This is a genomic window from Bacillus sp. AMCV2 (genome assembly GCF_056033925.1).
This window is the reverse complement of the sequence record NZ_JBVYIB010000002.1, coordinates 1696041-1811383: the sequence shown is the minus strand read 5'-3', so window position 1 is coordinate 1811383 and position 115343 is coordinate 1696041. Positions and strand designations below refer to the sequence as shown.

At 43.6% G+C, this 115343-nt stretch carries 87 protein-coding genes and 1 pseudogene (2 of these 88 cut by a window edge); 2 read left to right on the top strand and 86 right to left on the bottom strand.

Features of this window, described 5'->3' with window-relative positions; translation table 11 throughout:
• The 13 genes and pseudogenes from pksL to AC0OMA_RS09335 form a co-directional block, all read right to left on the bottom strand.
• A protein-coding gene (gene pksL / locus AC0OMA_RS09395; RefSeq protein ID WP_474222061.1) for a polyketide synthase PksL crosses the window boundary here: on the bottom strand, positions 1–9485 show its 5' portion. It extends 4150 nt beyond the left edge of the window; only the first 9485 of its 13635 coding nucleotides appear in the window; it begins with the start codon at positions 9483–9485; its stop codon lies beyond the left edge, outside the window.
• Positions 9469–24599: pseudogene (gene pksJ / locus AC0OMA_RS09390) on the bottom strand (polyketide synthase PksJ). The gene pksL and the pseudogene pksJ overlap by 17 nt, the downstream one beginning before the upstream one ends.
• Before the next feature lie 44 nt (positions 24600–24643).
• Positions 24644–25393 (bottom strand): polyketide synthase, encoded by a 750-nt coding sequence (locus AC0OMA_RS09385; RefSeq protein ID WP_474222060.1) that lies wholly within the window; start codon positions 25391–25393, stop codon positions 24644–24646.
• Positions 25394–25432: 39 nt separating this feature from the next.
• Positions 25433–26212, bottom strand: a complete 780-nt coding sequence (locus AC0OMA_RS09380; protein WP_015383708.1) for an enoyl-CoA hydratase/isomerase — start codon at positions 26210–26212, stop codon at positions 25433–25435.
• Positions 26200–27462: a polyketide biosynthesis 3-hydroxy-3-methylglutaryl-ACP synthase PksG gene (gene pksG / locus AC0OMA_RS09375; protein WP_015383707.1), complete on the bottom strand. Its 1263-nt coding sequence runs from the start codon at positions 27460–27462 to the stop codon at positions 26200–26202. Before pksG ends, AC0OMA_RS09380 begins: the two co-directional genes overlap by 13 nt.
• The gene (pksF, locus tag AC0OMA_RS09370; RefSeq protein WP_181219184.1) at positions 27463–28710 is read right to left on the bottom strand and encodes a polyketide biosynthesis malonyl-ACP decarboxylase PksF; all 1248 of its coding nucleotides are present in this window, start codon (positions 28708–28710) and stop codon (positions 27463–27465) included.
• The gene (locus AC0OMA_RS09365) at positions 28688–28936 is read right to left on the bottom strand and encodes an acyl carrier protein (protein ID WP_003231809.1); all 249 of its coding nucleotides are present in this window, start codon (positions 28934–28936) and stop codon (positions 28688–28690) included. The genes pksF and AC0OMA_RS09365 overlap by 23 nt, the downstream gene beginning before the upstream one ends.
• A 61-nt stretch (positions 28937–28997) precedes the next feature.
• Positions 28998–31301: an ACP S-malonyltransferase gene (gene fabD, locus AC0OMA_RS09360; RefSeq protein WP_474222059.1), complete on the bottom strand. Its 2304-nt coding sequence runs from the start codon at positions 31299–31301 to the stop codon at positions 28998–29000.
• On the bottom strand, positions 31298–32272 hold the full coding sequence (locus AC0OMA_RS09355; protein WP_474222057.1) for an acyltransferase domain-containing protein: 975 nt from the start codon (positions 32270–32272) through the stop codon (positions 31298–31300). Before AC0OMA_RS09355 ends, fabD (AC0OMA_RS09360) begins: the two co-directional genes overlap by 4 nt.
• Positions 32273–32775: 503 nt before the next feature.
• Positions 32776–33642, bottom strand: coding sequence for an ACP S-malonyltransferase (fabD, locus tag AC0OMA_RS09350; RefSeq protein ID WP_181219179.1), 867 nt, complete (start codon positions 33640–33642; stop codon positions 32776–32778).
• Positions 33639–33845, bottom strand: a complete 207-nt coding sequence (locus AC0OMA_RS09345; RefSeq protein WP_252494334.1) for a hypothetical protein — start codon at positions 33843–33845, stop codon at positions 33639–33641. The genes fabD (AC0OMA_RS09350) and AC0OMA_RS09345 overlap by 4 nt, the downstream gene beginning before the upstream one ends.
• Before the next feature lie 169 nt (positions 33846–34014).
• Positions 34015–34692, bottom strand: a complete 678-nt coding sequence (locus AC0OMA_RS09340; protein WP_217017808.1) for an MBL fold metallo-hydrolase — start codon at positions 34690–34692, stop codon at positions 34015–34017.
• A 204-nt stretch (positions 34693–34896) separates the two neighbouring features.
• Entirely contained in the window at positions 34897–35499 is a 603-nt protein-coding gene (locus AC0OMA_RS09335) for a TetR/AcrR family transcriptional regulator (RefSeq protein WP_181219178.1), read from the bottom strand.
• A 120-nt stretch (positions 35500–35619) separates the two neighbouring features.
• Between AC0OMA_RS09335 and AC0OMA_RS09330 the strand changes: the two genes are divergently transcribed.
• Together AC0OMA_RS09330 and AC0OMA_RS09325 are read left to right on the top strand one after the other, a co-directional pair.
• Positions 35620–36177, top strand: coding sequence for a hypothetical protein (locus tag AC0OMA_RS09330; protein ID WP_014476847.1), 558 nt, complete (start codon positions 35620–35622; stop codon positions 36175–36177).
• Positions 36178–36331: 154 nt separating this feature from the next.
• Entirely contained in the window at positions 36332–36787 is a 456-nt protein-coding gene (locus tag AC0OMA_RS09325; protein WP_015483241.1) for a regulatory YrvL family protein, read from the top strand.
• Positions 36788–37186: 399 nt separating this feature from the next.
• Here the strand turns inward: AC0OMA_RS09325 and mutL are convergent, their stop codons facing one another.
• From mutL to fliM, 73 genes are all read right to left on the bottom strand, one after another.
• Positions 37187–39070, bottom strand: coding sequence for a DNA mismatch repair endonuclease MutL (gene mutL, locus AC0OMA_RS09320; protein WP_015483240.1), 1884 nt, complete (start codon positions 39068–39070; stop codon positions 37187–37189).
• A 15-nt stretch (positions 39071–39085) separates the two neighbouring features.
• Complete coding sequence (mutS, locus tag AC0OMA_RS09315; protein WP_181219177.1) at positions 39086–41662, bottom strand: DNA mismatch repair protein MutS; 2577 nt, start codon at positions 41660–41662, stop codon at positions 39086–39088.
• A gap of 132 nt (positions 41663–41794) precedes the next feature.
• A complete protein-coding gene (gene cotE, locus AC0OMA_RS09310; RefSeq protein ID WP_003231833.1) occupies positions 41795–42340 on the bottom strand; it encodes an outer spore coat protein CotE in 546 nt (181 codons plus the stop codon).
• A gap of 261 nt (positions 42341–42601) precedes the next feature.
• Positions 42602–43033: a regulatory iron-sulfur-containing complex subunit RicA gene (gene ricA / locus AC0OMA_RS09305; protein ID WP_003231834.1), complete on the bottom strand. Its 432-nt coding sequence runs from the start codon at positions 43031–43033 to the stop codon at positions 42602–42604.
• Position 43034: 1 nt separating this feature from the next.
• Positions 43035–44564, bottom strand: a complete 1530-nt coding sequence (gene miaB / locus AC0OMA_RS09300) for a tRNA (N6-isopentenyl adenosine(37)-C2)-methylthiotransferase MiaB (RefSeq protein WP_015483238.1) — start codon at positions 44562–44564, stop codon at positions 43035–43037.
• A 147-nt stretch (positions 44565–44711) separates the two neighbouring features.
• Positions 44712–45890: a glycine C-acetyltransferase gene (locus AC0OMA_RS09295; RefSeq protein WP_015383694.1), complete on the bottom strand. Its 1179-nt coding sequence runs from the start codon at positions 45888–45890 to the stop codon at positions 44712–44714.
• A 12-nt stretch (positions 45891–45902) separates the two neighbouring features.
• On the bottom strand, positions 45903–46946 hold the full coding sequence (tdh, locus tag AC0OMA_RS09290) for an L-threonine 3-dehydrogenase (RefSeq protein ID WP_181219176.1): 1044 nt from the start codon (positions 46944–46946) through the stop codon (positions 45903–45905).
• 265 nt (positions 46947–47211) lie between these two features.
• Positions 47212–47472 (bottom strand): stage V sporulation protein SpoVS, encoded by a 261-nt coding sequence (spoVS, locus tag AC0OMA_RS09285; RefSeq protein ID WP_003154135.1) that lies wholly within the window; start codon positions 47470–47472, stop codon positions 47212–47214.
• A 199-nt stretch (positions 47473–47671) separates the two neighbouring features.
• The gene (gene ymdB, locus AC0OMA_RS09280) at positions 47672–48466 is read right to left on the bottom strand and encodes a 2',3'-cyclic-nucleotide 2'-phosphodiesterase (protein ID WP_003245138.1); all 795 of its coding nucleotides are present in this window, start codon (positions 48464–48466) and stop codon (positions 47672–47674) included.
• Between the two features lie 68 nt (positions 48467–48534).
• Entirely contained in the window at positions 48535–50097 is a 1563-nt protein-coding gene (gene rny, locus AC0OMA_RS09275) for a ribonuclease Y (protein ID WP_003221010.1), read from the bottom strand.
• A 274-nt stretch (positions 50098–50371) separates the two neighbouring features.
• A complete protein-coding gene (locus AC0OMA_RS09270; protein WP_181219175.1) occupies positions 50372–51547 on the bottom strand; it encodes a serine hydrolase domain-containing protein in 1176 nt (391 codons plus the stop codon).
• A gap of 167 nt (positions 51548–51714) precedes the next feature.
• Positions 51715–52761: a recombinase RecA gene (recA, locus tag AC0OMA_RS09265; RefSeq protein ID WP_003245789.1), complete on the bottom strand. Its 1047-nt coding sequence runs from the start codon at positions 52759–52761 to the stop codon at positions 51715–51717.
• A gap of 172 nt (positions 52762–52933) precedes the next feature.
• Positions 52934–54184, bottom strand: a complete 1251-nt coding sequence (locus AC0OMA_RS09260) for a competence/damage-inducible protein A (protein WP_003231847.1) — start codon at positions 54182–54184, stop codon at positions 52934–52936.
• Positions 54185–54201: 17 nt separating this feature from the next.
• Complete coding sequence (gene pgsA / locus AC0OMA_RS09255) at positions 54202–54783, bottom strand: CDP-diacylglycerol--glycerol-3-phosphate 3-phosphatidyltransferase (protein ID WP_047182624.1); 582 nt, start codon at positions 54781–54783, stop codon at positions 54202–54204.
• 50 nt (positions 54784–54833) lie between these two features.
• On the bottom strand, positions 54834–55748 hold the full coding sequence (rodZ, locus tag AC0OMA_RS09250; protein WP_003244699.1) for a cell shape determination protein RodZ: 915 nt from the start codon (positions 55746–55748) through the stop codon (positions 54834–54836).
• Between the two features lie 18 nt (positions 55749–55766).
• The gene (locus tag AC0OMA_RS09245) at positions 55767–56558 is read right to left on the bottom strand and encodes a DUF3388 domain-containing protein (protein ID WP_003220998.1); all 792 of its coding nucleotides are present in this window, start codon (positions 56556–56558) and stop codon (positions 55767–55769) included.
• A 129-nt stretch (positions 56559–56687) separates the two neighbouring features.
• Positions 56688–56945: a DUF3243 domain-containing protein gene (locus AC0OMA_RS09240; protein WP_003245199.1), complete on the bottom strand. Its 258-nt coding sequence runs from the start codon at positions 56943–56945 to the stop codon at positions 56688–56690.
• Positions 56946–57025: 80 nt separating this feature from the next.
• Positions 57026–57754 carry an elongation factor P 5-aminopentanone reductase gene (ymfI, locus tag AC0OMA_RS09235; RefSeq protein ID WP_015483236.1) on the bottom strand — a complete coding sequence of 243 codons (729 nt, stop codon included), beginning with the start codon at positions 57752–57754 and terminating at the stop codon, positions 57026–57028.
• Positions 57755–57808: 54 nt separating this feature from the next.
• Positions 57809–59095, bottom strand: coding sequence for an EF-P 5-aminopentanol modification-associated protein YfmH (yfmH, locus tag AC0OMA_RS09230; RefSeq protein WP_015383690.1), 1287 nt, complete (start codon positions 59093–59095; stop codon positions 57809–57811).
• Positions 59092–60372 carry an EF-P 5-aminopentanol modification-associated protein YfmF gene (yfmF, locus tag AC0OMA_RS09225; RefSeq protein WP_015383689.1) on the bottom strand — a complete coding sequence of 427 codons (1281 nt, stop codon included), beginning with the start codon at positions 60370–60372 and terminating at the stop codon, positions 59092–59094. Before yfmF ends, yfmH begins: the two co-directional genes overlap by 4 nt.
• Positions 60373–60552: 180 nt before the next feature.
• Positions 60553–61764 carry a bacillibactin exporter BcbE gene (gene bcbE / locus AC0OMA_RS09220; RefSeq protein WP_031600514.1) on the bottom strand — a complete coding sequence of 404 codons (1212 nt, stop codon included), beginning with the start codon at positions 61762–61764 and terminating at the stop codon, positions 60553–60555.
• Positions 61765–61902: 138 nt separating this feature from the next.
• A complete protein-coding gene (locus tag AC0OMA_RS09215; RefSeq protein WP_003245732.1) occupies positions 61903–62628 on the bottom strand; it encodes a GntR family transcriptional regulator in 726 nt (241 codons plus the stop codon).
• A gap of 143 nt (positions 62629–62771) precedes the next feature.
• Entirely contained in the window at positions 62772–65135 is a 2364-nt protein-coding gene (gene spoIIIE, locus AC0OMA_RS09210) for a DNA translocase SpoIIIE (RefSeq protein WP_015483234.1), read from the bottom strand.
• Between the two features lie 130 nt (positions 65136–65265).
• Positions 65266–65478: a YlzJ-like family protein gene (locus AC0OMA_RS09205; RefSeq protein ID WP_003231871.1), complete on the bottom strand. Its 213-nt coding sequence runs from the start codon at positions 65476–65478 to the stop codon at positions 65266–65268.
• Positions 65475–66212 carry a translocation-enhancing protein TepA gene (gene tepA / locus AC0OMA_RS09200; protein WP_003245712.1) on the bottom strand — a complete coding sequence of 246 codons (738 nt, stop codon included), beginning with the start codon at positions 66210–66212 and terminating at the stop codon, positions 65475–65477. The genes AC0OMA_RS09205 and tepA overlap by 4 nt, the downstream gene beginning before the upstream one ends.
• 115 nt (positions 66213–66327) lie before the next feature.
• Positions 66328–67995: a ribonuclease J2 gene (gene rnjB, locus AC0OMA_RS09195; RefSeq protein WP_003231875.1), complete on the bottom strand. Its 1668-nt coding sequence runs from the start codon at positions 67993–67995 to the stop codon at positions 66328–66330.
• A gap of 177 nt (positions 67996–68172) precedes the next feature.
• Complete coding sequence (dapA, locus tag AC0OMA_RS09190; protein ID WP_014476832.1) at positions 68173–69045, bottom strand: 4-hydroxy-tetrahydrodipicolinate synthase; 873 nt, start codon at positions 69043–69045, stop codon at positions 68173–68175.
• A gap of 30 nt (positions 69046–69075) precedes the next feature.
• Entirely contained in the window at positions 69076–70290 is a 1215-nt protein-coding gene (dapG, locus tag AC0OMA_RS09185; protein WP_015483233.1) for an aspartate kinase, read from the bottom strand.
• A gap of 91 nt (positions 70291–70381) precedes the next feature.
• Positions 70382–71422 carry an aspartate-semialdehyde dehydrogenase gene (gene asd / locus AC0OMA_RS09180; protein ID WP_003244674.1) on the bottom strand — a complete coding sequence of 347 codons (1041 nt, stop codon included), beginning with the start codon at positions 71420–71422 and terminating at the stop codon, positions 70382–70384.
• A gap of 125 nt (positions 71423–71547) precedes the next feature.
• On the bottom strand, positions 71548–72150 hold the full coding sequence (gene dpaB, locus AC0OMA_RS09175) for a dipicolinate synthase subunit B (RefSeq protein WP_003231884.1): 603 nt from the start codon (positions 72148–72150) through the stop codon (positions 71548–71550).
• 2 nt (positions 72151–72152) lie between these two features.
• Positions 72153–73046, bottom strand: a complete 894-nt coding sequence (dpaA, locus tag AC0OMA_RS09170) for a dipicolinic acid synthetase subunit A (RefSeq protein WP_003231888.1) — start codon at positions 73044–73046, stop codon at positions 72153–72155.
• Positions 73047–73231: 185 nt separating this feature from the next.
• Positions 73232–73489: a YlmC/YmxH family sporulation protein gene (locus AC0OMA_RS09165; RefSeq protein ID WP_003231890.1), complete on the bottom strand. Its 258-nt coding sequence runs from the start codon at positions 73487–73489 to the stop codon at positions 73232–73234.
• 77 nt (positions 73490–73566) lie between these two features.
• Entirely contained in the window at positions 73567–74796 is a 1230-nt protein-coding gene (locus tag AC0OMA_RS09160; RefSeq protein ID WP_003245717.1) for a M16 family metallopeptidase, read from the bottom strand.
• A gap of 39 nt (positions 74797–74835) precedes the next feature.
• Positions 74836–75795 (bottom strand): polysaccharide deacetylase family protein, encoded by a 960-nt coding sequence (locus AC0OMA_RS09155; RefSeq protein WP_015383683.1) that lies wholly within the window; start codon positions 75793–75795, stop codon positions 74836–74838.
• 117 nt (positions 75796–75912) lie between these two features.
• On the bottom strand, positions 75913–78030 hold the full coding sequence (gene pnp, locus AC0OMA_RS09150) for a polyribonucleotide nucleotidyltransferase (protein WP_003231897.1): 2118 nt from the start codon (positions 78028–78030) through the stop codon (positions 75913–75915).
• Positions 78031–78202: 172 nt separating this feature from the next.
• Positions 78203–78472 carry a 30S ribosomal protein S15 gene (rpsO, locus tag AC0OMA_RS09145; protein WP_003220957.1) on the bottom strand — a complete coding sequence of 90 codons (270 nt, stop codon included), beginning with the start codon at positions 78470–78472 and terminating at the stop codon, positions 78203–78205.
• Positions 78473–78628: 156 nt separating this feature from the next.
• A complete protein-coding gene (gene ribF / locus AC0OMA_RS09140) occupies positions 78629–79579 on the bottom strand; it encodes a bifunctional riboflavin kinase/FAD synthetase (RefSeq protein WP_474222053.1) in 951 nt (316 codons plus the stop codon).
• A gap of 18 nt (positions 79580–79597) precedes the next feature.
• Entirely contained in the window at positions 79598–80527 is a 930-nt protein-coding gene (gene truB / locus AC0OMA_RS09135) for a tRNA pseudouridine(55) synthase TruB (RefSeq protein WP_181219171.1), read from the bottom strand.
• Positions 80528–80608: 81 nt separating this feature from the next.
• On the bottom strand, positions 80609–80962 hold the full coding sequence (gene rbfA / locus AC0OMA_RS09130) for a 30S ribosome-binding factor RbfA (protein ID WP_009967251.1): 354 nt from the start codon (positions 80960–80962) through the stop codon (positions 80609–80611).
• 16 nt (positions 80963–80978) lie between these two features.
• On the bottom strand, positions 80979–81257 hold the full coding sequence (locus AC0OMA_RS09125; RefSeq protein ID WP_003231905.1) for a DUF503 domain-containing protein: 279 nt from the start codon (positions 81255–81257) through the stop codon (positions 80979–80981).
• Entirely contained in the window at positions 81254–83401 is a 2148-nt protein-coding gene (gene infB / locus AC0OMA_RS09120) for a translation initiation factor IF-2 (protein ID WP_047182617.1), read from the bottom strand. The genes AC0OMA_RS09125 and infB overlap by 4 nt, the downstream gene beginning before the upstream one ends.
• 19 nt (positions 83402–83420) lie before the next feature.
• Positions 83421–83723, bottom strand: a complete 303-nt coding sequence (locus tag AC0OMA_RS09115) for a YlxQ family RNA-binding protein (RefSeq protein ID WP_003220946.1) — start codon at positions 83721–83723, stop codon at positions 83421–83423.
• 1 nt (position 83724) lies between these two features.
• Entirely contained in the window at positions 83725–84000 is a 276-nt protein-coding gene (gene rulR, locus AC0OMA_RS09110) for a glucose-induced regulator RulR (RefSeq protein WP_009967250.1), read from the bottom strand.
• 13 nt (positions 84001–84013) lie between these two features.
• Positions 84014–85129 (bottom strand): transcription termination factor NusA, encoded by a 1116-nt coding sequence (nusA, locus tag AC0OMA_RS09105; RefSeq protein ID WP_003231912.1) that lies wholly within the window; start codon positions 85127–85129, stop codon positions 84014–84016.
• 34 nt (positions 85130–85163) lie between these two features.
• On the bottom strand, positions 85164–85634 hold the full coding sequence (rimP, locus tag AC0OMA_RS09100) for a ribosome maturation factor RimP (protein WP_003231915.1): 471 nt from the start codon (positions 85632–85634) through the stop codon (positions 85164–85166).
• A 329-nt stretch (positions 85635–85963) separates the two neighbouring features.
• Positions 85964–90277, bottom strand: a complete 4314-nt coding sequence (locus AC0OMA_RS09095) for a PolC-type DNA polymerase III (protein WP_015483232.1) — start codon at positions 90275–90277, stop codon at positions 85964–85966.
• Positions 90278–90385: 108 nt separating this feature from the next.
• Entirely contained in the window at positions 90386–92080 is a 1695-nt protein-coding gene (proS, locus tag AC0OMA_RS09090) for a proline--tRNA ligase (protein ID WP_015383678.1), read from the bottom strand.
• A gap of 32 nt (positions 92081–92112) precedes the next feature.
• The gene (gene rseP, locus AC0OMA_RS09085; RefSeq protein WP_010886508.1) at positions 92113–93381 is read right to left on the bottom strand and encodes an RIP metalloprotease RseP; all 1269 of its coding nucleotides are present in this window, start codon (positions 93379–93381) and stop codon (positions 92113–92115) included.
• A 6-nt stretch (positions 93382–93387) separates the two neighbouring features.
• Positions 93388–94539: a 1-deoxy-D-xylulose-5-phosphate reductoisomerase gene (dxr, locus tag AC0OMA_RS09080; RefSeq protein WP_003245155.1), complete on the bottom strand. Its 1152-nt coding sequence runs from the start codon at positions 94537–94539 to the stop codon at positions 93388–93390.
• A 61-nt stretch (positions 94540–94600) separates the two neighbouring features.
• Positions 94601–95410 (bottom strand): phosphatidate cytidylyltransferase, encoded by an 810-nt coding sequence (gene cdsA, locus AC0OMA_RS09075; protein ID WP_003231924.1) that lies wholly within the window; start codon positions 95408–95410, stop codon positions 94601–94603.
• A 3-nt stretch (positions 95411–95413) separates the two neighbouring features.
• A complete protein-coding gene (locus AC0OMA_RS09070; RefSeq protein WP_121591803.1) occupies positions 95414–96196 on the bottom strand; it encodes an isoprenyl transferase in 783 nt (260 codons plus the stop codon).
• Positions 96197–96326: 130 nt separating this feature from the next.
• The gene (gene frr / locus AC0OMA_RS09065) at positions 96327–96884 is read right to left on the bottom strand and encodes a ribosome recycling factor (RefSeq protein ID WP_003231927.1); all 558 of its coding nucleotides are present in this window, start codon (positions 96882–96884) and stop codon (positions 96327–96329) included.
• Position 96885: 1 nt separating this feature from the next.
• A complete protein-coding gene (pyrH, locus tag AC0OMA_RS09060; protein ID WP_474222052.1) occupies positions 96886–97608 on the bottom strand; it encodes a UMP kinase in 723 nt (240 codons plus the stop codon).
• 145 nt (positions 97609–97753) lie between these two features.
• Positions 97754–98635 carry a translation elongation factor Ts gene (tsf, locus tag AC0OMA_RS09055; RefSeq protein ID WP_003231929.1) on the bottom strand — a complete coding sequence of 294 codons (882 nt, stop codon included), beginning with the start codon at positions 98633–98635 and terminating at the stop codon, positions 97754–97756.
• A gap of 101 nt (positions 98636–98736) precedes the next feature.
• The gene (gene rpsB / locus AC0OMA_RS09050) at positions 98737–99477 is read right to left on the bottom strand and encodes a 30S ribosomal protein S2 (RefSeq protein WP_003220918.1); all 741 of its coding nucleotides are present in this window, start codon (positions 99475–99477) and stop codon (positions 98737–98739) included.
• Between the two features lie 143 nt (positions 99478–99620).
• Entirely contained in the window at positions 99621–100124 is a 504-nt protein-coding gene (gene swrB, locus AC0OMA_RS09045) for a swarming motility protein SwrB (RefSeq protein ID WP_474222051.1), read from the bottom strand.
• Between the two features lie 28 nt (positions 100125–100152).
• Complete coding sequence (sigD, locus tag AC0OMA_RS09040) at positions 100153–100917, bottom strand: RNA polymerase sigma-28 factor SigD (protein WP_032725704.1); 765 nt, start codon at positions 100915–100917, stop codon at positions 100153–100155.
• 22 nt (positions 100918–100939) lie between these two features.
• Positions 100940–101440, bottom strand: coding sequence for a chemoreceptor glutamine deamidase CheD (gene cheD, locus AC0OMA_RS09035; protein ID WP_003244852.1), 501 nt, complete (start codon positions 101438–101440; stop codon positions 100940–100942).
• Positions 101437–102066 carry a CheY-P phosphatase CheC gene (gene cheC / locus AC0OMA_RS09030; RefSeq protein ID WP_003231935.1) on the bottom strand — a complete coding sequence of 210 codons (630 nt, stop codon included), beginning with the start codon at positions 102064–102066 and terminating at the stop codon, positions 101437–101439. Before cheC ends, cheD begins: the two co-directional genes overlap by 4 nt.
• Before the next feature lie 18 nt (positions 102067–102084).
• Positions 102085–102555, bottom strand: coding sequence for a chemotaxis protein CheW (gene cheW / locus AC0OMA_RS09025; protein WP_003231938.1), 471 nt, complete (start codon positions 102553–102555; stop codon positions 102085–102087).
• 21 nt (positions 102556–102576) lie between these two features.
• Positions 102577–104595, bottom strand: a complete 2019-nt coding sequence (cheA, locus tag AC0OMA_RS09020) for a chemotaxis protein CheA (RefSeq protein WP_181219167.1) — start codon at positions 104593–104595, stop codon at positions 102577–102579.
• A 5-nt stretch (positions 104596–104600) separates the two neighbouring features.
• Complete coding sequence (cheB, locus tag AC0OMA_RS09015) at positions 104601–105674, bottom strand: protein-glutamate O-methylesterase CheB (protein ID WP_014476816.1); 1074 nt, start codon at positions 105672–105674, stop codon at positions 104601–104603.
• A gap of 1 nt (position 105675) precedes the next feature.
• A complete protein-coding gene (gene flhG, locus AC0OMA_RS09010; protein ID WP_181219165.1) occupies positions 105676–106572 on the bottom strand; it encodes a flagellum location/number ATPase FlhG in 897 nt (298 codons plus the stop codon).
• Positions 106563–107663, bottom strand: a complete 1101-nt coding sequence (flhF, locus tag AC0OMA_RS09005) for a flagellar biosynthesis protein FlhF (RefSeq protein WP_322839620.1) — start codon at positions 107661–107663, stop codon at positions 106563–106565. The genes flhG and flhF overlap by 10 nt, the downstream gene beginning before the upstream one ends.
• Positions 107663–109696, bottom strand: coding sequence for a flagellar biosynthesis protein FlhA (flhA, locus tag AC0OMA_RS09000; protein WP_003231947.1), 2034 nt, complete (start codon positions 109694–109696; stop codon positions 107663–107665). Before flhA ends, flhF begins: the two co-directional genes overlap by 1 nt.
• Before the next feature lie 32 nt (positions 109697–109728).
• Complete coding sequence (gene flhB / locus AC0OMA_RS08995) at positions 109729–110811, bottom strand: flagellar biosynthesis protein FlhB (RefSeq protein ID WP_015483227.1); 1083 nt, start codon at positions 110809–110811, stop codon at positions 109729–109731.
• A complete protein-coding gene (fliR, locus tag AC0OMA_RS08990) occupies positions 110811–111590 on the bottom strand; it encodes a flagellar biosynthetic protein FliR (RefSeq protein WP_474222049.1) in 780 nt (259 codons plus the stop codon). The genes flhB and fliR overlap by 1 nt, the downstream gene beginning before the upstream one ends.
• Before the next feature lie 7 nt (positions 111591–111597).
• Complete coding sequence (fliQ, locus tag AC0OMA_RS08985) at positions 111598–111867, bottom strand: flagellar biosynthesis protein FliQ (protein ID WP_003220888.1); 270 nt, start codon at positions 111865–111867, stop codon at positions 111598–111600.
• Between the two features lie 14 nt (positions 111868–111881).
• Positions 111882–112547 (bottom strand): flagellar type III secretion system pore protein FliP, encoded by a 666-nt coding sequence (fliP, locus tag AC0OMA_RS08980; RefSeq protein ID WP_003245692.1) that lies wholly within the window; start codon positions 112545–112547, stop codon positions 111882–111884.
• Positions 112540–113199, bottom strand: coding sequence for a flagella biosynthesis regulatory protein FliZ (fliZ, locus tag AC0OMA_RS08975; RefSeq protein WP_327844407.1), 660 nt, complete (start codon positions 113197–113199; stop codon positions 112540–112542). The genes fliP and fliZ overlap by 8 nt, the downstream gene beginning before the upstream one ends.
• 14 nt (positions 113200–113213) lie before the next feature.
• On the bottom strand, positions 113214–113576 hold the full coding sequence (cheY, locus tag AC0OMA_RS08970; protein WP_014476812.1) for a chemotaxis protein CheY: 363 nt from the start codon (positions 113574–113576) through the stop codon (positions 113214–113216).
• 25 nt (positions 113577–113601) lie between these two features.
• A complete protein-coding gene (gene fliY / locus AC0OMA_RS08965; RefSeq protein ID WP_474222048.1) occupies positions 113602–114738 on the bottom strand; it encodes a flagellar motor switch phosphatase FliY in 1137 nt (378 codons plus the stop codon).
• Positions 114728–115343 carry the 3' portion of a flagellar motor switch protein FliM gene (gene fliM, locus AC0OMA_RS08960; protein WP_003220879.1) on the bottom strand. 383 nt of this gene lie beyond the right edge of the window, so 616 of the gene's 999 nt are visible here — the last part of the coding sequence; its start codon lies beyond the right edge, outside the window; it ends in the stop codon at positions 114728–114730. The genes fliY and fliM overlap by 11 nt, the downstream gene beginning before the upstream one ends.

Here is a 115343-nt window from a genome sequence, read left to right as displayed (position 1 = left end):
CTTTCCAGATCCATTTGGCTTTTCGCACTCGGTGCCGTGATTCCGTTTGTTTTCCCGTCCTGATTAATACCCGAGCCAATGATAATGCCATAAATATGGTCACGGTCCGCTTCTGCATCTTTCAGCCTTTTCAGAACCAGCGCACCCGCACCCTCGCCGGGCACAAAACCATTCGCGCTATTGTCAAATGCTTTACATTGTCCATCAGGTGAAAGCATGCCGGCCTCACACATACTCATGTAAGATTCCGGCGTCAGGTATAAGCTGACCCCGCCGACCAGCGCCATATCAATTTCTTTGTTTATAAGTGCCTGCCGCGCTAAATGTGTGCCGACCAATGAAGATGAACAAGCGGTGTCAATAGGAATCGCAGGCCCTTTTAAATTAAGAAAATACGGAATACGCGCCGCAGCGATCGCAAAGCTGTTCCCCGTGGCATTTGCGCTTGCCTGCCGATTCAGCATGACACCGTATTCACTGCTCATAATGCCGAGATATACACCGCATTTTTTCTCATTTAAAGTTCGAGCGTTGTACCCAGCGTCCTCAAAGGCTTTATAGCCTTCCTGCAAAAAGATTCGATGCTGCGGGTCCATCAGTTCAGCTTCTGACGGCGGAATATTAAAAAACAACGGATCAAAATGTTCAATATCATCAAGCATCCCCATTGATTTGCAGTAGACTTTCCCTTTTTTGTTGAGGACAGGATCATAGTATTTGTCTACATCCCACCGTGATGTTGGAATGTCCCGAATGGCATTTCTCCCATGAACCAGGTTATCCCAGTACTCTCTTACATTACGAGCGCCCGGGTATCTTCCCGACATCCCGACAATCGCTATCGCATCCTCCGGGCGGTCTTGATGAACAGGAACCGTTTTCTTCTCATGTTCTTTCTTTATAGGATGTTGAACAGACTGTAGCGGTCGCTCTGCCGGCTTTGGATTAGATGGTGCTGCTGGCTTTTGCTGGGCTGCTTCGAAAGAGTCAGTATGCTCTATCTTTCTATCATGATGAGTTCCAAGCTCGGACTTTAGCATTTCGGCAAAATCACGTATCGTTGGGTAATCATATACTCTGGTTACCGTAAAAGACGTTCCGTATTGCTTGTTCACCGCTTTTATCCATTCGAGTCCGGTAATCGAGTCCATTCCGATATCTATGAACGCTTCGTCAATATCCACCTCGTATGGCTCCATGTATAACACGTCTGCTATGCTTTCCCTCAATTTTTCATGCAGCGTTTCAATTGCTACAGTATATTGTCTTGATGCAGATATTTCTGCCGCTGCATATTGAATCGTTTCTTCAGCCTCCTCTTGCACTGGCTGATGATGTTCTAACGGCTGCAGAGATATATTAGCCGGTTTAGCAGCAGGTACCGCTGTTTTTTGTCTGATCGGCGTGTACGTCTCCGTTTGTTTTTTCTCCCCAGCTTGTGTGCTTAACTCGTGTGCTAAGTAAACAGCGAAATCACGTGTTGTCGGATAATCATATACCTTTGTGACATTTAGTGATGTGCCATACTGTTTATTTATTGCTTTTATCCATTCGAGCCCGGTAATCGAGTCCATACCGATATCTATGAATGCTTCGTCTGGATCAATCTCGTTTTGGTCCATGTACAGCACTTCCGCTAAGCTCGCTGTCAGTTCATCGCACAAGGCTTCCGCCGTGATCGTCTCTGTTTCTGTATCTGATGGAACCAGAGATGCTGTCCGCTCCAAACGATCCTGATTGGTCATTAAAGGCTGTAACGTAATATTGGCAGGCTTGCCGCTGGCTTCTCTGGCTACAGACGGCTTTGGAAGGACGGGCTGTACTGGAGCGAATGGCTCCTTCGTTCTTTTTTCCTCAGCCTTTGCATGTACGTCTATCCAATAGCGATCTCTTGCGAAAGGATAGACAGGTAAACTGATGCGCCGCGGTTTTTGATCCTGATATAGCGTGCTCCAGTCGATTCGCAAACCTCTTACCCACAGGTCTAAAACCTTCGCATATTTTCCTTTTTGCAGCCATGCCTCAATTGTTTTTGACATATCCTCATCAGCAGCAAAAGCAGCAATGGCTTCCTTGTTGCGCTTTACTTGTCCGCGATAGACATATTCACGATTTTCTGTTCCAGAGATACATTTATTGAGCTTTTCTTCAAGCTCCCGCATCGATTCCGCAACGAACGCCAGCCGTTCGTTCATCGCTTCCCGTCCGACTTGAAGCGTATAGGCAATTCGGTGTAAATCTGCTTCAACATATGTTTGTTCACGAATGGCATACAGCAATCGCTCCGCGCGTTTCTGAAGTCTTTCCTCATTTTTTGCTGAGAGCACAATGACAGCCGGCTGTTTCCTCGCTGGTAAACGTTCCTCCACAGGTTCCGGAGCATACTCTTCTATTAAAATATGGGCGTTCACACCCCCGGCACCAAATGAAGAGACTCCTGCGATTCTCGGTAATTCGATGTCTTTGCCATTGACACTGATGATCGGCCTCTTCCACTCTTCTAGCTCTTGCTGTACTTTAAACGGCGAGTTAAGGAAATCAATATTCGGGTTCAGCACGTTTGAATGCAGGGAAGGCGCAAGCTGCCTGTATTTCATTTGGAGCAATACCTTCGTTACTCCTGCGATACCTGCCGCACTCTCACAGTGCCCGATATTTGATTTGGCTGACCCTATTGCACAAAATTGTTTGTCATCGGTTTCTTGCGTAAACACTTTGGACAGCCCTGTGATTTCAATAGGATCACCGAGAGAGGTTCCCGTGCCGTGGGCTTCGATGTAACTGACTGTCCGCGGATCAACCTTCGCTTCCACAAACGCCTTTTTGATGACATCTGCTTGGGCATTCGGATTGGGAACTGAGTACCCGTTTGTTTTTCCCCCGTGGTTGATGGCTGTCCCTTTAATGATTCCATAAATGTGATCACCATCTTCAACTGCTTTAGACAATGGCTTCAGAAGCACTGCTCCAACGCCTTCCCCCGGCACATAGCCGTCTCCGCCCTGTCCGAAGCTTTCACACCGGCCTTTGCTGGACATAAATTTGTTCTGCCCGAGCATCAAATATTTATTTGGATGGATTGACACATTCACGCCGCCCGCGAATGCCGCCTCACACTCTCCGCGCTGCAGGCTTTGGCAGGCCAAGTGGATAGCCGTTAAAGAAGAAGAACACATGGTGTCTAATGCAATACTCGGTCCGTGAAAATCAAAATAATAAGATACCCGGTTCGCGATGGATGATGGATTTCCCGTTAAAGCCAGAGACCTTCCCCGCACCTGCTCTTGTGCCCCGTACAGCTGATATTCTTCGTACATGACACCGACGTAAACACCGACGCTTCCGCCAAGCTCAGCATCACGCTTACGGCCGAGGTGCTCTCTTGTATAGCCTGCGTCTTCCATCGTTTCATACACGCACTGCAAAAATAAACGCTCTTGCGGGTCCATTAATTTTGCCTCGCGCGGCGATATATGGAAAAACTGCGGATCAAACTTGTCTACATCCTTCAAGAAGCCTCCCCACTTGCTGTAGGTTTTTCCAGGCTTGTCTTTATCTTCGTCATAATAAAGACTGTGATCCCAGCGATCTGAAGGAATTTCAGTAATACAGTCTCGACCGTCTTTCAGGTTTTCCCACAATTCATCAATGTTGTCTGCCTGCGGATAGCGACCTGAGATACCGATGATCGCGATTTCTTCCGTTTCCTTCTCTCTTAACTGCTTCTGCTCTTTATCTTGCAAAGGAAGAAATCCAGACTTTCTTGGGGTAACTGGGATTTCTTGTTTTTCAGGTTCTGATTTTCTTTCAACAGAAGGTTTACCTGTTTCAATTCCCAAGATGTCCAGCAGTTTTTCTCTGCGGGAATCAATAAAATACCGTGTTAATGAGCGAATATCCTGATATTCAAAGAACAACGTCTTGGACAAAGAACCGAATACTTTTTCTAATTGACCCGTTACATGCATGATCATGATAGAATCGATCCCGTAATCCTCGAGAGAAGCTTCAGCATCAATCTGGCCGGCTGGCAGCTTAATCACCGAAGAAAGCACCTGTTTAAAATAGTTCTCCGCTTTTTCTCTTAGTATCTCTTCATCAATTTCCCCGATCATGTCTGCTTTTTCTGCGTCCTGATTGAGACTGCTTTTTTTGATATTGTGAGATTGGCCTTTGCCATGTCCCGTTTCATGTAAAAATGCACGAATCCGATCAGTAACACCGGAAGCAACTAACACTTGCGGCTTTCCTGACGTCCAGCCATGATATAGCGCCTGAATCCCACGATCTGTTTCCATGGCCACCATGCCTGTTTCTCTTTTCAGCATCCTTGCAGTTTCCGCATCAATTTGCATGCCCCCGTCTTTCCACAGCGGCCAGCACACTGAAAGAGTTTTTCCGTAACGCTTGTGCAGCCCTGCTTGGCCATTTCGATATTCGCTGAATGCATTCATAAATGCATTGGCCATTGCGTAATCAGCCTGTCCCGCGCTTCCTACTGCTCCGGCACCTGAGGAAAAAAGGATAAAGAAATCGAGCGGAATATCTTTCGTTGCTTCGTCAAGGTGAATCAGTCCTGCTACCTTTGGAGCAAGAACGGTTTGAACCTCTTCTTTCTTTTTCTTCATAATGAAATTATCTTTTATTAAACCGGCGCTGTGAATGATGCCATCTAAGTCTCCGTAAACGTTTTGGGTTTCTTTTAATAAGGCATCAACCGTTTGTTTGTCAGCCAGATCAGCTTGTCTGTAAATCGCTTGGATGCCAAGTTTCTGTAAGACTTTAAGCTTCTTCTTCTTCCTTTCATCAAGCGGAGAGCGTCCTGTCAGGATCACAACCGCGTCATTCGTTTGGTTCGCAATTTCAGTTGCAAAGATGAATCCAAGACCGCCTGCACCGCCTGTGATCAGATACACGCCTTTATCCTTCCATGGCATGTCAGCACTTAGGTGCTCACCAGACACTTCTTTCCACTTGCTTACAAATCGCTTCCCTTGCCAGTGGCGGATATGCGTGTCACGCGGATAGCGTCTGTTTTCCTCCAATATTTCGAATAGGTCACCAGCTGACATCCCGGTTTCTATTTCGATCAACTGTCCTGTCAGTTTTGGATTTTCCAGTTGAGCCGTTTTGAGCAATCCAGTTAAGCCGCTTAATAGCTGAGGCTCGTCCAACGCAGGCACCGCCACTTGAATGAATGTATGTCCCCCTGTTTTTGAGTACATTAGCTGTTTGATTTCTTCAAATAACTGTATGGCATAACCTTCAAACCGTTCATCAATTGTCTCTGTATCATGCTGCAGAACTGTACAGTCAAGATGATTTTGGAGGCTTTCCATTTGTTCTCCAACATCACAAACAACGACTTTATGCGTGTCGTACTCTATGAGCTCTTGCCTCTCTGCAGCACGCTCTTCCCAAATATGTTCGAACAATAGCGTGTCAGTCGCTTCAGAAGGATCTTCTTGATCTGTTTCTAACACTCTTGCAGAATAGCCCGTCAATCGCACGCAAACCTGCCCCTCTTCATTGCATAAATCGATATCAAGCTTCTGCATACGATCCCCAGCTGTACTGCCCTCGCTATATGTGATCCGCGCCCACATAGATGCCTCGCAGCCTTTGAAGATTTGGACATCCTGTATGGCAAAAGGCAGCATTGCCTTTCTGTCTTCTAAACTCGTAGCTCCTCCCAGCCTCAAACCGATAGATGCTTGAAATGCCGAATCTATCATGCTCGGATGCAGAATATAATGGTCTTCTGTATCAGAGATTACAGGAGGCATCGTCAATTTCACTAGAACTCCGTTTTCGCCGGCATATAGGCTGTCGATCGCTCTGTGGCTGTCACCATAATGAATACCCATTTCTGTATAAGCCTCGTAGCAATCAAAAGGTGACAGCGTCCGGCCATTATAGCTTGCCTTCATTTCTTCAATGTTGATAACCGGATTTTCACCAGCCTCACAAAGCACTGCACTCCCTTGCCCATATATAATCGGCGACTCCTCTGCGCTTTCAGGGTCCCGGCAGATTTCAAATGTAATCTCACCATTCTCCTCAGGATATAGACGTACATCTATATCTTTCTGCTGTTCCGTGACGGCGAACGGCCGGACCCAGACGATATTCCGGAGTCGGAATCCTGTCGGGAACTGATCCGCAGCTGCCCTTTCCACAGCTGCCCGAACCATCTCCAATAAAGCTGCGCCAGGTAAAACGTGTTCGCCCTTTATGACATGATCCTTCAAGAAAAATTCACGTCCTGTAAACACTGAACGGAAGCGGACACCTGATATGTCGGACACATTTTGATGCAGAAGAGGATGCAGGATGTGCCGCTCCTGTTTTGAACGATCAGTCTTTTTCTCCGCTTTCGGCACCCAATAACGCACCCTCTCAAATGGGTAAGTCGGCAGGCTGATCCGCTTTGGTTTGTTTCCCTCGTAAAGCAGCTTCCAGTCAACACCAGATCCGTTCGCCCACTGCTCCGCAATTTGATCGAGTTTTCTTTGCTCCAGCAATTTATGTACCGATTCGGCGGGACGCGATGGTTCGCTTCCTCTTGACACGCGGCCCTTCCAGCAATGCTGAATGGCTTTTCGTCCTTCTATAAAAGCCTTCAATTGGTCACTCAATTCTTGAATTCCGGATGCTAAGAAAGAAACCCGTTCTTCCATCGGTTCACGGCCTACCTGCAATGTATACGCCAAATCTCTAATCTGAATCCCATTATGAAGAAAATCCAAGAGACGTTTTGCATATACACGGAGACGTTCTTGATTACGGGCAGAAAGCGGAATAACTGCGGATATGTCAGAATCTGAGGACAAAGAAACGTCCTGCTCCGCTGCTTGAGGAATATATTCCTCAAGGATAATATGTGCGTTTGAACCAGTTGCTCCGAAGGAACTGATACCCGCCCGCCGCGGATAAGGGACCTCTTCCCCATTCTCCTTGATAACAGGCTGCTTCCACGTTTCTGTTTCATGCTGTACATAAAATGGAGACTTTTCAAAATCAACGTACGGATTCAGTTCTTCCGAATGCAAAGAAGGCACAAGTTTTTGATGGTGAAGCTGAAGGGCAACCTTGCTTAAACCGCTGATCCCCGCGGCGGATTCGGCGTGCCCAATGTTCGACTTTACAGAACCGATTGAACAGAACTGCCGATCCTGCGTATATTGGCGGAACGCTTTCACTAATCCCTGTATTTCGATCGGATCTCCTAAGGACGTGCCGGTTCCATGGGCTTCCACATAACTGATCGTTCGCGGGTCGATTCCCGTTTTCTCCAAGCATGTCTCAATCAGATCAGCTTGAGAAACAGGGCTCGGCACTGAAATGCCGCTTACAGTGCCCACATGATTCACAGCACTTCCTTTAATAACTGCATAAATGCGATCTCCGTCTTCCTCTGCCTGGCGCAAAGGCTTTAATAAAACCGCGCCTATACCCTCGGCAGGCACATAACCGTCTCCATCCTTTCCAAACGTACGGCAGTGTCCGTCAGTGGAAAACATATCCCAGACCCCGTATGTCATATATTTATTCGGGTGCAAAGACAGGTTCACGCCGCCTGCTAACGCAACATCGCACTCACCGTGATGTATGCTTTCCAACGCCAAGTGCACTGCAGTCAAAGAGGATGAACATACCGTATCGACAGCCATACTCGGACCGTGGAAATTACAAAAGTAAGAAACACGGTTGGCGATTTGCGCATAGTTAAGCGAGAGAGGAAACACATTTTCTGCTGATGCTTCTTCAGCTCCGACTAATGTATAATCCTTGTGCATGACGCCGGCAAAAACTCCTACATGCTGCCTTTTATTTCGTCCTTTAGGCTTGGCCAACGTCTTTGGCGTATAGCCCGCATCCTCAATCGTTTCCCAGCATGTTTCTAAAAACAGCCGCTCTTGAGGGTCCATTGTCTCCGCTTCTCTTGGCGTGATTCTGAAAAATTGGGGATCAAAGCAGTCGGGATCATCAATAAATCCTCCCCATTTGGAAATGTCCTTACCCGAAGGAGATGTGATTCCTTCAAGTCGCTGCCAATCCCAGCGCGACTCAGGAATCTCGCTAACGCAGTCCTTCCCCTCTTTCAGATTGTTCCAAAATTCATGAATATTGGCTGCCTTCGGATACCTGCCCGCCAAGCCGATAATCGCAATGTCGCCTGCTGCCTCAATAGGTACAGCATGAGAAGCTTCAACAGTCTTACGATCGTTTATTGTGTCGGAAACGCGTTCTCTTTCATTCTGGCCAAGGCCAAGGGAACCAGCGGCACTAAAATGCTCAGCATATTCCTCGGCAAGAAACGCTGACAGCTCCGCTATGGTGGTATGCTCAAACAGAAGAGTCGGCGAAAGGCTCTCACCGATCTTATCACTGATCGTTTCTACCACCTCAAGCAAGCCCGATGAATTCAGTCCCATTTGGTAATAACCGACCTGTTTTTCAACTTGTTCTACCGGCTTATTGATTTTCTCTGCGATTAATTGGCTTACGAACTGTTCAGCCCCGCTGTAGGAATTAACGGGAGAAGATACCATGTCAGCAGGTTTCTCACGCTCAGCAGTGTCCGCTCTTGTCATTTGTGTCTCCTGTGCATCTTGATGTTTTCCGCTAATCAGCTCCGCTTCTCGCACCAATTTGCTTGTAAAGTTTTTCAACTCAGCCACTTTTTCTCCCAACGCATTAAAAAATTCAAGTGTTACATAAATCAGCTCTTTTTCCCGCCGGACGGAGGAGCGCTTAATTCTCGTCATGCAATCCGACTGCAAAAGTGCAGAAGCGGAAAAGGATTCATAGAACAGAGGCAAATACAGCCTCTGTTCTCCTTTAAGCAAAGATGTGAGCAAATGATTGGCACCCACCCCGCTCCCGTCTATGAGAGTCGGGTGAAACATAAAGCCTTCTGCGTGAAGCATGGCTTCCGAACCGAGAGAAAGCTCAAGAAGGACGCCGTCTTCCTCTTCATAGATGCAGCCACTTGCTTTCATATATTCGCTGTGCACCAATTCCTGACGTCTGCATTGTTCATATACATCATCAAGCTGAACAACGTTCTGTGCAGATGCTTTGATTTGACTGAGATCCAGTGTTTCTTCAAATATGGCTTGGGAGTCTGCGTACATATCAGCCTTCATATAGAGCTTTTCTTCTGAAGCTTCTTTCTCATCACGTTTTTCAATTCCCTTGGCTGTGATTTGCCACTGTCCTTCTTTTTTCTCCGCACATTGGATATTCAGAACAATTACTGCATCCTGTTCCGCCGTCAATGGCTGATAGATAGATAAATTCCGCAGCTGAAGCTCTGAGCAGGAGAAGCCGTGTTCTCTGAATATCTGGTAGATTATATCGATATAAGCCAATCCCGGCAGGACATTTTGTCCGTAAACCACATGGTGATAAATAAACGGATTTTTTAACGATAATGTGAGTTGTTTCGTTATCTTTTTCACGTTAGACCTCCACCTCATAAGTATCCCATATGTTTGCCGCAGTCATTTTCGAAGTCTCCGCTTCCAGCTTAGGCTCGCCTGGCGAAAGCATTCGTTTCTTTAATTGAGGAGGCGATATTGGACTGCGCTTGATGGCGTGTTTTTCATCTTTTTCCCACGCCTCTACGATGACATGGGCATTCGTCCCCCCATCGGCAAAGCAGTTAATAGCCGCAGTAGGCTGCGAATCTGTCCATTTTTCCAGGGCTCGGCTGAACGTGATGTTCGCTTTCTGTTGATTGAAATGCGCCATCTCTTTTTCACCTGATAAAAATGGGACAAAGCGGCGCTCTTTCAGCATCAGCACAACCTTAATGAAGCTGGCGATCCCTTCAGCACATAGCGGATGCCCGATGTTCGGCTTGATTGAGCCAAGAGAAAGAGGCGATGAGTGCCCAGAACGGTACACTGATTGGATCGCTTTTAGCTCAAGGAGATCGGTTACGATTGAACCTGACCCGTTTGCCTCAAGGTAGCTGATGTCCTCTGGTTTTTTTCCGCTTTTGAAAAGCGCATCTTTCATGACTTCCTTTTGCGCCTCAAGATTAGGTGTTGCAGGCCCCGCCGTTCTTCCGTCGTTATTGACCGAGGCCGCTTTCACGACAGCATATATGGTATCTCCGTCTTCCAGTGCCTGTTTTACGGTTTTTAGCATGACCATTCCGACGCCTTCACCTAACACAACTCCGTCAGCACGCTCATCAAACACATGGAAGGATGAATGCTTGCTTAAAATGCCGCGCCGGTCAAACAGCCTGTGAGAGGCATCTGAGCTCAGCAAGCTGACACCGCCGACTATGGCGGATTGAATATCTCCGCCACGCAGCGCCTGAATGGCCATATTCATGCCGACCAAAGCTGACGAGCATGCAGTGTCAACTACAACACTCGGGCCGCGGACATCAAAAAATTGTGAAAGATTAGCCGCTAAATAATTTTGGCCGACTGTCACGATCGGATTCTTGGCATGATCAAGGCTCTCTTCATCAGGTTTGTGCTGGCTTCTGCCTCCAATATAAACACCGACAGACTTGCCCTTTATTTCCTCAGGCGTATAACCGGCGTGATACAAGAGTTTCAGACACTCTTCCAATACGAGCAGTGCTTGCGGATCCATCGCCCTTACGTCTTCTTCGTGAAGCAAAAAGAAATCAGGATCAAAATAGCTGACGCCATCAATCACGCCGGCATAATATGGCGTCTTACAGCCCCAACGCTCTGCCGGAATCGGGCCGATTGACGAACGCCCCTCGGATAGTAACAACCAATATGACTCCAATGTCTCTGCCCCAGGGAATCGGCAAGAGAGTCCGACAACGGCAATACCTTCTGCATGAGAGTCCGGTGACAAAATCGCTGGCGCCTGAATCTGAGGTGTAAGAGCTCGATCCTTCGCAGGAACAGATGCCTCCGCCTCTATTTTGTTCTCCAAAGGTGCTGATGCATCCGATATCCTGCCTCCGAATAAAGCGGACAGCCTTTCGGAATAAGAACCGATCAGCCAATCTGCGAACCTTTGAATTGTCGGGTATTCATATAGAATCGATGGATCGAGCGCTGCCTCTAATTTGCGGTTTATACGCTGGAGCACCTGTGCCAAAATGATCGAATCCACGCCATAATCCTGAAACACCCCGTCAATCTCGAAGTCTTCACGATCTATTCTCAGCTCTTCGGTAAACAGATCAACAAGCCAGGACTGTGTTTCAGATAATAATCCATCACATTTGGAAACTTCATCGGCCTCTTCAATGTCTCTGGCTGGCGGGCTCTGTAAAGCAGCTTCCTGCAAACCGCCCTCACGCGGTTTCCTCCTCTTCATCAGCAGTTCCGGCTCCCAGTTTGTTTGATTCGCCATTGCAGGGAGAACAACCGGTCCAAACATTTTCGATACAATTTGATCTAGAAAACGTAAGCCTTCTGAATTCGTAATGCTCAACAAGCCGCTTTCCCGATACGCTTGGTTTGTCACTTCACCCATACCGGTTTCTTTCCAGTTCGGCCACTGAACACTGATGATCGGCGCATGTTTCTGATGTGCTTCTGCAAAATAATCCATATAGCTATTGGCCATCGCATAGTCAGCTTGTCCCGCCGAAAGCTCCGGAATAATGGCTGAAACAGAAGAAAATAAGACAAAAAACTGTAAAGGCTCGTTACACACATGGCGATATAACGTTGTAAGACCTGACACCTTAGGTTCCATCACCCGCTGGATATCATCTGAAGTTTTTCGGATAAATGCCAGCGTATCCATATCCGTCAGACCTGCACAATGAATGACACCGCCAATCGGTCCTAATGTTCGCTTGATATGTTGCAGCGTTTGCTCAACCTGAGCATCATCAGATAACGTCAGCGACAGCATCTCCACCTGTACACCCTTCGCTTCCAGCTCCCGCACTGCCTGGATTTTCTGGGCAACTGATGTGTTCGAGGTGTCAAAACGAGCCCACTCCTCTCGCGGAGGAAGCTGTTCTCGTCCGGTCAGCACCATATTTTTCACTCCATAGCAATCTGCAAAATGACGGGCGCATAATAGTCCGATGCCGCGTGTGCCGCCTGTAATGAGAAGTACATGATCATTCGGGAAGACCGCGCTCTGTTCCGTGGCCTTACCTGTTTCCGGATGAGCTTTTAGAAAAGCTTGATACCGTAAACCATCTCTGTAGCAAACCTCGGCATCATGAGAATCGGAATAAAACTCATCAGCGATCAACTTCGCGAGACGGCGATGATCAGTAACCTCTTCAGCATCCATATGCCTTGATATAAGATGGCTGTACTCGCATTGGAGCATTCGATACAACCCAGCCCGTGAGGCGCCAGCCATCCGGACAGATGTGTTTTGAAACGATTCGAGCCCCTTCGTCACACAAAGCAGCCTGAGCCCCTCTTTATGCCCGAATTCAACCAGTCTTTGCACCCATTCAATCCAATCCAGCCGGCCCTCATCATCCTTACCGCATCCGATGACATCCACTAGGCCGTCAAACTCTTTCCAATCAATGTCTGACTGATCATTTTCTATCCGGCTCACATCTAATAAGAGATGATTCGGAAAATACGAAGACACTTCTGCTGCTAAATCTGCTGTCTCTTGATTGCTCAGGATGGCAACAGTTCTTGTCCCCGGCACTGCTGAGCCAATTGGACTCAAACTCCATTGTTTCGTCAAAAAGCATGCGGCGCGATCTTCAATCGCATTAACCAGTTCTTTTTTGTCTCTTTCTGAATGTTCCTTTGCCGGCACCCAATAGTGATCCTTCGCAAACGGATATGAAGGGAGGCTGATCAGGCGCGGTTTGGTCTCTCCGTATAATGTGTTCCACTGGATTGAGACCCCTTTGACCCATAAATCAGCAAGTTTGGCGTATTTTCTTTTTCTGATCCAAGCATCAAGTGCCAACGCCATATCTTCATCTGCTGTAAAAATAGTCTGGGTCTCTTTATTTCGATGAGACTGTCCCCGGAAAAATTCGTCTGTTTCTTCCTTACCGTCAACAAACGCCTGCAGTTTCTCTTCAAGTTCCTGCATCGTGCCCGCAACACACGCCAGACGCTCATCCATTTCTTCGCGCCCGACCTGCAGGGTGTAAGCGATGCGGTGCAACTCCTGATCTGTATATTTTTTATTGCGAATCGCCTCAAGCAATTGCGAAGCACGATCTATCAGCCTGCTTTTATTTTTAGCCGACAGCACAATCACGTTTGGCTGTTCTGTAGCCGTGTGTTCTGAATTGGCTTTTGGCATATATTCTTCAACCACAATATGCGCGTTTACTCCGCCAATTCCAAACGAACTGATTCCGGCACGGCGCGGAAGCTCGTTTCCGTCACGATCTGTGACAGACTTCCATTCCTGTTTTTCCTGAACGATGTAAAACGGACTGTCAGTCAGCTGAAGATAAGGATTAAGCGTCTCGCAATGCAGGCTTTTCACTAATGTTTTATGCTTCATTTGCAAAAGCACTTTGATCAAACCGGAAATACCTGCTGCTAGCTCTAAATGACCGATATTGCTTTTAACTGAGCCGATGCCGCAACGGTGATCCGGAACATCCGGCTGGCTCTCGCCTCTTATATTGGATAGTTCCTTAAACGCGGCTTTCAGCCCATTTATTTCAATCGGATCGCCCAATTCCGTCCCTGTTCCATGTGCTTCGATATATGTGACAGTGCTTGGATCTATGCCTGCTTGGCGATATGCACGCACCAACAAATCAGCTTGTGCTTTCGGATTAGGCGATGTCAGGGTATTGGCTCTTCCGCCGTGATTTTCCGCTGTCCCCCGAATAACGCCGTAAATATGATTTCCGTCACGCTCGGCATCTTCCAGCTTTTTCAACATGACCATTCCGACCCCTTCGCCTCTGACATAGCCATTCGCATCGGCGGAGAAGGTTTTACACCTGCCGTCTTTGCTGAGCATACCAGCCTTGCTGTAGCTAATATGCGCCTCCTCGGTTAAGATCGTATTCACGCCTCCAGCGATCGCCATCTCACAATCACCGTTTTGCATCGCAGTCACAGCACGGTGAATGGCTACAAGAGAACTGGAACAAGCCGTCTCTACTGGTTCGCTCGGACCATGAATATTTAAAAAATAACTCATTCTATTCGGGCCTACCGAAGGAATCATATGACCTGTAGCAGCATGGCCTTCAATTGGAAGATTCGCTCTATGGAATAGATCTTTATAACCGGTGTTTCCCGTACCGATAAATATACCGGTCCCTGTACCCGAAAGGCGTTGCGGCGAGCAACCCGCATCTTCCAGTGCCTTCCACACGTATGTCATTAACAAGCGCTGCTGAGGGTCTACATAATCAGCTTCTCGCGGCGAAATACCAAAAAACAACGGATCAAACTCTGCGACACCATCAATAAACCCGCCCCATTTGATGTCGGTTTTATTGACGTCAGTGTCTGGGTTTCCATAATGCTCCCGCCAATCCCATCGATCTTTTGGAACTTCTGTGATGCTGTTTTTTCCTTCTTCTAGGTTTTTCCAAAATTCGTCTATATCCATTGCGCCAGGGAATCGGCCGCTGATGCCGACAATTGCAACCGGCTCAAAATCGTCAGCCTGCTTTTTGTTTCTTTCTGCTTTTGCAATAACAGGCTGAGTAAAGCGGCGCTTTCTACGTGATGTGATTTTCGGCGCTTCATGGGATATTGTCTGTAACTCTTCCTGCCGCTCTGGTTTTTCACGCTCCTGAACCAGGGTGTCCTCATGTTCAGCGGTCAAATATTCAGCCAGGCTTTGGATGCTTCCATATTCAAAGAAAATGGTCGGCGTTAGCTCCAACTGAAATTCTTCGTTGATCTTGTTTGTAAAGACCGTAAATGTAACGGAATCAAATCCGTATTCACTCAGCTCTGTATTGACATCAATATCTTCACTATTTACTTTTAAAATTGCACTGACCATGTTGCTTAATGATGCCTCCAGGCTGCTTAAACTGTGCACTAAGTTTGTTCTTTCATCTATGCCTTTAGCAGTAGCATCTTGATTCCATTCGCCCTGATACGCAGCAACTACATATTCAGCTAGGCTTTGGACGCTGCCATATTCAAAGAAAATGGTCGGCGTTAGCTCCAACTGAAATTCTTCGTTGATCTTGTTTGTAAAGACAGTGAATGTAACTGAGTCGAATCCGTACTCACTCAGCTCTGTGTTGACATCGATATCGTCAGTGTTTACTTTCAAAATTGCGCCAACCATTTGGATTAAGGCTGCTTCCAATTTTCTAGTTTGTCCTTGATCCTGATCCGCCTTTCTCTGATCGTTCCGCTTGGCTTTCGATCCTGCGGAAAGCAGTTTTTGTTTCATTTTCTGAAGCTGTCCTTCCATCACAAAAACTTGCGGCTTATCAGATGCTATCCCTTGATAAAATGCTTTCAAGCCACTATCTGTCGGCATCGGGACCATTCCCGTCGTTTTCAGCATTCTCTTTTCATCTTCAGCGCCGACTTGCATACCGCCTTCTTCCCATAACGGCCAATTGAAGGAAATGGTGGAGCCGAATCTCTTTTTTGATGCCGCAAGAGAACGGCGGTATTCAGCAAATGCATCCATAAACGAATTGGCTGCCGCATAATCGGCTTGTCCAGCGTTTCCTAAACATCCCGAAACAGATGAGAAGAAAATGAAAAAGTCCAATGGGAAATCCTTGCTGCATTCGTCTACATGTAACAACCCGCTCACTTTTGGCTGCAACACTTCTTGAAACTCTTCATTCGTTTTATGAATGATGAAGTGATCTTTAATGCTGCCTGCACCGTGAATAATTCCATTGAGAGTGCCATATCTTTCTTTGATTTCCTCAAAAAGATGACGAACCGCATGCTGATCACTTACATCAGCCTCTCGATAGACAATCTCCGCTCCGATGCTTCGAAGAGCCTCCAGCTCGTTTTCCTTATCCTCACTTAAAACAGATCGTCCCGTCAGCACAATAGTAGACCGGCCAGTTCGATTGGCAATTTCCTTTGCAAACAGAAGGCCTAAGCTTCCTGCTCCGCCTGTGATTAGATAAACACCCTCGTCTCTCCACGGCATGTGAAGCGTATCAGCTGAAGGAAGCACCATTTCCCTCCAGCCTTTCACAAAACGGTGTCCAGCCTCATATCGAATCTGTTTGTCAAATGGTCTCCGGCTGTCGTCTTTCAGCTTGAGGTGAAGGTCTATCATCTCTTCAGGTTTTTCAATTTCAATGACCTGAGCAGTCAGTTTGCTGAACTCTATTTCTGCTGTTTTAAGCAGACCGGAAACGCCGACAAACAATTGCTTCTCTTTTTCCAGCGGAACAATCGCTTGAATGATGATACGGCCTGCAGAAAGCTCACGGACCTTGCTTTGCAGGAGTTCAAAAATGTTCTGCGTGTAACATTGATAACGTTCAGCAATATGTCCTACAGCTTCGTTCAGAGTAATCACACGGGCATCTTTCATGTGGGAGGCAATGCTGTCTGTAACACTTCGTTCAGTTTCGAAGAGAACAATGATATGCTCCGTGTACGAAGAATCTTCGTCCTCTCGTTCTTCATTCTGTTTTTCCCACACTGGTTCAAGCATTAAGCGTTCGTGCCGTGATGAAGGCTTTGAAGTATGAACCTCCCCTTCTAATACTCTCGTTGAGAATCCTTTGATCCTGACACATACGCTTCCACTCTCGTCAATGACATCAATATCCGCTTTCTGAACAACCCCTCCGGAGTGATCGCTGTCACTTAAGCGAGCATAAGCCCACATAGAAGAAGAACACCCTTTGATCACTTCAAGCTCCTCAAGCGCAAATGGCAAAATCAGCTTTTGATCCGTCAATTCCTGCATGATGCATATTGTTGCTGTCTGCAAGGCGGAGTCCATGATACTTGGGTGCAGCACAAACTGTTCATTCGTTCCAGAAACGATTTCTGGAAGTTGCAGCTGCGCCAAAACCTCTCTGTTTCCTATATTCACATTCTTAATTCCTTGAAAGGCCGGACCATGGAACATTCCTCTGCTTCTGCCTTCTTCGTAAAATTGATCAGGCGACATCTTTCCTTTGCCGCAGCGGCGTGACATTTCAGTGAGATCTGCGACTGGCGTTTCGGCGGCAGATGCCATCTCCGCACTGCCTTGACTATGAATAACAGGGTCGTCCCCGTCTTCCTGTGTACTGTAAATGTCAAAGGTGATTTTTCCATCTTCTTCAGGAAAGAGACTGATATCCACTTGAGCTGAATGTCTGTCAACCACAACAGGCTGAACCCAGACTGTATGATTCAATCTGATTCTGACATCTTGGCCAATTTCACTTCCTGCCGCCTGGTTTATAGCCGCGTACGCCATTTCAAGGTACGCAACACCAGGAAGCACAGGCTTTCCTCTTACCACATGGTCTCTCAGGAAAAATTCGTCACCAGTGAAAACCGAACTGAATTTCTGTTCAGAAAAATCAGATGTATTCTGATGAAGCAATGGATGAATAGAGCCGATCCCTGTCTGATTTCCGGATATCTGCGCCACCGGTTTGCGGTCATCCTGCGACGGCCAGTATCGTTCCTTTGCAAATGGATAAGTCGGCAGACTCATTCTGTTTGGGCGCTCACCCTTGTAAAGCTGCATCCAATCTATATGCGCTCCCTTGCTCCACATTTCTGCAAGCTTGTTTACTTTTCCTTTGGCCATCCACTTACGTATGAGTTCAGCGCTGTCCTCATCCTCCGTCAGCCATGAAACCTCTCTGGCATTGTGCTTACTTCCTTGAAAACAGCCTTCAATCGCTGTATTTCCATTGATAAAATCTGTGAGCCTCTGTTTTAACTCATTTACATGATCGGCAATAAAGACAACGCGATGCTCCATCGCTTCGCGCCCCACCTGAAGGGTATACGCAAAATCAGGCAGCTGGCTGTTCTCAAGCCCTCTTCTTTCTAAATAGGCCAGAATGTCTTCTGCATACTCTTGCAGCCTCTCTTTATTTTTCGCCGAGATTGGGACGATGCAGGTTCCGTCTATCTTTCCCTTATCTGAATCCCTTTTGAATTGTTCAAAAATGGCATGGGTATTTGTCCCGCCAAGCCCGAACGAGCTAAGTGCAGCCCTGTGCGTTTTGATCTCACGGCTTAACGTTTTCTTTTGATCGACGACGTAAAAAGGAGAGCTGGCTAAGTCTGTATTTGGATTCGGCTCCTTATAATTGATACTCGGTGCAAGCTCTTGATGATAAAGACTCATCACGACCTTAATGCAGCCCGCAAGACCGGCGGCTGTATCTAAATGTCCGATATTGGTTTTCACCGACCCAATGCCGCAAAATTGCGTTTTATTTGTATATTGCCTGTAAACGTTTGTTAAAGCCGCCAGCTCGATCGGGTCCCCCAGCTTCGTTCCGGTTCCGTGTGCTTCTACATAGCAGATGGATTCAGGCTGTATCTTCGTTTGATTCATGACCTGTTGGACCACGTCAGCCTGGCCTTTAACGCTTGGAGCATAAAAGCCGACTTTGTCAGCGCCGTCGTTATTTACACCAATGCCTCTCAGCAAGGCATAGATATGATCCCCGTCCTTTACTGCATCAGCTGCTTTTTTCAGCAATACAACAGCAACGCCCTCACCGCCTATCATTCCGTCAGCTGAAGCGTCAAAAGCTTTAATATGTCCATCACTCGAAAAGTTCAGCCCCGGCTGATGCACATATCCGATATTTGACTCGGTATGCAGCGTTGCACCGCCAACTAAAGCATAATCAGATTCACCCGACAGCAGGCTCTTATAGGCAGAATGCAATCCAATCAGAGATGATGAGCAGTTGGCATGGACGAAATAGCTTGGCCCTCTCAGCCCGAGCTTATGAGAAATCATTGTCGGAATCGTCCCGCTCTGTGCAAGCACCCACGAAACATAACCGTCCGGCGTCTCTAGGCTCTCTGTTGTATCTGACGGCAGCAGCGCGCGATAAGAATTATTGCTTGCCGACATAAAAACACTGGTTTGCGGAATCTGTCTCGCAGCATAACCGGCATCTTCTATTGCTTTCCATGAATGAGTCAGCAGCATCCGAAGCTGAGGGTCCATAAATTCAGCGTCTTTAGGAGAGATTTGAAAGAAGCTTGGATCAAATCTGTCTTTCCCCTCAATTGAAGCTTTAGCCGGGACATAGTTGGCATTCTCCGCTATCTCCTTTGAAATGCCAAAGCGCTGAAGCTCTTCTTTATTGAAAAACGCAATGCTTTCCTTGCCGTCTCTGAGGTTCTCCCAAAATTCATCATGATTTTTTGCCCCTGGAAATTCACACGATATGCCAATAATCGCCACACTATCGTCATAATAGTCCGGGAGATCACTCATCTCGGTAGACTGATCTTCTATATGAGCTGGCGGTTCTGTCGGCACATGGTCACTTGCATCGCCCATTCGCTGTTCAGTGATGTACTGGCTGATATTTTTAATCGTTGAATACTCAAACAGGTCTGTGACGGAAAACTCACAGGATAGTTCATGTTTGATGCGATCAGCCACAGTGACCGCGAGAAGCGAATCCCCGCCCACATCGAAAAATCCGTCATCCCATTCAATGTCACTCGTTTTCAGCACTTCCTGCCAAATGGTAAAAACAGTATCCTGAATGTTCTTAGGAGAGGTCTGCCTTTGCATTAGCTGCTCCCCTGATAAATCGATATTCTTAAGGCTGTTTCTATCTATCTTTCCGTTCGGAGTTAACGGCATATGATCAAGCTGAATAAAATAAGAAGGCACCATATAGGCAGGCAAAGTATTTTTCACAAAATGACGCAGCTCTCTCGCTGTGAGAGAAGCATTTGCATGTTTAGCTGTATAATAGGCAGCTAGGTTATCCATATCTGCGACCACAACGCATTCCAGAATGCCGGGATGCTCACTAAGCCTGCTTTCAATATCACCAAGTTCAATACGGAATCCGCGGATTTTTACTTGATTATCGATGCGGCCTATATATTCAATTCGCCCTCCCGGAAGCCAGCGGGCCATGTCTCCCGTTCTATAAAGCTTAGACCCAGGCTCAAAAGGGTTGTCAATGAATCTCGAATCCGTTAATTCTTCCTTTTTGTAGTAGCCCTTCGCCACACCGTCTCCTGCAATGCACAGCTCACCCGGGACTCCTGCCGGCACTGGCGCGAGCTGAGAATCCGTAATAAAGATTTGTGTATTGGCGATTGGCCTTCCTATCGTGGCATGAGAGCATTCATCGTTAATGCGCTGAACCGCTGACCAGATAGTTGTTTCGGTTGGCCCGAACATATTCCAGGCTTCGCTGCCCGTATGCAGAAAATATTGTTTTAATGTCTCAGGCAATGCTTCGCCTCCGCATAAAATTTTCACGCTCTCTTCATTTTCCCAGCCTGAATAAAAGAGCATCTTCCACGTAGCAGGGGTTGCCTGCATCACTGTCGGTTTGATCGTGCGGATGTCCCGTTTCAGTTTTTCAACGTCTTTTGTATGCTCCGTTTGACAAATATAGCAGTGTGCGCCCTTTATTAAAGGCAAAAATAATTCCAGAGCTGCGATATCAAAACAGTAGGTTGTGACAGCAAGCATTTTATCCTCTGCCGTAAGACCTGGTGTTTCCCCCATCGAAACGAGAAAGTTTGTCAAAGCTTTATGCGGTATCATGACACCTTTTGGCTTTCCTGTGCTGCCGGATGTATAAATGACATACGCCAAGTTTTCCGGCGTGACAGTGCGTGTAAGCACTTTTCGATCAGAGGCTGTTTGAGCAATATCATCCCAATCTTGATCTAAAAGAGCTGTTGTGACACCGTTCCAACTCAACGTATTTACTAATTCCGATGTCGTCAGTGTAATGAAAACTTCACTGTCCTCAAGCATGTATTCCAATCGTTCAGCCGGATAGGACGGGTCTAGCGGCACATACGCTCCCCCAGCCTTGAGGATCGCTAATAAACCCACTAGCATGTCCAGCGATCGATCCACATAGATCCCCGCCAGACGGTCAGGACCCACTCCATGCGCCTGCAAATAAATGGCCAGTTGTGTGCTTTTTTCATCCAGCTCCCGATACGTCAATGTTTGACCTTCATAGCTGACAGCCGCTCTATCAGGCGTCTTTTTCGCCTGCTGCTCAAACAACTCATGAAAAGTTATATATGGATACGTTTTTCCTGTGGCGTTCCATGTTTTGAGAATCATCTGCTTCTCTGCCTCAGGTAATAAAGAATACTCTTTTAAAGGCTGAGAAGGATTCAACATCACCTGCTCTGTTACATAAACAAAATGGTCGAACATGGCGGATATAGAAGCCGCATCAAACAGCCCAGTATTGTACTTGATGTTCAGCTCCATTTTTTCTTCTGTTTCCCACAGTTCAAATACTAATTCGTATTCGCCCTCTTGGTGAATATACTCAACGAAATCGACAGAAAAGAAATCAGCATAGCGGCTCAGCAAGCTTTGATAGCTTCCGGATTGAAGAAAATTCTGATAGAAAAAAGCGGTTTGAAATACCGGTGAACCTGCTTGACTGCGAGGAATATTCAGATCCCTCACCATTTTTGGAAAAGGATATGCTGCATGATCAAGCCCATCTAATATCGTTAATTGCAATTTTGAAATAAAGCTAGAAAAAGTGTCTGCCGGGTTCAGCTCACTCCGAATCGGGAGCATATTGAGAAAATGTCCAATGGCATCATCAAATCTTTCTTCCGGCCTCACCATGGCCGGCATGCCGACGATCTGTTCCTTTTGGCCGGTGTAACGGCCAAGCAGCATCATATAGCAGCTTAAGAATACCGTCGTGACATTTACAGAATGCTCTTTCACAAACGTTCTGACCTGATTCATGAAGCCGCTGGACAGCCGCCTGGTGTATGTATCCTCTCTAAACTCAGAATCGACTGAACTTGCGCTGACCTTAGGCAGCTGAAGATTCGGCAAAGTTCCCGATAGCTGTTTCTGCCAATATGTACGATGCTTCACACCATCTTTGCCGGCAAGCATGTTTTTCTCCCATGCCGCAAAATCATGATAAATGGCAGGAGAAACAGCTATTTCCGGCTGCTGTCCTTTTAAAAGAAGCTGATAGGTATCAAACAGACTGCGTATAAATGTGACTGACGAAACTCCGTCAAAAATCAAATGGTGAATGACAACTAATAAAAAATGCTCTTGTTCAGATCTGGAAAAGCTCATGACACGCACTAACGGGCTGTTTTCCTTTACATACGGTTCCTTTACTTTCTTTCTAAGAAAAGCAGGAATATCAGACTCTTTCATACTTGAGATGTTTTCTGTCTTGATTTCAATTGAAAGCGCTGACTCATTTTTAAGAAATGGCACTCCGTCTTTCTCTTGGATGACGTGCTTTAAGATTGGGTGCTGATTCAATACAAGGCCGAAAGCCTGCTGTAATGTTTCAAGGTGGAGCCCTGACGAAAATTTAAAACAGAGAGGTACGTGATATGCACTTTTTTCGGGTGACATTTTTTGCAATGTCCATAATCCTTTTTGAACCTCAGAAAGAGGCTGAAAAGTTGCCTGCCTCCTTTCCGGTCCGGTTTTATATGTGTCCGTGCCCTTTTTGTCAGCAGACGAGCTGCTGAGGTCTTCATGTTCTGATAGATAGCTGGCTAAGCGTTCAATTGTAGGATATTGATGTATCTCTCTGGCTGTTAGTTTGATATGGTAGTTTTTCTCGATCGATCGAATGAGCTTCATCATCTTGATAGAATTCACACCAAGACTTTGGATATTTGCATTTGGCTCCACCCAATCGCGGGAAACGTGCAGCTCCTCAGTCAAACAGGTGAGCAGATGCTTCTGTATTTCTTCCCTTACTCTTTTCACCTGGTCTGCTTGCTGTATATCCTCATCCTGGACCGCATCGTTCATCCGATTGGGTTTATGTAGCAAGTGGTCGAACTCTCCATTTTCAAATGAAGTTTTTAGCTGGGTGCGCTGGATCTTTCCGATAGCCGTTTTTGGAATCTCTTCTTTTTGTACAGGCAGCAAATATTCCGGGGTGACTCCGATCACCTGTGAGACATGGGATTGTATGTTTCTAAGAAGCTGAGACATCTGCTCATCATTTAATTTTGCAGAAGTAACAAAGAAGATAGCCAGCTGATCTGTTGAATTCTGGCCCAGACGGACAGCGCAGGCAGCAGTATAAGAAGTTTCAATTTCAGATAATTCTTCAACTGCAGACTCAATTGCATGACTGTAATAATTAATGCCGTTAATGATAATTGCATCTTTCGTACGGCCTGTTATGGTTAAGCGCCCGTTTCGCAAAAAGCCAAGATCTCCGGTTTCAAACCAGCCGTCTTCTGTAAACACACTCTCATTCAAATCAGGCCGCTGGTAATAACCGCTAGTAACAGAAAGACCCGAGACTTGAAAACGGCCGATCTCGCCCTCTTCAACCAATTCATTATGGTCATTCACAATTCTCATAGAGAAGCCGGGGATTGGAGAGCCTATTTCAACAAAATGATCATCATCACTTGTTCCAGCCCGGGTAAATTCATGAGAAAAAATAACGCCCGATGAAGTTTCGGACATTCCCCATGCAGGTCGGATGGCGTCAGCAGGCAGTCCATGTGGTTCTAAAAGCTCAAGTATTCTGCGCCCTACCTTGGCTACCATTGCTTCACCGCCATTGAGCATGTATCGCATTGAAGACAGATCCCATTTCCTATCTTTTATGTCTTCTGCAAAATCAGTGACCAGACCAAACGCAAAATTCGGCGCCCACGTAACAGAAGCTCGGTAATGATCAATCCAATCCAGCCATTTCAACGGCTCCATTAAGATTGTTTCGCTTGAGACGTTAATTTCCTGACAGCCAAGATAAACATCCCGCAAATGCAGCATTCCGATCCCTCCGACATGGTCAAACGGCATCCAGTTAAACGTAATATCCTCTCTGGTGAAGCCTTGCATTTGAATAATCCCTTTCACCATGCTCATAATGTTACGATGATTAAGCATAACTGCTTTGGGCGTTCCCGTACTGCCTGAAGTCAGCAATAAAAGCGCTAAGTCTTCGGGACTGGATTGATGCCAATCTGTGTCCGCTTCAGCGCTGAGCAGATCCTCTACAGCAATTGCCCTGAACCCTTCAAGCCCTTGTTCTTTTGCCCAATCGAGCATTTCCTGGTGCATCCCCCGGTCCGTAATCACCGCTGGCTTGTCAAGAAGCGTCCATGCGTCTTTCAGCTTTTGGTGCCGCTGCTCGATTCAGCATACGTTGGCGGAACGGCTAATGGAGCCGGAACAACCCCTGTTAACACACACCCCCAGAACGCAGGGAGAAGCTGTGAATTGTCACCAAGCTGCAAAATCACGTTTTGTTTTGCTTTCAGGCCTGATTGGCGAAGCCCCTTCGCAATGCGCAGTCCATCATCCCATAATCGTCTGTATGATTGGTAAACTTCAGTCCCATCCGGCTGCAAATAAATGATTCCCTTTGTATCCCCAAGCTCCGCCGCCGTTCTGTATAAAACTTCAGGTATTGTTGCCGGCTGCTTTTCAGATATATGTAAAGGCTCCCCATGACTGACAGAAGGATTAGCTAATATGCGGATATTATCATTATTTCTCATCACGCTGCCTCCATTTCACCTGCAAAATTTATATATATTTTCAGTTAATTACCATATAAACCTTTGATTCTACTTTTGACTTCTTCATGATGAAATGTTTTCTCATGCATCATCAATTCCTGTTCAATGACGCGCGGCAGCTGATCGCGAAGCGGGGCAACCAAATGATCTTTCAGTGTGACCAGTGAGTTTCTCGGCTTTTCCGCCAGTTCTTGCGCCAGCTCCACTGCATAATCTAACACTTCTGCACGGGGCAGCACCTTAAAAGGAACCCCTCTTTTTTCAAGATCAGCTCCGCGGTAGCTGCACGCATTCAATAATATTTCCTGGGACAGGCTGAAACCCAGTTTTTTAGGAACGATAAAGGTAGCGCCCATTCCAGGCGTAAATCCGTATTTCATAAAATTAGCCGTATACACGCTTTCTCTGCTCAGAATGACTATGTCAGCAAAGAGCCCCATGACAAAGCCGCCTCCAATTCCATGGCCCTGCATTGCCGCAATAACTGGAATCTCACAATCCAGCGCCAGAGAATAAAGATTGTCATCAGTGAACTTGGTCAATCCCTGCTGAATTCGAAGCAGTCCTTCTTGCGTTCCCCCTGAAGCAAAATAATTATCATATCCTGTCAAAATGACCGCTTTGTATTTGGGGTTCTGCCGTATGTATTCAAACGCTTGAATTAAACCGTCTGTAAGTTCTTGTGAAAACGCGTTTTTATGAGTGCGATCTTGCATCTTTACCTGAATAATGGCGGAATCAATTTCGATAAGCTCTACAACAGAATGCGTCATGATGTCCTCCTAACGGTTCTGATTGTCATTTTTAAACGGTTACTGATCCTCCCATGGGAATTGCCCTGTTTCAACATACCTGATGATTCCCATTTGGTTTTGAGGATCAGAAAACATGTTTTGATTTGCAGTTAAAGCGGTGGCTTTCGCACGACTGACTTGATGATCAAGTGAGCTCATAAACTGTTTATAATGTGCGATTCCTTTTTTATTCAGCCTCCGCAAACGCAATAAATGCTTTCTCAGCAGCACGTCACTTTCAGCATCAAAAGCATCTATTAACCCCCATTCACTGGCTTCCTGAACGGAAATCGGCTTTGTCATAAGCGTCATATAATGCGCTTTCTGCCAGCCGATACGGCGGATCAGAAACGGTAAAACACAAGCAGGGTAAAGGCCGAATAGCAGCTCAGAGAGACTGAATGACGCCGTCTGATCAGCAATGGCAATATCTGTGGCAGATACGAATCCAAGACCGCCTGCATTCACTTTTCCCCTGACATGAGATATCGTGACGTAAGGACCGGTCTGCAATTTCAGCCACAAATCATAGAGAAGCTCTTGGGAGCTTGCCTGTTTTCTGCCCCTTTTCATTTCCTGATAGATTTCTTGAAAATCAGCTCCGAAACAAAACACCTCGGGAAGCCCCTCTAAAACGACAACCGTCACCGTTGATGTTTCACATTGGTTTAACACTTGCAAGCATTCTTCTATCAGCGTGTCATTAATCGTATTATTCGCTTCAGGACGGTGAAAGGTAATATAGCAAACCGACGCTTGAAAGCGGACCTTTATCGTTTGATAGGTCACGAGATCCACCTGTACTTCCGATGAAACTCAGAAATTTCTTCTAAAAACAAGCGCGGTTTCTCTTGAGTGGACTGCATGATGCCCGGTATCATCTCAAAGTCCAGCTTTACATTGCGCGTCCCAAACCGCACCATCCCGCTCCCCTTAAACAGCAGCTCATACTCTTCCATGGAGAGCTGATAGCGGCGGTCCAAATGCTTCTCAATACCAAATGTTCGCTGACGCTCCTGGCCTTGCGGAGTTGTAATTCCGCTGTAAAATTCAGAACAGCAGCCGGATCCGTAGGAAAAACAGCCAATTCGTTTAGGCGTATCAAATCTCCCTTGGTCTATCGTGCTGGCCAATGCCAGAAACAAGGCTGCCCCCATAATATTTCCAACCCGTTGACAGTAGTTTAAACCTGGTTTTACACGAGTTAAAAAATCCGGCTCAATCCCAGAGGTTTTCACCTTCGCCACCTTACGCATCATTGTCCGGTGCGCACCTTTCACCATCCCGCCAAAGGGCGTATGATAAGCAAGATATTGAAACGTGTCCTGATAATTGGCACCCGGTACACGCTTTTGATATTCCAGAAAAGTCTGTTCGCAGCAATCCAAATATGACATTAAAGACAGATCAGAATCTCCCGCTTCACTGTCGGGAATGGGGCGGCACGTGTCCATCACTTCATAGCCGTAATAACCATTTGCTCCGGGATCTATTTGAAACACCTCGGGATTTTCGCCAACTAAAACGGCCACCGCTCCCGCTCCGGCGCTCGGTTCCGCATAAGACCAATCTTCGCTTAAAGCGTCTCCGCCCTCAGCGATTAAAAAACGTGAAATATCACTGGCGATAACCAGTGCTTTGGCACCCGGAGAGGTCTGGGATAATATAAAATTCACCGCCATCTGAAATCCCGCTGTCCCTGAATAACACGCCTGTTTAACCTCAAACAAACGGCAGTTGCGGTTGAGACCTAAATATTCATGGATATATGTACTTAACGATTTCCCAAAGTCGATCCCGGATTCAGAGCAAGTGATCAGCAATTCAATCCGGTCCTTCTCTGCTTCAGATAAAGCATCAATAATCGGCTTAGCTGCATTGACTCCGAAGGTCACGGGATCTTCATAAGGCAGTGCTACCGCTTTTTCTTTCATTAATAAGTTTTCAAATCTCGCAGTATCCAAGTGTCTGTATTTGGCCAGCTCCATGACATCAAGGTATGCCGTTCCGCCAAAGACATTCATCGCTTCTATTCCGGCTGAAACCATTTATGATTCGCCTCCACATTTCTCAATGTTTTGTATACAAACCGCGGTGTTCATTCCGCCAAACCCCATGCTTAAGCTCAGCGCATTTTTGATGCGGTATGAAATCGATTTCTCATTTACCCAATGAAAAGAATCATTGATTGGATGATCCAAATTCCGGCTCGGATGCAGGGCAGATTTTTTCATTTGCAGCAAAACAGAAATAATCTCTACGATGCCCGCCGCACTAAGCCCGTGTCCGGTTATCGATTTTGTTGCATTGATATAAGCATGGGAAAGCCGGCATGCACGGAGCGCCTTTAATTCTATTTCATCTCCAATAAAAGAGCCTGTTCCATGAGGGTTAATATAATCAATATCTTCTGGTAAAAGCCTGGCACGCTCCAGTGCCTTCTGGATGACATGAATCTCTCCTTCTAATGAAGGATCAGGATTCCGGTTTCCGTCCAGTTTGATTGACCAGCCAGACAATGCTGCATAAGGTTTGAGACCTCTTCGTAAAGCCGTCTCCTTTCGTTCTATTACCAATGCACCGCACGATTCTCCATAGATAAACCCGTCTCTGTTTTGATCGAAGGGACGGCACGCTTTTTCAGGTTCATCAGCATATTTGTCCGTCCCCATAGCGCCTAAAGCCCTTAGCGCCTCGCATTCCATATAAGAAAGATCCATTAAAGCACCAAGTGCTATGCAAGTATCAACTTCGCCTGACAGGACTTGCTGAATTGCATGAATGACTGCTAACTGGCCGCTGGCCGAGGCTCCTCCCACCGTATATGCTAATCCCGTGATGCCAAACTGATCTGTACATATCCCGCAAAGATCGCTGTCCATGAAAGACAGGCCATACGCCGGAGAAATAAAACCGGAGCGGTCTTGATACCTTTCATAAACTTCAAAGTTTTCTCTCTGCTGAAAATTTGACCCGCCAACAACCAGTCCGATACGTGAGGAATCTGAATCGTCCAATTCAGCCTCCTCCCAAGCCTCTGTGAGAGTTACCAATGCAGCGCGGCTGGAAAATGATGCTTTTCGCAACATTTTTTTAGAGAGTCGGTCAGGATAAGACAATGACGCAATTTCGGCTCCGATAAACCGGCTGTCTTTTTGTCTGCCTGAACGCTTCATGACATCAAAGGCATGTCTGCCGGACAAGAGCGAGGAAGCAAAGTCCTCTTTCCCTTGACCGATAGAGGCCGTGACGCCTACACCGGTCACCACCACCTCAGGCAGATTGCACTTTGTCATAAAGCACCTCAGCTAATTCACCGATGTTTTTCACCCCGGATAGCTCAATGCGAGGGATTTTTAACGATAAATCCTCTAGCACCATCGTGATAATTTCAGCTCTGTCTACAGAGTCAGCTCCTAACTCAACTAACTGATCTTCAGGCTCAAATCTGTGTCCGTCTAATTCAGGAAGCACCTCGCAAATATTGGTGATTAGTACTTCAAAGATTCTCTGCTTATCCATAATGCGCTCTCTCCTTCAAGGGATTATTTTAATGATTTTTATAGGTATATTTTCATAATATTCAAACTTTTATTTTTATGTTGTCTGTTTCATGCGACGGCTGATACATCGATTGCATCCGTTCATGAAGCAATACTGCCGTTTCTGTCATTAATTTTTTCCCGATTTCATCCACATGGCGGTTTCGCCAATTTTCTAATTGCGATCCTTTGACCCATTGATTAAAGGCTCCCAGCGCGGGACCGCAGTGAATTTGATAATCGACCTTCGAATGTTCGCTTCCGCTGATTGCCAATTTTGAGCTGTATCTGAAATACCATCGAAAAATCAAAGCCATTTTATGCTTCGGATTTTGTTCAGCCTTCTCAATGTCTGCAGCGGGATAATGCAATGCAATATCTTTATATATGTCTTCTATACTGCGTTTAAAGTATTTCTCCTCAAGCTGGGCCAGCATCTTTGCATCCAGCTCACGTATAGACCCATACCGCTGATACAGTTCATATAACTTGTTTGCCCGTGCGGGAAAGAACACGCCTTTCTTTAGCACCTGCACTTTACTGCCCGATTCAAACATATCACCTGCAGGCGCATAGGCTGTATCTTGTACATTCATCTGCTGAAGCAAATCCTTTACTTTATCACTTGTTGCCGCCTCAACCGTACATTGATTGATTGAGCCTGTTAGAATAAAATCAGCTCCTAGCATAAAAGCCGCCATCGCTGCCTCAGGTGTTCCAATTCCTCCAGCTGCACCAACTCTTATTTTTTTCCGGTATTGATATTTTTTCATCATTTCATCTCTTAAAGATGTCATCGCCGGCATCAGGCTGTATGCTACACCGCCATCTGTATGACCGCCTGAATCAGCTTCTACACAAATATCGTCGGCCATCGGAATGCACCGCAACAACTCAGCTTCGTTCATAGTGATTTTATTTTCTCCTAAAAGCTTTTGCAGCATATTCTCAGGCGCAGGACTCAGAAATGATTCTGCAACTTCCGGCCGTGATATTTTTGCTATGAGACGATTTGAGCATATAACGTCACCATTTTGATTTCGTTTCACTCCTTTTGCGCGGTACCTTACTAATGCGGGAGTGACACTTAAAAATGCTGAAGCTTCCACAATGCTCACTTGATTCCTCAATAAAAGATCGATCATTTTTTCTTCTGATTCAGTATGTTTCATATTGTGGACCAGATTGATGCCGTAGGCTTGTCCTTTCCCTAATTCACCTTGTATAGCATGGATCGCATCTTCAACCTCTTTCAGGCTCAGACCTCCTGTGCCAAAGAACCCCATCATTCCCGCTCTTGACAGCTTTACTACCATTTCTTTCGAAGCAATGCCGCGGTACATTCCGCCTGCAAGATAAGCATATGTAAGATGATAATCTTGTTTAAATTCAGCACTTCCTAAAGATTCTGCCGTAATCCCAGCTTGAACATTGCGTTGCTCCTTTAGATGCGCACTGATCGCGGGGTTCTTTTTCGGTATATATGTCAATGGTTCAGCTTCATTTTTAATCCGATGAATGAGACCGGTTAAAACAGCTCCAGGCCCAATCTCTTCAAACTCCATTTCTCCTCTTCCCATCAGGAAACGAATGCTGTCCGTCCATTTCACTGTGTTGTCCATTTGTTCAGATAATGTATCTTTTAATCTGTCTTGATGGTATGGCTCTGCGTAGACATTGGAGATAACCGGGATCGCCAAAGGTGCAAACTGGAATGAGTCAATATATTGCTTAAATACCTGTTTGGCTTCATTCATATATCTGGAATGAAAAGCTCCGCTCACATTTAATGGATGAAACAGCATTACATCCTTAGTGTTTTCAAAAATAGCCCGAGCTTTTTCAATCTCTTTTTTCGGGCCAGAAATCACAATTTGCCGGGGCGTATTTTCATTTGCCACATCAATGTCATGAAGACAGTGCTCTTCTAAAACGGCTGTAACTTGTTCCTTACTCAGGCCGATCACAGCAGCCATTCCGCCCCCTGTAATTCGTCCCATCAATTCTCCTCTTTTTTTGACGAGCCTTAATCCGGTTTCAAAATCAAATGCACCGGCTGCCATCAGCGCATTGTATTCTCCTAAGCTATGTCCTGCCGCAAAATCAGGTTTTCTGCCGGTCTCCTCCACTTTCTTCAAGTAACTGAGTGCATTAACAACGTACAAAGCCGGCTGCGTGTATTCAGTATGATTTACATCCAGATATGATTTTTCGGTACATAGCTTCTCTATTGAATAGCCCAATATTTGATCTGCTTGATCAGTCAAATGCTGATATTGTTCAAATAGCCCTTGTCCCATCCCCTTTTGCTGGGAGCCTTGCCCCGGAAAGACATATGTAATCATCTTGTAAACTTCCTTTCTGGTGTACGGAAATACTCAACCGTATTCAGATTTTTCAGCTCCTGATGAAATGGTGTTATGATTGAGCAGCAACGGTCAGCTGAATCACTCGGAATCAGCTGTTTCACAAAAGCAGCTAAGGTGCCGGATGGCCCTAAATCGATAAACTTGCATGTATGCTGGCTTTCCAAATATCGAATCGCTTCACGAAACAACATTGGCTTTCTGACCGCATTCCAAAAGAAATTCTCGTCCATTACGTGAAGGCAGCTTCCCGTTAAGCTCGATACAATCGGTATTGACGGTTTTTTAAAAGATTTTGATCTTAAAAATTCTGCATAGGCACTCTCTGCCGGATCAATAAGCGAAGAATGAAAGGCATAGGACACAGGAAGCAGCTGGCAAAGAATCTGCTTCTCTTTTAAATCCTCCATAATCTTCCTTATATGATCTTCTTCACCAGAAATGACGAAGTGCGAATCATAATTGATAGAAATGAGTTCACTATTTCCAAACAGTTGCGGATAATCATTCAGCAATTGCGGTTTGTCCAGAATGGCCACCATTTTTCCTTTATCACAGGAATTTTGGATGATAATAGCCTGTTCTAGTATGCAATCCAGTATATCCTCTGCGTCTGACACACCAGAAACTGCCGCTGCTGCGAATTCTCCCAGACTTGATCCCAATACGTAATCAGGATAAATTCCCCTGTCTTCCAAAACCTTATATAAGGAATACTCAATCATAAAAATGGCGGGGTGGGAAAAAAGAATACTGTCAAACGGATCTGACACACGTTTATCTTGATGGTAGATTTCTTCAACAATGGATGTGCCGATTCGCCGTGCTGCAATGGCATCCATTTCAAGCATTGATTGGCGAAACACGGTATTTTCCTTAAATAGTTCTTTCCCCATGTGATAGTATTGGGAACCTTGCCCGGAAAACATAAAAACAAGCGGTTCATTCATGTGTATAACCTTCTTTTTTTATATTTTTGACGGCTATTGGATTTCTTATTTTCATGTATGTTGTAAAAGCACATAGCAGCGATTGAAATGAAATTAATAAATGGAAAAGACATATGTAAAAAAGTAAAGGAGATTCAACTTGGAAGGATTGCTATTGGTGCTCTGGATGTGGTTCATTTATGACGTGATCGTAGATGTATGTTGATATCTCAAAATTGATGTAACATGATAACAGGATCAGCAAAGAACATCGACTCTATGATTGGTGGGTGCGGTTAAAAAATGGACCATCTAGATGTGGGAGCGATGGTTTGACAGACCGGCTGACATAGTTCAAATGTCTAACTTAATTTATCAGCCTCTTTATGTAACAGTATATAAAGTTATTCAATTAGAAACAGTGTCAATCGAACGATTGAATCTTTAAAACTTTATACCTTAAATGAAAGGAAATCTGTGTTTAGACCTGATTGATGAGATACATGGCCATAGGAGCAAATGCTTTAGCGTGGCATTGCTTCCGCATCTTTCTTTATGCGATGAATTAACCCAGTTAAAACATTTCCAGGCCCTACCTCCTCAAACTCCATATGGCCTTTTTTCATTAAGTATCTTATGCTGTCAGTCCATTTCACTGAATGATTAATTTGATCAGCCAGCGTCTGTTTCATGAATTCGTATGTATACGGTTTGGCATACACATTAGAAATAACCGGGATAGACGGAGGCGAAAAATAAAAGGCATGAAGGAACTCCTCAAATTCTTCTTTTGCCTTATTCATGTATCGGGAATGAAACGCGCCGCTTACGTTTAAGGGGAGTACCATTGTAACTTCAGTCATCGCTTCAAAAAGAGATGCGGCTTTTTCAATCTCATCTTTTTTTCCTGAAATTACAATTTGATATGGGGCATTCACATTAGCGATATCAACATCATGTAAATGATATTCTTTCAGAGCCTTTGCAACCTGCTCTTCATTTAGTCCCATAACAGCTGCCATACCGCCGTTGCTTATCAGACTCATCAGTTCGCCTCTTTTTCTGACAAGCTGTAAACCTGTCTCAAAATCAAAGGCTTCAGCCGCAAATAATGCATTGTATTCACCCAAGCTGTGCCCGGCGACAAAGTCAGGTTTAACTTCTTCATCCTTGATTTTTTTCAGATAGCTTAGTGCGTTTACCACATATAACGCCGGCTGAGTAAATTGCGTTTTGTTTAAATTGGAATAAGGATTTTCCAGGCAAAGACGTTTGATTGAATATCCTAAGATCTCATCTGCCTGATCCGTCAGTTCTTTAAATTCATCGAATAGGCCGCTGCCCATTCCCTGTTTTTGTGAACCCTGACCTGGAAAAACATATGTGATCATTCTCTCAAAGCCACCCTTCCGATTAGTAGATGTGTTTCACTTCTGTATGATTTTATAATAGTGATGACCGGATAAATAGTAGCATGTTCATGTTGATGGTAACCTCTGTAAATATTATCCGTCAAGTTAATTTTTCCTACAGTTTGCTCGATTGTTTTTCTGCTTTTTTCCATTGAGGAATAAAGGATCAGGAGATATAACAGAACTTAAGAAAAAAGACCCGGATTACGTATAGGGCGCCATATCATGATAATGCGCTTCATTTTCTTTCAAATGAGTTTTCAAAATAAATAACACCTTCTATGTAATCATTTTCGAAAATAAAAATCATTTAGATATTCGAAGAAAAATAGGACAATAGATTCAGAAGGATTATTTAAAATCAAAAATACCTTTTTGGTTTTTACGAGTGCGAAATTTCACAAAATATTCTTTCTTATCAATTTGAAAGTAAATATTATGCTGATAAAGATCCTTTATCGAATGGCCGGGCGATTTGCCAAATGAGTGACCAGGATACACCCGTACATGGGGTGAAACCTCCGACTTTATTCTTTGAATACTATCAAACATCTCTTCCGCAGAGCTGCCATCATCCTCACATATGCCGCACCCTTCTGTAAACACCGTATCTCCGGTAAAAATACTCTCAGAAAACAAATAACACATTCCGCCGGCTGTATGCCCCGGTGTGAGAAGGCATTGTGCTCTTGTGTTTCCTATGCTGATCGTCTGATGATCATCTAGGCTAATTAAATTTCTGCATCGGAATTGATAATAATCAATTTCTTTTTTCGACATATAAACTTGAGCGTTAAACATCTTCGTCAGCGGGTCTACCAGATTTACATGATCATAATGAGAGTGTGTCAATGCGACTGCCTTTAATTCCACTTCGAGTTCAGAAAGTGTAGTGGTTATCTTACTCAATTCCCATGAGGGATCAACAACAATTGCAGATCTGCTTACAATATCTTCAATGATATAGCAATAATTCGTCCAGCCCTGATACCTTGTTTTAATTGGATGCACCTTGTAAGTAAGATTCATTTATACCATCCCTATCATGTAAAGTTCTTAAACGATGGACCAGTGTTCATCCCTCAGTCCGTCTTTCATTCCACTTTACCAAACAGCATGATTGTTTTCCATTTTTTTCAGAGATCCTTGTTCTTTGAATATAAAAAAGCGACTCTTTTGGACGCATGCCCAACAAGAATCGCTTTTCGCACTAGTGCCTTAAGGATGTCGTTTTTATGTCTCACGTGTATCTTCCACGCAAATTGACTCTACATGCTGCATAATGACCCGCTTAATTCGGTCTTCATTCACTCGCACAGGGTCAAGCATGGCATGTAAAGCCAAGCCGTCAACAAGCGCGTAAAGTCTCTCAGCTTCAATATCTTTATCAGCATTCTGCTTCAGTAAATCGGATTCATCTAAATAGGCAATCAGATTCCGCATGCCGCTGAAAATCCCGTCATGATTCGCATCAAACATATCCTTTTTATGTCTGGCGTAAGCAGTAAAAGCAAACCAAACCTCCATCTCTCTAATCGTTTCTTCATTCGTTGGGACCATTTCAAGCAAAATTTGCAACACTTTTTCCTTAGGGAGCAAATCCCTCACTGCAATGTCCTTAATTCGGTCCGTCACCTTTTCTTGGACAAGTTTCATTGCAAAAGCAAGCAATTCATCCTGTGTAGAGAAATAATGGCGCAGCGCACCTAATGACAATCCTGCTTCCTTTGCAATGTTTCTGGCTGATGCTCCCTCCATTCCTCGTTCTAAAATGACGCGCCACGTTGCTTCTGCAATTTGTTTTCTTCTTTTCTCATGGTCAATTTGTTTTGGCATAGCTTTATTGTAACAAGAAAAAAATGAGAGAGCAATTTTTATAATACAGTTGTGTTACAAAAACAAAGATGGTAACATATTATTTAAATAATACAACTGTATTGAAAAGAGGGGAATGGATTGAACGGTATCGCATGGATGATTGTTTTCTGTGAAATTGCGTTTTGGGTTGTCATTGTTTTGGGGCTTGCTGTACGCTACGTATTCAAACGACATACATTAGGACTGCTATTCCTTGCCTTAACTCCAGTTATTGATTTGATCTTGTTAGCGGCAACTGGTGTGGACCTTTACCGCGGAGCCTCAGCGACCGCAGCCCATGGAATTGCAGCTGTTTACATCGGTATATCGATCGCTTATGGGAAACAAATGATTCAATGGGCAGATGAAAAATTTCAATATTATGTGACAAAAAAAGGCGCAAAACCGCTGAAACGTTTTGGAATGGATCATGCCAAACACGGTGCGAAAGGCTGGCTAAGACATGTGCTGGCCTACTTAATTGGTGCGGGACTATTGGCAGGGATGATCTATTTTATCAATGACTATGCCCGAACCGAGGCATTGAGCGGCATTCTTAAACTGTGGACTGTCATTATAGGCATTGACTTTCTCATTACAGCCAGCTATTTTATTTGGCCAAAAAAAGAGAAAGCTTCGGCGAATCTCAGGAGTTAACATGATGAAAAGGCCCTTCCCCAGTGGAAGGAGCCTTTTTTGGTTTTGTTAAAATATGCTATACTATTTTCGTTAGAAAACAGACTTATAGATATTTTGGGCTGATTCAAGGGTAACTGTTTGTATGAGTAAGCAGGTGAAGGGAGTGTCATACTTGAACCAAAAAGAACAGAACGAGCACTCTAAAGATTTTAACCTGAGATCAAAATTAATCGGAATTGTATCTATCACTTTTATCGCGGCCATTGCGCTTGCAGTCATCTTCGGCGGCTTTTTCTTCGGAATGAAAGGCTTATTCTCTATACTGGGCATCACATACGCTTCCAATCAAACATTAGCTTTATTTATTTTAGCCTGCTTTGCTGCAGGTTTAATTATAGACCCACTCACAAAGATTATCTCTATCATTTTGGCAAAATCACTTTCATTGAAAAAGACTGCACTTTTTGCTTTTATACTGTATTTTATCAGCAATCTTATAACGATCTGTTTTGCAGATTACTTTATGCAGTCTATTTATATTCCAGATATCTTGCTTGTTGTGATATCAGCAGTGATGGCTTTCACTGAACTTGCTTTTGATGACCAGCCTAATGGAGAAGCAGCTTAAAATGCCGATGGCAGATATGGAGAATTCATAACACCTTATATTTGGACATCACCAGTTATATAAACGAAAAAAACTCCCTGTTCACACGAACAGGAAGCAAAACACAATGTTGTAATTTAAATTCTGCATTCTAAAATGATTCTTACATTCGGATCATCAAGTTCATCCAAAAAGATAATGATCTTCGGACCACATGCCATATGTTTCCACCTCCTCACTCAAAATATACATTAATCCCAATTGACTGTAAATGGAAATTTTGTTATACGGAGGAACCATGAAGTATAATGCGTTAACACTGCTCACACGTTTACAACCGTTTCTTATAATCTGACACTCGAAGGAGTACAAAAAAAGCATTGATCCATTCAGAGAATGGATCAATGCTTACCACCCCCGCTACATCACGCGTTTGAACATCTTTTCCATCTCATAAGTGGAATGGTGTATGATGATCGGGCGGCCGTGCGGGCATGTAAATGGGTCTGATGTGCTTCGGAGGTCGTCCAGAAGCGCTTTGATTTCGTCGTTTCTGAGGTGGCGATTTGCTTTGATGGAGCCTTTGCAGCTCATCATAATCGCCGCTTCCTCGCGGAGTTTTTTAATATCTATATTTTTGGAGTCGAGCACCTGCTGAATGATTTCTTCTATGAGCTCTGCTTCTTCTCCCTTTGGAAACCAGGCCGGGTGGCAGCGGACGATGTAACTGTTAGAGCCGAATGACTCTAAAAAGACACCCACGCTTTCGAGCTCTTGTTTGTGCTGTTCAATAATCAAAGCCTCATTTGTGGAGTAGTGGAACGTCAGCGGTACAATCATATCCTGCACCTCAGGCTCAACCTCCCCCACCTTTTCACGGAAGTACTCATATTTAATACGTTCTTGGGCGGCGTGCTGGTCGATAATATACAGGCCGTTTTCGTTTTGTGCCAATATATAAGTCCCGTGCATCTGGCCGATCGGGTACATAATCGGAACCCGCTCAGACGCTGGCTGCTGCTGTTCCTCATGGCATTCCTGCTCAAATGTTTCAGGCTCTTCTGCTGAAACATCGGACACCTCAAGGGTTTGTTCCTGATCAACGATAGGAGGAGCATCAAATTGGAGAGGAGGCAATTCTTCCTCCGCATCAAGCGGCTCTTTTACGACTGAACTGAGCTTCATTGGTGAATAAGATGACGCAGTCGATTTTTCCGGAACTTTTTTTTCCGCAGGCTTTTCATCAAAGGTTATGAACTGCTGCTCATTTTTGATTACAGGTGCCGATTTTTTCGGGAGCTGGGCACTCGGAATCAGCTGCTGCTGTTTAAACACATCTTTAATTCCGTCACGTATTAAGTCATGAAGCTCTGTTTCCTTGCTGAGCCGGACCTCAAGCTTCGATGGATGCACGTTGACATCGACTAAAATCGGGTCCATCGTAATTTCTATAAAAGTAATCGGATGGCGTCCGATCGGCAGAAGCGTATGATAGCCTTCATGAACCGCTTTGACGAGCGGGAAATTTTTAATGTAACGGCCATTGACCACAGACGACATATAGTTTCTCGACGCCCGTGTAATCTCTGGGAGGGCGATATATCCCTTTACTTCAAAATCCAAGGAGCTCACATGCAGCGGGAGCATTTTTTTGGCGACAGCCGTGCCGTAAATCGCTGCCAGTACATGGCGCACATCTCCGTTTCCGTTCGTTTGAAGCAGGTTTTTCCCATGATGGCGCAGGCGGATCGATACCTCTGGATGCGCCAGAGCAATACGGTTCACCACATCTGTAATGTTTCCAAGCTCTGTATGAACGGTTTTCATATATTTCAAACGGGCCGGTGTGTTAAAAAACAGGTTGGAAACGACAATTTCAGTTCCCTTCCTGCTTGAGGAACGCGATTCGGAAATGATGTTTCCTCCTTGGAGGACGAGCTTCGTCCCAGCTCCTTCACCAGTGCTTGTTGTAATCTCCAGATGAGAGACTGACGCGATACTCGGCAGGGCTTCTCCCCTGAAACCGAGCGTTCTCACCCTGAATAAATCATTTTCATCTTTTATTTTACTCGTTGCGTGGCGGCGGAAAGCACGCTTGCAATCTTCATTCTCCATTCCTTCGCCGTTATCCAAAACCCGAATGGATGCAAGTCCTGCTTCCTCAATATCGATTTCAATGACTGTGCTGTCAGCGTCGATCGCATTTTCCACCAATTCTTTGACGACTGAGGCGGGCCGTTCCACAACCTCGCCCGCCGCTATTTTATTTGAAAGCTCATCTGACAGCTGGATGACTTTTGCCACATTCATCACCCCGTTTTAATGTAATTTCTTTTGCAGCTTGTACATTTCATTCATCGCTTCAAGCGGTGTCATATCCAGTATATTAAGTGATTTGAAAGCATCGATCACTTGCTTTTCTTTTTTTGAAAGCTTTGGTGTTTCAGCCGGCTTTTCCGCTTCGCCAAAAAAGGACAGCTGTGCCGGCTCTTCTTTCACCTGAGGCTTCTGCATCGGCACTTCCGGTTTGTTTCCTGAATGCTCAAGCTCTTTTAAAATATCTTGAGCGCGTGCAATCAGATCTCCCGGCAGTTCGGCAAGCTGAGCTACATGGATACCATAGCTTTTATCAGCGGCACCTTCTTTAATTTGATGAAGAAAGACAACCGTTCCGTTATATTCTTCAGCGCGAACATGAACGTTTTTCAGCTGGGGCAGCTTGTCCTCAAGAACGGTCAGCTCGTGATAGTGTGTGCTGAACAGCGTCTTGGCGCCGATATGATCGTGAACATATTCAATAATCGCCTGTGCCAGCGCCATGCCGTCATAAGTGGACGTTCCCCGCCCGATTTCATCAAACAGAATGAGGCTGTTTTTCGTCGCGTTGACAATCGCATTTTTCGCTTCAAGCATTTCTACCATAAATGTACTTTGTCCGGAAATCAAATCATCTGCAGCGCCGATTCGTGTAAAAATTTGATCAAAAATCGGAAGCACCGCTTTTTTCGCGGGTACAAAGCAGCCGATTTGCGCCATAATGGAAATGAGCGCGATTTGTCTCATATACGTGCTTTTCCCTGACATGTTTGGACCTGTAATGAGAAGCATTTGTCTGTTATCGCCCATCATACAGTTGTTCGGGACATATTCCTGGCTGTCCATGACTTTTTCAACAACCGGGTGTCTGCCTTCAATCACTTCGACTTCATCTTTAGAGAACTCCGGTTTCGTGTAGTGACGATTTTCACTGATTGTCGCAAAGCATTGCAGTGCGTCCAGCTCGCTCATCTGTTTTGCAAGCTGCTGAAGCCGCGGAATATACTGCTTCACTTTCTCGCGCAGCTCGGTAAACAGCTCGTACTCCAGCTCACAGATGTTATTTTCCGCCTCTAAAATGAGCGCTTCTTTTTCTTTTAATTCAGGTGTAATGTAGCGCTCTGCATTGGTTAACGTCTGCTTCCGCTCATAACGCCCTTCCTCAAGCAAGTGCAAATTTGCTTTTGTCACTTCAATGTAATAACCGAAAACTTTATTAAAGCCGACCTTTAAAGAACGAATGCCTGTGTATTCCCGCTCCTGCTGTTCCAGGCGGGCAATCCAGTCTTTTCCGTTTCTGCTTGCATCACGATATTCATCAAGCTTTTGATTATAACCATCTTTAATCAGGTTCCCTTCTTTTACCGATAAAGGAGGGTTTTCGTACAGCGCTTCTTCCAGCAGTTCAAGTACGTCCCCGCAAGGGTCAATGCGCTCTGCACGTTCTTTGGCCTTGTCATGAGCCAGTGAAGCAACCAGCTGTTTGATGCCAGGAACTTGCTTTAACGATTCCTTCAGCTGAATCAAATCCCGGGCATTGACATTTCCGAATGCAACGCGGCCGGCAAGGCGTTCTAAGTCATATACTTCTTTTAAACGTTCACGCAGATCTTCCCGTTCAAAGAAATGGGACATCAATGTTTCCACCATTTCTTGGCGCTCTTCGATTTGATTGACTCTGATAAGCGGCCGGTCAATCCACTGTTTAAGCAGCCGGCCTCCCATTGCCGTTTTTGTTTCATCCAGCAGCCACAAAAGGGAGCCTTTTTTATTTTTTGAACGGATCGTTTCGGTCAGCTCCAGATTACGCTTTGAGTATAAGTCAATTTTCATCGCTTCCTCAAGCTCATACACCTGCACGGGCTGAAGATGATCAAGGCTGCGCTTTTGGGTTCTTTTCAAATACGTATATAAGCGCATAAATGTTTTTGTTATATCTTCATTATTTAAGTGCTCAATGATCGTTACGTGTTCGTCTGTTTCTCCGTCTTCAATTGAAATCGTTGCACCGCACCGCTCTCTCAGCTGTGCCACTGTATCGGCATCCAAGCTTCCTGAAACCACGATTTCCCGTGCGCCGACTGAATAAATTTCTGATATGACGTCTTCAAGCCGTTCAATCAGAACAGCCAAATTTTCTCCCGTTGTTAAATCAGACAGCGCAAGTCCGTATCCGTTCGAGCAAGCTGAAACAGATGCGATAAAGTTATTTTCCGATTCATGGATGCCTTTGCCGTCCATAACAGTTCCAGGCGTAATCAGCTGAACCACTTCTCTTTTCACAACGCCCTTTGCGGCTTTCGGATCTTCCGTTTGTTCACAGATTGCCACTTTGTACCCTTTTTTAATAAGCTGTTCGATATACGCGGAAGCAGAATGATACGGCACACCGCACATCGGTATTTTTTCAGCCGCACCGCCATCTCTGCTCGTTAACGTAATTTCCAGCTCTTGTGACGCTTTTTTGGCGTCCTCAAAAAACATTTCATAAAAATCACCCAGGCGAAAAAATAAAAAGGCATCCTGGTGCTCTGCCTTTATTTTTAAATATTGCTGTATCATAGGCGTATAACCGGCCATTGTTTAATCCCTCACTATGTATCAACGTTTCTATTTTCCAACCTTCATTATAACATAAACAAAAAGTGATAAAAGAATGATATATCAATATAAAAAAGAGACTTGGGGGTACTGTCTCCCCTAGTCCCTTTTTTATTCTTCAGGATCTCCCACTAAAAACTCCGGGTTGATGTCTTCAAGCTCTTCATCAAGCTCATCTTCCCAATCTTCCTCGTCGTCCTCTTCCCAGTCAGGATTGACCTCAACAACTACCTTTGTTTCCCCTACCACTTCCGCCAAAAATTCTCTTTCTGCCTGCACAACGATTTTATTTCCATTCGGCGAAATGGTCACTTCAAGGCAGTTTGGCTGCTGAAGCACTTTGGCAATTACTTCATGCTCATCATCTAAGTAATTATTGTCTCTGTATCTGAGTTTAATGACATCTACGTATTTTACCCGTTCTGTGACAACCTCTGTCTTTGTGTTGTCCGCGTAAGAGTACCATACGTTTATATCATAATACCCTTCAATTTCTACCGTTTTTCCAATTTTTTCAGCGTCATACTTGTGGTTAATAATCCAACCACCCAAAATGCTGCTCGGTTTTTTCTCAGGCGAGATGGTGTTGGTGCATTGGGTGAATTTTCGGCCTTTCGCTACTACTGCCTTCGTAATAATTTCCCTGTATTCAGACATTCCGGCATGCCTCCTTGTTCTTCTTCGTGTTATCTTATGCTGGGCATTTGTCTAGTGTGCATTTTTATAAATAAAATATAAAAATACAAAGTTTCTGTTCCATTGTATGCAGGTGTGCCTAGAAACTTTACTTATAAGTGCGATAAAGTTTACACGCGGCTGCGCACAGAAAAACAAATTGAACATTTGGTACATAGATTATTTAGTTCATTTATAACCGCACAAATGATAAAAAAACACGGGCCTGTAAAGGCACCGTGTTTAGAGAGAACAGCTGTTATTTGAATGCTTCACCTTTGAACCGGTTTCCCCTTTCAGCAGGTCGCCTCCGGTTGATGTGATGATTTCATTTGTGACTTGGTTGGAAATGGTGTGTGCAACGAGCTGCAGTAGGTCATTTACTTCCATCTGCGAGTCTCTGAATTCCTGGATAACAGGAATCTCTTCAAGCTCTTCTTGCAGCGCGTCAATTTTTGCTTCTACTTGTTTGAGCGCTTCATGCTTTTCATAATGCTTCAGATTGACAGCCTGCTTTTGCAGGGCTTTAATCTGATTAACGATTGTGGACACTTTGTCATTCTCATTGATTTGCGCTTCAGCCCGTTTGAAAAAATCAACCTCTTCTGTTTCAGAAATCATTTTTGCAAGGTTTCGTGCCTGCTGCACAATGTCTTTTTTTGAGTAGAGCGTCATCTTATTTCACCTCGATTGCTTCTCCTACCATTTCTCCGTCAAGCGACCATGTTTTCGCTTGCTGGATTTTCACGCGGACGATTTTGCCGATGGCTTCCTTCGGCCCTTTAAAATTGACAAGCTTGCTTTTTTCAGTATAGCCGGCAAGAATATCAGGGTTATTTTTGCTTTCACCTTCAACTAATACTTCGACAACCTTGCCTTCGTATTCCTTCATTTTTTTAGCAGAAATTTCATTCACCAGTGCGTTCAGACGCTGCAGGCGTTCTTTTTTCACACGCATCGGTACATTATCTTTCATCTTAGCAGCCGGAGTGCCCTCACGCGGAGAGTAAATGAACGTATAAGCGCTGTCAAACTCCACCTCACGATATAGAGAAAGCGTTTCTTCAAACTGCTCGTCCGTTTCGTTCGGAAATCCGACAATAATGTCCGTCGTCAAAGAAGCGTTTGGCATCGCTGCCTTAATTTTTCGCACCAGCTCCATGTAACGCTCTCTGTCATATTTGCGGGCCATCAACTTCAGAACTTCTGAGCTTCCTGATTGAACCGGAAGATGAATGTGATCAAGCAGATTTCCGCCTTTTGCCAGCACTTCAATGAGGCGGTCGTCAAAGTCGCGCGGATGACTCGTTGTAAAACGGATTCTCGGGATATCGATTTTTCTCAGTTCATCCATCAAATCACCAAGTCCGTACGTCATATCTTCAAAGTCTTTTCCATACGCGTTTACGTTTTGGCCTAACAGTGTAATTTCCTTATAGCCTTCACTTGCGAGCCTTCTCACTTCCTGAATGATATCCTCAGGGCGGCGGCTTCTTTCTTTTCCGCGTGTGTAAGGCACAATGCAATACGTACAGAATTTGTCACAGCCGTACATGATATTGACCCAGCCCTTAATTTTTCCATTTCGGACTTTCGGAAGGTTTTCAATAACGTCCCCTTCCTTAGACCAAACTTCTACAACCATTTCTTTTGAAAGGTATGCTTCTGACAAAAGCTCCGGCAGGCGATGAATGTTATGCGTTCCGAAAATCATATCGACAAACGGATGTTTTTTCAAAATACGGTTCACGACTGATTCCTCTTGGGACATACAGCCGCACACGCCTAAAATCAGATCGGGATTGTTTTTTTTCAGTGCTTTTAAGTGCCCGAGCTCACCAAACACCTTGTTTTCAGCATTTTCACGGATTGCACATGTATTTAACAAAATGACATTGGCGTCGTCAACAGAGTTTGTCGCTTCGTAACCGAGCGCCATAAAGATCCCTGCCATAACCTCTGTATCGTGTTCATTCATTTGGCAGCCGTACGTACGGATATAGAACTTTCTTCCGTCTCCCAATCCTTTAAATTGTTCAGAAATTTTAAAGTCATTATGATAAGTAACGGCTTCCTTGCCTCGTTTTTTCGCGTCTTTTAAAGAAGGCGGAATGTAAACAGCTTCAAAGTACTTGCTGTAATCCTTCTCGGATTTTTTGTCCGATGGATTAACTTGTCCGCTCTCTAATTTTTGTTTTTCATTCATGTCATATTTTCTCCTTTCAAACCAAACTTCCACCCTTCAGTATAAAGGTTATTGAAGCTCTGCACAACTGGCAACCTATCATTGTACACTCATTGAGAATAATAATCAATAAGGAATCAAAAGAGGAAGAGTAAACTCTTCCTCTTGTTACAATAGCTGGAGCTCCTTTGCCGTCTTTTCGATGACATCAAGCGCCTGATCCAATTCATCTTTGGTGTGCTCTGCTGTTATAATCGTGCGAATTCTGGCTTTTCCCTTTGCTACAGTCGGGAAAACGATACTTTGGGCAAAAACACCGTGAGAAAGGAGCTGATCTGAAAATTGCTTTGCCACACCTTCATCACCTATTAAAATAGGAAGAATCGGCGTTTGACTCTCTGTGAGAGTCAAACCCATTTTCATAAGCATTGCTTTAAAATAGGCAGTATTCTCCCACAAGCGCTCCATATGCTCCGGCTCTTCAAGCAAGACATCAATCGCTTCCATACAAGCTGCAGTGACAGCCGGCGGATGAGATGTGCTGAATAAAAATGGACGGCCTTTATGGCGCAAATAATCGATCAGCACCTTTGAACCTGCAGCGTAGCCGCCGAGCACTCCGATTGCCTTGCTTAATGTCCCGACCTGAATATGAACTCTGCCGTCAAGACCGAAGTGATTCACCGTTCCCCTGCCGTTTTCGCCAAGTACTCCGGATGCATGGGCGTCATCCACCATCACAAATGCGTCATATTTCTCAGCGAGCTCTACAATATCAGGCAGAGGGGCTATGTTGCCATCCATGGAAAATACGCCGTCTGTCACAATCAGACGCATCCGATAATTCATTGACTTTCTCAGCACCCGCTCTAAATCACTCATATTGACGTGCTGATACACCTTTTTATCCGCCTTTGTCAGTCGAATTCCGTCAATAATAGAGGCATGGTTCAATTCATCGGAGATGACAATATCCTCTTTTGATAGAATACTTGAAAGTACGCCTTGGTTTGTTGTGAAGCCTGATTGGAATACAAGTGCCGCCTCCGTTTTTTTAAAGGCTGCCAGCTTTTTCTCAAGCTCTTGATGTATTGTAAATGTACCGGCAATCGTTCTCACTGATCCGGTGCCGGCTCCATACTGCTGAACGGCCTCCTGTGCGGCGTTGATGAGTCTAGGATGTGAAGTGAAACCGAGGTAATTATTAGAAGATAGCTGAATGACTTTTTGGTGATTCACTGTGACAGATGGGCCCTGCATAGATTCAAGCTGTTTTATGTCTTGCCAAGTATGGTTTTCTTTCATTCTATCAAGCTCTGCTTTTAAAAACTCAAATTCCTTCGTCATGTTTATCCCCCTTTATGGAATTAAAATTACTTTTCCGCACTGGCCGCTTCTCATCAGTTCGAAACCTTTTTCAAACTCCTCTAACGGAAACTGATGGGTAATAACAGGTGCAAGATCGATCACGTTTGAACTGATCAACTGAGACACCTGGCGCCATGTTGAAAACATTTTTCTTCCTGTGATTCCTTGGATGGTAAGCCCTTTAAATACCACTTTATTCGTCAAATCAATTGTCACCGGATGTTCCGGCAAGCTGAGAATATGAAATCTTCCGCCATTCGCAGCCATCGCAAGACCTTGGGCAATCGCTGAGGGATGGCCCGACATCTCACAAACAAGATCCGCTCCTTCCCCACCTGTTAAAGCGCTTACAATTTTGAGCGGGTCTTCTTTTTCAATAGAAACAGTACAAGTCGCTCCCATTTGTTTTGCAAGCCTCAGCCTGTATTCATTCTTATCAATCGCTATCACCTGAGAAGCTCCTGCTGCTTTTGCAACCGCAACAGCCATAAGACCAATCGGTCCGCATCCAATGACTGCAGTCGTTCCTCCTGCAGGCTGGCTCTCGAGTACGGTATGAACTGCATTTCCTAAAGGCTCTTGAATGGAAGCAATCGACGGGTCCATATCAGCGGGATTTCTCCAAATGTTATCAGCTGGAACTTTTACATACTCCGCAAAACAGCCTGCCGTGTCCACTCCGATTATAGCAGTATTGGTACACACATGAGATTTTCCTGTTAGGCAAGGGACACATTCACCACAGACAATGTGTGTTTCCGCAGACACATACTCTCCCACTTTTACACTGCTGACATTCTCTCCCACACCCTCTACGATGCCGCTGAACTCATGGCCGAAAACATAGGGTGTTTTAATTCTCTGACGTGCCCATTGATCCCAATTATAAATGTGGACATCCGTGCCGCATATGGAAGCGGCTTTCACTTTTATGAGGACTTCATGTTTATCAATCTCAGGAATGGGAACTTCAGTCAGCACAGCACCGAACGCCCCGTCCTTTTTCATTAGAGCTTTCATCTTTCCACTCTGCATGTACAATCCTCCTTGAAAAATTCTTGTTATATTTGGATTGTACCATGATATGGAATAAGCGTAAACAGTACTGTCTTTTCCAGAAGGACAAAAGTATCTGTCTTGAAAAAAGGGCGGAATTTTTTTTTGAAACGTTTTAGCTCATTTCTGATTTTGTATATTCGCTCATTTATGTGCTAAAAATACTATCGGGAGAAAATATCACAATAAATGAAAAACAACCTGTTTGCATTACGCAAACAGGTTGAGAATGCTTTATTTGTTTTTAGCGAGGCTCCACGATTAATTTAATCGCTGTTCTTTCTTCCCCATCGATTTGAATATCTGTAAAAGCCGGAATACAAATCAAATCAACGCCGCTTGGCGCCACAAATCCCCTGGCAATCGCCACAGCTTTTACAGCCTGGTTTAATGCACCCGCTCCGATCGCTTGAATCTCGGCGGCTCCTCGCTCTCTCAACACGCCTGCAAGCGCACCTGCCACTGAATTTGGACTCGATTTTGCTGAAACTTTTAAGATTTCCATTTCTGCTCCCCCTTAGTTTTACAATGGATAAGTGAGTGTTCATTAGAACAATCATTATTAGATGTTGCTATCCAAAAAGCCATCCCCACAATGCTTTTCAAAAATAGCGGGCTACCTTCCATTTTTACTATATTCACTAAGGAGTTGCTATATTCCTGCTTTTCTTTTTAATATTTTTATAAAATAACCATATGTTCAACTATTCAAAGAACATGTGATCATCGTTGATTAAAATACGCTCAATTTTCACGGCTTTTTTCGTTTGATCGTCAATGTCAATGACAACTCCGCTGAGCGTTGTTTTTCCTTCAGCGACAGTAAACCGGACTGGAAGGTTCGTTTTGAATCGCTTAATAATCGTCTCTCTGTCCATCCCCAGTATACCGTCATACGGGCCAGTCATTCCCACATCAGTAATATATGCCGTTCCCTTCGGCAAAATGCGGTTATCCGCTGTTTGCACGTGTGTATGAGTTCCTACTACAGCCGACGCCCTCCCATCCGTGTACCAGCCAAGTGCGAGCTTTTCACTTGTCGCTTCGGCATGAAAGTCGATAAAAATGTACGGTGTTCTTTTCGCAGCCTCTGCGATCAATTCATCCGCTTTTAAAAACGGGTCATCAAGCGGCGGCAAAAACGTACGTCCCTGCAAATTAATGACTGCTAGTTCTTTGCCGTTTGCTTTCACATATGTGATCCCTTTCCCCGGTGTTCCTTCAGGAAAGTTTGCCGGGCGAACCAAGTTCGGAACGTCATCTATAAAATCAAATATTTCTTTTTTGTCCCATGTGTGGTTCCCCATTGTGATTGCATCTGCGCCGGACTGGATTAAGCTGTGATAAATTTTTTCCGTCAGGCCTTTTCCATGTGCGGCGTTTTCACCATTAATAATGGTAAAGTGAGGCTTATATTTTGTTTTTAGCTTTGGTACATATTCTTTGACCATGTCACGGCCCGGTGAACCGACAACATCTCCGATAAATAAAATTCTCATTTTGTAAATCCTTTCTTCTTGAAAATTCCTTGCCGTCAAAAAAATAAAGTGATGCTTAGCGCATCACTTTATTTTGCATACTCTACGGCTCGAGTTTCTCTGATTACTGTCACCTTAATATGACCTGGATAATCGAGCTCGTCCTCAATTCGCTTGCGGATATCTCGCGCCAGTCGATGAGCCTCAAGATCATTAATTGAATCCGGCTTCACCATAATACGCACTTCGCGTCCAGCCTGAATGGCAAATGATTTTTCAACACCTTCGTAGGACTCAGAAATTTCTTCGAGTTTTTCAAGTCTTCGAATATAATTCTCGAGCGTCTCACTTCTTGCGCCAGGTCTTGCAGCGGAAAGCGCATCTGCTGCAGCTACCAGCACAGCGATAATGGAAGTCGGCTCCTCATCCCCGTGGTGTGATGCAATACTGTTAATCACGACTGGGTGCTCTTTATATTTGGTCGCAAGCTCTACCCCGATTTCAACGTGGCTTCCTTCTACTTCATGGTCAATTGCTTTCCCGATGTCGTGAAGAAGACCCGCACGTTTAGCAAGCTTTGCGTCTTCACCAAGCTCCGATGCCATTAGACCGGCCAAGAATGCGACTTCCATGGAATGCTTAAGCACATTTTGACCGTAGCTTGTACGGAACTTTAAGCGGCCGAGGATCTTGATGAGATCTGGGTGGAGGCCGTGAACACCAACCTCAAATGTCGTTTGCTCACCCATCTCACGAATATAGTCATCGACCTCGCGGCGAGATTTTTCAACCATTTCTTCAATCCGTGCCGGATGAATACGGCCATCCTGAACGAGTTTATCAAGAGCAATTCTGGCTGTCTCACGTCTGATCGGATCAAATCCGGAAAGAATGACAGCTTCAGGCGTATCATCAATAATCAGGTCAATTCCTGTCAGCGTTTCAAGCGTACGAATGTTACGCCCTTCCCGTCCGATGATACGTCCTTTCATCTCATCATTTGGAAGATTGACAACTGATACCGTTGTTTCGGCAACGTGGTCCGCTGCGCAGCGCTGTAAGGCGAGTGAAAGAATGTTTTTCGCTTTCTTATCCGCCTCTTCTTTCGCACGGTTTTCAGTTTCTTTTGTCATGATGGCGATGTCATGTGAAAGCTCGTTTTCAACCCGCTCAAGAATGATTTGTTTCGCTTCATCACGAGTCAGACTCGAAATTCGTTCCAACTCAGACTGCTGCATACGAATCATCTCATCCACTTTGCTTTCCATCTCTTCAATATGTTGTTGTCGTTCATTCAGAGAATGATCTTTCTTCTCCAACATCGCTTCCCGTTTATCAATTCCCTCATGTTTGCGATCAAGGTTTTCCTCCTTTTGGAGTAAACGGTTTTCTTGTTTTTGAAGCTCATTTCGTCTTTCACGAACTTCCTGTTCAGCATCTATTCGAAGTTTGTGGATTTCATCCTTTGCTTCAAGCAGAGCTTCTTTTTTCAGTGCTTCAGCATCACGCTTCGCATCTTCAAGAATTTGCTCGGCTGCACCGCGTGCGCCCGCAATTTTCGCTTCGGCAATGGTTTTACGAACAAAGTAGCCAACAACTAAACCGAGTAGAATCAGCAAAATGGAGATGAGAACCATCATAATTGGGGTCATACTTTCACCTCCTCTTGCTATGAACTTGGTTGTTGCTTAAAAGTGTCGGCATGTACATTGTCTAGTTTTCTCAACATACAGAACCTTCACAGGGAATGAGTGTGTTCATCGCCCTTGTCAAGTTTAAATGGTTTAACAATCATGTTAAAAAAACAAATGTTACAACTTCATTGTAAATGTGTCGGAAATACTTGTCAAGCTTGCCATCTTAACGTTTGCAGGCCAGTCGTCTTTTCACGTGCCGAATGCAATTCATCCAAAAGAAGATCGCCAATCATTCTTGGTTTAGAAGCTGGTATATTTTATTGTTCACTTGGCCCAATTTAGCATTATTTTGAATGTTTGAGAACAAAATAACAATGGTTTGCCCAGATTTGCTAAAGCTGTTCAAGATATTGAAGCCCGGCATAACACCATGGTTTGAATAGCTTCCGGGAGCAACATAAAATCCCATGCCGTATGTGGAGCTGCTCCCTGGCGTAAACATCTTTTCATAGCTTTTTTGCGAATACAGTTTTCCGTCTATCAGCGCTTGGTCAAATTTGTACATATCTATAGCGCTCATATAAATATCACCCGCTCCATACAGCTGGGATAGATCAGGTATATACGGTGTAACTGTTTTGCTGCCCTCCATCTTATACCCGACAGCAGGATAAGGTTCTTTTTCATATGTTTTGTAAAAGCCTGCATGCGTCATTCCCGCAGGTTTAAAAATATGATTCTTTATGTACTGTTCATAGGGCTCACCGCTTACTTCAGCAATAATATAAGCGAGAACAGAATAGTTGGAATCCTTGTAGTCCCATACGCCCGGCTGACGTTTAATTCCCTGAAGTTCTATGTCTTTTATTAAATCGTCCGGAGTAATGGCGCCGTTTCCTTCAATATGTCCGTTTATCCCCGATGTATGTGTAAGCAGATTCTTCAAAGTAATCGTTTGTCCATTGGGAAAATGAGGTAAATACGTACTTACCGGATCACTTGTCTGAAGTTTCCCCTTTTCCTCAAGCTGCAAAATAGCAGTTGCAATCAGCGCTTTTTGTGATGAACCGACATAAAAAGATGTCAATGGATTATTTTGAATGTAGTGTTTACGGTCAGCATAGCCAAAACCTTTATTTGTTACAATTTCTCCATTTCTGACAATCATGGCTGTTCCGCTGAAACCGATCTCTTCTAAATAATTGCTGATTTTTTGATTTCGATCCACTGTTTTGATTTGTTCCTCTGATTTTTTGGCAGTTTTCTTTTTGACCTCTTTTTTCTGATCGGTATTTGAAACCGCTGCAATTTCTTGAGATGGCTCGTTTTCTTCACTATTTCGATGAATAGCATTCCAAATCGTAATGCAAACCATCACTGCTAAAAGACCAAGCAACAGTTTTCCTCTTTTATTTAGTTTTCTCCGTCTGCGTTTCGCAGTTCTTCTGCGGGTTGGGCTTGTCATTCATTTTTTCCTCCCAAAATAAATTCCATTTTGCACACGTTTTGTTAGACGAATAAAGCCCTAAAAAAGTTGTCAAAAAAAGCAATATTTTTATCATTTTTTTGCAAAATACAAAAAAGCTGAGTTTTTCACTCAGCCTTTTGTATCATTTGAAACTTATTTTATTTTTATTCTTCAAATTCGAGTTCTTCTTGTGTCTCTTCAGCTTGCTGCTGCACTACTCCGTTATTATCCAAGCCGTAATGTTCGCGAATTTGCTCCTGGATCATCAGCATGATATCTTTATTTTCTTTCAGGAATTGTTTTGCATTTTCACGGCCTTGGCCAAGACGCTCTTCTTCATAAGAGTACCATGAACCGCTTTTTTGCACGATATCAAGTTCAGTTCCTAGGTCAATGATTTCGCCTTCTTTTGAAATGCCTTCTCCGTACATAATGTCAACCTCGGCTGTACGGAACGGCGGAGCCACCTTGTTTTTCACGACTTTGATTTTCGTTTTGTTCCCCATTACGTCGTTGCCTTGTTTCAGCTGTTCAGCACGGCGCACTTCAAGACGCACGGAAGAGTAGAATTTCAACGCACGGCCGCCAGGAGTTGTTTCCGGATTCCCGAACATAACACCGACTTTTTCACGAATTTGGTTAATGAAAATCGCGATTGTCTTCGATTTGTTAATGGCCCCTGAAAGCTTACGAAGCGCTTGAGACATTAAGCGTGCTTGTAAACCGACATGAGAATCTCCCATGTCGCCTTCAATTTCCGCTTTCGGAACGAGAGCGGCTACAGAGTCGACAACGACAATGTCAACTGCCCCGCTTCGAACCAATGCTTCCGCAATTTCAAGCGCCTGCTCGCCTGTGTCAGGCTGAGACAGTAAAAGCTCTTCAATGTTAACACCGAGCTTTTGCGCGTATACCGGATCTAACGCATGCTCCGCATCGATAAACGCGGCTTGTCCGCCCTGCTGCTGAACTTCAGCAATCGCATGAAGCGCCACAGTTGTTTTACCTGAGCTTTCAGGACCGTATACTTCAATAATCCGTCCGCGAGGATATCCGCCAATTCCCAGTGCTGTATCGAGAGCGAGGGAGCCGCTTGGGACAGTAGAAATTCTTGTATCTGTCTTTTCTCCCAGTTTCATAATGGAACCTTTGCCGAACTGTTTTTCTATTTGTTTAAGAGCCATATCTAAGGCTGCCTGACGATCACTCATTCTATTTTTTCCTCCTTTATGTTACCACTACATATACTATACCCTGTTTGAAGGGATTTGCCAAGAAAAAAGCGAACGCATATTCGGATTTTTTCTTGGCGTGATTCCTATCAAAATATCATAATGTATCAGAGAAATCATGTTTTCTTAGGAGGATAATGTGCTGAAAATATTATTTTTGCTCTAAAAGCTTTAAGATTAAATGGCAGCCGTATTTAGCGCCGCGTTTTCTGATCCCCGTTCTGGAGCCCGCAAAGTGAAACTCGTGAACCTCTTCTTTACCATTTGCGGAAATGCCGATAAACACATGCCCAGGCTCATGCCCTTCTTGAGCATCAGGTCCTGCTACACCAGTAAAGCTAATGCCGATATCGCTGCCAGTGAGTTTTTGAACACCCTTAGCCAGTTCGGATGCGCACTCCTTGCTGACCGCCCCAAAACGATCTAATGTTTCCTTCTTGACACCAAGCACATTCTGCTTCACGTCGTTTGTATAGCAAACAACGCCCCCGGCAAATAATTTTGAGGCACCGCTATGATCCGTCAGCCATTCAGAAAACAGCCCTCCGGTAAAGCTTTCTGCCGCAGAAATTGTAATGCCTTTTTCCTTACACGCTATAGATAGCTCTTTTACAAGAGAAGTATCATCGTAACCATAGAAAAATTCACCGACACGCTCTAAGATAACGGCCTCTGTTTCTTTTAACAGACGCTCTGTTTCCTTTTCATCGGCGTGTTTGGCTGTCAAACGCAGCGTCACCTCTCCATCAGCCGCCAAAGGCGCAATTGTCGGATTGGTTTGCGCATCAATAATATCTTCCAAATCGGCTTCAAGCTGAGATTCACCGATACCGAAAAAGCGAAGAACGGTTGACACAATTTTTTCATTTGAACCCATCTTTTTCAGCAGAAGAGGTTTTGCCTCGTTTTCAAACATTGGACGCAATTCGCTCGGCGGTCCAGGAAGAAGCATATAATAGCGCGATTCATGCTCTGTGAGCATTCCCGGGGCCATTCCAAAGTGATTCGCCAGCACGTCAGAGCCTTCGATCACAAGCGCCTGTTTTCGGTTATTAGGTGACATCGTGCGTTTTGTTCGTTTGAAATAGTCCTCAATGGATTGGAATGCCTCATCATTTAACACAAGCGGACGTCCCAGCGTATTTGCAATCGTTTCTTTCGTCAGATCATCTTTTGTGGGTCCAAGACCTCCTGAAAAAATAATGAAGTCAGAGCGTTCTTCAGCAATGCGGATGACCTGCTTCAGCCGCTCCGGGTTATCTCCGACCGCTGTATGATAAAATACGTTGACCCCGATTTCAGCGAGCTGTTTGCTGATAAATTGAGCATTTGTATTGGCGATTTGGCCAAGCAGCAGCTCTGAACCGACTGCAATTATTTCTGCTTTTTTTGGAAATTCCATGACGAAGTCCTTCTTTCTTAGTTAGATGTTTTTAACGCTTCCCAGTTTTTAGAGAAGTATTCCCAGCCTGAGACGACAGTAAAGAAGACGGCTACCCACAGCGCCAAGTCAGCAAACGGGAATGACACAAGTTCAAATGGAAGATTATGAAGAAGCAATGCGGATACCGCAATAATCTGTGCCCAGGTTTTGATTTTACCAAGCATGTTAGCAGCTACGACTTCTCCTGTTCCGGCTAAGACAAGCCTTAAACCTGTCACGGCAAACTCCCTGCTGATAATCAGAATGACCATCCAAGCTGGAGCGAGATCAAATTGAACAAGGATAATTAACGCTGCGGATACGAGCAGTTTGTCCGCAAGCGGATCAAGAAATTTCCCGAAGTTTGTTACGAGATTCAGTTTTCGGGCATAATACCCGTCCACCCAGTCTGTTGTAGATGCAATAATAAATAGAATAGCCCCCGCCAAATGTGCGACCGGGATTGATTCGTCTCCAACTTCGAGCCTGCCCCAGTCAAACGGCGCCAGCATGATAATCATGAAGATTGGGATTAATGCGATTCTAGCTAGTGTGATTTTATTTGGTAAGTTAAACATAAAGCCCCTCCAATTTCATACTCGGACGTGAAGAAAAGTCATCTGATAATTTAAGATGACTTTTCTTCCTTTTTATTTACAATCTTTATGGTTTGTGCCATCACTTTTTTCGGATCAAGTTCATATGAAAGAACCTTACCGTTGATTTTTATTTTCAGATTAGGTGCATATCCGGTGCGGATATCAACTTGTTTCTGATCAGTTATGTCTTTTTTATAGGTTTCGTCTTTTTTCAGCGTTCCTTCTTTTAAAGAGCTGCTGTTTTCATCACGCACTCGAATCCAGGAGCTGTCTGATGCCTTCAGTTCCAGCTCGATTTTATCAGCGCCGGACACTTCATAAGTCGTTAATGATCCTTCAGTGCCAGCAGCTTTAATCTCCAGCTTCTCACTGTCATTTTCTTTTTTCTTATCTTCGTTTTCTTTCGTTTCTTTTTTAGTGTCTGTCTCTTTTTCAGAGCTGTTATTTTGATTCTCTTTCAGCGTTGAATCTTTAGGGATTTCGTACTTGCTCTCACTTTGCGTAATTGCTTTTTCTGATGCCGCATTATGATCATCACTGTTTTTGTGATTGGCAAATTGAATGATCGCGTACACAATGGCAATCACGACAATCACGCCGAGAATAACAAGTATCGTTGGCAGCAGCTCCAGCGCCTTAGATGCTGGCTTTGGCATTTCCTTTTGAAGATTCATGCCGGAGATCTTTTCAGACACATCGTCATGATACGTATTAGGGATATCTTTTTTATGCTCCTCAAACAGCTGATCCGCATCAAGCCCAACGGCTTCTGCATATTGCTTGATGAATGCCCGAACATAAAACTTCCCCGGAATAATGTCATAGTTCCCTTCCTCCAAGGCGGTTAAATACCTTTTTTGAATCTTTGTTGCCGCTTGGAGATCATCCAATGACATTGCTTTTTCCTCTCTGGCTTCTTTGAGCCGGATTCCTAGTTCAGTCACAACAAACACCTTCCAATTTTAAAAATCAAAGCTTGAAAACCCGGATTGATCAAACATTTGGGGTTCCTCGGCATGTTCATATGTAATAACCTCATCAGGGTCATTTCTCAGTTCAATAATATAATCAAAGTCATCTAGTGTATACTCTGTATTTTGAACGAATATGTCCGGATGCTCCACCACTTTTGTTGCCGGAAGCCGCATGATTTCTCGGACCAGCTGGAGATGGCGTTCCGATCCTCTTCGTGTTGACACAATTCCGTCAACGATAAAAACATTTTCAGTGCTGTATTCATCGGCAATCAGCTGGCTTCTTATCGTCTGCTTCAGCAAGGTTGATGACACAAACAGCCACCTTTTGCTTGCACACACACTAGAGGCTACAATCGATTCCGTTTTCCCGACACGCGGCATACCTCTGATTCCGATTAATTTATGGCCTTCTTTTTTGAACAATTCGGCCATAAAATCGACTAATAAGCCAAGCTCGTCCCGTTCAAAGCGGAACGTTTTCTTGTCATCGGCATCCCGTTGAATATAACGGCCGTGGCGTACGGCAAGACGGTCGCGAAGCCTCGGTTCTCTAAGCTTCGTTACTTTAATTGTTTCCATCGTTTTTAAGATTGATTCTAATCGTTTAATTTGATCTATATGGCGGCACCTGAGGAGCATTCCCCTTCTGGAAAGATCGACGCCGTTTATCGTTACGATGTTGATAGAAAGCATCCCAAGAAGAGATGAAATATCCCCGAGCAGTCCGGGGCGGTTCACTTGAATTTCATATTCAAAATACCATTCGAGCTTTGCCAAATGATATACCCCCTTCATTGTGGCAAAATTTTACCTTCCTTTATCATAAAGCATTTTTCTCTAATTAGAAAGAAGAATGTTGCTGTGATGAGGAAAACATAAAAAAGAGAGGAAAAATCCCCTCTCTTCCTAGTGAGTGCTGTTATTTTCAACAAGCTTAACCATCATATTGGCAATGGCGTGCTGTTCATCTTTTGATGCTACACTCCAAAGATCTGCCAGCACTTTTTCCTGCTCGTTCTTAGATTCCACTTCATTAGCCAAGTAGCTGCCGATTTCTGTCGCAAGATCTGTAATCGTATCCTGGCTCATACCTTTATCTTGCGCATAGTTCAGACGGTCGCCAAGGAAGTTTTTCCAGCTATCCCAGTTTTCTAATACTGACATGCTTGTTTCCTCCATTTCATGTGAAGTTACAAGATTATTGTATCCTTCGCAAAAGAAACTATACACCGAATATTTTCGGATCAGCAGTGCCAGCCGCCATTCACCGACAGAATTTGGCCGGTGATATATGACGCTTTTTCAGACAGGAGAAAAGCTGTTGCATCCGCAATTTCTTGCGGCCGGGCCAGCCGGCCGATCGGAATCTCATCAGCGATCTCTTCTTTTTCAGCCGGGGTAAATTGATTCATCATATTTGTATCAACTGCGCCCGGCGCTACGGCGTTTACCCTGATTCCGCTTGGCGCCAGCTCCTTAGCCAATCCTTTTACAAACGAATGCTGAGCTCCTTTTGCCATGCTGTACAGCACTTCACAGGATGCCCCAGTCTCTCCCCAAATCGAGCTGACAGCCACAATCGCTCCCGATTTATTCCGAATCATGCCTGGCAGAAGGTTTCTCGTCAGCATATACGGACTCGCTACATGAAGCTGAACCATTTCCTGGACCGTTGCGTTATCTACATCCGTAATCAGCCCAAAATGGCTTCGTCCGCTGTTTAAAACAATCGCATCAATCGGCTGAACAATTGAACTTGTCAGCTTATCTGCTCCATCTTGCGCGGACAGATCAGCTTGTAATATCTCCGCATTTACGCCAAACATCTGACTTAGTTTTTCAGCAAGCTCCGCTGCCGCGTATTGATTTGTATTGTAATGCAGCAACAGATTGTATCCCTTAGCAGCAAGGGTTTCGCTGATGCTTTTGCCAATGCCGCCGCTCGCTCCGGTGATTAGTGCTGTTTTGTTCATCCTCTTTCCTTCTTTCCGCAGAAAAACACCCCTCACACTGGAGGGATGTTTTGTTTATGATTTAGGAACAACCTTGCAGACAGTCAGTCTGTCTGCAGCAATTTCCTCTTGTATTACGTTCTGGACATCCTCGAGGGTAATCTGCTCGAGTACCGTTACAACGTCAAACAGGCTCATATCCAAGAACGCATAACGGGTAAATTGATTGGCGATGTATTCAGGGGAATTCAGCGCTTTTAAGAATGTACCGATCTTTTTCTTTCTGGCAAGTTCAATCTTTTCAGCAGTAATCAGTTCACCGGCGCGCAAAAGCATGCTTGAAATGTCTTCAGCCAATTGATCCGGCTCAGGCGTATCTCCGCCGATCGCCGCAAAACCAAACCCATATTCAGCAGTAAAATCAAAGCTGAACGTTTCGTCAATATATCCTTTTTCATAAAGTGATTCATACTGGGCAGAGCTTTTGCCGAAAAGCGCTTCAAGCAATAAGTTCATTGAAAGTTCATGCTTTAAGAGCTCTTTGCCTAATTTAAACGGCTTTTTGGATTTCAGCCCGACAAGGCATTTCGGTCCCTGCACGTTCATTTTGATCTCTTTTTCTTTTCTGAAAACCGCTTCTTGCTCTTTCACTTCTTCCCGTTTGATCTCCGGCTGATCAGTATACGGCTTTTTCCCCTGGTTTTCTCTTACCTGAGAAATAATCGCTTCAGGATCTACAGGTCCGACAATGAAAAGGAGCATGTTACTCGGGTGATAAAACGTTTCATAGCATTCATAAAGAAGGTCTTTTGTAATATGTGAAATGCTTTCCACTGTTCCCGCTATGTCAATTCTGACAGGATGCTCTTTGTACATGTTTTCAATGACCCCGAAGTAAAGCCTCCAATCAGGGTTATCGTCGTACATATTAATCTCCTGCCCAATAATCCCTTTTTCCTTTTCAACCGTTTTTTCAGTAAAATATGGGTCCTGTACGAAATCGATAAGCGTCTCTAAATTGCGTTCAACATTTGATGTGCTTGAGAAAAGGTAAGCTGTTCTTGTAAATGACGTAAACGCATTGGCAGAAGCCCCCTGTTTGCTGAAATCTTGAAAAACGTCTCCGTCCGCTTTCTCAAACAGCTTGTGCTCAAGAAAGTGAGCAATCCCGTCCGGCACGTGAACCATCTCGTTTTTACCTAAAGGGACAAACCGGTTATCTATCGAGCCGTACTTTGTTGTAAAGACCGCATATGTCTTGTTAAAGCCTTTTTTTGGCAAAACGTAAACATCAAGGCCGTTGGACATTTTTTCATGATACAGCGTCTCCTGAAGCTGTTCATATTCGATTGGTTTGATCAAGATGCACCCTCCGTCCCTTTTAAGAAATAAGTCGTATCAAGCTGAATCTTTTCGCCGGCTTTAATGATATCCTCTTTTGTGACATTCTCAATATTGGCAAGAAAGTCTTCGATAGGAATCTCGACTTGAGCAGCGGCCTGCTGATATAAAAATTCAGATAAACCGTATGCTGTATCAATCGTTTCCAGCACTTGATTTCGAATGACGGCCTTTGTCTGTGCTATATCCTGCTCACTGAAATCGCCGTTTTTCATTGCTTGGAATTGCTCAGCAATAATCGAAACAGCCTGTTCAAAATTTTTCACTTCAATGCCTGACATCACCATTAACAAGCCTTTAAAACTTTCTATACGCGAAGCCGCGTAGTAAGCAAGACTGGCTTTTTCCCGAACATTAATGAAAAGTTTAGAATGAGAGAATCCGCCGAACAATCCGTTAAACACTTGTAAAGCAGGATAATCCTGATCTGTATAAGTGATGCTGGTGCGGTAGCCGATATTCAGCTTTCCTTGCTTAACATCCTCTTCATCAATTACTTCTTTTGGCTGCACTTTTTCATCAGCGTGATTGTTTTCAATCGTGCCAAGAGTGCGCTCTTCTGTTTTGAAATACTTATCAATTGCCGAATGTACCTGGTTACTGTCCACATCACCAACAACATATAGATCAAGCTGGTCTTTTTGGATAGCGCTTTGGTATGTTTCGTATAATTGCTCTGCCGTAATGTCATCGACATCGTCGATTTCACCATTGACATGAAGCGCGTAAGGCTCATTTTTGCACATTTCCTGTATCAGCCTTAAATTCGAATAGCGCATTTTATCATCATAGACGGCTTGGATTCTTTGCTTAAGCGTCCGTTTTTCTTGAGCCACATATTGTGACTGAAAAGCGTCTCCCTCCAAAGCAGGTGAAAAGACGATTTCTGCGAGAAGCTGGAGCCCTTTCTCAAGTAGCGGCGTTTGGTCTTTTAAATATTTTTCATTCGGGATTTCAAGCCTGAACGTAATGACGTGCCGCTCTCCTTTTTTCGTAAGGTCAGCCGATACTGACGTGCCGTACAGCTCATCCAAGTATGAACGCAATTCTGCGGTTTTCGGATGGCTTTTCGTTCCGCGAAGAAGCACATGCGGGAGCAGCGCTCTTTTGGTGACTTGATCCTTTGTCAGCGGCGCAAGCATCTTAAAAATAAGCGAGACGGTTTTGAATTTTTCTGTTTCTACAATGTGTGCGGTTAAACCGCCGTGCTTTGATTTGAGTTCATTAACATATGACATATGGAACCTCCTTCGTTCATTTCTTAATTAGTATGTATTATGACCAATTTTCAGCATCCGCAGAAACACTCTTTCATGTAATTATAGCAACTGTAGGATTTATAAGGAAACAATAACCTCCGCATGCTGTATAGGTACAGTTGTAAACTGTGCAAGTAAGCGCAAAAAAAAGACGGTTGGCTAGACCGTCCCTAAGTTTTTTTCTTCTTCTTCACTTTTTTTAGCATCTACAGTAAAGAGCACTAAAAATAAAGAAACGATGCTGCAAAACGCCGAGAGTATGAAAATAATCCAGTTTGCATTAGACATTAATGCAGCAAAAACAGGTGGACCGAGAGCTACTCCTATAAAGCGCATGCTATTGTAGAAGGAGGAAATGGTTCCGCATTGTTCACTTTCAATCCCTTCTGTTATCAATGCATCTAAAGCAGGAAGAGCCATTCCAATCCCAATCCCGCCAAAGCTTAAAAAGACAAATAAAAAATAAAAACTGTGGTTCCACCACAAGGCAATAAACGAAAGGGTTAACAGAATCATCCCTGTAACAACGCAAAATTTCATCCGGCCTTTATCTTTACCGATCTTTTTGCCAGCTATAAAAGAACTGGTTGACAAAAACAAAAGTGGGATTGCCAATAATCCGCCTTTAGCTACTCCGTCAATGGCATACTTGTTCTCCAGCGTATCTGATAAATAAAATAATACGCCAAATAACAAAAACATAATGACACACCCGATAATGAAGACCGTATAAAGCCAGCGACCATCCTGTTTAAAGATTTTCTTCACACTCTTAATAAACTCAGAAACAGCAGGCGCATCTTCATCTTCTTCAGGCTTAGCCACCAAAAACAATACGAGTAAAAAGCTGATCAAACAGAAAAACGGAATAAACCAAAACGGTACAAACCAATACCAAGAAGCCAGTAAGGCTCCAAGTATGGGACTCAGTACCTTCCCTGACGTGTTAGCGGTTTCAATATCGCCAAGACCAGCGCTGACCTTTTCATCGTCTCCTTTAAACAGGTCGCCGATAAACGGCATGACGATCGGAGCGGCACCTGCAGAACCAATGCCTTGAAGAACCCGCCCCGCCAAGATCATAGCATAAGGATTTTTCATATAGGTCGAGGCAAAAGCAGCTACCGCTCCCCCCAATCCTGCAATGAGGAGGCATGGAAGCAATATTTTTTTTCTTCCGAAACGATCCGACAAATATCCGGCAATCGGAATGCAAATAATTGCTACTACTGAATATACAGTAATGATTAAAGATACTTGAAATGAAGTCACCGACAGCTTTTTCTCCATCATCGGAAGAACAGGAATCAGCATGGAGTTCCCGAGTGTCATCACAAGCGGGACGGAAGACAATGCAATAATATTTTTCATTCCATTTTTCTCTCTCAACATTTTCACCCATTCACTTTCTTGTCATCCCTTATATATTGCGTTAACCGGAATGAAAGTATGTACAAAGAAACATGAATCAGTGCAAATAAAAAAACAGACACATACAGGCGTCCGTTTTTAGAATCGTTTACGCAAAACATGAAATCTGAATTTATCTGCTCTAAAATAATTTAAAGAATAAAGCACCGGTTTATCGTGCTGATCGTAATGGGTTTGTTTTAACAGCAAAAGAGCTGTTTCCGGATCGCATTCAAGTACTGGAGAAATGGTATCGTGATAGCCGATCGGTTCTATATCAGTTACTGCATAGCTGATTACGGAGCCTGAATTTTTCTCAAGCAGGTCAAACATAGATTCTTGCTGATGAGAAAAAGAATTCGGCAAAATATTCATCGGAATTTTGTCTATACAATACACAATCGGCTGTCCGTCAGCTGTCCTGACTCGTTCAAGGTAAAAAAGTTCTTGCCCTTCTGCCAAATGAAATCTCTTTGTATCATCTTCAGACGGCATAAGCACTTGTGATGATAGAAAAATCGTGCCAGGGGTCATATTCGCCTGTTCTATCATCTTGGTTACACTGTTCAGCTGTTCAATGCCCGAAAGAAATAACGGCTTAGAATGGACAAAAGTGCCTACACCATGCCTTCTGATAATCACATGCTCTTCTTCCAGTATCCGCAAGGCTTCTCTTAGCGTCGCTCTGCTGACACCAAGCTTTTTGGAAAGCTCAAATTCAGAAGGCAGCTTTTCCTTCTCAGTGTAGATCCCATTTTTTATATCCTCTTTAATTCGTTCAATTACTTTCAAATACAAGTGCCGATTATCAGCTTTTGTAGACATGTTTCCCCTCCGTAAACCACTTTCGATAAAAATTATTGAACAATTGGGACAACTATATCATGTTTTGTCGAAAAAATAAATAGAAAGGTGATCAGTTTACATAATGTTATTATTGCCAACTATAGAAAGCGGAACTCCCTTCATTAAGAAGAGAGCTCATCATATTTCTCTTTTGATAATAATACTTCCCTAGGTTTGCTGCCTTCATACGGTCCGACAACACCGCGTTCCTCCATTGCGTCAATCAGGCGCGCAGCTCTCGTATAGCCGATTCTGAATCTTCTTTGCAGCATTGAAACAGATGCCGTCTGCATGCCGACAATTAATTCAACAGCTTCATCATAAAGTTCATCAGTAACCTCGGAATGAGTTTCTGTTGTCTCCTCAGGAATCATTTCTTCTTGATATTGCGCTTTCTGCTGCGTAATCACATGGTCGACGATCTTCTCCACTTCGTCATCCGACAAAAATGCTCCCTGCACACGGACAGGTTTGTTAGCCCCCACAGGTAAAAACAGCATATCGCCGCGGCCAAGAAGCTTCTCAGCGCCACCCATGTCAAGAATGGTCCTTGAATCCGTCTGTGAAGATACGCTGAACGCGATTCGTGACGGAATGTTCGCTTTGATCACCCCTGTGATAACATCCACCGATGGCCGCTGTGTCGCAATAATAAGATGGATGCCGGCAGCCCGCGCCATTTGGGACAATCTCGTAATCGAATCTTCCACATCAGATGAAGCGACCATCATGAGATCGGCAAGCTCGTCCACAATGACAACAATATAGGGCAACTCTGGCTGTTTCGCTCCTTCTTCATTGTTGGCGCGTTTTATATAATCATTGTATCCTTCAATATTTCTTGTACCCGTATGAGAAAATAATTCGTACCGCCGCTCCATTTCATTGACAACCTTTTTCAAAGCCTGCGACGCTTTTTTCGGATCGGTTACAACCGGAGCAAGCAAATGCGGAATCCCGTTGTAGACATTTAGCTCTACCATTTTAGGATCGATCATCATCATTTTCACTTCATGCGGTTTCGCGCGCATTAAAATACTTGTAATAATGCCGTTGACACAGACACTTTTCCCGCTACCGGTTGCGCCTGCGACCAAAAGGTGGGGCATCTTGTTTAACTCAGCCAATACAGCTTCACCTGAAATATTGCGGCCGAGTCCAATTAACAGCTTCGCATCCGGTCTGTCATTCAATTTAGACTCCAGCACTTCCTTCAGCGAAACCATTGCCACTTCTGCGTTTGGAACTTCAATTCCGATTGCTGATTTTCCTGGTATAGGCGCTTCGATCCTGATATCCTTCGCAGCAAGCGCAAGCGCTAAATCATCGCTTAAATTGACAATTTTGCTAACCTTCACTCCGACATCAGGATATACTTCATATTTTGTTACGGCCGGTCCGAGATGAACCTGTGTGACTTTCGCCTTTACGCCAAAGCTTTGGAATGTGCGTTCAAGCTTTCTCGCATTTTCATAAATATTCTTTTTATCAGCCTGCTGGCCGGTATGCTTCGGATCTGCCAGCAAATCCAGTGACGGCATCTCGTAATCCTTATTTTCGAGCTCTGTAAAGGTCATAGGAGGAGCAGAAACAGTTTCCTGATCACCTGTCTCCGGTTGGATGTCCTGAAGCGGCTTCGACACAGGTTCGGCGCGCTTTTCTATAACTGGAGACTCTTCCTCTTCATTACGATCAGAAAAGCTTGAGATAATCGGCTCTGAATGAATAAGAGGCGATACTGTTTCATAATCCCCCTCTTCATCAGGAGGCTCCGGTTCCATTTGCTGTTTTTTGCGGGCCGGTTTTTGTTTTTTGCTTGGCGCTTTCGTTTTTTTCGATGACTGCATATTTGATTTGAAGGATTTCATATCATCAATAAATGCTAACCATTGTTCTTTTATAAAACGTCCAATCGGGCTCATCCACTTTTTTAGCGTTTCTTGCAGTGAGCGCCCTGTTACTAAAATCATTCCGATCAAAATCATGACAATTGCCATGATCTGAGAACCAGTCGACGCAAACAAAAAGTGTGAAGCCGCAAACAGCAGCGCACCGATCATTCCTCCGCCTAAATCAGGTGAAGCAGAGCTGCCATTCATGTCCATTAAAAACAATTCCCACGTATTGCGCACCACGCTTGCAGACTCAATAGACCCTTTGTGCGTCAAATTTTTAAATAGCTGCACGTGAGAAAGCAGCAATATGCTTGCGATGATACAGTACAACCCGGCCTTTCGTCTCGTTAAAAGGCTTGGGGTTTTTTTCTTCCAAAACAGTGAGACTCCTAACACCAATAAACCTAACAAGCATAAAATAAACCACTCTCCAGCAAAAAAGCGGAACAAATAGATAAACGTTTGCCCGACTACCCCCAGCTGCAAGATTGCGATAATTGAAATGGCTATACACAGCAATCCGTTGAGCTCGTATTTTATATTGAGCTGTTTCGCCTGTTTTTTTCTTGATTTTCGTTTTTTCTTTGCCACACTCATCACCTTACTGCGTTAAAAAATGTAAGTTCATACATAATGAAGAAAGCAGCCGTTTACAGGCTGCGTTTTTTCTGTAGGATTCCCCTATTATAGCATATTTTGTCCTTAAAAAAGGGTTGGATTCTTATACGTTTAATTTCAGCTTTTGTCCCGGTGAAATGTCCGGATGCAGAAAATGCATTGGATTGGTGCTCATGATTTGAATGACTTCCGCTTCATTCCCTTTCATTTCGACTAGAAGCGGTACACCTTTATATTCAATTTGCTCATGTGCGCTTGTCTCTTGGTTCTGTTCTGCAAACACAATTTCCTGCGGCATCACGGTATAAAGAATCATTGAATCATCCGTCCTTCTTCTTTCCTTGCTTCATCGATGAGCTCATTCAGTTTATTGATTGCCTGTCCGACACCGCCTGCGTGATCGATCAATCCATATTTAACTGCATCCTTACCGACTACATTTGTTCCGATATCGCGTGTTAAGTTTCCTTTTGAAAACATTAGCTCTTTAAACTTCTCTTCGGTTATATTGGAATGGCTTGTCACAAATTTAACAACTCTTTCTTGCATCTTATCCAGGTATTCAAACGTTTGCGGCACCCCGATGACCAGCCCGGTGAGCCTAACTGGATGAATCGTCATCGTTGCTGTTTCGGCGATATAGCTGTAATCACAGGATACAGCAATCGGAACGCCGATGGAATGCCCCCCGCCAAGCACGATAGAAACGGTCGGTTTCGATAAAGATGCAAGCATTTCCGCTATGGCAAGACCAGCTTCAACATCTCCTCCGACAGTATTTAATATGATCAGCAAGCCTTCAATTTTGGGATTTTGTTCAATTGCCACAATCTGCGGGATGACATGTTCATATTTTGTTGTTTTGTTTTGCGGAGGAAGCTGAACATGGCCTTCAATTTGTCCGATAATGGTCAGACAATGAATATTTGTATCTTGGGGCAGCTGCGGAAGCGTCGTTTCACCAAGCTGCTGTATTTTATTCATAATGCTGTCCTTCGCATCATTTTTTTCAGGACGCTCTTCTTCTGTGTTTTCCATACGATGATCCATCTCGCTTTCATCCTTTCCGAGTTTCTCTTTGTATTATGAACAAAGATACTTCATTCAATCCCGGCTTGAAGGACAAAAAATAAAGACCGGAGCAGCTCCGGTCTTTAGTCAGTCATTATACTTCCATAATAATTGGGATGATCATCGGTTTACGTTTCGTTTTTTCATAAAGGAATTGGTTCAAAGCATCCCGCATTGCCTGCTTCAGCGTTGACCATTCGACATTTGATGTTTCAGTCGCTTCTGTCACGATGGACCGGACAAGCTCAGTAGCCTGTACGATAAGACCTTCAGACTCTCTTACATAAACAAAGCCGCGAGTGATAATTTCTGGTCCTGATACAAGATGTTTCTTTTGTTTATCAAGTGTAATGACAACGATTAAAATTCCGTCCTGTGAAAGCAAGCGGCGGTCTCTCAATACGATATTGCCGATATCACCGACACCTAAACCATCAATTAAAATATTGCCGTAAGGAACTTTATCCCCAATTTTTACGTTTTGGCCGCGGAATTCAACGACGTCTCCTTTTTCAATTAAGAAGATGTCACTGCGCTTCATGCCTGTTTCTTCAGCGATTTTTGAATGAGCTTTTTGCATTCTGTATTCGCCGTTTACAGGAATCAAATATTTTGGTTTAAGCAGGTTGATCATCAGCTTTAACTCTTCTTGTGAGCCGTGGCCTGATACATGAACACGCTTTTGGGCAAAGATGACTTGTGCACCGGCTCTCGCAAGAAGATCTACTGTTTTAGAGTAAATGAGTTCCTGCCCGGGAATCGGAGTTGACGCAATGACCACCGTATCCCCTTCTTCAATGTTCAGCTGTTTGTGAGCTTTGTTTGCCATTCTTGTCAAAGCAGCTAATGGTTCACCTTGGCTTCCGGCTGTAATAATGGCCACTTCGCGCTTCGGATATTTTTTGACATCCTGTACAGAAATAAACAATTCATCATCTGCTTCAATGTATCCTAACTTTCTCGCCAGCTGCAGGACAGATTGAAGATTTTTTCCGGCTACGGCAATCTTTCTGCCATTTTGAGCCGCTGCATGAATGACTTGCTGAATCCGGTTAATATTGGATGCGAAAACAGCAATAATCACCCGGTTCTGTGAATTATACAGCGCATCCGAAATTTCTCCGCTGACTGCCGCTTCCGAAGGGGTGTAACCCGGCCGTTCCGCATTTGCACTGTCAGAAAGCAGAGCGAGCACGCCGCTATTGCCAATCTTGGCGATCTCGCCAATGTCGCACGTCTGATTAAGTGCAGGTGTTTGGTCAAATTTGAAGTCTCCCGTGCATACAATAGATCCAAGTGATGTTTTAAAGCTCACACCTACAGAATCAGGAATGCTGTGAATCGTTCTAAAGAACGATACTTTTGTTGATTCAAATGTAATGACAGATTTTGAGTGAATTTCTCTTAAATCAGTTTTTCGGTTATGTCCGTATTGTTTTAATTTCTCTCTTAACAGTGCAAGCGTCAGTTTTGTTCCGTACACTGGTACGGACAGCTTGTTTAATAAGTAAAAAACGCCGCCGATATTTTCATCGTGCCCGTGCGTTAAAAAGATTGCCTTGACGCGGTCAGCCCGTTCAATCAAATATGATATGTCAGGAATCACTACATCAATACCGAGCATTTCGTTTTCTGGATGCATAAGGCCGGCATCAACGACAAATATGTCTGAGTCAATTTCAATGACATAAAGGTTCTTCCCAATCTCTCCGACACCGCCAAGGGCGATAATTCTAACGTTTTCTGTATTTTTCTTTTTCAAAATCTATATCCTCCTAGTCTCATACCCGTCCATCATCACTTGTTCCTATTATAACTGAAAGTAAATTTAGAAAACAAGATAAAGCAGAAGGTTTAGGGAAAACCAATATGTAAAAGAAACGGTCAAACTCAGCTGAATGTGAGAATGACCGCGTTTGTTTCACTGTATGAAATTTTCTTACAGTTCGCTGATCGTGCTGCTTAAGCTCAGACGTTCATCCTCAGTTAACGGGACTAGAGGCAGACGCACAGAACCGACATCAAGACCTCTCAGCTGAAGCGCTGTTTTGACTGGAGCAGGATTAGGCGCTTTAAACAGTTCCTTCATAATCGGCAGCAGTTTCTGATGGATCAGTGCCGCATTAGCTGTTTGCCCATTCGTATAATTTTTGATCATTTGCTGCATATCAGAGCCTGCAATATGGCTCGCCACTGATACAACTCCTCTTCCTCCAACTGAAAGAATAGGAAGCGTCAGAGCGTCATCCCCTGAATAGACATAGAAGTCTTCCGGTGTTTCAGCAATAATTTTTGTAATCGCTTCTAGGTCTCCGCTCGCTTCTTTAATCGCAACCACATTCGGAATGTCCGCCGCCAAACGGATCGTCGTTTCAGGAGCAAGAGAAGCAACCGTACGGCCAGGAACATTATAGAGCATAACCGGAAGAGATGTCTCTGCCGCAATTGCTTTAAAATGCTGGTACATTCCTTCTTGAGAAGGTTTATTGTAATACGGGGTAACAAGCATAACAGCGTCCACGCCCGCTTCCTCAGCTTTTTTTGTCAGCTTAATGGAATCTTTCGTGTTGTTGCTTCCAGTACCAGCGATAACGGGCACCCGTCCGTTTACTTCTTTTACCGTATATTCAAAAAGCGCAATTTTTTCTTCAGTTGAAAGGGTCGGAGATTCTCCAGTTGTTCCCGCTACTACTAAAGAATCCGTTCCGTTTTTCAACAAGTAATCAATCAGTGTAGACAGTTTTTGAAAGTCTACGTTCCCTTTATTGTCAAAGGGTGTAATCATCGCTGTAGACACATTTCCGAAATTCATTTTATTCACCTCATCATGATTCAATCACATTTACTTCGAAAGTTCAAACACTTCATGCAAAGCGTTTACAGCAGGAACCATATCCGCTTCATGGACGAGCACCCATATCGTCGTATGGCTGTCAGCCGACTGAAGGATCGGAATTTCTTTTTCTGAAAGAGCCGATACAATTTTGGACGTAACACCGGGAACACCCATAATGCCCGCGCCGACCGCCGATACCTTCGCGCAGTTTCTCGTCACCATTGGATCATAGCCCATATCCATTAAAATACGCTGAGCTGTTTCTGTTTTATTTCCGGCTACCGTATAGACGATTTCACTAGGTGTAATGTTAAAGAAATCGACACTGATTCCAGCGTTTGCCATAGCCTTGAACACTTCAGTCTGAACGTTATACTGGCCGATTTTCGCAGGCACTTTGAACTGCGTGACATCTTTGACATGGGCGATTCCCGTAATCAGCCTTTCAAAAACATCACTGCCGACCTTGGAAGAGTGATGTGATGTCACCAATGTACCTTTATCATTCGAATAAGTCGAACGGACGCGGATCGGAACCTTGGCCTGCATTGCGATTTCCACAGCACGCGGATGAATGACCTTGGCCCCCTGATACGCCAGGTTGCAGATTTCCGTATACGTCACAACAGGAAGCGGTTTTGCATTTTCCACCACTCTTGGGTCAGCAGTCATTACGCCTTCTACATCGGTGAAAATATCGATGTATTCCGCATCAACAGCTGCTCCGAGTGCGGCTGCAGACGTATCGCTGCCCCCTCTGCCGATTGTTGTTGTATCACCCTTTTCGGTTGCGCCCTGGAAGCCTGCGACGACTACCGCATCATGATTGGCGAGCACACTGAATAAACGCTCCGGTTTCATTTCAATGATTTTCGCATTGGTATGCTGATCATTCGTTAAAAAGCCAGCCTGAGCCCCTGTCAGCGCAGCTGCTTTCACACCGTTATCAAGCAGCATGCTTGTAAAGACGACAGAGGAAATAGTCTCTCCGCAAGATAAAAGCAAATCCTGCTCCCTAGGAGAAATCGCTGACTGATCGCCGTAAAGCAGCCCGAGCAAAGAATCTGTTGCATACGGGTCTCCTTTTCGGCCCATCGCTGAAACGACAACGACAACCTTATATCCTTCACTGATTGCTTCTTTAATATGCCCTAAAGCCAGTTTGCGGCCTTTATCATCTTTTACTGATGTTCCGCCGAACTTTTGAACAATTATCTTCACTGTTTTCACTCCAAATTATTCGGACGTAACAGAAGAGAGCAGGCTGATAGCGCCTTACTCTCTTCTATTCGTCTTTAGAAAATTCTCTCTTTTATACGAGGTTTAGTTTTTTCAGGCTTTCTGCAATTTGAACAGAGTTCCATGCCGCGCCTTTTAATAGGTTATCAGAAACAACCCATAAATGAAAACCGTTTGCTCTGTCCAAGTCTTTGCGGATGCGGCCTACAAACACATCGTTTTTGCCGACAGCATCAGCAGGCATCGGATAAAGCTGTTGGCTTGGATCATCTTGAAGTGTCACGCCCGGAGCTTCTTTCAATAGATTTTTAATATCTTCAACTGTAGCGTCATCACGGTCTATTTCGATGTAGACGGACTCTGAGTGCCCAGTTTGGATTGGCAGTCTCACACATGTAGCCGCTACTTGAAGGTCAGGCATGTGCATGATTTTTTTCGTTTCATTTATCATTTTCATTTCCTCAAACGTATAGCCGTTATCTTGGAATTTATCGATTTGCGGAATCGCGTTGAAGGCGATTTGATAGTGTTTTTTGTCACCTTTTACCGGCATGATCTCAGGCTCTATTTCTTCTTTATTTAAAATCGCCTGTGTTTGGCTGTAAAGCTCTTTTACAGCTTCATTACCCGCTCCTGATACTGCCTGGTAAGTTGATACGATGACCTTGTTTAAGCCATATGCTTTGCGGATCGGTTCAAGTGCCGCAACCATTTGGATTGTAGAGCAGTTTGGATTGGCAATAATGCCGTTGTGTTCATGCAAGTCTGCCTCATTCACTTCTGGCACAACAAGCGGTGTATTTTCATCCATGCGGAACGCGCTCGTATTATCTATAACAATAGCGCCGCGTTTTACAGCTTCTGGTGCCAATGCTTGTGATACGCTTCCGCCGGCGCTGAACAAAGCAATATTTACCCCTTCAAAGCTCTCAGGAGAAGCTTCCTGAACAGTCAGCTCTTGGCCTTTAAACGTGACTTTTGTCCCCGCAGAGCGTTTTGAAGATAGCAATGTAAGTGTGTCCATTTCAAAGTTTCTGTCTTCAAGTGTTTTAAGCATTTGTTGTCCCACAGCCCCTGTCGCTCCGACAACAGCTACGTGTAAACCTCTTCCCATCTGTAAAACTCCTTCCGCCAATCAGCTTCATTGAATTGATTTGACTATGATTTTACGTTTTATTTTACCATAGAATATGCGGGTGATGACCGAATTTTTTAGTTTGGGAAAGATTTTCTGTAAATTTAGTCATTTCCCTGATAATTCTCAACTAGAATCGGCTGAAGCTGCTGGTGCATGAGTGCCTTTTCAATCGTTTGCGGAAGCAGATCCATTTTGGCTACCATTGAATTCGGTTTTTTAAATGGATCATCTTGCCCGAATGGAATAAAAAAGATATTTTTTGTTGACATGAGCCTCATTAAATTTGTTCCGTTTAAACCAAGAGCATCATTTGTCGAGATACCCAGAACGACAGGCCGATTGTTTCGGATTGTCGCTTTTGCCGCCATCAGCACCGGGCTGTCCGTCATGGCATTTGCCAGCTTGCTCATTGAATTGCCTGTTAAAGGCGCAATGACCATGCAGTCAAGGGGCAGCTTCGGCCCAAGAGGTTCTGCCTTTACAATCGAATCAATGGCCTCATATCCAGTCAGGTCTTCAATTTTTTTAACCCATTCTGCTCCCTCTCCAAATCGGGTATTTGTGGATTTTACATTAAATGTGACAACCGGACGGACTTCAGCTCCTTCGTTGACCAACGCCTCAATTTGCGGGAAAACCGCTTCATATGTGCAATGTGACCCGGTCAGCCCAAACCCGATTCTTTTTCCTTTTAATGACGACATCCTTATTTCCCCTCCTCAGCTTGTATTTCAGCCAAAAGCTTGCTCAAGACGTTTGCAAGGATTTGCCCAGCTGTTTTAGGAGCGACAATCCCTGGAAGCCCGGGAGCAAGAAGTGCTTTAATCCCTTGTTTCTCGGCATATTTAAAATCCGTTCCCCCGGGACGTGAGGCCAGATCCAATATTAAGGTTTTTGGTGTCATGCTAGAAAGTACCGTTTGATTTAAAATCATACTCGGTATGGTATTAATGCAAATATCTATATCTTTTACATGCTCTTTCAGCTCATCGGTATGAAAAGGAACGAGCCCCATTTCAGTGATACGTGCCAGATGCGCTGAACTTCTTGCCCCCACTTTTACATTCGCCCCGAGCGCGGCAAATGTACGGGCAATCGTCATCCCGGTGCGCCCCAGACCGAGAACGGCCACCTGTGATCCGTGTATCGTATAATCCGTGTGCTGAATAGCCAGCATGATCGTTCCTTCTACTGTCGGAATAGAGTTGTATATCGCAATGTCATCCCGCTCAAACAGTTTAACAAGTTTTCTTTTTGCCTGAGCTGCAATGTTTTCTAAATAGGCGTTAGAAATTCCTGAGAAAATGACACAATGTGCAGGCGTTCTGTCGAGATGGTCCTGTTTTAACACAACTTCTTCATTCGAAAATACAGTCGATACGACACCTTCTCCTGTTGTCGCGGATACTGGAAGAATGATGCTGTCTATTTGCTGAAAAGGAATTTCATCAATATTGCATTTTACTGCCCCGGTAAAACCGTGATCCAATTGGTCAAAACCGACAAGATAGATGTCAGCCTGCTGTTCAGTGAGCTTTCTTATAATTTCGAGCTGTCTTGCGTCACCGCCGATAACTGCAATTTTCAATCCGGTTAACATTCTAAACGTTCACCTTCTTTGTATATACTGGATCTCTAGTTGTTAAGCTCCCCTTCATCTTATGATTAAAAGGAAATACCGGTGAATATAAAAGATGCGCTTTTTCCATATAAAAAAACATCGGCTCCGGCAGCCGATGTTTCAGATGTTTTCTTTAGAGCCCGCTTCACAGTCAATTGGGCTATTTACTCTTGTCGAGGAGGCATTTCCTCAGGTACATCTAATATAATCATATCTGAACCGATCTTTTGAATATGGTGCCATGGGACACGAATGTCATGACCTTGCTTTCTCAAACCAAACCACTTAACTGTGGGAATGAGGAGTGCTGTAATCTGTCCATCCTGTTCATTGATTTCCAAATCGGTCTGGCCGAGCACTCCGAGCCGTTCAGCTCTTTTGATGTCTACAATTTCCTTCCCTGATAATTCACTGAGCCGCATGTCTGTCACCCCCTTGTACTATGTATGATGAAAGGGATTAAAAAATGCCTGCTCCATTATGGGGCAGGCTTTCCTTTTTAAGACGGCATATTGCCGGAAGGGCTGATAAGTGCTAATGCATAGTCTTCGGTAAACAATTGTCTGGCAAGGCCGTTAACACGCTCTAAGTTCACGGCGTTTAATTCATTGATGATTTCATCTAATGTTTTATGTTTGCCGAGCAGCAGTTCATTTTTTCCGTTTCGGCTCATTTTGCTGTTTGTGCTTTCTAAGCTCAGCATTAAGCTTCCCTTCATTTGCTCTTTGCTGTTTTCCAGTTCTTTCGAGGTAATGCCGTCACGTTTTAATGTGGCAAGGGTTTCTTGAATTGTTTCCGACAGCTGCTGAAGCTGATTTGCACCCGTTCCGCCGTAAATAGTGAGCATTCCGCTGTCCTCATATGAGCTGTGATAGCTGTAAACAGAATAAGCAAGTCCTTTATCTTCACGCACATCTTGGAACAGCCGGCTGCTCATGCTGCCTCCGAGCACATTGTTGAGGACGATTAAATCATAAATACGTTCATGGCCAACCTCTAAGCCTTTAAATCCAAGGCACAAATGAGCCTGCTCTGTTTCTTTTTTTCTCGTCAGTTTTTCCGTGTGGAACTCAGGCTTCTCAAGGCCTGTCGCTTTGCCTTTCGCCTCGTATGACCCGAACCATTTTTCTACATCTTTGATAAAACTGTCAGATATATTGCCCGCTACCGAAATCACCACTCGGTCCGGCGTATAATAATCATGCATGTATTGTCTGAGAGAGTCACCGTTAAAGGAAGCAAGCGTTTCTTCCGTGCCTAGAATTGGGTAGCCTAAAGAATGATTGCCGTAAGTGGCTTTGCTCAATAAATCATGTACAATGTCGTCCGGCGCATCTTCGTACATTTTAATTTCTTCATATACTACATTTTTCTCTTTTTTCAGCTCGTTTTCATCAAACGTTGAATGAAAGAACATATCTGCTAATACGTCCAGCGCGTAATTCGCATGCTCGTCAAGCACCTTTGCATAGTAGCAGGTATATTCCTTTGAAGTAAACGCATTGACCTGTCCGCCAATACGATCAAAAGATTCTGCTATCTCGCGTGCAGATTTTGTGCTCGTCCCTTTAAAGAACATGTGCTCTAAAAAGTGAGAAATTCCGTTTATCTCCGGCGTTTCATGTCTCGAACCTGTGCCGATCCATACGCCGATCGCAACAGAACGGACTGTCGGATTATTTTCCAGCACAATTCTTACACCATTTTGACACGTATATCGTTTAATCAAATTTGTTCCTCCTATTCAAAGACAAGCTGCCTTCATCTGTTACTTCAATAGTCTTGTTTCATCCATTAGTTCAGTGACTGTTCCAAGCGCATATCCTTTGTCTTTTATCTGTGTAATCAGCGCTTCAAGACTTTCCGCCGTAGGGTCAGTCGGATGCATTAAAATCATGGCACCATTATGTATCTTGCTTAACACTCTCGTCTGAAGTACAGACGGAGCCGGCTTTTGCCAATCGATTGTATCAACTGTCCACATGACTGTTCCCATCTGTTTCTCAGCTGCAATGTCGATAACCGCTTTTCTGAAACTTCCGCTCGGCGGAGCGAACCACTTTGGCTTAACACCGATCGTTTGTTCTATTTGTTCATTAGTCTTGTCGAGCTGCTCGGAAATTCTTCCTGTAGTCAGTTTGCTCATATCCGGATGATTGTATGAATGATTTCCGATTTCATGTCCGTCTTTTGCAATCTTCTTAGCGAGCTGTACATTGTTTCTCACCCAATTGCCTTCTAAAAAGAACGTAGCTTTAACCTGGTGCTTTTGCAGAATAGGAAGCATTTTTTCCAAATACTCATTTCCCCATGCCACATTGATTAAAAAAGCCACCATCGGTTTGTCAGGATTTCCTTTATAAATAGGCTCAGGCTGAAGTGACTCAAGATGAACACTTGGTTTTACTTGACTGTACACCAAATCTTTTTCCCGAAACTCACCATGCTGTTTCATTTTTTTATATGATTGTTCAATATTGACCTTTAATCCATTATAGCCTGGAATGCTTTTCCACACTTTATCAATTCTTGCATTCTGGGGCTTAACTTCATACTCCGGCGCTTTTTGAAGCAATTCTTCATATAACGGATCTTTTGACGCCGTGACAGTCACCGTATCTTTTTTCATTGCCCCTATATAATCAAGTGCATGCGGATTTTCCATCATCTCAAATGAGACAAAAAAAAGAAATAAAAAAACGGCAAACGGTACAAATTTTTTGTACATGTTCTGTCCCCCCCTCACCTCACATTATGAAGGAGAAGGACAAGGTAGAACCCGCCTGCTTTTGAAAAGCTTCAAAATAAAGAAGCCGGGTCTCCCAGGCTCCTTTTATGTTTTCATTTAAGATTGTTGTTCTTCTTTTTCTTTCTCTTCACGGAGCACCGCTTTGCGGGATAAATTCACTCGTCCTTGTTTATCAATTTCAGTGACTTTGACAAGAATCTCGTCTCCGATTTTTACAACATCTTCAACTTTCCCTACGCGTTCAAGCGCAAGCTCTGAAATGTGCACCAAACCGTCTTTTCCGCTGAAAATTTCAACGAAAGCCCCGAATTTTTCAATCCGTTTCACTTTACCTAGGTAAAGTTGGCCGACTTCAACCTCTCTAACAAGGTCTTCGATGATTTTTTTCGCTTTTTGGTTGCCGCTTTCATCTGTAGAGGAAATAAAGATTGTGCCGTCCTGCTCAATATCAATTTTAACACCGGTTTCTTCGATGATCTTATTGATTTGTTTTCCGCTTGGTCCGATGACATCGCGGATTTTATCAGGATTAATGGTCATTGTTAAGATCTTAGGCGCATATCGAGAAAGCTCTTTTCTTGATTCGCTTAATGTTGCAAGCATGCTGTTGAGGATTTCCATTCTGCCCTTTTTCGCCTGCTGAAGCGCTTCTTCAAGAATCTCTCTGGAAAGGCCTTCAATTTTAATGTCCATTTGCAGGGCCGTTACGCCTTTTTCAGTTCCCGCTACTTTAAAGTCCATATCCCCGAGCGCGTCTTCCATGCCTTGGATGTCAGTCAAGACAGTGTAATGTTCGCCTGATTTGACAAGACCCATCGCAATACCAGCAACTGGCGCTTTAATCGGTACACCGGCATCCATCATTGCAAGTGTGCTTGCGCAAATGCTTGCTTGAGATGTAGAACCGTTTGATTCAAGCACTTCTGAAACAAGACGGACAGTATAAGGGAAGTCTTTTTCAGACGGAATAACTGGCTCAAGCGCACGCTCACCCAGTGCTCCGTGTCCGATTTCACGACGTCCCGGTCCTCGCATCGGTCCTGTTTCCCCAACGCTGAATTGCGGGAAGTTGTAATGATGCATAAAACGTTTCGACTCTTCGACACCTAAGCCGTCAAGGATTTGCACATCTCCCAGAGCACCTAGCGTACATACGCTGAGGGCCTGAGTTTGTCCCCTTGTAAATAGGCCTGAACCGTGCGTTCTTGGCAAGAGGCCAACCTCTGAAGAGAGCGGGCGGATTTGATCGACACCGCGGCCGTCCGGTCTTACTTTCTCTTCAGTAATCAAGCGGCGAACTTCATTTTTCACCAGCTTGGATAAAATCTGCTTCACTTGCTTGATTGTGTCTTCATCATGTTCTTCATCCTCGAATTTTGCCACAACTGCGTTCTTCACTTCGTTAATGGCATCTTCACGGGCATGCTTTTCATGAACTTGGATGGCTTTCAGCAGATCCTCTTCTGCCAAAGCTTTTACTTTTTCATTAAGCTCTTCATCAATTTCAAAGAGCTTAATTTCAGATTTCTCTTTGCCGACTGCTGCAACAATTTCTTCTTGGAATGCAATCAGGCGTTTAATCTCTTCATGGCCAAACATAATGGCTTCAAGCATGATTTCCTCAGGAACTTCGTCCGCTCCCGCTTCTACCATGTTAATCGCATCTTTCGTGCCGGCAACGACAAGATTGATGTCGCTTTTTTCAAGCTGATCGACTGTCGGGTTAATGATAAATTGATCATCAATGCGTCCGACAGTAACCCCTGCAATCGGTCCTTCAAACGGAATATCCGATACAGAAAGTGCAAGAGATGAACCGAACATGGCAGCCATTTCTGAAGAGCAGTTTTGGTCAACACTCATGACAATGCTGATGACTTGAACTTCATTACGGAATCCATCGGCAAACAAAGGACGGATCGGACGGTCAATTAAACGGCTGGCAAGAACCGCTTTTTCACTTGGACGTCCTTCTCTTTTAATAAATCCGCCCGGAATTTTCCCTACCGCATATAATCTTTCTTCATAGTTTACAGTAAGAGGGAAGAAATCAAGCGGTTTAGGTTCTTTTGAAGCGGTTGCTGTACTAAGTACTGCTGTATCACCGTAGCGGATCATCACAGCACCATTTGCCTGTTTGGCAAGCTGGCCGGTTTCAACAGTTAGCGTTCTTCCGGCCCAATCTATGGTAAAGACATGTTTTTCTTGTCCCATACAATTACGAACTCCTCTCTTCGTTGTGTGAAATAATCAATTACTCCTATTATGAACGAAATGAATTGAACATATCAATGTCAAAGTAGTATGTAAAAGGATTTCAATGATTTGTTATAAGAAATTTCGCTTTAATACGATAAAAAAGCGGGAATCCTCCCGCTTTTTACGATTATCGACGTAAGCCTAGTTTGTTAATTAACTCACGGTAACGAGTTACGTCTTTATTACGCAGATACGTAAGAAGATTACGACGCTTACCTACCATTTTAAGAAGACCGCGACGTGAGTGGTGGTCTTTCTTGTGAGTACGTAAATGCTCGTTCAAGTTGTTAATTGAGTCAGTTAGGATAGCGATCTGAACTTCTGGAGATCCAGTATCAGATTCGTGTGTTTTGAACTCATTGATGAGTTGGTTTTTACGCTCTTGAGTAATTGCCATCCTGTTTCACCTCCAAATCATATTTAGCCCCAGTTACCTAGCAACCGTCGGTGACTTCGGATTGCCAAGCAATGGTTTTAAGACTACGAAAACTATCATACTAAAAATCGCGCCTATATGCAAATATTTTAGAATAAAATTTGTGTGCGTTGCAAGTTATTTCCGCAAATTGCTGAAATAACGGATGGCTTCCTGCTTATCTTTCTCAATTTGCTCAGTTAATTCTTTGATGCCATTGAATTTCCGCTCGCTCCGGATCCGTTTATACCATTCGATTTTTATAGCGGCTCCATATACTTCCTGATCGAAATCAAACAGATTGACCTCGATGGAAGGCTGCTCAGGGCGCTTTTCATAAAACGTCGGCTTATAGCCAATATTGCAAACGCCATTGTAAACAACGCCGTTCACTTCCGCTTTTACGGCATATACACCTGTGGGCGGAACGATATAGCTGTTATTTAAACCGACATTTGCTGTCGGAAACCCGATGGTCCGCCCTCTTTTATCACCATGAATGACAATTCCTTTAATAAAATAAGGCTGTCCAAGCAAGACATTCGCCAATTCAACATCTCCGTTTTGAAGCGCGGTACGGATATACGAAGAACTGATTTTTTTATCCTGCTCCGTCAATTTTTCTACCATTGTGCACCCAGCTTTTCCGTCTAAATCATCCGGCATGGTCTCCATTGTTCCCTTGCCGTATTTGCCGTACGTAAAGTCAAAGCCTGCCACTGCGTGCTGCACATTTAGGCCGATAATATACTGGTCTATAAACTGCTTAGGAGAAAGAGAAGCAAACACTTCATTAAATTTAACGACATACAGAACTTCTGTGCCTAATTGTTCAATTTGGTTTATTTTGTCTTCAAGAGGTGTAATCAGATCCTTTGGTTCCTTATCTCTGCCCAACACGTGAGAAGGATGGGGATGAAAGGTCATCACAGCCAATGTCAGGCCTTTTTCTTCGGCTATTTGCTTCGCTGTGCCGATTACCTTTTGATGCCCGAGATGAACGCCGTCAAAATAACCTAACGCCATCACTGATTTTGCCTGCTCCTCTTTTATTAAATGATGAGGATGTGTCATATGTATCGTCTTCACAGAACGGTCACCTTTTTTCTATTGTTCGCTTTTTTGCATCAATACTTTTGCCGGCTTTAGCAGCCCTTTTTTTGCAGGATGAGGGAAATAGATCGCCAAGCAGGTTCCGGATTCAGTAAAGACGGCAATACGGTCTTCACTTGTCAATTCAGAAAACTGCTCGGGCGTCTCAAGCAAAGCCCCATTTTCTACTTTCTTAGCTAATGTATCACTTATGATCCATTTCGGCAAATGATTGAGCGCACGTTCAATAGGAACTGTATGCTCTTCCACGGTTCCGGATTGGGCCTGTGCTTCGAGCTCATCAAAAGTAAAGCATTCGTCGAGAGAAAAATCTCCGGATGCCGTACGGATTAAATGAGACATATGAGCCGGATATCCGAGCTTTTCTCCGATCATGACCGCCAGCGTCCTTACATAGGTCCCTTTGGAGCAAGTCACTGTAAACCGGAAGCTTGCAGTTTCTCCATGATGTTTAATCTCTGTCGTCAGGGCAATGTCTTCAATGGTTATCATACGTTTCGGACGTTCTACTTCAATCCCTGCTCTTGCGTATTCGTATAATTTTTTGCCGTTTACTTTTACAGCGGAATACATGGGCGGAATTTGTTCTTGTTTCCCCTTTAAACTGTTTAAAACCTTTTCTACATCCGCTTTATCAATGTCGTGATTGACAGGCTTTGTTTCCACCTTTTCTCCGGTTTGATCCTCTGTTGTGGTTGAAAAGCCAAGCGTTATTTCTGCATCATACGTTTTAGATTTTTCTGTTAAGTATTCGACTATTTTTGTCGCTCTTCCTACACAAATCGGAAGCACGCCTGACACTTCCGGATCGAGCGTTCCTGTATGTCCTACTTTTTTTGTTTTTAACAGCTTTCGGATCTTCATGACACAGTCGTGCGATGTCATGCCAACAGGTTTATGTAAAAGGAGAACTCCGTTAACCATTTGCCTTTCACTCCTTCTTTTGAGCTTTTTTCTTTTAAACGAAGAAAGAGGACAGACGATATACGCCTATCCTCTCATTTTTTATTCAGATGGTTTCTCTGAATGTAATTCGTGAATCAGTGTTTCGATCCGATTTCCGTAATCGATTGATTCATCGAACTCAAATTCAATTTCAGGCGTTTTTCGAAGTCTGATGCGGCTGCCGATTTCGGATCGGATAAATCCTTTCGCTTTTGCCAGCCCTTTCAGCGCTTCTTCCCGTTTTTTCTCGTCACCGAGAACCGAGATATACACCTTTGCAATTTGCAAATCACCTGATACACGTACATCCGTTACTGTCAGAAAACCAATTCTCGGGTCTTTCAGCTTGCGGCTGATAATATCACCGAGTTCTTTTTTCATTTGCTCGCCGACACGGTTTGCTCTCATACTCAATTCAATCACCTCTAAGTTAAAACCACTCTGTCCTAGTGATCGTCCGTTCAATTTCAGGAAAAGAATCGATAAACGCTAGGACGCGCTGCAGTTCTTTTTCTGTTTGAACGCGAGAGGAAGAAACAGCGGCGATTCCGAAGCTGGTTCTTTGCCAGGTGTCCTGATAGCCAATCTCCGAAATCGAAACATTGAACTTGTTTTGAACCCTGGTTAAAACCCGCTTCAGAACGGCACGCTTTTCTTTTAGCGATCCTGCATCATAAATGATGCATTCACACTCCGCAAATCCGATCACGTTCTTTCAATTTCTTGCATGACAAACGCTTCAAGGATGTCACCTTCACGAATGTCATTGTATTTCTTAATTGTAATACCACATTCATAGCCTTGTGAAACTTCTTTCACATCGTCTTTAAAGCGTTTCAGAACATCTACTTCGCCTTCAAAGATGACGACGCCGTCACGAATTAAACGGAGGCCGCTGTCGCGCGTAATGGTTCCTTCAGTAACATATCCGCCGGCAATTGTACCGATTTTAGATACTTTGAATGTTTGGCGTACTTCTACTTGACCAATTACTTTTTCTTCATATTCAGGATCAAGCATACCTTTCATGGCAGCTTCAATCTCGTCGATTACTTTGTAAATGATACGGTGAAGTCGAATATCTACATTTTCAGCTTCAGCCGTACTCTTAGCATTTCCGTCCGGTCTCACATTAAACCCAATAACAATTGCATTGGAAGCAGATGCCAAGATAATGTCAGATTCAGTAATCGCACCAACGCCTGTATGGATGATTTTCACTTTAACGCCTTCTACTTCAATTTTTTGAAGCGCAGCCGTTAAAGCTTCAGCAGATCCTTGAACGTCAGCTTTTACGATGAGGTTGATGTCTTTTACATCACCTTGCTTAATTTGCTCGAATAAATCATCAAGACTGAGCTTCGCTTTATCGCTGCGCTGCTCTTCAAGCTGTTTCGAAGCACGGGCTTCACCGACAGAACGAGCTGTTTTTTCATCCTTAAAGACAAGGAATTGGTCTCCCGCTTGAGGGACATCATTCAAACCGGTAATTTCAACCGGAGTTGACGGGCCGGCAGTTTTCACACGGCGGCCAATGTCGTTGACCATTGCACGGACACGGCCAAATGTATTGCCGACTACGATCGGATCACCGACATGCAGTGTTCCAGTCTGTACGAGCAACGTCGCAACTGACCCTCTGCCTTTATCGAGTTCAGCTTCAATAACCGTTCCTTTTGCCTGACGGTTCGGATTCGCTTTCAGTTCCTCTACCTCACTGACAAGCAAAATCATTTCAACGAGCTCATCAATGCCTTTTCCAGTTAAAGCAGAAAGCGGCACAAAAATGGTTTCTCCGCCCCAAGCTTCAGGGACAAGTCCATATTCCGTCAGTTCTTGCATCACACGGTCAGGGTTTGCGGATTCTTTATCTATTTTATTCACAGCTACGATGATTGGAACCTCTGCTGCTTTTGCATGGTTAATCGCTTCAACTGTTTGCGGCATGACACCGTCATCGGCAGCTACGACAAGAATCGTAATATCAGTTACTTCTGCACCGCGTGCACGCATTGTTGTAAATGCGGCGTGGCCCGGTGTATCCAAGAACGTGATTTTCTTGCCGTTCTCTTCAATTTGATAAGCGCCGATATGCTGAGTGATTCCGCCTGCTTCTCCTTCAACAACCTTTGTTTTACGGATGCTGTCAAGAAGCGTTGTTTTCCCATGGTCAACGTGGCCCATGATTGTCACGACAGGAGGACGAATTTCAAGATCCTCTTCATTATCAGGCTCTTCGTATTTTTCCAGCTCTGTTTCTTCAAGCACAATGACCTCTTCTGTTTCAACACCATATTCTGATGCAATGAGTTCGATTGTGTCTTTATCAAGCTCTTGGTTAATGGTTGCCATTACGCCAAGAAGCATCAGCTTTTTAATGATTTCTGAAGGCTCTTTGCCAAGCTCTTCAGCAAGTGCGCCAACTGTTAAAGTGCCAGAGAATGTAATTTTCTCAGGAAGCTCTTTTTTCGGTTTTACAGGCTTTTGCTGATGTTGGTTTTTATTGTTGTTGTTGCGTTTATTTTTTTTGTTGTTGTTATTCTTCTTGTTTTTGTTAAATTGATTATTCTGCACGTCATTCTTCTTTCCGTCTCGAATTTTATTTGGTTGATTTCCAGCTGATTGCTGATTAACCCCTTGTGGCTGTTTGTTTTTGTTCGTTTCTGCTGGCTTTTGAGATTTAGCAGCTGCGCCGCCTTTTTTATATTTGGCATCAAGCTTTTTAATGGCCTTTTCTTCAAGCATGGCCATGTGATTATTCACTTCTAAATCCATGTTCTTCAGTGCGGTCAAAATTTCCTTACTTGAAACATTTAACGCTTTTGCATATTCGTATACTCTCATTTTAGCCATTCGTTCACCCCCAAAAATATTAATCGAGCAAGCTGATCAGCTTATTCGCAAAACCTTGGTCAGTGACGGCGACAACGACACGGGCTTCTTTACCGATAGAACGTCCAAGAACCGCGCGACTCTCGACTTTTTTATAAGGGACTTTATAATAATTGCACTTGTCAGTTACTTTTTTTGCTGTGTTAGATGATGCATCCTCTGTAAGCAGGACAAGCTTTGCACGCGCATTCCTGATTTCTTTTATTACCAAGTCTTCGCCTGACACGACCTTACGAGCTCGATTGGCCAGACCCAGCAAGGGAAACCATTCCATTCCAGACATTTTATTTTTTCACCTTTTCCGCCAGTTCCAGCAATTCATCGAAAATCTGGTCATCGATTTGTGATTGAAATTGATTTTGCAAAGTGTTTTTCTTTTTTGCTGCTAAGATGCACTCTTTATCCAGCGTTAAATAAGCACCCCGCCCGTTCTTTTTTCCGGTCGGGTCTACTGAGATTTCGCCTTCTTTCGACCGTACAACTCGGATCAGTTCCTTTTTAGGCTTCATTTCACCAGTCACTACACATTTGCGTAATGGGATCTTTTTGTGTTTATTCACCTAAAGTCACCTCTTATTCATCCGATTCAGCAGTTTCAGGCTCCGTAAAGAGCGGCTCATCATCTTCTTCAAGTTCTCTCGGATAGATTCCAAGTTCTCTTGCGTCCGTTTCGCTCTTAATATCAATCTTCCAGCCTGTCAGTTTAGCAGCTAAGCGTGCGTTTTGTCCTCTTTTGCCAATTGCCAGAGACAGCTGGTAATCAGGAACAATAACAGTTGTCGCTTTTTCTTCTTCATTAACAATGACATCAAGCACTTTGGAAGGGCTGAGCGCATTCGCGACAAATTCTACAGGATCACTGGACCAGTTGACAATGTCAATTTTTTCACCTTTTAATTCATTGACGATTGCTTGCACACGCTGGCCTTTAGGCCCTACGCATGAACCGACAGGATCCACGTCAGGATCATCTGTGCGAACAGAAATTTTTGAACGGTCGCCGGCTTCTCTGGCAACAGATTTTAGCTCGACAGTTCCATCATAAATTTCAGGCACTTCAATTTCAAACAAACGCTTTAACAGGCCTGGATGTGTTCTTGACACATAAATCTGCGGGCCCTTCGTTGTTTTTTCTACTTTTGTGATATATACCTTAATGCGGTCATGGGGCTTGTAGCTTTCATTCGGCATTTGCTCATTAACCGGCAGCAAGGCTTCTATTTTGCCTAAAGACACGTAGATAAATTTATTGTCCAGACGCTGGACGATCCCTGTCATGATGTCTTCTTCACGGTCGATAAATTCAGAATAAATCACACCGCGCTCAGCTTCGCGGACACGCTGTGTGACGACCTGCTTTGCTGTTTGAGCAGCTATGCGCCCGAAATCCTTAGGTGTAACTTCGATTTCGACGACATCGCCGACCATATATTCCGGATGGATGCCCTGCGCCTCTTCAATTGAGATCTCTAATCTCTGGTCGTACACTTCGTCAACGACATCTTTTCTTGCAAATACACGGATGGAGCCAGTTTCACGGTTTAGATCCACCCGTACATTTTGCGCTTGATTAAAATTCCGCTTATAAGCAGAAATTAACGCAGCTTCGATTGCTTCGATGATAATTTCTTTACTGATGCCTTTTTCTTTTTCAAGAATCGTGAGAGCATCTAATAATTCACTGCTCATTTAACGGTCTCCCCCCTTAAAACATTTGTATTCATTAGAATGTAACAGCTAATCTTGCATTAGCTATCTTTTCATACGGAATATTGATCCGTTTCTTTCTTGTTTTGATCGTGATCTCAACTGTCACTGTTTGTCCATCAAATTCAGCCAGTTCACCTTCAAACACTTTTACGCCGTCAATAGGCTCATACGTCTTAATGTATACGTTTTTTCCTAGTGATTTTTCGAAATCGGCTTTTTTCTTTAGCGGACGCTCAGCTCCTGGAGATGAGACTTCAAGAAAGTAATTTTGGCTGATTGGGTCTGCCTCATCAAGCTTTTCGCTTAAAGCTTCGCTTACTTTGGCACATTCCTCAATATCCACACCGTCATCGGAATCAATAAACACGCGAAGGAACCAGCTTTGGCCCTCTTTGACAAATTCAATGTCAACGAGTTCCAGCTGAAGGCTGTCTACGATTGGCTGAGCCATTTCTTGAACGGTGTCAGTCACTTTTTTGCTCATGTTCTTCCTCCTTGTGCTGTCGATCTCATATTCGTCTCGTCACTCTGCATAAAAACCCTGCTTCAAAAGAGCAGGGGCTAAAAAGTAAACGATGAACATGTCGAGACAAAATTCTCCTGTTCAATACAAAAGAGCGGGTTTCCCCACTCTTTGCCTCGGTAATCGTTAGCATTTCCAATAAAACTATACCATAACCATATTTTTATTGCAAATGGATATACGCTTACCTTCATACCTAAGCAAGTGACAGAAACTCTAATATTACGATGGCACTTTTTGCGCTTATGTATGCATAGAAGCAGAATTTCTGAGAAATTCTGCTTTCCATATTAGAACAGTGACAATTGGTTTTGATCAGGCAGTGACTCCAGACAGCCATGGCGATCTAAGTACTCTAAAATCGTTTTTGATACTTTCCCTCTCTTTTGCAAATCTTCTTTTGAGAGGAATTCGCCTTCTTCACGAGCTTTTACAATGTTCAAAGCAGCGTTCGTCCCTAACCCTGGAATAGAGTTAAACGGCGGAATAAGACTGTTGCCGTCAATAATAAACTCTGTGGCGCTGGAGCGATATAAATCGACTTTTTGGAATGAATAGCCTCTCTCACACATCTCAAGCGCTAATTCTAAAACAGTCAGAAGGTTCTTTTCCTTCGGTGAAGCGTCAAGTCCTTTAGCGTTTATATCCTCCATTACCGCTCTGATTGCTGTAGAGCCCTTGATCATTGTATCAATATCAAAGTCATCTGCACGAACGGTAAAATAAGCCGCATAATACAAAAGAGCATGATGCACTTTAAAGTAAGCAATGCGGACTGCCATTAAGACATATGCCGCGGCGTGGGCTTTCGGGAACATGTATTTAATCTTTTTACAAGAATCAATATACCAGTCTGGGACATTGTTATTTTTCATTTCTTCTTCCCATTCAGGCGTTAATCCTTTTCCTTTACGCACGAATTCCATGATTTTAAAGGCAAGGGACGGCTCAAGGCCTTGATAGATTAAATAAACCATAATGTCATCACGGCAGCCGATAACCTCACTCAGCTCACAAATATTATTGTGGATGAGCTCCTGTGCATTGCCAAGCCATACATCAGTTCCGTGAGACAAGCCTGAAATCTGAACGAGCTCAGAAAAAGTGGTCGGCTTTGTATCTTCAAGCATCTGCCGGACAAATCGGGTTCCGAATTCAGGAATTCCAAGAGTGCCCGTTTTACAGCCAATCTGTTCTTCAGTCACACCGAGTGATTCGGTTCCCTGGAAGATCTTCATCACTTCAGGATCATCCGTCGGAATTGTTTTCGGATCTATTCCGCTTAAGTCTTGAAGCATCCGAATAACAGTCGGGTCATCGTGTCCGAGAATATCAAGTTTTAACAGGTTGTCATGGATGGAGTGGAAATCAAAATGAGTCGTTTTCCACTCTGAACCTGTGGCATCTGCCGGGAACTGGATCGGTGAAAAATCATAAATATCCATATAATCCGGAACTACGATAATACCGCCAGGGTGCTGTCCAGTTGTACGTTTTACACCCGTGCATCCCTGCACGAGCCGATCTATTTCGGCACCGCGCATATGAAGATTGTTGTCTCCGGCATAGCCTTTTACATAACCATAAGCTGTTTTTTCTGCCACCGTGCCTATTGTTCCCGCACGATATACATTGTCTTCTCCGAACAATACTTTTGTGTAATTGTGTGCTTGCGGCTGATATTCCCCTGAGAAGTTCAAATCGATATCAGGTACTTTGTCCCCTTTAAATCCTAAGAACGTTTCAAATGGAATATCATGGCCGTCTTTTTTCAAAGGCGTTCCGCAATGAGGGCATGTCTTGTCAGGCAGGTCAAAACCAGAACCGACAGAACCGTCATTAAAGAACTCAGAATGCTGGCACTCAGGACAAACATAGTGCGGCGGCAGCGGGTTTACCTCAGTAATCTCAGTAAGTGTCGCAACTAATGAAGATCCTACGGAACCACGGGAACCAACGAGATACCCGTCATCTAGTGAACGTTTTACAAGTTTGTGAGAGATCAAGTAAATAACAGCAAATCCGTGGCCAATAATACTCTTTAACTCTTTTTCAATCCGCGCTTCGACAATTTCAGGCAGCTCTTCCCCGTAAATGCTTCTTGCACGCTGATAGCTCATTTCTCTGATCTCTTCATCAGCGCCTTCGATTTTCGGCGTATATAAATCATCTTTAATCGGCTTGATGTCATCAACTAAAGAAGCAACCTTTTGGGTATTGGTGACTACGATCTCCTTCGCTTTTTCTTCACCTAAGAAAGAAAAAGCTTCAAGCATTTCGTCTGTCGTTCTGAAATGCACTTTCGGCAGTTCATGCCTATTCAGCGGATTTGCCCCGCCTTGTGAGGATATTAAAATCTTTCTGTAGATTTTATCCTCATCATTCAAGTAATGAACATTTCCCGTCGCAACAACCGGTTTATTAAGCTTTTCCCCCAGCTTCGTGATATTCGCAATAATTTCTTTCAGCGCTTTTTCATCACGGACCAGTTCAAGCTCCAGCAAGTGACGATACACTTCAGGCGGCTGAACCTCAAGGTAATCATAGAATGACGCGATATCTTCCACCTCTTCAGGCGATTTTTGCATCATTCCCTCAAAAACCTCTCCCCTGTCACAGGCAGAACCGATCAGAAGCCCTTCCCTGTATTTCTCAAGCTGAGATCTCGGAATACGCGGCACTCTGTAAAAATAATGAATATGAGAAAGTGACACAAGCTTAAATAAATTTTTAAGTCCCGTGCTGTTCACGGCAAGTAATGTTGCATGATACGGTCTTGATCTTTGATAAGCATTGGACTGACCCATATTTTCATTCAACTCATCATGGTACTGAATGCCTTTTTCAGCTGCGTCTTTCAGCATTTTCAGAAGCAAATAAGCGGTTGCCTCAGTATCATAGATCGCACGGTGATGCTGTGTGAGTTCGATATCAAACTTTTTACAAAGTGTGTTCAACCGGTGATTTTTAAATTCCGGATAGAGAAAACGTCCAAGTTCAAGCGTATCAATGACTGGGTTTTTAGCTTTATCGACTTCAAGAAGCTTTTTATAGGCTACATTTAAGAATCCCATATCAAAACTTGCATTATGAGCGACAAGGATATCATCGCCAATCCATTCTCTGAAATCTCTTATTACATCTACGACATCCGGAGCGTCTTGTAGCATATCATCAGTGATCCCTGTCAGCTCTATGATTGTGGCGGAAAGCGGACGATGCGGGTTCGCAAACGCCTCAAATTTATCAATAATTTCTCCGCCTTTTACTTTTACTGCAGCCAGCTCAATAATGGTATCGTATACAGCAGACAATCCTGTCGTCTCAACGTCAAAAACAACATATGTTTCTTCTTCGAGCAGACGATGTGCGGCATTATAAGCAATTGGCACGCCATCATCCACGAGATTCGCTTCCATCCCGTAAATCATTTTAATTCCATGCTTTTTGGCCGCAGAATACGCATCGGGGAAGGATTGAACGACAGCATGGTCGGTCAAAGCGATGGCCTCATGTCCCCATTTTTTCGCCTGTTCGACAAGCTTTCCGATACCCGTAACAGCATCCATTTGGCTCATTGGGGAATGAAGATGCAATTCCACTCTTTTTTCTCCTTCAGGTGCTGAATCTTCACGGATTTTTGCTTTTATTTCGTTTACGTCATTTGCGATCATGACAAGGTCTCTGACAAATGTATCATTTTGAATGCTTCCGCGTGCTTTTACCCACATTCCTTTTTTCAGAGACTTCATCAGTGCCGCATCTTCTTTTTCACGTGCAAACATTTTGATCAAAATACTATTTGTATAGTCTGTAATTTTGAAGATACACAGCGTGCGCCCGCTCTTCAGCTCGCGCGTCTCCACATCAAACACATAACCTTGGACCGTAATTCTCCGTTCTTCGTCCATGATGCTGTCAAGTGTCCGGATTTCTTCGTTATCTTTAATTTGATAACCGATAACAAGAGGACCAGATGGTGCTTGGTCTTCATCACTTTCTTTATCTTTCTTCTCCATTTCAATCAAGGCCTGCATAGCCCGCTCTTGGTCTTCTGCAAGCTTTTGCTCCCGAAACTTTTGAACTTCCTGCTCGGATACAAATATTTCAGCATCAAGCTGAAGATCCGGAAAGCCAAATTGACGGTAGCCTGCTTGTATCATGGAACTGTATTTATTCTTTAGCGCAGCCGCTTCTGTATCCGTTTTGGTTTTGACAATCAGTTTATTGCCCTTCAGCTTCGGTTTTTGCTGGTTTAAAAGACTGATAATCGGCGGCGAAATGCCCTGCAGTTCTTCAATGCAGCGTGACCAGTAGTCTTGAACAATACTTTCACTGACCTCGGCATCCTGAACTTCAATTGAAGATGTCACTTTTGCTATGTGGGCAAACGATTGCGTCAGCCTCGTTGTTAATGTGTCATATATTTGAAAAGGCAGCAAAGATTTAAATTGAAAATGAAAATGCCAAGACTTAGAAGCTTTGTGAATTGTCAGCTTTTTAATCTCGCCATGTTCAAAGTAGGTCATGAAGGTATCATCTGTCATATTAATCTGCTGCAGAAGAATTTGAAACTGCCTTCTGTTTACTGATAACTGTTCCATTAAGACAGTATCCCTCCCTAAAAACATCATAAGTGAAGGTACCTCAGGCAATGAGGTACCTTCTATTATTTCTATTTTAACATGTTTTTTGATAAATCGTTATGGTGATTACTGCTTGCTGATAAACGCAGATAATTCGTCTACTGAAATCTCAGTTGACTCACCTGTTTGACGAATTTTCACTTCGACAATTCCTTCGTCAGCCCGTTTTCCGACAGTGATGCGGATTGGAAGGCCGATTAGATCTGAATCAGCGAATTTTACGCCGGCACGCTCAGCACGGTCGTCATAGAGCACTTCATAGCCTTCTGCTTTTAAATCGGCATACAGCTTTTCAGCAAGCTCTCTTTGCCCATCGTTTTTCATGTTCAATGCAAGAATATGAAGATCGTACGGCGCAACGCTTTTTGGCCATATTAATCCTTTTTCGTCGTGATGCTGTTCAGCAATAGCAGAAAGCGTTCTTGACACACCGATTCCGTAACAGCCCATCAGCATTGGCTGCGCGCGTCCGTTTTCATCTAAATATGTCGCATTCATCGCTTCTGAATAGCGTGTTCCGAGTTTAAAGACTTGTCCGACTTCGATTCCCTCAGCAAAACGGATCGTTCCCTTGCCGTCTGGTGAAGGATCACCTTCTTTAATAAAACGAAGATCAGCAAATTCTTTAATTTGCGCGTCACGATTCACATTGACATTTTTATAATGATAATCTCCTTCATTTGCCCCGGCAACAGCATTGACCATTGCTTTCACAGCTTGATCAGCATATACTTCCACATCCTGATGAATACCGACAGGGCCTACAAAGCCTGGCTCTGTTCCGAGCTGCTGAATGACCTCTTCATGTGTGGCAAGCTCTACAACTTCTGCATGAAGCAAGTTTTTCACTTTAATATCGTTAACTTCATGATCCCCTCTTACAAGCACTAAGACAAAACGGTCATCAGCTTTAAACAATACTGACTTAATGCACGCTTCAGCCGAAACCTGCAAGAACGCAGTCAGTTCTTCGATTGTTTTCACGTTAGGCGTATGAACCTTCTCTAGAGCTTTAGGCTCTTCATCTGAAGGAACTTCCTGGTGAAGAACTTCAGCCATCTCGATATTAGCCGCGTACTGTGATTCATCAGAATACGCAATCGTATCCTCTCCGATCGCAGAAAGTGCCATAAATTCGTGCGTATCCTTTCCTCCCATTGCGCCTGAATCAGCGATAACAGGTCTTACATTAATGCCGCAGCGGGCAAAAATATTAGAATAGGCCTCGTACATTTTTTGATACGTTTCATCCAGGCTCTCTGCAGATGCATGGAAAGAGTACGCATCCTTCATAATAAATTCGCGGCCTCTTAACAAACCGAAGCGAGGACGTTTTTCATCTCTGAACTTAGACTGAATTTGATAAAGAGTCAGAGGGAGACGCTTATAAGATTTAACCTCATCGCGAACAAGCGAAGTGATAACCTCTTCATGCGTTGCCCCTAAAGCAAATTCACGGCCATGACGGTCTTTTAGTCTCATCAGTTCGGGACCATACGTATACCATCTGCCTGATTCCTGCCATGTCTCTGCCTGCTGCAATGCGGGCATAAGCATTTCTACGGCATCAATTTTCTCCATTTCCTCTCGAACAATCTGCTGAATGTTTTGAATCACCTTATACGCAAGAGGCATATAGCTGTATACCCCGCTCGTATTCTGTCTGATAAATCCTGCTCTCAGAAGAAGCTGATGACTTTTTGCTTCGGCATCAGCTGGAACTTCACGGAGCGTAGGAATAAGCGTCAAGCTTTGTCTCATTTCTTCGCACCTCTGATTGATTTACTTTTCGTTTACAAAAACAGCCGCTGGATATCGTTCCATGTGACAACCAGCATAAGAAGCATTAGAAAAGCTACTCCGATAAACACAACAAATGCTTCTTTTTCCCTGTTAATCGGTTTGCCCCGAATTGCTTCAATAAATAGAAACAACAGTCTTCCTCCGTCAAGTGCCGGAATCGGAAGCAGGTTGACAATCCCAAGGTTAATGCTTAAAAACGCCGCAAACTGAAATAAGTTCACGATCCCTGTTTTCGCCACTTGGTCTGTCATATCATATATGCCGACAGGACCTGACAGCATATCGAGTTTAAATTGGCCTGTTACTAATTTGCTCAGATTGGTTAAAATCGCTTTGGTGACATCAACTGTTGATGTCGCGCCGTAAGCAACCGCTGAGAGTACGCCTTTTTCAGTCGGCGCATAGGAACCGAAACGTCCGATTGTTTTTTTGTTCTCATCTTTAACAGCTTCCGGAGTCACTGAAATATGAAGCGTTTTGTTATCTCTTTTTACTGCAACGTCCATTTCTTTCTCCGGGTTTTCTTTTACAGCGGAGACAATGTCAGTCCAAGACCTCATTTTCTCTCCGTTAATGCTTTGGATATAATCCCCTTCTTTTAACCCTGCTTCAGCCGCCCGTCCATTGTCTGTCAACTGCCCGAGCATAGGTTCATTTGACGGTACGCCTTGAATCAGCCCAAGCATCACTAAAATGACGTAAGCTAAAATAAAGTTCATAATCGGCCCTGCAGCAATTGCTTTAATCCGCTGCCACACAGGTTTGGAACCAAATTGGCGATTATACGGCGCAATCTGCACTTCTTCTCCATCTACAATAAAAAAGGATGTTTCGCTGACAGTAAAGCTGGAAAGTTCGTCCTCTTTCCCCTGTTCATAACCGGTGATCTTCATGTCATGCTCTAGATCAGCTGTTTCCACTTCAATGACTAAAGCATCCGGATATTTTTCCTTTTGATTGATGATGACTTTCTCAACTTGATCTTCTTTATTAAACAGAAGCCCGACCGTGTATCCGGGTTTCACCTCAATCATTTCCGGATCTTCGCCGGCCATACGAACAAATCCGCCGACCGGAAGCAGCCTGATCGTATAAACTGTTTCATTTTTTTTGAAAGAAAAAATCTTTGGACCGAAGCCGATCGCAAATTCACGGCAGAGAATTCCCGCTCTTTGGGCTAGCAATAAATGGCCCAGTTCATGGAAGAAAACGAGCGTTCCGAAAATAATGATAAACGCTATAACTGTATTCACGAACATACCACCTTATGTGAGTATTGAATTGACGTATCCCCGGGTATCTTTGTCCACTTCTTGAATGTCCGCCAGGCTCGGTTTTTTCAGTAATTGATGGCGGGTTAGTGCCTTTTCGATACAGTCTTCAATAGCCAAAAACGGTATCTTGCCAGCTAAAAAGGCAGCGACAGCTACTTCATTTGCTGCATTTAGCACTGTCGGCATTGTTCCTCCTATTTTACCTGATTCAAAAGCAAATTGTAAGCATCGGAACCTGTCAAAATCAGCTTTCTCAAAATGAAGGCTGCCGATTTCCCATAATTCAAGCCTTTTCGCATCTGGTAATGGCAATCGGTCAGGATAAGTGAGCGCATATTGAATGGGGACTCTCATATCCGGAGTTCCGAGCTGTGCGATCACACTTTTATCATGGAACTCAACCATTGAATGGATGATGCTCTCCTTATGTAAAACCACATCAATTTGTTCATAAGGTATATCGAAAAGCCAGTGTGCCTCGATCACCTCTAATCCCTTATTCATCATTGTAGCCGAATCAATTGTAATTTTTGCACCCATTGACCAGTTTGGATGTTTTAATGCATCTTCAACTGTTACTGATTCGAGCTCCTCCCGTGTCTTGTCCCGAAAACTTCCGCCGGATGCCGTAATGATGAGGCGTTCAATGTTTTTAGCCTGTTCGCCTTGAAGAGCTTGAAAAATGGCTGAATGCTCACTGTCAACAGGCAGCAGCGGAACATCATATTTCTTAGCATGTTCTTTTACTATATGCCCTGCAGTGACAAGAGTTTCCTTATTTGCAAGCGCAATTGTTTTTTTCTGTTCAATTGCCTTTAACGTCGGGATAAGACCGACGCTTCCAAGCAAAGCGTTGACAACAATGTCAACCTCCTCCATCACTGCTGCTTCTATCAGTCCTTCTTCTCCCAGCCCAATTTGGCATTCAAAAGAAAAAGACATTTGTTTTAATTTATGATATGTATCCAGATCACCGACAGAGACAAACTTCGGCTGAAAGACCTCAATCATTGGAACGGCCTTATCAATATTTCTGCCAAACGACATAGATACCAGCTGAAATTGATCTTGATGTGCACGCAGTACATCAAGAGTCTGTTCGCCGATTGATCCTGTTGCTCCTAAAAGACAAATATTTTTCAAAGTTGCCACTACTCCTATTCTTATTGCTGCGTGATCAGTCTCATATTCATATTAGACTTTTTTATGAAAAAAGGGCAAGCAGAAAGTACAAGAAAGGCATGACAAACAAGAAACTGTCAAAACGGTCTAATATACCGCCATGCCCGGGAAGAATATTCCCAGAATCCTTTACATCGTAATGTCTTTTCAACGCGGATTCCACTAAATCTCCCAGTTGTCCAAAAACAGACAAAAACAGCGTGATCAACAGCAGATAGATATACGGGATCGGAAGTTGTGCAACAAGCTGAAAAATCGTCGCCAATACAAGTGCGATGACAATTCCGCCTGCAAACCCTTCCACTGTTTTATTCGGACTGATTTCAGGCCACAGTTTCCGCTTCCCAAGCGATTTACCGACAAAATAGGCACCGGAATCGGTGGACCAAATGACAACACACGCATAAAAAATGTATGTTAATCCGTATTGGTCAAGATTTCTGATTTCGATAAAATAATGAAAACACATTCCGATGTAAATTGCTGCAAGCGTAATAAACCCGACTTCATCAAAAGTAAAGGTGTTCTTGACCAACACTGTGTAAGTCAGCAATAGCAGTACCGCAAATAAAGCGATTTCCATTTTGGAAATTCCGTCCGCTTCAAAAAACGAATACTGGCTTGGCAATAAGAACATCCACAATAATAAAAGGCCGATCAAACCCGGCAGTGAAACCAGCTTCAGCTTTTTCATCCGTAAAAGTTCAAAAAGCGCCACACTGCCCATAGCATAAATTAATATGGTGAACGGCAATTTCCCGACAATAACCAAAAATAAAAATACAATTGCTGCCAGAACACCTGTCAAAATTCTTTGTTTCATGTCCACCATCCTCTAAATTCCGCCAAACCTCCGGCCTCTCTGCTGAAACTCTCCTAACGCCTGCAAGAAGTGATCTTCTTTAAAGTCAGGCCACAAGACGTCAGTAAAGACAAATTCACTGTAGGCAACCTGCCATAGCATAAAATTACTCAGCCTTATCTCGCCGCTCGTTCGAATTAAAAGTTCAGGATCCTGCAAAGATTCAGTCATCAAATAAGTAGAAAAAAGCGATTCATCAATGTCTTCAACATTCAAAGAGCCTTCCTTCACTTTTTCCGCGAGTGATTTTGCAGCACTGACAATTTCAGTACGGCCTCCATAGTTAAGAGCAAAATTAAGGATCATTCCGTCGTTTTGCGCCGTGTCCTGTACAGCTTTTTCAATCGCACGTAATGTGTGCGCCGGCAAAGCCGTTTCATCCCCAATGATCCGAACCTGTACATTTTCCTCAACAAGCTCTGGAAGATACGTATTCAAAAATTCTTCCGGAAGCTTCATTAAAAAATCGACTTCCATTTTCGGTCTTTTCCAGTTTTCTGTTGAAAATGCATACAATGTCAGTACTTTGACACCTAATTCGTTTGCGAGCTTTGTGGTCCTTTTTACCACCTTCATCCCTTCATGGTGGCCTGCAATTCTGGGAAGAGAGCGTTTTTTAGCCCAACGGCCATTTCCATCCATGATAATGGCGATGTGTTCGGGAATTTCTCCCTTAAGTATGTCTTCTTTTGTATAACGTTCTAAGTTGGAAGCCGCAGTTTGCTGATTCTTCCAATTTTTGAGTATGTTGAGCATGAGATTCCTCCGTCACCCAAAAAGGTTACATTCCCTGCTGATAATCAATGTAATCAACAGTATTAACAAAAAAACCCCCTGTAAACATGAGAGGGTCTTTTCACTATTATCTATTGTACATAGTTTTTCATTAAACTTCCATGATTTCTTTTTCTTTGTCTTTTGTGACACTGTCAATTTTTGACACATATTCATCTGTCAGTTTTTGAACGTCTTCAGTGGAAGCACGCAGTTCATCCTCAGTAATGTCTCCGTTTTTCTCAAGTTTTTTGAGATCATCGTTAGCATCACGGCGAACGTTACGAACAGCTACTTTTGCTTCTTCAGCATATTTTTTTACAACTTTCACTAATTCTTTCCGTCTCTCTTCTGTTAGTGCCGGAATTGCAATTCGAATCATATTGCCATCACTTGTTGGTGTAAGACCTAAATCAGCTTTTAAAATCGCTTTTTCGATATCGCCGATTGCTGTTTTGTCGTATGGCGTAATAACGAGCATACGAGCTTCAGGCACGTTAATAGAAGACAACTGATTTAAAGGTGTCTGCGCTCCGTAATATTCAACCGTTACTTTATCTAATAATGATGGATTTGCACGGCCTGCGCGTACAGTAGCCAATTCGCGCTGATAAGCAGCAATTGCTTTTTCCATTTTTTCTTTTGTTTGAGTTAATACTTCTTTTGACACGTTATTTCCCCCTCACGATCGTTCCGATTGATTCACCGATAACAACACGTTTGATATTTCCTTCTTCCATAATAGAAAAGACGATAAGCGGAATGTCATTGTCCATGCATAAAGAGGAAGCTGTTGAATCCATGACTTCCAGGCCGTCTTTAAGAACGTCAAGATAAGAAAGTGATTCATACTTAACAGCTGATTCATCTTTTCTAGGATCAGCATTATACACACCGTCAACGTTATTTTTAGCCATTAAAATAACGTCTGCCTCAATTTCAGCAGCCCGCAGTGCAGCTGTCGTATCAGTTGAGAAATATGGGTTTCCTGTGCCCGCAGCGAAAATAACGACACGTTTTTTCTCTAAGTGGCGTATCGCTTTTCTTCTTATGTACGGTTCAGCAACTTGTCTCATTTCAATGGATGTTTGCACTCTGGACTGGATTCCGAGTGTTTCCAAGCTGTCTTGAAGAGCAAGCGAATTCATTACTGTCGCCAGCATTCCCATATAGTCAGCAGTCGCGCGGTCCATGCCCAGGTCACTTCCTGTTTTTCCACGCCATAAGTTGCCGCCGCCTACTACAACAGCCACTTCGACTTCAAGCTCAGCGATTTCTTTCACTTGCTTTGCAATGGATTGAATGACAGTCGGGTTAATTCCATTTCCCTGTTCTCCTGCCAATGCTTCTCCGCTAAGCTTTAATACGATACGTTTGTATTTTGGTTTTTCCATGATAACCTCCAAGTGTAAACATTGCCGTTTTCTATTATGCAAGAGAAAAAAAGGTTTGTAAATATAGTTTTAAAAATAGGGAACACAAAATGTGTCCCCTATACTGCCTGAAAAGACGCGACTTAGCCGCGAAATCTTTTCACCATTATTTTTTCACTTGGTTCATTACTTCTTCAGCAAAGTTTTCTTGACGTTTTTCGATGCCTTCTCCAACTTCATAGCGGACAAAAGTTTGAACAGTAGCGTTTTTCGCTGCAATAACTTGCTTCACTTTTTCATCTGGGTTTTTAACGAACGCTTGGTCTAATAGACAAATTTCTTCGAAGAATTTGTTCAGACGGCCTTCAACCATTTTCGCTACGATGTTTTCAGGTTTGCCTTCTTGGAGGGCTTGCTGAGTTAAGATTTGACGCTCATGATTTGTTTCTTCTTCAGATACTTGATCACGAGAAATGTAACGAGGGTTAACTGCAGCAACGTGCATTGCGATATCTTTCGCAGTTTCTTCATCAGTTGTACCGTTGAGAACAGTTAATACACCGATGCGGCCGCCCATGTGAAGGTAAGCACCGAATGCAGAGCTGTCGTCTTTTGTAAGAACTGTAAAGCGGCGAAGAGTGATTTTCTCACCGATTTTAGCAACTGCGCTTGTGATGTACTCTTCAACAGTTGAGCCATTTTCCATTTTTTGACCCATTGCTTCTTCAACATCTGCTGGCGTGTTTGCAAGAAGGTGGTCAGCTAAAGTGTTAAGAAGCTCTTTGAAGCCTTCGTTTTTCGCAACGAAATCAGTTTCAGAGTTTACTTCTAGGATAACGCCTTTGTTGCCGTCAGTTTTAATAAGAGTAGAACCTTCTGCTGCGATACGGTCAGCTTTTTTCGCTGCTTTTGCAATCCCTTTTTCTCTTAAAAGGTCAATTGCTTTGTCCATATCTCCGTCAGTTTCAGTTAACGCTTTTTTACAATCCATCATGCCCGCGCCAGTTTTTTCACGCAGTTCTTTTACTTGCTGTGCAGTAATTGCCATTTGTATTCCTCCTTATATGTTTAAACAAGAGTATGTATATTACACATTTTTCTTGAAAAAAGGTGATAAAAGGCAGTCCCTCTTATCACCTTTTGAATAGGTTACGCAGTTGTTGTTTCTGTTTCTGGTGCAGTTTCTTCAGCAACTTCCGCTTCTTCTTCGCCTTGCTTCGCTTCTAAGATTGCATCTGCCATTTTAGAAGTTAGAAGTTTAACAGCGCGGATAGCGTCATCGTTCGCTGGGATAACAACATCGATTTCATCTGGATCACAGTTAGTATCTACGATACCGATGATAGGGATGTTTAATTTGCGAGCTTCCGCAACAGCGATGCGCTCTTTGCGAGGATCGATGATGAATAATGCATCAGGAAGATCCTTCATATCTTTAATTCCGCCTAGGAATTTTTCAAGACGCTCTAATTCTTTTTTCAATTGAACGACTTCTTTTTTAGGAAGTACATCAAACGTACCGTTTTCTTGCATTTTTTCAATGTCTTTAAGACGTTTAATACGTTTTTGGATTGTTTCAAAGTTTGTTAATGTACCGCCCAACCAGCGTTGGTTGACATAGTACATGCCAGAGCGTTGAGCTTCTTCTTTAACAGAATCTTGAGCTTGTTTTTTTGTTCCGACGAAAAGGATTTTTCCGCCTTCAGCAGCAAGATTTTTAGTGAAGTTGTAAGCTTCCTCTACTTTTTTGACTGTTTTTTGAAGGTCAATGATGTAGATTCCGTTACGCTCCGTGAAAATGTAACGCTTCATTTTTGGGTTCCAACGGCGTGTTTGGTGACCGAAGTGAACACCAGCTTCAAGCAATTGCTTCATAGAAATGACTGACATGTTATTTCCTCCTAATATAATGGTTTTTTTCCTCCGCTTAGGTCATTTTTGTGCAGAACTGCCGCCTGCAGCACCCTCTGCATAAATCGTTAAGCGTGTGTATTTAACACCAAGACATAATATAACACAGCTTTATCCGACAATCAAGAATCCTTTACACCTTTGGAGCGAAATTTTAAAAATAGCTCGATTTCTGTCTTTCCGCTCTTCATTTTCTGGGCAATTTGACTTGCCGAATATCCCTGTTCATATAATTCTATGACCTGGTCTTCAAATGATTGGACCTCACTGTTTACGATCTCTTCCTGACGGTCAACCTCTGTAATCAGACCTTCAATATGTTCAGGAAGATTCTCTGCCTCTTGGACTGGATCCCGCTCTTGATATGTTTCAGAGGTCTGAATGCCTGGCTTTTGGGATTCTTCATCTGATTGACTTGCAGATGAAGCTTTATTTTCTATCAGTTTCTCATTTTCTTCTTTTAATTCAAGCAGAAATGCCGCCAAGGTGTTTTCCGTCTCTTCAAGTATCTGTTTTTGCTGTTTTTCTGTTTCTTTCACTGCAGCGAGCCTCGTATACAGGATAATGACAGCGTACAGAAGAACGCCGTGGAGCGTAAAGCTTAAAAGCCATAATAGTGTTGACATGTTTTTCACTCGCTAACCATGAAATTCATTATTGTATCACTTTTTCCAGCAGATTCTTTAATTTAAATAATGCCTTTGAATGGATCTGAGATATGCGGGACGTAGAAAGATTTAATACTTGTCCGATTTCTGTCAGTGTCAACTCCTCTTTGTAGAACAAACTGACAACCAGCTGTTCTTTTTCAGAGAGTTCGTGAATTTTTTCCGCAAGCTGTGCAACCAGTTCATCCTTCATAATCTTTTCTTCAGGCGGAACATTTTTGTCATCTCTGATCATGACTTGAATGTTTTCCCCGTCATCTTGATCATGGAGCTTTTCATCAATTGACAGCAGATTTGCAAAAAAACCTTCATTCATTGTTGACACGACATCCTGTACCGTCATTCCGAGTTCCTCTGCAATTTCCGCGGGCGATACATTGCGAAGATACCGCTGTTCAAGCTTTTCAATTGCTGCTTCAACCTTTTTTGTTTTTTCGCGCGAGGTTCTGGGCAGCCAATCTTCTTTGCGAAGCCCGTCTATGATTGCGCCGCGAATTCTAAACGAGGCGTAGGTATCAAATTTTAAGTCCCGGCTGGGGTCAAATTTTTCAAGGGCATCATATAAACCAAGCATACCAAGGCTCATAAGATCGTCTTTATGCACTGATTTCGGCAGTCCGACAGAAATTCTGCCTACATGATATGTGACAAGCGGCATGTAACGGCGCATTAAGTCGTCACCGGCTTTAGGATCTTTCCACTCTTTCCAGCGCGTCCAAAGCACCTGATCTTCATAATTCAAGGATTGCATTGTTATCCCCCTAATACCTTAATTAAATCGTTTTTTCACCTTGTTTAACAGTTCGAATATGCAGCATGCAGGACTTCGGTTCAAATTCTATCGTCCGGCCGCTTGAGCCGCCCGTATCTTCACTAATAATAGGAATATTAAATAAAGACAGCTGTTCTTTTATCGCTAATACATTTCTCGGTCCGATCTTCATCAAATCATTAGTCGATTTAAATTTAAACATCTCTGATCCGCCGGCCAGCTTTGCTTTTAATGCAAATTTCCGGCATCCCGCTTCTATCAGCATATCAATCGTGGTCTGTACGGCGGTGTCAGCGTACTTAGCCCGGTTGAGCTCGGCAGTTTTCGATAACGTCGAATCCGGAAGCATGACATGAACAAGACCCGCCGTTTGCTTTTCTTTATCATAAAGCACCAGCCCCACACATGAGCCCAAACCAGAGGTCCGGATGGTATCCGGGAAGCGGGCGATCTTCACGTCAGCAATCCCAACCTTTATAACAACAGCCTCAGTTGTACTCATAATGATGCACCTAAGGCGACAAAGAGCTTTTCAAATGAATCATAGTCCGGCAGCATAAACATATGCGCTTTCAGCTCCTGCTGATGGCTTTGGTCAAAAATTGACGTGTCGACAACAATGGCGTGTTCTCCAACCTGACTGAGCTCCATCAGCCCTTCGCTGATCACTGCTCCGAACATGTCCAAAGAGACTTCAGGAACACTTGGATAGAGCTGGAGTTTCGTCAAATCCGCCAAAGCTGTTAAATATGACCCCGCTAAAATATTGCCCAGTTCATGCAAAGCGGATGAGCTCATGTGGTCTTCACCTAAGTCCTCTATGTCAAAATCGGGGTTTCCAATCAGCTCTCTGATAAACTGCTCCGCCTGAAAAAAAGGCATTATAAAGAACATTGAACCCGTTAAATCGCCTTCCATTCTTAAAAAGATGCTGGCAACCGGGACATCGGCGCCGCCGAAAAAATCAACAAGCTCATCAAAAGACAGCAGCTTTGCAAATGGGACTTCCATATCTATCTTTCTATTTAACAGCTGGGCCATTGCAGAGGCGGAGTGGCCGGCGCCTATATTGCCGACTTCCCGCAAAATGTCCATCTGCTCTTCTTTGATTCCATTAAAAATACTCATGTCATAACCCCTTTAAGATTAAGCTTGATCGGGCACAGCGGACTGAGATGATTCTTTATCCAAAACCGCGTTCGCATCAATAATATTTAAGAGTCTGTTCTCTTGTTTCACAATCTGTTCGATCGACACATCCGTATCTTTCTGAACGCCTTCTGGAGCAGATTCTATTTCACTTTCGTGTACGGTAATCACATCGTTCGCTTCATCCACAATCCAGCCGACTTCAATATCACGATAAGCAATAATGATAATTCGTGTTTCATCGGTAATTTCATACTCTGGCAAATTCAGGCGTTTTCTTAAATCAATAACCGGAGTCACCACCCCGCGTAAATTGATTACCCCGCAAATATATGGTTCGACGCCAGGTACCCTCGTTGGCTTTTGCCATTTTTCAATTGATTTCACCTGAGTGACGGAAATGGCATATTCTTTGCCATTTACCATAAAGACTATCATTTTTTCGCCTGTTTTAATTTCTGCAGTCATGTGAGACACCTCCTCGAATGGTTAAATAATCAGTGCATTACAATCAATAATGAGCGCTACTTCTCCGTCTCCTAAAATAGTAGCTCCGGAAATTGCAAAGACGTTTGTTAAATAATCTCCGAGTGATTTCAGCACAACTTCCTGCTGGCCAATAAAGGAGTCCACCACAAATGCAGTAGGTTTGTCGCCTTTTTTCACGACAATGATATGGAGCTGTTCCGCATCTTTTCTTGTATCTTCTATTTTAAACTCTTCTTTTAAATAAACGACAGGGACAATATGCCCTCTAAAGTCAATCACTTCACGGTCATGCGTTTGCAAAATGTCTTTTCTGTCAATAACTGCTGTCTCAATGATTGAAGAAATCGGAATGGCAAATGTCTCTTCTTCCAACTTAATCAGCAGAACTGAAATAATAGACAAGGTAAGCGGCAGCTGGATGCTGAATAGAGAGCCTTGACCCTCGGCTGATTTCACACTGACTGAACCGCCAAGAGACTCCAGTTTGTTTTTTACAACGTCAAGTCCTACACCGCGGCCGGAAATATCAGAAATTTGGTCAGCAGTTGAGAACCCCGGAGCAAAAATCAATTCGTAAATTTGGTTGTCTTCTAAGGTTTCAGCTTCTTTTTCCGTTATGACCCCGCGCTCAAGCGCTTTTTCCAGAATTTTTTTGCGATTAAGGCCTGCGCCGTCATCCTCTACTTCGATAAAGACATGGTTGCCGCTGTGATAAGCTTTAAGCACAACTTTTCCTGATTCCGGTTTTCCCTTTTGCAAACGTGTTTCCGGCGCCTCGATACCATGGTCAATACTGTTTCTGATCAAGTGAACGAGTGGATCTCCGATTTCATCAATTACTGTACGATCCAGTTCAGTTTCCGCACCGATGATCGAGAGTTCAATTTTTTTATTCAGCTCTTTCTGAAGCTGGCGAATCATTCTCGGGAATCTGTTAAAAACAGTTTCAACCGGGACCATCCTCATATTCAGAATAATCGATTGCAAATCTCCGGAAATTCTCGTCATTCGTTCAACCGTTTCAGTCAGTTCATTGTGCTCAAGCTCTTTCGCAATCTGCTCGAGACGCCCACGGTCAATGACAAGCTCTTCAAATAAGTTCATTAAAGAATCAAGCCTGTCAATGTTGACACGAATTGTTTTAGATCCGCCGGCTGAATGCTTCGCCTGTTCATCGTTTTTAGCAGGCTGTTTTTGTTTCTCCTGCTTCGCAGGTACAGCTGCTGCTGGTGAATCTTCTTGCTTAGATTCTTCAGGCTTTTCAGCTGATGTTAAAGGAGCCCCTTGAATGACTTCAACATGCTCAATTTCCGACACGCCATTGATTAATTGTTCAATGTCTTCCGTTGATTGATGTGTTAAGAAACAAACTTGAAAATCAGTTCCAAAATCTTCTGTTTCAAGCACTTCAGCACTTGGAATTGTTTTGGCTACTTCTCCGACTTCATTTAGTTTTTCAAACACCATATAGACACGAACTGCTTTTAACATACAGTTTTCGTTCAGAGAAATCTTGATTTCATATCGTTTGAAGCCTTGCTCCTCCGCTTCTTGTATAACTGTGCGTTCAAATTCATCATATTCCCAATCAGATGCTGAACTCTGTGCTTCTGCAGGTTCTGCGGAGGCGGCGGATTCAGCGTGCGCACCATTCACATCAAGCTTGGCACTCACTTCTGAGATATCTCTTTTACCATCCCCGCCATCAATAATAGACTGAACCATTGCTTCTAGGTGATCCAGAGCTTCAAACAAAATATCCAGCCAGTCTGAGGTGACTGCCATGTCTCCGTTTCGGATTGCATCCAGCACGTTTTCAAGCAGATGGGTTAGATGTGCTAAATCCGTGTAGCCCATCGTTGCGCTCATTCCTTTTAATGTATGGGCAGCCCTGAATATATCATGTACGAGCTGAAGATCAGTCGGGTCTTTCTCTAAAAGGAGAAGCTTTTCATTACATGTTTGTAAATGTTCTTTACTCTCATCAATAAAGACATCTAAATACTGATTCATATCCATTTGAATCACACCCTCTCTTTTTTCACACAGCTTGTGATGGATGCTGCGATATCTTCCACATGTTTAATCTCATGAATGAGACCCGCTTTAACAGCAGCTTTTGGCATCCCGTATACGACACAAGATTCTTCAGACTCCGCAATGGCTTTCACATTGCCGGCTGTTAGCATGTCCTTTAGCCCAGCAGTGCCGTCACTGCCCATTCCGGTCATGATAACCGCTACTTTTTCATAATCTGTCAGTTTCCCGACAGAACGGAATAAATAATCAGCAGATGGTTTATGACGGCTTGGTGTGTCATGGTTATCAAGCACAATCTGGAGTCCTTCGCTGTTTTTAATAACGGATATGTTTTTTCCGCCCGGTGCTATGTAAACACAGCCGTTAAGAGCTGCTTCACCATCTTTTGCTTCTTTTACCTGAATGTCAGATAAATGATTCAGCCGATCAGCCAAAGAAGCAGTAAACCCTTCAGGCATGTGCTGAACGACAACCACTGGTGCGTTCAAATCCTTAGGGAGCTTCGGTATCACCTTTTGTAACGCCCGTGGACCGCCTGTTGATGTGCCGATACACACAATTTGTCTGCCCGTGCCAGGTTTCGGTTTGCTTAATTCAGGCTTAACGACAGCACGCACAATAGGTTCGGGCCGAACTGTCTGGGAAACAGGACGTTTCCGCTTGCCGGAAAGTCCTGCCGCGACGACACGCTCAACTAATTGTTCTTTAATTTTGTATAGATCCAGAGATATTGAGCCTGATGGCTTTGTGATAAAGTCAAAGGCACCGATCTCCAAACAATTAATTGTGCATTCTTTACCTTTCTCGGTCTGGCTCGACACCATAATGACCGGCAAGTTATAAATCTCAATAATTTTGCGGAGCGTATCTGTCCCATTCATGACCGGCATTTCAACATCAAGAGTAATAACATCCGGTTTTAATAATTCAATCTTCTTAAGCGCTTCTTCTCCGTTTCTCGCAGTTCCGATTACTTCTATCTGCTTTTCCTCGGTCAGAAAATCACTTATCATTTTTCTCATAAAAGCTGAATCATCAACTACAAGCACACGAATCAAATTAAGCCCTCCTCATTAAAAAAGAAGATAATTTCTCAATAAATGTCTGTTTGTCTTCTTTGTGTCTCGTTTCTTCTCTTTCAAACAAGGCGTCCGCTAAAATACGGACTGACCGGCTGGCTTTTGCCTGAGGGCTTTTTATGAAAAAAGGAACCTGTTCGACAACCGCTTTGCTCACGATCACATCGTCAGAAACGGAACCGGCAAACTGAACCTGAACATCCAAAAACATATGAATTGTACGGGAGAGGCGGGCAAAAGCGTCAAGCCCTTCCTTTTGGTCACGGCACCGATTGACAGCCACCTTCATTGAAAGCTTATTTTCTGTCAAAACCAAGTGCTTGACAGCGCTGTATGCGTCCATAATGGCCGTCGGCTCGGGAGTTGTTATAATCAAAATATCTTCTGCTGATAAAATAAAAGGCAGTTGATCTTTTGATAAGCCTGCTCCCATGTCAAACAGCACATAATCGAACTGGCTTAATGCATGAGAAAGTTCATTGGCAAAAAACGTCCATTTTCTCTGATCGAGCTGAAACATCACATCCAGACCGGTTCCCCCTGATATATACCGCAAACCCTTTGGGCCAACGGATAATGACTGCAGCAAAGGCTTACGATCGGTTAAAACATCGATTATCGTGGCAGACGATGAATTTCCCATTAATATATCAATGTTTCCCATCCCGATATCAAGGTCGATGAGCAGCACCTTCTTATCTTTATCCTGCAGCGCAAGTGCCATATTTAAGGTAATATTGGATTTTCCGACACCGCCCTTGCCGCTGATGACAGCAAGTGTCTTCGCTTTTTGTGAATAAACCATCGGCAGAACGCGCTCACGTTTTTCCATTTTCGCCCGTAAAGTTGCTGCTTGGTCATATCTGTTCATCTGCACAGCATCCTCACAAAACCAAGTGGAGATACGGTCTGTATATCCTCAGGCACATTCTGTCCGTTTGTCATAAACCCAACACCTATTTTTGATTCTGCCAGTATATTAAATACAGAACCTAAGGAAGTCGTTTCATCTATTTTCGTAAAAATATACTGATTGACAGGGACGGATGAAAACCGTTTGACAATATGCTTCATATCTTCATATTTTGCAGTCGCGGATAAAACAAGAAATGACTGAATGCTGCTCTCAAAAGGAATCGTTTCTTTTAGTTCATCAATGTATTGCGGGTCCTTGAAGTTTCTTCCGGCTGTATCAACAAACACATGATCATACTCAGAAAATAACTCCTTCGCCTGCTGAAATTCTTCTTTTGTATAGCAAACTTCCAGAGGAGCCTGCAGCAGTTCAGCGTATGTTTTCAACTGTTCAACAGCTGCAATACGATACGTATCTGTTGTAATAAAAGCGATTTTTTTATGTTTTTCAAGCATAGATATGGCTGCGAGTTTAGCCAGTGTAGTTGTTTTACCAGCCCCTGTTGAACCAAAGAGAACGATATATTTTGAATGAATTGGCTCCTGCCACTTGTCTGCTGAGGGCAGCATATCGCATAGTATTTCCTGAAGTTTGCCGACAACATTTTCTTCAGTCAAGCCGCCTGCTTCAACAGAGAAGCGAAGCAATTTTTTCAGAGTGTTCGTTTTCGTAGACTCTTTGATCCCTGTTTCTTGCAAAAGCTTTTCTGCTTTTCGCAGCGGCTCAGGAAGTACAGATTGATATGCTGAAAAATCACCTAGCTCCTGTTGCGCCGGAATTTGAGGGGGAGATGTTCTCTCCTCTATTTTCGGACTGCTGACCGGAGTTTTTAATGTTTGTTTCGGTTCAGCTGCCTTCTGAGGCGTTTTTTTCTCAAGAAAGTCCTGATCCAATACGGCGATTACTTCAACAGCAGGCTTGTTGACGAGGCCAAACCATTTTCGCTTTTTAATTTTTTTCGAATTTAATATGACCGCTTCATTACCTAACTCTTTTCTGATGAGAAGTGCCGCTTCTTGCATTGAAGCAGCAGTAAATTTTTTTATTTTCATTAAATATCCACCACTCCAATGCTTTGTACCTCAACATTCGCCTCAAGTTCGTTATAAGAGAGTACCGGAAGATCAGGGAAGTATCGTTCCAGAAGCTGCTTCACATACATTCTGACAGGCGGCGAGCAAAGAAGGATCGCGGTTTCCTGACGTAATGAGAGCTGTTCAGCTTCTTTAGCGACAGAGCGCACTATACTTTCTGAAATATCTGGTTCAAGTGATAAATAGTTCCCGTGTTCCGTCTGCTGCACACCGTCTGCTATTGCTTTTTCTACACGGCCCGAACAAGTAACAACCTTCAACACTTCATTTTCTTTGGCAAACTGGGCTGTAATTTGTTTAGCAAGCGCTTGTCTTGTATACTCTGTCAAAAGATCAGAATCTGTTGTTAATTTCCCATAATCAGCAAGTGTTTCAAAAATCGTTACTAAGTTTCGAATTGAAACTTTCTCTTTTAAAAGCTTAGCAAGCACTTTCTGAATATCACCGACAGACAATGGATTCGGCGTAACCTCTTCAACCAGGACTGGATACGATTCTTTCAAGTGATCGATCAGCTGTTTTGTCTCCTGCCTTCCGATCAATTCGTGGGCATGCTGCTTAATTTTCTCCGTAATATGCGTTGAAACGACTGATGCAGGATCAACTACTGTATAACCAAGCATGTCGGCTTCATCCTTTACCGCTTCGCTAATCCATTTAGCCGGCAGTCCGAATGAAGGCTCCACTGTTTCAATCCCTTCAATGAGATCGTCCTCAGGAGTAGGCGACATCGCTAAATAATGATCAAGCAACAGCTCGCCTTTTGCTACTTCGTTTCCTTTAATTTTCAATCGGTATTCATTAGGCTGCAACGCTATATTATCTCTGATTCGCACGACAGGAATGACAAGCCCGAGTTCCAAAGCCAACTGACGGCGTATCATAACAATTCGGTCTAATAAATCACCGCCTTGATTGGCATCAGCAAGCGGTATCAGGCCATATCCAAACTCAAATTCTATCGGATCTATATGCAGAAGCTGAACAACACTTTCAGGGCTTTTAAGCTCGTCCACCTCAGCCTCTTCCTCAAGAATCTCATCCACTTCTTCTTTTTCCTTACCTGATTTAGATAGTGTATATGCGCCAAAAGCAAGCAATCCCGCAAGCGGCCCCGTCAGAAGGATGCCGATCGGAGTGAAGATACCTAAAAGCATGATCGTAGCTGCTGCGACGTATAAAAGCTTTGGATACGCAAACAGCTGGCCTGTAATGTCATGCCCTAAGTTTCCTTCAGAGGCAGCTCTTGTGACCACAATACCCGTAGCTGTAGAAATTAACAGTGCCGGGATTTGCGAAACAATTCCATCCCCTACAGTCAGCATCGTAAAGTGTGAAGCAGCTTCTTGAATGGACATGCCCTGCTGAAGCATTCCGATCACGATTCCGAAAATAATATTGATCATCACAATGATGATTCCGGCAATGGCGTCACCTTTTACAAATTTACTGGCACCGTCCATTGCTCCATAAAAGTCTGCTTCTCTTGCCACTTTTTCGCGGCGATGCTTCGCTTCCTGTTCGGTAATCATCCCTGCGTTTAAATCAGCATCAATACTCATCTGCTTCCCTGGCATTGCGTCCAGCGTAAACCTTGCTGCAACCTCGGAAACACGTTCAGCACCTTTTGTAATGACGATAAACTGAATAATAATAAGGATGATAAATACAACGAGTCCAACTAATACATTTCCGCCGACAACGAAATTTCCGAAAGTCTCGACGACTTTCCCTCCTTCACCGTGTGAAAGAATTGAACGGGTAGTTGAGACGTTCAAGCCCAAACGAAATAGGGTCAAAAGCAGCAACAGTGACGGAAAAATCGAAAACTGAAGCGCTTCCTGCATATTCATTGTGGTGAGAAGCACGATCAACGCAAGAGAAATATTAATAATGATCAAAATACTTAACAGCCATGGAGGAAATGGAATCACCAGCATCGCCACAATGAGGACAACACTTATTAAAACGGATAAATCTCTTGTTGACATGCTGTTTTTTCTCTCCTTTTAAATCGAAAAATTCAATATACTTTTTGTTTTGTTTTATATACGTAAGCCAGAATTTCTGCTAAAACTTTAAAAAATTCTTCCGGCACTGCCTGGTCAATTTCTACCTGATCATATAACGCACGGGCAAGCGGTCTGTTTTCTACCATCATGACATCATGCTCTTTAGCAATTTTCCTGATTTTTAACGCAAGGTGATCGACGCCTTTTGCAACAATATAAGGAGCGTCCATTTTTTCTTCATCATATTTCAGAGCAATCGCATAGTGAGTCGGGTTTGTGATAATGACATCTGCTTTTGGAACTTCCTGCATCATCCGCCTCATCGCCATTTCCCGCTGTCTTTGTTTAATTTTAGACTTGATAATCGGGTCTCCTTCAGATTTTTTGTACTCATCTTTTATATCTTGTTTTGACATTTTGATATTTTTCTCATAGTCAAATCTCTGATATAAATAGTCGAGACCAGCAAGAATCAACAATGCACCTGCACCGCTTAGTCCCATCCACAAAGTGAGTTTTGAAACGAAAGAAAGTGCCTCTTCGGGTGTCAGGAGAGGAAGCCGGAGAATTTCTCCATAATGCAGCCAAAGCACAGCAAAAGCCGCAAAACCGACGACTACGATTTTCAAAATTGATTTAATCAGCTCTACAATCGCCCTCATACTGTATATTCGTTTAAAGCCTTTGATCGGATCCAGTTTTTCAAGCTTAGGCTGTATCACTTCAGCAGAAAATAAGAACCCAACCTGCATATAGTTGCTTACGACTCCTGCAACAAGAGCAACAAGCAAGATCGGTGCGAGTATCATGCCCATATCCTTTAATAAGCTGACAAACAATGTATGCACATTTGATTCTGAGAGCTTCATTGTGAGCGATTCGGTATAAAATGTTTCTATGAATGACAGCAGCCTGTCTCTCATATACGGACCAATTGCAATAAGCGAAAGGAATATTACCAGTAAAGAAATGGCGGTATTGACATCCGAGCTTTTGGCTACTTGCCCTTTTTTTCGCGTATCCTTCCGTTTTTTCGGAGTGGCTTTTTCTGTCTTCTCTCCCGCAAAAAACTGCAGGTCAACTCTAAGCTTCATTAAGAAACACCGACCAATGCTAAAAGATTCCGCATCGTTTCAATCGTTAAACTGAAAACATTCCGGACAACGACGAAGATAACGGACATACATACAATGAGCATGATGAAACTGACAGCGATCTTTAAAGGCAGACCGACCACAAATACATTTAACTGCGGAACAGTTCGAGCCACGATACCTAATGCTAAATCAACTAGAAACAAACTGGCCACAACCGGCGCTGACATTTGAAAAGCGATAATAAACATTGCATTAAAGCTTTTCGCGATAAAATAGGCAAACTTTTCATCGCCGAAATTCGGAAATGCCTGATCAACTGAAATATACTGAAAGCTGTAGTAAATACCGTCCAGCAGCAAATGGTGGGCATTGACACTCAGCATAAATAAAAGTGCCATCGTATAGATAAACTGGCCAATCAACGGACTTTGTGCACCGGTTTGCGGATCAATAACGTTTGCTATTGAAAATCCCATTTGAAAATCAATAAACGAGCCGGCAATCTGCACTGCAGCAATCATCAAATAAGCAATTAAACCCAGACAAAGGCCGACCAAAGCTTCTTTAAACGCCAAGAGCATATAGTGCTCATCTATCTCCAAAGAGGGCGGTTTATCAATGGTGCTGAAACAAATGACCGCAAGAAAAAAAGCAAATCCTATGCGATGAACAGCTGGCACATTTCGATGTCCAAATAGCGGAATCGTTACAAAAAAAGCAGAGATTCTAATAAAAACCAATAAAAAAGCAGGAAATAAGTCAATAATTGAATTCATCTCTACATTACCCTGCAAAACGATTTAAATTAGAAAACAGCTCTGTTGTAAATGAAAGAATCGTCGACAGCATCCACGGACCAAAAAAAATGAGAGCCAGGAGAACCGCCACGATTTTCGGAATAAACGCCAAAGTCTGTTCCTGGATTTGAGTTGTCGCCTGAAATATGCTGACAATTAAACCGACCAGTAAAGCAATAGCCAATAATGGCCCGCTGATCATCAGCGTTACGTATACGGCTTTTTCCGCCATAGAAATTACAAATTCTGAACTCACGTTTAGCACCTACCCTAAAAGCTCTGAAGCAAAGATTTCACAATTAAATACCAGCCGTCTACCAAAACAAAAAGTAATATTTTAAAGGGCAGAGAAATCATAACTGGAGGCAGCATCATCATTCCCATTGACATCAAGACGCTCGCCACTACCATATCTATAATTAAAAAAGGGATAAAAATCATAAAACCTATTTGAAATGCTGTTTTAAGCTCCGATATGGCAAAAGCCGGAACCATTGTTGTTAACGGAATATCCTTTAATGATTCAGGTTTATCCATTTTCGCGTAATTCATAAACAGCGCCAGATCCTTCTGTCTTGTGTGTTTACTCATAAATTCTTTAATCGGTTCCTCAGCTTTCGTATACGCTTCATCCAAGCTGATTTTGTTGTCCATTAATGGGGTCAGCGCTTCTTTATTAATTTCTGAAAAAGTAGGAGCCATAATAAAAAATGTTAAAAACAGCGCAAGCCCGATAAGAACCTGGTTTGGGGGCATAGATTGCGTCGCAAGTGAAGTTCTGACAAATGACAGAACAATGACGATGCGAGTAAAACAAGTCATAAGAATCAATATTCCAGGCGCCACTGAAAATACAGTTAACAATAATAGTAATTTAACAGTTGAACTTACGTTTTCCGGATCGCTTGAACTGAAAATATTTATAAACTCATTCATGATGACGTGGGCCTTTCTTCTTTCCTTCAGAACGGTTTTGTTTTAACTCTTCAAGTTGCTCTTTTAATGCTTTTGAAAATGAAGGCAGTTTTTGCTGCGGCTGATGTTCAGAACTCTTAAGCGGCTTCACAAACTTTTGCCACTCTATTTTGCTTGACATTGCCTCTTCATGCTGACTGAGAATGACTTCAATCTCTTTTTCATCCTCAATTTCTTTCAGCAGCTGGATCGTCTCTCCTACACCGACGACGAGCACACTTTTCCCGACCTTGATCAATTGTATGGATCTGTTCTGGCCGACCGATGTGCCGCCAATATTTTCAACATATTGAAAAGGCTTTAGGAGCCGATTTCTTTTGTTCATGAGCTTAACCAGCCCGTAAATCAGCACGATAACAAACAGTAAAGCCAAAATCATCTTTACAAAATCAAAAGCTGAGACAGAAGGAGCAGCTGCTCCCTCCGTCTCATCAGCAGTTTTTGTTGTTTTTTCTTTCTTTTGCTCTGACTTATCTGCAGTTTTTTCATCTTTCTTTTGAAACCATTCGTTTACAGTTGAATTATCAGAGTCTGCCGCGGCAGCAGCAATCGGATGTACACTGAATAAAACGAAAAAACAAATAAAAACGATAAAATATTGACTCTTTTTCAACAGTCGTACACCCTTTAACTTAATGTTTTGTTGATTGCTTCAAGCACACGGTCAGCCTGGAAAGGTTTCACAATGAAATCCTTAGCGCCGGCCTGAATGGCATCAATAACCATTGATTGCTGTCCCATAGCAGAACACATGATGATTCTTGCCTGCGCATCAATTTGTTTAATTTCTTTTAATGCTGTAATACCATCCATTTCTGGCATCGTGATATCCATAGTAACAAGGTCAGGTGAATGCTCTTTATATTTCTCTACCGCTTGTGCTCCATTTTCAGCTTCCGCTACAACTTCAAAACCATTTTTAACCAAAATATCTTTAATCATCATTCGCATAAATGCTGCGTCATCTACAATTAAAATTCTATGTGCCATAATCTATCTCTCTCCTTGTGTTTCGTTATTTTAAATTATTAATGCGCTCTGCCTGGCTTAAAATGTCAGTGACTCTCACTCCGAAGTTTTCTTCAATGACAACGACCTCGCCTTTGGCAACGATACGCTGATTAACTAAAATATCTACAGGCTCACCGGCTAATTTATCAAGCTCGATAATACTTCCGGCAGAAAGCTCTAAAATCTCTTTTACGCTTCTCTTCGTTCTGCCAAGCTCAACAGTAATCGAAAGCGGGATATCCAAAAGCATATCCAGATTATGAATAGGGGCTTGTACAGCTTCGTTTGGATCAAACGCTGAAAATTCCACCGGTGAAACCTGAACTGGCGCTGCTTTTTTTGCTGTTCCCTGCCTTTTTGGCGGCTGCTGCTGTTGCTTCGGTTCAATACGCGGCTCTGGCGTCACAGGCTCTTTCGGCTGTTCGTATGTAACTTCAGGCTGCACCGTTTCTTCTTCCTCTGCACTTTCTGAGTTCATAAGGCTTGAAATTAAATCTTTCGCAAATGTCAATGGGTAAAGCTGCATAATGCTGGAGTCTATTAATTCTCCCACCTTTAAGTTGAAAGAAACTTTCACCAGCATTTCATCATCAGGAATACGGTCTGTACCCTTTTCTTCAGTAACATCCAGCAATTCAACCCGAGGAGGTGAAATATCAATTTTTTTACTGAATACAGTAGACATTGATGTGGCAGCCGATCCCATCATTTGGTTCATTGCTTCTTGAACCGCACTTAGATGGATTTCACCCAGTGAAGAGTCCGCACCTTTTCCGTCTCCCCCGATCATTAAGTCAGCAATGATCGCCGCGTCACTTTGTTCCACGACTAACAGGTTGCTCCCGCTGAAGCCCTCCGTATAATTCACTTCAATCGCTACATACGGTTCAGGAAACGCATCGCTGATTTTACTTCTTGGAATGACCGTTACGCTTGGAGTCGTAATATCGACCTTTTGATTTAAAAGCGTTGACAGTGCTGTCGCAGAACTGCCGAATGAAATATTACCGATTTCACCGATCGCATCACGCTCCATTTCCGATAAATCATCTACTTCCGGAACCTCTGGCTCATCAAGCGTGCTGCCAGTACCGTTAAGAAGCGCGTCAATCTCATCTTGAGATAATCTATTATTCTCCATCTTGTTCACCTCTTATGTCGTGATCTAAAATTTGCACTGCCTGTTTTCGATTCACCCGGCCGGCTTGTCCTAAAAATTTCGGCTTATCTCCGACCAATACAGTAAGAGGATCCGTGACTGATTTGTCCAAAGTTATGCAGTCTCCGACTTCTAAACTTAAAAACTCTTCTATCGTCAGTTCAGATGTGCCGAGCTCGGCCACGACAGGTATTTGTGCTGTCATGATACGTTTTTCAAGCGACTTTGTTTCCTCAGGCTTTGGCTCATTTCGGTCTGATTGCATCCAATAGTGGACTGAAAGCTTCGGTATGAGCGGCTCGAGTACGATATGCGGGATACAGAGATTAATGACACCGCTGATTTCACCAATTTGAGTATTGAGCGAGATCACCACGACTGTTTCATTAGGAGATACCATCTGAACAAATTGCGGATTCACTTCAAACTCAGTCATTTCCGGTTCAATATCAGCAATTGACTGCCAAGCTTCTTTATAATTACCCAGTGCATTTTCAAATAAATTAGAAATGATTTTTGTTTCAATTTCTGTCAAACTGTCAACCTTGTTATGACTGATTCCAATCCCGCCCATGACTCGATCCATC

What these genes read in the sequence shown, in the direction of transcription:
- AC0OMA_RS09385 (WP_474222060.1), bottom strand. Translation starts at nt 25,393, where the DNA reads ATGACGCATTCTGTTGTAGAGCTTATCGAAATTGATTCCGCCATTATT.
- pksG (WP_015383707.1), bottom strand. Translation starts at nt 27,462, where the DNA reads ATGGTTTCAGCCGGAATAGAAGCGATGAATGTCTTTGGCGGAACGGCA.
- pksF (WP_181219184.1), bottom strand. Translation starts at nt 28,710, where the DNA reads ATGACAAAGTGCAATCTGCCTGAGGTGGTGGTGACCGGTGTAGGCGTC.
- AC0OMA_RS09365 (WP_003231809.1), bottom strand. Translation starts at nt 28,936, where the DNA reads ATGGATAAGCAGAGAATCTTTGAAGTACTAATCACCAATATTTGCGAG.
- fabD (WP_474222059.1), bottom strand. Translation starts at nt 31,301, where the DNA reads ATGATTACATATGTCTTTCCGGGGCAAGGCTCCCAGCAAAAGGGGATG.
- AC0OMA_RS09355 (WP_474222057.1), bottom strand. Translation starts at nt 32,272, where the DNA reads ATGAATGAACCGCTTGTTTTTATGTTTTCCGGGCAAGGTTCCCAATAC.
- fabD (WP_181219179.1), bottom strand. Translation starts at nt 33,642, where the DNA reads ATGATCACATATGTTTTTCCAGGTCAGGGTTCACAAAAACAGGGAATG.
- AC0OMA_RS09340 (WP_217017808.1), bottom strand. Translation starts at nt 34,692, where the DNA reads ATGAATCTTACTTACAAGGTGCATCCAATTAAAACAAGGTATCAGGGC.
- AC0OMA_RS09335 (WP_181219178.1), bottom strand. Translation starts at nt 35,499, where the DNA reads ATGCCAAAACAAATTGACCATGAGAAAAGAAGAAAACAAATTGCAGAA.
- mutS (WP_181219177.1), bottom strand. Translation starts at nt 41,662, where the DNA reads ATGGCCGGTTATACGCCTATGATACAGCAATATTTAAAAATAAAGGCA.
- cotE (WP_003231833.1), bottom strand. Translation starts at nt 42,340, where the DNA reads ATGTCTGAATACAGGGAAATTATTACGAAGGCAGTAGTAGCGAAAGGC.
- ricA (WP_003231834.1), bottom strand. Translation starts at nt 43,033, where the DNA reads ATGACGCTCTACTCAAAAAAAGACATTGTGCAGCAGGCACGAAACCTT.
- miaB (WP_015483238.1), bottom strand. Translation starts at nt 44,564, where the DNA reads ATGAATGAAAAACAAAAATTAGAGAGCGGACAAGTTAATCCATCGGAC.
- AC0OMA_RS09295 (WP_015383694.1), bottom strand. Translation starts at nt 45,890, where the DNA reads ATGACGAAGGAATTTGAGTTTTTAAAAGCAGAGCTTGATAGAATGAAA.
- tdh (WP_181219176.1), bottom strand. Translation starts at nt 46,946, where the DNA reads ATGCAGAGTGGAAAGATGAAAGCTCTAATGAAAAAGGACGGGGCGTTC.
- spoVS (WP_003154135.1), bottom strand. Translation starts at nt 47,472, where the DNA reads ATGGAAATCTTAAAAGTTTCAGCAAAATCGAGTCCAAATTCAGTGGCA.
- ymdB (WP_003245138.1), bottom strand. Translation starts at nt 48,466, where the DNA reads ATGAGAATTTTATTTATCGGAGATGTTGTCGGTTCACCGGGCCGTGAC.
- rny (WP_003221010.1), bottom strand. Translation starts at nt 50,097, where the DNA reads ATGACCCCAATTATGATGGTTCTCATCTCCATTTTGCTGATTCTACTC.
- AC0OMA_RS09270 (WP_181219175.1), bottom strand. Translation starts at nt 51,547, where the DNA reads ATGACAAGCCCAACCCGCAGAAGAACTGCGAAACGCAGACGGAGAAAA.
- recA (WP_003245789.1), bottom strand. Translation starts at nt 52,761, where the DNA reads ATGAGTGATCGTCAGGCAGCCTTAGATATGGCTCTTAAACAAATAGAA.
- AC0OMA_RS09260 (WP_003231847.1), bottom strand. Translation starts at nt 54,184, where the DNA reads ATGGAATTTCCAAAAAAAGCAGAAATAATTGCAGTCGGTTCAGAGCTG.
- pgsA (WP_047182624.1), bottom strand. Translation starts at nt 54,783, where the DNA reads ATGTTTAACTTACCAAATAAAATCACACTAGCTAGAATCGCATTAATC.
- AC0OMA_RS09240 (WP_003245199.1), bottom strand. Translation starts at nt 56,945, where the DNA reads ATGTCAGTATTAGAAAACTGGGATAGCTGGAAAAACTTCCTTGGCGAC.
- ymfI (WP_015483236.1), bottom strand. Translation starts at nt 57,754, where the DNA reads ATGAACAAAACAGCACTAATCACCGGAGCGAGCGGCGGCATTGGCAAA.
- yfmF (WP_015383689.1), bottom strand. Translation starts at nt 60,372, where the DNA reads ATGTCATATGTTAATGAACTCAAATCAAAGCACGGCGGTTTAACCGCA.
- bcbE (WP_031600514.1), bottom strand. Translation starts at nt 61,764, where the DNA reads ATGAAAAATATTATTGCATTGTCTTCCGTCCCGCTTGTGATGACACTC.
- AC0OMA_RS09215 (WP_003245732.1), bottom strand. Translation starts at nt 62,628, where the DNA reads ATGTCTACAAAAGCTGATAATCGGCACTTGTATTTGAAAGTAATTGAA.
- AC0OMA_RS09205 (WP_003231871.1), bottom strand. Translation starts at nt 65,478, where the DNA reads ATGATTCTTTATACCGTGATGCCGCAGGAAATTGTGTTTGCAGAACAG.
- tepA (WP_003245712.1), bottom strand. Translation starts at nt 66,212, where the DNA reads ATGGATCATCGTATGGAAAACACAGAAGAAGAGCGTCCTGAAAAAAAT.
- dapA (WP_014476832.1), bottom strand. Translation starts at nt 69,045, where the DNA reads ATGAATTTCGGAAATGTGTCTACAGCGATGATTACACCCTTTGACAAT.
- asd (WP_003244674.1), bottom strand. Translation starts at nt 71,422, where the DNA reads ATGGGAAGAGGTTTACACGTAGCTGTTGTCGGAGCGACAGGGGCTGTG.
- dpaB (WP_003231884.1), bottom strand. Translation starts at nt 72,150, where the DNA reads ATGTCGTCATTAAAAGGAAAAAGAATCGGGTTTGGGCTGACCGGGTCA.
- dpaA (WP_003231888.1), bottom strand. Translation starts at nt 73,046, where the DNA reads ATGTTAACCGGATTGAAAATTGCAGTTATCGGCGGTGACGCAAGACAG.
- AC0OMA_RS09165 (WP_003231890.1), bottom strand. Translation starts at nt 73,489, where the DNA reads ATGCGGCTCAGTGAATTATCAGGGAAGGAAATTGTAGACATCAAAAGA.
- AC0OMA_RS09155 (WP_015383683.1), bottom strand. Translation starts at nt 75,795, where the DNA reads ATGTACAAAAAATTTGTACCGTTTGCCGTTTTTTTATTTCTTTTTTTT.
- pnp (WP_003231897.1), bottom strand. Translation starts at nt 78,030, where the DNA reads ATGGGACAAGAAAAACATGTCTTTACCATAGATTGGGCCGGAAGAACG.
- rpsO (WP_003220957.1), bottom strand. Translation starts at nt 78,472, where the DNA reads ATGGCAATTACTCAAGAGCGTAAAAACCAACTCATCAATGAGTTCAAA.
- truB (WP_181219171.1), bottom strand. Translation starts at nt 80,527, where the DNA reads ATGGTTAACGGAGTTCTCCTTTTACATAAACCTGTTGGCATGACATCG.
- infB (WP_047182617.1), bottom strand. Translation starts at nt 83,401, where the DNA reads ATGGCTAAAATGAGAGTATACGAATATGCAAAAGCGTTAAATGTTTCA.
- AC0OMA_RS09115 (WP_003220946.1), bottom strand. Translation starts at nt 83,723, where the DNA reads ATGTCTGGAATGGAATGGTTTCCCTTGCTGGGTCTGGCCAATCGAGCT.
- nusA (WP_003231912.1), bottom strand. Translation starts at nt 85,129, where the DNA reads ATGAGCAGTGAATTATTAGATGCTCTCACGATTCTTGAAAAAGAAAAA.
- rimP (WP_003231915.1), bottom strand. Translation starts at nt 85,634, where the DNA reads ATGAGCAAAAAAGTGACTGACACCGTTCAAGAAATGGCTCAGCCAATC.
- AC0OMA_RS09095 (WP_015483232.1), bottom strand. Translation starts at nt 90,277, where the DNA reads ATGGAACAGTTATCAGTAAACAGAAGGCAGTTTCAAATTCTTCTGCAG.
- proS (WP_015383678.1), bottom strand. Translation starts at nt 92,080, where the DNA reads ATGAGACAAAGCTTGACGCTTATTCCTACGCTCCGTGAAGTTCCAGCT.
- rseP (WP_010886508.1), bottom strand. Translation starts at nt 93,381, where the DNA reads ATGTTCGTGAATACAGTTATAGCGTTTATCATTATTTTCGGAACGCTC.
- cdsA (WP_003231924.1), bottom strand. Translation starts at nt 95,410, where the DNA reads ATGGTGGACATGAAACAAAGAATTTTGACAGGTGTTCTGGCAGCAATT.
- AC0OMA_RS09070 (WP_121591803.1), bottom strand. Translation starts at nt 96,196, where the DNA reads ATGCTCAACATACTCAAAAATTGGAAGAATCAGCAAACTGCGGCTTCC.
- pyrH (WP_474222052.1), bottom strand. Translation starts at nt 97,608, where the DNA reads ATGGAAAAACCAAAATACAAACGTATCGTATTAAAGCTTAGCGGAGAA.
- tsf (WP_003231929.1), bottom strand. Translation starts at nt 98,635, where the DNA reads ATGGCAATTACTGCACAGCAAGTAAAAGAACTGCGTGAAAAAACTGGC.
- rpsB (WP_003220918.1), bottom strand. Translation starts at nt 99,477, where the DNA reads ATGTCAGTCATTTCTATGAAGCAATTGCTTGAAGCTGGTGTTCACTTC.
- swrB (WP_474222051.1), bottom strand. Translation starts at nt 100,124, where the DNA reads ATGTCAACACTATTATGGCTTTTAAGCTTTACGCTCCACGGCGTTCTT.
- sigD (WP_032725704.1), bottom strand. Translation starts at nt 100,917, where the DNA reads ATGCAATCCTTGAATTATGAAGATCAGGTGCTTTGGACGCGCTGGAAA.
- cheD (WP_003244852.1), bottom strand. Translation starts at nt 101,440, where the DNA reads ATGAGTACAACTGAGGCTGTTGTTATAAAGGTTGGGATTGCTGACGTG.
- cheC (WP_003231935.1), bottom strand. Translation starts at nt 102,066, where the DNA reads ATGAGTATTTTTAATGGAATCAAAGAAGAGCAGATGGACATTTTGCGG.
- cheW (WP_003231938.1), bottom strand. Translation starts at nt 102,555, where the DNA reads ATGACTGCAGAAATTAAAACAGGCGAAAAAATGATAGTCTTTATGGTA.
- cheA (WP_181219167.1), bottom strand. Translation starts at nt 104,595, where the DNA reads ATGGATATGAATCAGTATTTAGATGTCTTTATTGATGAGAGTAAAGAA.
- flhF (WP_322839620.1), bottom strand. Translation starts at nt 107,663, where the DNA reads ATGAAAATAAAAAAATTTACTGCTGCTTCAATGCAAGAAGCGGCACTT.
- flhA (WP_003231947.1), bottom strand. Translation starts at nt 109,696, where the DNA reads ATGTCAACAAGAGATTTATCCGTTTTAATAAGTGTTGTCCTCATTGTG.
- flhB (WP_015483227.1), bottom strand. Translation starts at nt 110,811, where the DNA reads ATGAAGCTTAGAGTTGACCTGCAGTTTTTTGCGGGAGAGAAGACAGAA.
- fliR (WP_474222049.1), bottom strand. Translation starts at nt 111,590, where the DNA reads ATGAATTCAATTATTGACTTATTTCCTGCTTTTTTATTGGTTTTTATT.
- fliP (WP_003245692.1), bottom strand. Translation starts at nt 112,547, where the DNA reads ATGAATGAGTTTATAAATATTTTCAGTTCAAGCGATCCGGAAAACGTA.
- cheY (WP_014476812.1), bottom strand. Translation starts at nt 113,576, where the DNA reads ATGGCACATAGAATTTTAATTGTAGATGACGCAGCATTTATGCGAATG.
- fliY (WP_474222048.1), bottom strand. Translation starts at nt 114,738, where the DNA reads ATGGAGAATAATAGATTATCTCAAGATGAGATTGACGCGCTTCTTAAC.